Source organism: [Clostridium] cellulosi (assembly GCF_036762875.1).
Classification (GTDB): domain Bacteria; phylum Bacillota; class Clostridia; order Oscillospirales; family Ethanoligenentaceae; genus Ruminiclostridium_D; species Ruminiclostridium_D cellulosi.
On record NZ_JBAIZF010000019.1, the window covers coordinates 1 to 89231 of the forward strand.

70 protein-coding genes, 5 tRNA genes, 1 other RNA gene and 2 other annotated features are annotated in these 89231 nt (G+C 44.8%); of the genes, 40 read left to right on the forward strand and 36 right to left on the reverse strand.

The features are described from left to right. Positions 1-84 precede the first annotated feature (84 nt). From V6C21_RS05320 to V6C21_RS05335, 4 genes are all read right to left on the reverse strand, one after another. Complete coding sequence (locus V6C21_RS05320) at positions 85-915, reverse strand: ABC transporter substrate-binding protein (RefSeq protein ID WP_479268521.1); 831 nt, start codon at positions 913-915, stop codon at positions 85-87. A gap of 223 nt (positions 916-1138) precedes the next feature. Further along, positions 1139-1900 carry a response regulator transcription factor gene (locus tag V6C21_RS05325; RefSeq protein ID WP_479268522.1) on the reverse strand — a complete coding sequence of 254 codons (762 nt, stop codon included), beginning with the start codon at positions 1898-1900 and terminating at the stop codon, positions 1139-1141. Then, positions 1900-3690 carry a sensor histidine kinase gene (locus V6C21_RS05330; RefSeq protein ID WP_479268523.1) on the reverse strand — a complete coding sequence of 597 codons (1791 nt, stop codon included), beginning with the start codon at positions 3688-3690 and terminating at the stop codon, positions 1900-1902. The genes V6C21_RS05325 and V6C21_RS05330 overlap by 1 nt, the downstream gene beginning before the upstream one ends. A gap of 26 nt (positions 3691-3716) precedes the next feature. Continuing rightward, a complete protein-coding gene (locus V6C21_RS05335) occupies positions 3717-4748 on the reverse strand; it encodes a LacI family DNA-binding transcriptional regulator (RefSeq protein ID WP_045085404.1) in 1032 nt (343 codons plus the stop codon). 227 nt (positions 4749-4975) lie between these two features. On the opposite strand from V6C21_RS05335, the gene V6C21_RS05340 reads away from it, so the two are divergent. From V6C21_RS05340 to V6C21_RS05350, 3 genes are read left to right on the forward strand one after another with little or no spacing between them, the layout of a single operon-like run. Continuing rightward, a complete protein-coding gene (locus V6C21_RS05340) occupies positions 4976-7687 on the forward strand; it encodes a GH36-type glycosyl hydrolase domain-containing protein (RefSeq protein WP_479268524.1) in 2712 nt (903 codons plus the stop codon). Next, positions 7680-8093: a WxcM-like protein gene (locus V6C21_RS05345; protein ID WP_034839270.1), complete on the forward strand. Its 414-nt coding sequence runs from the start codon at positions 7680-7682 to the stop codon at positions 8091-8093. The genes V6C21_RS05340 and V6C21_RS05345 overlap by 8 nt, the downstream gene beginning before the upstream one ends. A 17-nt stretch (positions 8094-8110) precedes the next feature. Further along, positions 8111-11197, forward strand: a complete 3087-nt coding sequence (locus V6C21_RS05350; RefSeq protein ID WP_479268525.1) for a cellobiose phosphorylase — start codon at positions 8111-8113, stop codon at positions 11195-11197. A gap of 231 nt (positions 11198-11428) precedes the next feature. Here V6C21_RS05350 and V6C21_RS05355 read toward each other — a convergent pair. Further along, positions 11429-11500: transfer RNA gene (locus V6C21_RS05355), tRNA-Val, on the reverse strand. A 186-nt stretch (positions 11501-11686) separates the two neighbouring features. Between V6C21_RS05355 and arfA (V6C21_RS05360) the strand changes: the two genes are divergently transcribed. The 5 genes from arfA (V6C21_RS05360) to arfA (V6C21_RS05380) all read left to right on the forward strand — a co-directional run bounded on the left by arfA (V6C21_RS05360) (position 11687) and on the right by arfA (V6C21_RS05380) (position 17898). Continuing rightward, positions 11687-13177, forward strand: a complete 1491-nt coding sequence (gene arfA, locus V6C21_RS05360) for an arabinosylfuranosidase ArfA (RefSeq protein ID WP_034839273.1) — start codon at positions 11687-11689, stop codon at positions 13175-13177. An 83-nt stretch (positions 13178-13260) separates the two neighbouring features. Next, complete coding sequence (locus tag V6C21_RS05365; protein WP_479268526.1) at positions 13261-14562, forward strand: ABC transporter substrate-binding protein; 1302 nt, start codon at positions 13261-13263, stop codon at positions 14560-14562. Between the two features lie 72 nt (positions 14563-14634). Next, positions 14635-15540 (forward strand): carbohydrate ABC transporter permease, encoded by a 906-nt coding sequence (locus tag V6C21_RS05370; protein WP_045085407.1) that lies wholly within the window; start codon positions 14635-14637, stop codon positions 15538-15540. Beyond that, positions 15534-16364, forward strand: a complete 831-nt coding sequence (locus V6C21_RS05375; protein ID WP_034839278.1) for a carbohydrate ABC transporter permease — start codon at positions 15534-15536, stop codon at positions 16362-16364. The genes V6C21_RS05370 and V6C21_RS05375 overlap by 7 nt, the downstream gene beginning before the upstream one ends. Further along, positions 16354-17898, forward strand: a complete 1545-nt coding sequence (gene arfA / locus V6C21_RS05380) for an arabinosylfuranosidase ArfA (protein ID WP_479268527.1) — start codon at positions 16354-16356, stop codon at positions 17896-17898. The genes V6C21_RS05375 and arfA (V6C21_RS05380) overlap by 11 nt, the downstream gene beginning before the upstream one ends. A 204-nt stretch (positions 17899-18102) precedes the next feature. Here the strand turns inward: arfA (V6C21_RS05380) and V6C21_RS05385 are convergent, their stop codons facing one another. The 11 genes from V6C21_RS05385 to V6C21_RS05435 all read right to left on the reverse strand — a co-directional run bounded on the left by V6C21_RS05385 (position 18103) and on the right by V6C21_RS05435 (position 26656). Continuing rightward, positions 18103-19089 (reverse strand): LacI family DNA-binding transcriptional regulator, encoded by a 987-nt coding sequence (locus tag V6C21_RS05385; protein ID WP_034839283.1) that lies wholly within the window; start codon positions 19087-19089, stop codon positions 18103-18105. A 519-nt stretch (positions 19090-19608) separates the two neighbouring features. Then, a complete protein-coding gene (locus V6C21_RS05390) occupies positions 19609-19785 on the reverse strand; it encodes a hypothetical protein (protein WP_479268528.1) in 177 nt (58 codons plus the stop codon). A gap of 37 nt (positions 19786-19822) precedes the next feature. Beyond that, positions 19823-19981 carry a hypothetical protein gene (locus tag V6C21_RS05395; RefSeq protein WP_479268529.1) on the reverse strand — a complete coding sequence of 53 codons (159 nt, stop codon included), beginning with the start codon at positions 19979-19981 and terminating at the stop codon, positions 19823-19825. 292 nt (positions 19982-20273) lie between these two features. Then, positions 20274-20657: a transfer-messenger RNA gene (ssrA, locus tag V6C21_RS05400) on the reverse strand. Positions 20658-20711: 54 nt separating this feature from the next. Further along, positions 20712-21176 carry an SsrA-binding protein SmpB gene (gene smpB, locus V6C21_RS05405; protein WP_034840812.1) on the reverse strand — a complete coding sequence of 155 codons (465 nt, stop codon included), beginning with the start codon at positions 21174-21176 and terminating at the stop codon, positions 20712-20714. A gap of 522 nt (positions 21177-21698) precedes the next feature. Next, the gene (locus tag V6C21_RS05410) at positions 21699-22583 is read right to left on the reverse strand and encodes a cysteine ABC transporter substrate-binding protein (protein ID WP_045085408.1); all 885 of its coding nucleotides are present in this window, start codon (positions 22581-22583) and stop codon (positions 21699-21701) included. Positions 22584-22592: 9 nt separating this feature from the next. Continuing rightward, a complete protein-coding gene (locus V6C21_RS05415) occupies positions 22593-23360 on the reverse strand; it encodes an amino acid ABC transporter ATP-binding protein (protein ID WP_479268552.1) in 768 nt (255 codons plus the stop codon). Continuing rightward, positions 23356-24033: an amino acid ABC transporter permease gene (locus V6C21_RS05420; RefSeq protein WP_479268530.1), complete on the reverse strand. Its 678-nt coding sequence runs from the start codon at positions 24031-24033 to the stop codon at positions 23356-23358. The genes V6C21_RS05415 and V6C21_RS05420 overlap by 5 nt, the downstream gene beginning before the upstream one ends. Further along, positions 24002-24673, reverse strand: coding sequence for an amino acid ABC transporter permease (locus V6C21_RS05425; protein WP_034840823.1), 672 nt, complete (start codon positions 24671-24673; stop codon positions 24002-24004). The genes V6C21_RS05420 and V6C21_RS05425 overlap by 32 nt, the downstream gene beginning before the upstream one ends. A 165-nt stretch (positions 24674-24838) precedes the next feature. Next, positions 24839-26125: an O-acetylhomoserine aminocarboxypropyltransferase/cysteine synthase family protein gene (locus V6C21_RS05430; protein WP_034840825.1), complete on the reverse strand. Its 1287-nt coding sequence runs from the start codon at positions 26123-26125 to the stop codon at positions 24839-24841. Between the two features lie 96 nt (positions 26126-26221). Continuing rightward, entirely contained in the window at positions 26222-26656 is a 435-nt protein-coding gene (locus V6C21_RS05435; RefSeq protein ID WP_034840827.1) for an RrF2 family transcriptional regulator, read from the reverse strand. A gap of 678 nt (positions 26657-27334) precedes the next feature. Here V6C21_RS05435 and V6C21_RS05440 point away from each other — a divergent pair. Continuing rightward, the gene (locus V6C21_RS05440) at positions 27335-28150 is read left to right on the forward strand and encodes a methionine ABC transporter ATP-binding protein (protein ID WP_034840829.1); all 816 of its coding nucleotides are present in this window, start codon (positions 27335-27337) and stop codon (positions 28148-28150) included. 10 nt (positions 28151-28160) lie between these two features. On the opposite strand, the gene V6C21_RS05445 is transcribed toward V6C21_RS05440, so the two are convergent. Beyond that, positions 28161-28358, reverse strand: coding sequence for a hypothetical protein (locus V6C21_RS05445; RefSeq protein ID WP_479268531.1), 198 nt, complete (start codon positions 28356-28358; stop codon positions 28161-28163). A 19-nt stretch (positions 28359-28377) separates the two neighbouring features. Here V6C21_RS05445 and V6C21_RS05450 point away from each other — a divergent pair, with 19 nt between their 5' ends. The 10 genes from V6C21_RS05450 (at position 28378) to nifH (ending at position 38566) form a co-directional block, all read left to right on the forward strand. Continuing rightward, entirely contained in the window at positions 28378-28899 is a 522-nt protein-coding gene (locus tag V6C21_RS05450; protein WP_479268532.1) for a methionine ABC transporter permease, read from the forward strand. 19 nt (positions 28900-28918) lie between these two features. Then, the gene (locus tag V6C21_RS05455; RefSeq protein WP_034840835.1) at positions 28919-29770 is read left to right on the forward strand and encodes a MetQ/NlpA family ABC transporter substrate-binding protein; all 852 of its coding nucleotides are present in this window, start codon (positions 28919-28921) and stop codon (positions 29768-29770) included. 30 nt (positions 29771-29800) lie between these two features. Then, positions 29801-30961 (forward strand): trans-sulfuration enzyme family protein, encoded by a 1161-nt coding sequence (locus V6C21_RS05460; RefSeq protein WP_479268533.1) that lies wholly within the window; start codon positions 29801-29803, stop codon positions 30959-30961. Next, positions 30961-31866 (forward strand): PLP-dependent cysteine synthase family protein, encoded by a 906-nt coding sequence (locus tag V6C21_RS05465; protein WP_479268553.1) that lies wholly within the window; start codon positions 30961-30963, stop codon positions 31864-31866. The genes V6C21_RS05460 and V6C21_RS05465 overlap by 1 nt, the downstream gene beginning before the upstream one ends. A 171-nt stretch (positions 31867-32037) precedes the next feature. Next, on the forward strand, positions 32038-33513 hold the full coding sequence (locus tag V6C21_RS05470; protein ID WP_479268534.1) for a nitrogenase component 1: 1476 nt from the start codon (positions 32038-32040) through the stop codon (positions 33511-33513). Beyond that, a complete protein-coding gene (locus V6C21_RS05475; RefSeq protein WP_045085411.1) occupies positions 33510-34853 on the forward strand; it encodes a nitrogenase component 1 in 1344 nt (447 codons plus the stop codon). The genes V6C21_RS05470 and V6C21_RS05475 overlap by 4 nt, the downstream gene beginning before the upstream one ends. Before the next feature lie 12 nt (positions 34854-34865). After that, positions 34866-35201: a NifB/NifX family molybdenum-iron cluster-binding protein gene (locus V6C21_RS05480; RefSeq protein ID WP_034840848.1), complete on the forward strand. Its 336-nt coding sequence runs from the start codon at positions 34866-34868 to the stop codon at positions 35199-35201. Positions 35202-35215: 14 nt separating this feature from the next. After that, on the forward strand, positions 35216-36091 hold the full coding sequence (locus V6C21_RS05485) for a radical SAM protein (protein ID WP_045085413.1): 876 nt from the start codon (positions 35216-35218) through the stop codon (positions 36089-36091). Positions 36092-36258: 167 nt separating this feature from the next. Beyond that, positions 36259-37575 (forward strand): O-acetylhomoserine aminocarboxypropyltransferase/cysteine synthase family protein, encoded by a 1317-nt coding sequence (locus V6C21_RS05490; protein ID WP_479268535.1) that lies wholly within the window; start codon positions 36259-36261, stop codon positions 37573-37575. Between the two features lie 136 nt (positions 37576-37711). After that, entirely contained in the window at positions 37712-38566 is an 855-nt protein-coding gene (nifH, locus tag V6C21_RS05495; RefSeq protein ID WP_034840856.1) for a nitrogenase iron protein, read from the forward strand. A 215-nt stretch (positions 38567-38781) separates the two neighbouring features. On the opposite strand, the gene V6C21_RS05500 is transcribed toward nifH, so the two are convergent. After that, positions 38782-38868: transfer RNA gene (locus V6C21_RS05500), tRNA-Leu, on the reverse strand. A 43-nt stretch (positions 38869-38911) separates the two neighbouring features. Beyond that, positions 38912-38994 (reverse strand) — tRNA-Leu (locus tag V6C21_RS05505). 401 nt (positions 38995-39395) lie between these two features. Between V6C21_RS05505 and V6C21_RS05510 the strand changes: the two genes are divergently transcribed. Then, the gene (locus V6C21_RS05510; protein ID WP_479268536.1) at positions 39396-42185 is read left to right on the forward strand and encodes a YfhO family protein; all 2790 of its coding nucleotides are present in this window, start codon (positions 39396-39398) and stop codon (positions 42183-42185) included. A 191-nt stretch (positions 42186-42376) separates the two neighbouring features. On the opposite strand, the gene V6C21_RS05515 is transcribed toward V6C21_RS05510, so the two are convergent. Beyond that, a complete protein-coding gene (locus V6C21_RS05515) occupies positions 42377-43771 on the reverse strand; it encodes an esterase/lipase family protein (RefSeq protein ID WP_479268537.1) in 1395 nt (464 codons plus the stop codon). Positions 43772-44198: 427 nt separating this feature from the next. Between V6C21_RS05515 and V6C21_RS05520 the strand changes: the two genes are divergently transcribed. Beyond that, the gene (locus tag V6C21_RS05520; RefSeq protein WP_479268538.1) at positions 44199-46619 is read left to right on the forward strand and encodes a heavy metal translocating P-type ATPase; all 2421 of its coding nucleotides are present in this window, start codon (positions 44199-44201) and stop codon (positions 46617-46619) included. A 116-nt stretch (positions 46620-46735) separates the two neighbouring features. Next, positions 46736-46948 (forward strand): copper chaperone CopZ, encoded by a 213-nt coding sequence (gene copZ / locus V6C21_RS05525; RefSeq protein ID WP_034840868.1) that lies wholly within the window; start codon positions 46736-46738, stop codon positions 46946-46948. A 193-nt stretch (positions 46949-47141) separates the two neighbouring features. Here copZ and gdhA read toward each other — a convergent pair whose 3' ends face one another. The 3 genes from gdhA to V6C21_RS05540 all read right to left on the reverse strand — a co-directional run bounded on the left by gdhA (position 47142) and on the right by V6C21_RS05540 (position 52070). Beyond that, positions 47142-48473: an NADP-specific glutamate dehydrogenase gene (gdhA, locus tag V6C21_RS05530; RefSeq protein ID WP_034840871.1), complete on the reverse strand. Its 1332-nt coding sequence runs from the start codon at positions 48471-48473 to the stop codon at positions 47142-47144. A gap of 928 nt (positions 48474-49401) precedes the next feature. Further along, complete coding sequence (locus V6C21_RS05535; protein ID WP_479268539.1) at positions 49402-51390, reverse strand: right-handed parallel beta-helix repeat-containing protein; 1989 nt, start codon at positions 51388-51390, stop codon at positions 49402-49404. Positions 51391-51983: 593 nt separating this feature from the next. Continuing rightward, positions 51984-52070: transfer RNA gene (locus V6C21_RS05540), tRNA-Leu, on the reverse strand. Positions 52071-52258: 188 nt separating this feature from the next. On the opposite strand from V6C21_RS05540, the gene yyaC reads away from it, so the two are divergent. Then, complete coding sequence (gene yyaC, locus V6C21_RS05545) at positions 52259-52843, forward strand: spore protease YyaC (RefSeq protein ID WP_034840879.1); 585 nt, start codon at positions 52259-52261, stop codon at positions 52841-52843. A gap of 6 nt (positions 52844-52849) precedes the next feature. Here the strand turns inward: yyaC and rsmI are convergent, their stop codons facing one another. The 9 genes from rsmI to V6C21_RS05590 form a co-directional block, all read right to left on the reverse strand. Continuing rightward, positions 52850-53689 carry a 16S rRNA (cytidine(1402)-2'-O)-methyltransferase gene (gene rsmI / locus V6C21_RS05550; protein ID WP_045085419.1) on the reverse strand — a complete coding sequence of 280 codons (840 nt, stop codon included), beginning with the start codon at positions 53687-53689 and terminating at the stop codon, positions 52850-52852. Between the two features lie 70 nt (positions 53690-53759). After that, positions 53760-54497: a tRNA1(Val) (adenine(37)-N6)-methyltransferase gene (locus tag V6C21_RS05555; protein WP_479268540.1), complete on the reverse strand. Its 738-nt coding sequence runs from the start codon at positions 54495-54497 to the stop codon at positions 53760-53762. Positions 54498-54583: 86 nt separating this feature from the next. Further along, entirely contained in the window at positions 54584-54754 is a 171-nt protein-coding gene (locus V6C21_RS05560) for a DUF362 domain-containing protein (protein ID WP_034840885.1), read from the reverse strand. A gap of 139 nt (positions 54755-54893) precedes the next feature. Continuing rightward, positions 54894-55799: a PSP1 domain-containing protein gene (locus tag V6C21_RS05565; protein WP_479268541.1), complete on the reverse strand. Its 906-nt coding sequence runs from the start codon at positions 55797-55799 to the stop codon at positions 54894-54896. Between the two features lie 78 nt (positions 55800-55877). Beyond that, positions 55878-56855 (reverse strand): DNA polymerase III subunit, encoded by a 978-nt coding sequence (locus V6C21_RS05570; RefSeq protein ID WP_479268542.1) that lies wholly within the window; start codon positions 56853-56855, stop codon positions 55878-55880. Next, entirely contained in the window at positions 56855-57178 is a 324-nt protein-coding gene (locus V6C21_RS05575) for a cyclic-di-AMP receptor (protein ID WP_034840893.1), read from the reverse strand. Before V6C21_RS05575 ends, V6C21_RS05570 begins: the two co-directional genes overlap by 1 nt. A 31-nt stretch (positions 57179-57209) precedes the next feature. Beyond that, the gene (locus V6C21_RS05580; protein ID WP_479268543.1) at positions 57210-58571 is read right to left on the reverse strand and encodes an aminotransferase class I/II-fold pyridoxal phosphate-dependent enzyme; all 1362 of its coding nucleotides are present in this window, start codon (positions 58569-58571) and stop codon (positions 57210-57212) included. Continuing rightward, a complete protein-coding gene (alr, locus tag V6C21_RS05585) occupies positions 58549-59658 on the reverse strand; it encodes an alanine racemase (RefSeq protein ID WP_479268544.1) in 1110 nt (369 codons plus the stop codon). The genes V6C21_RS05580 and alr overlap by 23 nt, the downstream gene beginning before the upstream one ends. 107 nt (positions 59659-59765) lie before the next feature. Next, the gene (locus tag V6C21_RS05590) at positions 59766-60818 is read right to left on the reverse strand and encodes a lipid II:glycine glycyltransferase FemX (RefSeq protein WP_034840899.1); all 1053 of its coding nucleotides are present in this window, start codon (positions 60816-60818) and stop codon (positions 59766-59768) included. A gap of 250 nt (positions 60819-61068) precedes the next feature. Here V6C21_RS05590 and V6C21_RS05595 point away from each other — a divergent pair, with 250 nt between their 5' ends. From V6C21_RS05595 to V6C21_RS05630, 8 genes are all read left to right on the forward strand, one after another. Then, complete coding sequence (locus V6C21_RS05595; protein WP_034840901.1) at positions 61069-61509, forward strand: Fur family transcriptional regulator; 441 nt, start codon at positions 61069-61071, stop codon at positions 61507-61509. A gap of 22 nt (positions 61510-61531) precedes the next feature. After that, a complete protein-coding gene (locus V6C21_RS05600) occupies positions 61532-61726 on the forward strand; it encodes a PspC domain-containing protein (RefSeq protein WP_034840904.1) in 195 nt (64 codons plus the stop codon). A 190-nt stretch (positions 61727-61916) separates the two neighbouring features. After that, positions 61917-62687 carry a type III pantothenate kinase gene (locus tag V6C21_RS05605; RefSeq protein WP_034840907.1) on the forward strand — a complete coding sequence of 257 codons (771 nt, stop codon included), beginning with the start codon at positions 61917-61919 and terminating at the stop codon, positions 62685-62687. Between the two features lie 72 nt (positions 62688-62759). Further along, positions 62760-63392, forward strand: coding sequence for an ECF transporter S component (locus V6C21_RS05610; protein WP_479268545.1), 633 nt, complete (start codon positions 62760-62762; stop codon positions 63390-63392). Positions 63393-63727: 335 nt separating this feature from the next. Then, entirely contained in the window at positions 63728-66463 is a 2736-nt protein-coding gene (locus tag V6C21_RS05615; protein WP_479268546.1) for a cation-translocating P-type ATPase, read from the forward strand. Positions 66464-66522: 59 nt separating this feature from the next. Continuing rightward, positions 66523-66762: a binding site (T-box leader), on the forward strand. Between the two features lie 78 nt (positions 66763-66840). Continuing rightward, positions 66841-67419 carry a helix-turn-helix domain-containing protein gene (locus tag V6C21_RS05620; protein WP_034840910.1) on the forward strand — a complete coding sequence of 193 codons (579 nt, stop codon included), beginning with the start codon at positions 66841-66843 and terminating at the stop codon, positions 67417-67419. Between the two features lie 50 nt (positions 67420-67469). After that, a complete protein-coding gene (locus tag V6C21_RS05625; RefSeq protein WP_034840913.1) occupies positions 67470-69143 on the forward strand; it encodes an AMP-binding protein in 1674 nt (557 codons plus the stop codon). 198 nt (positions 69144-69341) lie between these two features. Continuing rightward, a complete protein-coding gene (locus V6C21_RS05630; RefSeq protein ID WP_479268547.1) occupies positions 69342-71990 on the forward strand; it encodes an NYN domain-containing protein in 2649 nt (882 codons plus the stop codon). Positions 71991-72069: 79 nt separating this feature from the next. On the opposite strand, the gene V6C21_RS05635 is transcribed toward V6C21_RS05630, so the two are convergent. Further along, positions 72070-73095 (reverse strand): branched-chain amino acid aminotransferase, encoded by a 1026-nt coding sequence (locus V6C21_RS05635; RefSeq protein ID WP_034840919.1) that lies wholly within the window; start codon positions 73093-73095, stop codon positions 72070-72072. An 89-nt stretch (positions 73096-73184) separates the two neighbouring features. Then, positions 73185-73427 (reverse strand) — a binding site (T-box leader). Positions 73428-73669: 242 nt separating this feature from the next. Here V6C21_RS05635 and V6C21_RS05640 point away from each other — a divergent pair. From V6C21_RS05640 to V6C21_RS05675, 8 genes are all read left to right on the forward strand, one after another. Beyond that, positions 73670-73745, forward strand: a tRNA-Ala gene (locus tag V6C21_RS05640). 390 nt (positions 73746-74135) lie between these two features. Continuing rightward, positions 74136-77099, forward strand: coding sequence for an acyl-CoA dehydratase activase (locus tag V6C21_RS05645; RefSeq protein ID WP_479268548.1), 2964 nt, complete (start codon positions 74136-74138; stop codon positions 77097-77099). After that, positions 77099-78424, forward strand: coding sequence for a 2-hydroxyacyl-CoA dehydratase (locus tag V6C21_RS05650; RefSeq protein WP_045085424.1), 1326 nt, complete (start codon positions 77099-77101; stop codon positions 78422-78424). Before V6C21_RS05645 ends, V6C21_RS05650 begins: the two co-directional genes overlap by 1 nt. 125 nt (positions 78425-78549) lie before the next feature. Next, positions 78550-79455 (forward strand): ClpP family protease, encoded by a 906-nt coding sequence (locus tag V6C21_RS05655; protein ID WP_084228718.1) that lies wholly within the window; start codon positions 78550-78552, stop codon positions 79453-79455. Between the two features lie 143 nt (positions 79456-79598). Beyond that, complete coding sequence (locus tag V6C21_RS05660; protein WP_479268549.1) at positions 79599-81920, forward strand: DNA translocase FtsK; 2322 nt, start codon at positions 79599-79601, stop codon at positions 81918-81920. Positions 81921-82140: 220 nt separating this feature from the next. After that, entirely contained in the window at positions 82141-84060 is a 1920-nt protein-coding gene (locus tag V6C21_RS05665) for a YgiQ family radical SAM protein (RefSeq protein WP_479268550.1), read from the forward strand. Next, a complete protein-coding gene (locus tag V6C21_RS05670; RefSeq protein WP_045085427.1) occupies positions 84036-84962 on the forward strand; it encodes a ComEC/Rec2 family competence protein in 927 nt (308 codons plus the stop codon). The genes V6C21_RS05665 and V6C21_RS05670 overlap by 25 nt, the downstream gene beginning before the upstream one ends. A gap of 1 nt (position 84963) precedes the next feature. Then, positions 84964-85206, forward strand: coding sequence for a DUF3006 domain-containing protein (locus tag V6C21_RS05675; RefSeq protein WP_034840927.1), 243 nt, complete (start codon positions 84964-84966; stop codon positions 85204-85206). Between the two features lie 125 nt (positions 85207-85331). Here V6C21_RS05675 and V6C21_RS05680 read toward each other — a convergent pair whose 3' ends face one another. From V6C21_RS05680 to V6C21_RS05690, 3 genes are read right to left on the reverse strand one after another with little or no spacing between them, the layout of a single operon-like run. Next, entirely contained in the window at positions 85332-86528 is a 1197-nt protein-coding gene (locus V6C21_RS05680) for an LL-diaminopimelate aminotransferase (RefSeq protein WP_479268551.1), read from the reverse strand. Between the two features lie 41 nt (positions 86529-86569). Continuing rightward, complete coding sequence (gene dapF / locus V6C21_RS05685; RefSeq protein ID WP_034840933.1) at positions 86570-87412, reverse strand: diaminopimelate epimerase; 843 nt, start codon at positions 87410-87412, stop codon at positions 86570-86572. A 30-nt stretch (positions 87413-87442) separates the two neighbouring features. Beyond that, a complete protein-coding gene (locus V6C21_RS05690) occupies positions 87443-87985 on the reverse strand; it encodes an NUDIX hydrolase (protein WP_045085968.1) in 543 nt (180 codons plus the stop codon). Positions 87986-88085: 100 nt separating this feature from the next. Between V6C21_RS05690 and V6C21_RS05695 the strand changes: the two genes are divergently transcribed. Beyond that, the gene (locus tag V6C21_RS05695; RefSeq protein ID WP_034840937.1) at positions 88086-88991 is read left to right on the forward strand and encodes a M14 family metallopeptidase; all 906 of its coding nucleotides are present in this window, start codon (positions 88086-88088) and stop codon (positions 88989-88991) included. The last annotated feature ends 240 nt before the right edge of the window (positions 88992-89231 follow it).

An 89231-nucleotide genomic window follows, 5' to 3' on the forward strand; every position in this document is an offset into this window, starting at 1 on the left:
TTATCTGACATGGTACGTAACCTCCTTTGGTTGGTATTTTGTGTGCTAACTTAATTCTACCAAACGGTTACGTCCATGTCATTTTTATTGGACTTCTATGAATTTGCGAAAAATATTATACTTTATCGTGGAACCGGTGGCAAGCGTGCTGTCGCCGAAAGCTCCGACATTTACAAGCTCGATAACTTTTTTTGCTGCGTCGGCGAAGCCGTCGCCCATTTTGGAGTTGCCGTTGAGATAGTTGTTAACAGCTTCAGCGCCGTTTTCTCTCATCGCGAGGAACTCATAGATGAAGCAGGCATTCCATGCGTCTTTTGTGCCGTTTACAATCGGGAGAATCCCTTTTGCAGAAAGCTTCTTGCAAGCGTCTACCAACTCGTCATATGTTGTTGGTTCTTTTGCCCCGGCCTGCTCAAAGAGTTCCCTGTTGCAGAACAGGCACATGTACCATGAGAACATCGGCAGCGAATAAAGCTTGCCATTCATCTTAAATGCGTCGAGCGAGCCTTCCTTAACGCTGTTGAGCGTTTCCTCATCGACGTAATCGTCTATGGCAAGAATTTTTCCGGACTCAGCGAGGCTCTTTGTTCTTCCTGGGCTCCAGTCATAGAAAACGTCGCAGTCTGCCGAGTTGCCTGCGAATGCAGTCTGGAGTTTTGTCTTGTACGCTTCTGTGGCAAGTGAGTCGCTGACGATTTTTATGTTCGGATGTGACTTTTCGTATTGCTCAACCGCCTCGTTATAATGTTTTCTGAGGTTGTTTGAGTCGTCGGACCATTGGTGCCAAACTTTAAGAGTGATTTTTTCCTCTGATGAGGATGACGTACCGCCTGAGTTTTTGCTACTGCAGGCAGTAAGTCCAAAAACCATTGCGCCGGCTAATAATATGGACACAAGTTTTTTCGCCGAGATCATTCCAATATCTCTCCTTTTCCACCTAAATTTATTGCGGCAATTTTAATTTTTGGTTATATTATACCTTTTAATAATTTTTTGAAAATTCAATATTTTGAGGGAACTGTATAATATTTTTACTTTTCGGGCATTTGTTTTGTATATATAGTATATAAACCGGGAATCAGCTTAAGCAGTTTTAACTTAAGCGACTCCCGGTTAATATATTTTATAAATTCAAAATTTAAGCGGATATACATTCTTTTTTATATTTTTGAATAGACTTTCCCGTGTACTTTTTAAAACAAATACTGAAATAATGCGAATCGCTGATGCCGACTTTTTCAGCAATTTCATAAGCTTTAAGATTTGTGTTGTTAAGATATTCGAGGCTTCGCTCGATGCGGAGTCCGGTTATATAATCCGTTATATTTTTATTAGTTTCCTTTTTAAATAACCTGCAAAGATAGCTCGGATTGACATATAACTTTTCTGCGATAGTTTTAAGTGAAAGAGTGCTGTCGGATAAATAGTTATTGATAATCTCAATTGCTTTTTCGACCAGCTCGCTGTACTTTTGGACTTTATTAGCGGCATTTTGATTGTTATTTATGTATTTTCTTTTTTTCTCAATGTGCTTTTTAACTTTTAAACTAACATCCTTAAGCTCGTTTTTATCGATAGGTTTGAGAATATAGTCAAAAGCGCCCAATCCTATTGCCGTCTTCGCGTATAAAAACTCCCTGTGGTCTGTGATTATTATAATTTCGATGTCTTCAAACATTTCTTTAATTTTTTTTGACATTTGCAGTCCGTCCATAAAAGGCATGCAAACATCAGTGAAAATAACGTCGGGCTTATTTGACTCAATTTGTTTTATCATTTCCTCGCCAGAGTTTGCCTCGCCTATAATTTCAAATCCGATTTCGTCCCATGGCACACTGTACTTTATTAATGTCCTTTCAAGATACTCATCATCCACAAGGAAAGCTTTAATTTTATCCATTAGTTATCCTCCTCATTGATCACCGGAATTGTAATTGTCACACGCGTGCCTTTCCCTTCTGCGCTTTCGATTGAAACGGGATTTTCAATGCCGTAGAAAAGGGAAATTCTTGTAATGGAACTGTATATTCCGAATCCGCCTTTTTGCCTTGTGGTATTCCTGCTCATGATTTCTTCGATTTTTTCTTTTGACATTCCTACACCGTTGTCTTCAATGCTGAAAATCATTAAATCGTTGCTTTTTCGCCCTTTTATCGTTATAATTCCTCTGCCGCGCTTGTTGTGAACGCCGTGAGCAATCGAATTTTCAGCAAATGGCTGCAGCAAAAGTTTAAGGATTTTTTCATTCATAATGTTCTCATCAACAAAGTAATTTACGTCGAAAGAATCTTTATATCTTATATTTAAAATCTTTACGTAATTCTCAATGCATTTTAATTCTTCCCGAACTGTTATGACATCTTTGCCGCTGCTTAAACTTATCCGATAAAAGTTTTCAAGAGCCTGGGTGAGCGTATATGCGCCCTCACTGTCTTTTATCAACGCGAGCGCGCTAACCGCGTCGAGGGTATTGTACAAAAAGTGAGGATTAATTTGCGCCCTTATAATGCTCAATTCGTTCAGCCTTATCTGTTTTTGTTCTTCCTTCACTTTATCTATCAGGGTCGCGATCTGTTCGGTCATATTGTTGTAGACTTGTTTAAGCCTTACGATTTCGTCGTCTCTTACTTCCTCAACCGGTATCTTGTGTAAATTGCCGTTGTCGGAGCTTTCTATTAATTTTTTCATTTTCGTCAGTGGCTTAGTAATCAAATTGGTGACGTAATACCCGCCAATGAAAAGAAAGACAATATTTATAAGCAAGGTTACAAGAATGATTACGCCGGTGCTTTTAAACTGCTTTGAAAGCTCGCTCATCGGCATAATGCCGATGATGTGCCAATTTGAGCAGGAGGATTTTCTTGAGCTCAGCATGACATCCTGGCCGTCGAGCTTTTTAATCTCGTAACTTGAAGTGCCTTGTGAGCGGCTTATAAAGTCCGCGACGGCTTTCGGGATTATTTCCGACGTTTGAATTATTGGTTTTCCGCTGTCGTCGACGATAATAAACTGCGACTTAAACTCCGAGCAGACATTGTCAAAAATCCTGTTACCAAAAGATTTGCCTATATTAACGACAAGAACGCCGAGCGGCTTGTAATCCTCAGTGTTGTAGACCATCCGGACAAGCGAGACCGGTAAGTCGTCGCTGCTTTTTTTAATCGCCATATCGTCGTTCATCACCCAGACAGGATAGCCTTTGGCATTTTTGACGGTTTCATACCATGAGGCTTTTGCCACGTCGTCGGTCAGCACTTCCGGAGACTTGAGCCTGCTCATGTAGTAGACGTTGTTGTAGTTATCAAACAATAGAACCGAGGATATGTCATCGCTTGATAAAATCGTGTTTATAAGGCTTTTGTTTATTTCCTGCTGAATTGTCGGGTCAATGCCTTTCCTGTTCGACCGTTTCAGCGCACTCTGGACGTTTTCATCAACGAAAACATAGTTGGAAAACTGCGACACGTTTGATACCATGCACAAAAGGTTTTGGTCGATGGCCTCAAGAGTCTGCTGTGCGCTTGAACTTGACCGTTTTACCATTATCGCGGAGCTGATATAGATATACGCTACGGAAATGAGCACGATTGATATTAAGAGTATCGATATGTAGTAAACGCTGATTTTGGTTTTAAGGTTTGCCTTTAAATATTTGATATATAATCTTTTAGGAATATTAAGAATCTTCATTTCTCGTTACTCCCAAGATGCCGATGTTAAATTCTGCGGCAGGAGTTTCTCTCAATCAGCTTTACGGGCATAACATAGTTAGCGCAGTAGTCCGTGTCGGTTTCGATGGAGTTGATAAGTAAGTTGATGGCCTTGTCGGACATTGCATCAAGCGGCAATCTTATCGTCGTCAGTGACGGGGATATGTAGCTTGCCACTTCAATATCATCAAAGCCGACGATGGAAATATCGTCGGGAACGTTGACGCCCATCTCGTTCAATGCTTTTAAGCCGCCAATAGCCATCGCGTCATTGCCGTAAAAAATCGCAGTTGGGCTGCTTTGGGAAAGCAGCTTTTTTGTTGCGTTGTAGCCGCCTTCTCGCATGAAATCGCCTTTGACGATAAGATTTGGGTCGACGTCAATACCGCTTTCCTCAAGCGCCGCTTTGTAGCCGCTCAGTCTATCGATTGTCGAAAGCTGCCCGCTGTAGCCGGTGACGTGTGCTATTTTGGTGTGCCCAAGGTTTATCAGGTACTTTGTCGCTTCATAGGCACCGTTGAAATTGTCGGCGTTAACAATTATGCTGTTTTTAAATTTTTTCTCCGTACTGCCGTACTGCCTGTCTATTAGTACCGTTTTAAAGTTGCTTTCGGCAATCTCGGTAATTTCGTCGTCGTTTGTCTGACCAATAAAAATTCCGCCAGAAATAGTTTTGTTATAAAAAACATTCCGCACATTTTCATAGTCGTCCGCCTTGCCGACGGCATAGACAAGGACGTTGTATCCATTTTTGTTGGCGCCGTCTATTATGCCACCAATAAACGGGATAAAGTAGGTGCTCATCGAAACTTTGTGCCCGGCGGTGCAGCTTTTTTTGTCAATCAGGAAAAGTCCTATAGTTTTGCTTTTGACGCCTGCGAGCGCTCTTGCGGACGCGTGGGGGACATAGTTATATTTTTTTATTACCTCAAGGACGCGCGCTCTTGTCTCTTCGGGGACGTTTTTGTAGTTGTTGATTACCCTTGAGACAGTGCTCCTTGACACACCCGCCAGTTTCGCTATGTCGTTGCTGTTCATTAAAACACCCCGATGTGAACACGTGTTTATAAATTTCTATTTATAATAATATAACTCATCCCCAAAAAAATCAATATAACAGATAAAAATTATTTTCTTTTTTAGTCATTATTTTTACAATTTTAATTAATTGTATTGAAATTGTTTACTCCGGGACGTATATTAAACTCAGAAATTATAAACACGTTTTCATTAGTGCAAACAAACTGCAAAGAGGTGCTCTTTCGATGTCAAAGGTTGATGCCTGGCAATTTACAGGCAACGATGCAACGTTTTCACTCAAGAACCCAGACTTGAACAGCTATCTTTATTTTCCGCTCGCGAACGAGGCGGGCATGATGTCATGCATTACCCCGACGCTTTCGGGAGATATAAAAACCGGTCAAAACAGCTTTTTAATGACACCGGTGTCAGCCGAAGACCTTCATTTGTCGCGGTCATCGCGGAACTTTTGGATTTATAAAGAGGGCATGGGCGCCTACTCGGCAGCCGGAGTGAGCGCAAAGCAGATTGCTAACCGTGACAGCGGCGCCGAAAGCTCAACGCTTGAGGCAGGCTTATTATGGCATAAGATAACGCGCGAAAACGCCGAGTTTGGGATAAGGTCCGAGATTACGAGTTTTGTGCCGTGCGAAAGCGACACAGTTGAGCTTAGCAAAATTGTCATAACGAATATATCTCAGCAAGAGGCAGATATAACGCCGACATTCGCGGTGCCGGTTTACGGGCGCTCGGCTGACAATATACGAAGCCATCGACATGTTACATCATTGCTCCAGCGCACCGAGGCCGAGAAATACGGGGTAACTGTCAAGCCGACTATGCTATTTGACGAAAGGGGCCACAGTGTAAACCGCAACACATATTCGGTGCTCGGCGCGCAGGGTAACGGGCAGCCTCCTGCCGGTTTTTTCACCGACGTCGAGGATTTCATAGGCGAGGGCGGAACGCTTGATTGGCCAAAGGCGGTTGTAGAAAATCTCCCCCCAAAAGCCGTCGTCGGTTACAGGTCCGAGGGTTATGAGGCGATAGGGGCGCTGAGATTTAAGAAAGTCACTTTGGCTCCCGGGCAGAAAGCGGTCTTTATCGTTGCCCTTTGCGTTAACGGGAGAAACATAGCTGAAAAGTATTTGAGCGAAGAAAAGTTTGATAGGTATCTTCAGCAGACTAAGGCGTTTTGGCAAAAGAAGCTGAATATAAACTTTCACACCAGCGACCGGGAACTTGATTTGTGGCTTAAGTGGGTTTCCTGCGAGCCGGTTTTGAGAAGGATTTACGGCTGTTCCTTCTTGCCCCATCATGATTACGGAAGGGGAGGAAGGGGCTGGCGCGACCTGTGGCAGGACTGCATAGCCCTTTTGCTGATGGAGCCCGAAAAGGTAAGCGAGATGCTTTTCCAGAACTGCGCTGGCATACGCTTTGACGGCACGAATGCCACGATTATCGGTGCGGGGAAAGGAGAGTTTATCGCCGACCGCGACAACATCACCAGAGTCTGGATGGACCACGCTGCGTGGCCGCTTAATACGGTTGAGATTTACATCAACGAAAGCGGAGACCTTGATTTCCTTTTGAGGGAGCAGACCTATTTTAAAGACAGGCTGATTATGCGCGGCAAGGCCGCCGATACGGAGTGGGGCGAAGAGTACGGCACAAAACTTCAGTGCGAAAATAAAAGGCCGTACCTCGGCACGGTAATCGAACACCTGCTTATCGAGAACATGACCGCCTGCCTTAATGTTGGCCGCCACGGAATGCTGCGGCTTGAGAACGCAGACTGGAATGACGCTCTTGACATGGCGGCGCAAAACGGCGAAAGCGTCGCGTTCTCGTCGATGTACTGCGGGAATTTAAAGGCCCTTTCAGCTCTGCTGAGAAGACTTAAAGGTGATAAAAAAGTCACCCATATTGAGCTTGCGAAGGAAATGCAGATTTTGTTTGACGGCTTCAAAAAGGCGGAAACACCTGTTCAAAAACAGCAATTCCTTAAAGACTTCTGCAATACATGCCGCCACGACATCTCCGGAGTAAAGCGAAGATTCGCCGTTGACGAGATAATAGAAACGCTTGATGGCATGGCGCAGCGGCTTGCGGTGCTTATAGTAGAAAACGAGAAGGTTTCATCAACTGAAGGGTATACCTGGCTCAACGGCTATTACGACAACGATAGCGAGCGGGTTGAGGGCGAGAAAAACGGCGTCGTCCGAATGACGCTCACCGGGCAGGTTTTCCCGATAATGTTTTCGGTGTCAGATGACAAGCTTACCGCCGAAATGGTCCGCGCCGCGGACAGGTATTTATTTGACGGCTCGGCGGGCGGCTACCGCCTTAACACCAACTTTAATGAGCTTAAGATGAACCTCGGCCGGCAGTTCGGGTTTGCGTATGGGCACAAGGAAAACGGGGCGGTTTTCAGCCATATGACAATAATGTTTGCGAACGCGCTTTACAGGCGCGGATTCGCGCACGAGGGATATAAGGCGCTTGAGACGCTCTGGCATCATTGTATGGACTTTGAAAAAAGCCGTATCTATCCGGGTATTCCTGAGTACATAAACCAAAGAGGGCGCGGCATGTACCATTATCTCACAGGCGCAGCAAGCTGGCTGATGTTAACGCTCGTGACCGAAGCTTTCGGCATAAGGGGCGAGTGGGGCAATCTTGTTGTTTCACCAAAGCTTCTGGCCCAGCAGTTCGATAAAAACGGCAACTGTGCCTGTGAGCGGATTTTTGCGGGCAGAAAGTTTAAGGTAGTCTACCATAATCCCGCGCGCCTTGATTATGGCTCTTACGCAATTTCCAACGCGACGCTGGACGGAATGCAGAAAGAAATCAAGAATGGCAGGCTTGAGCTAACGCAAGAGGAGCTGCATGCGCTTTCCAGAGATAAGCTTCATATCGTAGAAATTTTACTAAAGGAGAAAAACAGCGATGATTGACGAGAAACTTTTGCAGATAAGCTCATATGACGGGGAAGGATACCTTCCGCTTATTCATTATGGCGGCTGGCGGGTTGCCGTGCTGCGGTACTGCGACGAGCTTTTGCCGCAAAATATTGGGAAGTTGCAGCGCCACGACAAGACTGATGAGATATTCGTGCTGCTCGGCGGCGAATGCACGCTTTTTGTGGCTGACGGCGGCGATTCAGTCGGGGAAATTCAAGCCTTGCGTCTTGAACCTTTAAAAATATACAACGTGAAAAAGGGAACCTGGCACTCGCATGCGCTGAGCCCTGACGCAACGGTGCTGATTGTCGAAAACGACGACACAGGCGGCGACAACTCGCCGGAGGTTTCCCTTACCGATGAGCAGCGCAAGAGGATTGTTGAACTGTCAAAAGCTTAAGAAGGGAGGACTTTGATATGCCTTTTTACAAATTGGAAGACAACGGCGACTTTGTTGTGGGCAACTACCGCAGCGCGAGCCCTTTCGCGAGCTTCCTGCCAGGTATCGCCGGCGTTTACGGCATACCGATGTGGGTATATTACGCAAACAGGGGCCAGTGTATCTGCTCCTTCGGCGTAGAGGATAAGAATCATGCGATAATGGAATTCTCACCGGCCGACAAGGCTTATCAGGAGGTCGCCTTTAGGGGCTTTCGCACGTTTATAAAATCGGGCGGCAAGGTGACGGAGCCCTTTTCCGGCAGCACCTGCTGTCCGGCTGACGAGACGATGGTAATAAGAAACGACAGCCTTACTATCAGAAACCACGATAACTGCACAGGCCTTGAAACCGAGGTCAGGTATTTTACAATCCCGAACGAAAACTTCGCCGCCCTGTGCCGCAAGGTAGTAATTAAGAATATTTCAGGGCAAAAGACGGTTCTTGAGGTGCTTGATGGGCTTGCGCAGCTCATTCCATTCGGCATTGGGCACGCTGAGTATAAGGAAATCAGCAATACGCTCAAGGCTTGGATGGACGTGTTTAACCTCAAAAACGGCGCTCCGTTTTTCCGGGTGCGGGCCTCTACCGCCGACACCGAAACCGTCGACGCGGTAACAGGCGGCTTTTTCTGCGTCAGCACCGTAAACGGCGTGCCTGTGACGCCGATTATTGACGCGCAGCTCATTTTCGGACAGAATACGTCGCTTAGCTCACCCGACGGATTTGTTATGTCTTCGCTTGATGAAATAAAAAATGCGCGGCAAATAACCTCGAACAAGGTTCCGTGCGCTTTTGCGCCCGCAAAGGCAGAGCTTTATAAAAACGAGGCACTTGAGATAAGGACAGTGATAGGATACCTTGACAGCGTGGAGCAGCTTAACGCGATAAAAGATAAACTTTGCAGCGCGCAGTATTTTGAAGACAAGGCAAGGGAAAACGATCGGATGTTGGCCGAGCTTTTGCGCCCGGTTGAGTGCAAAACCGCGAGTACCGAGTTTGATGCGTATATCCGCCAGTGCTACCTTGACAATATCCTCAGGGGTGGCAGGCCAGTCTTTTTCGAGAACGAGAACGGAACGGCCGTTTACTATGTCTTTTCGCGCAAGCATGGCGACCTTGAAAGGGATTATAACGATTTTCGCCTGCAGGCTACGCCCTATTCGCAGGGCAACGGCAACTTCCGCGACGTCTGCCAAAACAGGCGCTGCGACACGCTTATCTTCCCTAAAGTCGGCGATTATAACATAAGGCTTTTCGCAGAACTTTTGCAGGCGGACGGCTACAACCCGCTTGTAGTTAATGGCAACGTTTTCAGAATATCGCCGCAAAAGCTTGACGCCGTTTTGAAAAAGCATGACGTGAGTGAATTGCAGAAAAAAGATATTGCGGCGGTTGTCAAGGACGGCTTTATTCCGGGAAGCCTTATGAAGTACCTTGTAGGCACCGGCAAATCCCAGAATGAGATTCAAAAGCTTTTTTCGGATATACTTTTCTATTCAACCGAGGACACCGACGCGGAGTTTAAGGAAGGCTATTGGGTTGACCATTGGACGTATATCCTTGACCTTATAGAAAGCTATCTGGCAGTTTTCCCTGAAAGGTGCGAAGAGCTGCTGTTCGGGCGGTCTGATTATAGATACTATCAAAGTCCGGTGAAAGTCGCGCCGCGAAGAGAAAAATATGTAAAGGTCAGCGGGGCTTTGCGCCAAGTTCACGCGGTCAGGGAAGATAAGACAAGACAAGGCGGCTGGATGAAAACTAAGGACAATAAGTTGTTTACGACCAATCTTTACGTTAAGCTCTTTACTCTTGCACTTGTGAAGTTCGCGGCCCTTGACCGGGCAGGCATAGGAATAGAGATGGAAGCGGGAAAACCGGGTTGGAATGACTCGTTGAACGGGCTTCCGTCGCTTTTCGGCTCGTCATTTCCTGAAACAATAGAATTAAAGCGGCTTACCGCTTTTTTGCTTGATAACCTGAATGATAAAGAGATTTCCTTACCCGACGAGGTATACAACCTCCTTGCTCAAGTAAGTAACTCTCTAAAAGACTGCGGTGAGAGCGACCTTAAGTTTTGGGAAAGCATTTCGTCGGCGCGCGAAACCTACCGGGAAAGTATAGCATGCGGTTTTAGCGGCTTTTATAAAAAGTGCAGCGCTAAGTTTATACAGCAGTTTCTTTCGGAGGTTTTGAAAAAGCTTGACAGCGCAGTCGAGAAGGGTGTCGCAGCGGGCGATGGCATTGTCCCAACTTATTTTTGCTATAAGCCTGGCGCGGCAGGCCGCGAAGAGGTGAAACCTATAACGCTCCCGCATTTTCTTGAGGGCAGTGCGCGGTTATTGAAAATCGCCGATAAAAAGACTGCAGAAAATATCGCAAGAGCGGTTAAAAATTCGGACTTGTATGATAAAAAACTTCAAATGTTTAAAATCAGCGGCTCGCTTGAAAGCCTGCCGAATGAGGTCGGGCGAGCAAGGGCGTTTACGCCGGGATTTTTGGAGAACGAGTCTGTTTTTCTCCACATGGAGTATAAGTACCTGCTGGGCCTTTTGAAGGCAGGGCTGTACGGCGAGTATTTCAGCCTGATTCGAAAGGTGCTTGTGCCGTTTATGGCCCCTGAAGTGTACGGGCGCAGCATTTTGGAAAACAGTTCGTTTATTGTGAGCAGCGCAAACCCTGACCCTTCGCTGCACGGCCGGGGGTTTGTCGCGAGACTGAGCGGTTCAAATGCCGAAATGCTCAATATGTGGCTTGCAATGACTGCGGGCGAAAAGCCGTTTAGGTATGAGGATGGCACGTTGAAACTCAGGTTTGAACCTGCGCTGCCTGACTGGCTTTTCAAAGACGGCAGGCTGAGCTTTACATTTCTGGGGCAGACCACGGTTACATATCACAATCCGCGCAGCATCCCGCTTTATGGAGATAACGTCAGGGCATCAAGAATAGCCGTAACCTATAATGACGGCACGGTTTATCAACAGAATAGCGATATCCTTGAAGGGGAAATGGCCATTGATGTCCGCAACGGAAAGGTTAAGGCATTAGATGTTTACTTTGAATAAAGAGCCCAGCCGGTGTCAGTTGCAAGGCAAAGACTGATATCCCCAAGCTGTCCGTTCGCATGAAAACTAGATAGCAGCCGTCCGAACCTGTTGGGTATCGGCTACTGCCTGTGACAAGAAACAATACCCACGTTAAAACGGGGGTATTGTTACATGTGCTTAGTATATGACTTCATCGAAACAAACAACAAAGCCCCGCAAAGCGTTACGCTTTGCGGGACTTTTCTACGGTGGACACATCGGGACTCGAACCCAAGACCTCTTTCGTGTGAAGCAAGCGCTCGCCTGTTGAGCTATGCGTCCTTAAAGGTTTAATTTGAAACCATCGATATAACCGACAGTCCTTATGGCAAAAATGTAAAAAATATCTTAAAAAAATATGTGAAAACGAATTGACATTTATAAATTATAGTGTATAATTATCATAAAGCGTGCACGTGAACGCAAAAATTTTTTTATACATCCTGACGAAAAGAGCGGGTAAGATAGATGAAAAGGGCAAAACTTCTTTTGGATAAGGACTTAGTCATAGCTCCAGTAGATGACAGGCTTTTTAGCTCTTTTTTAGAGCATTTGGGGCGTGCGATTTATTCCGGTATCTATGAGCCCGGACATCCTGATGCGGATGAGGAAGGATTCAGAAAAGACGTACTCGATATGATTCGCGAACTGAACGTATCCTATATCCGTTATCCGGGCGGGAATTTCGTTTCGGGTTATGACTGGAAAGACGGAATCGGCCCAGTCGATGAAAGGCCGGTGCGGTTAGACCTTGCGTGGCATTCGATTGAAAGCAATAAGTTCGGAATTGACGAATTCGTCGATTGGAGCAAGAAGGCCGGTACAAAAATAATGGGCGCCGTCAATATGGGAACAGGTACCCCGAAGGAAGCTGCACAGTTTGTTGAGTACTGCAATTATCCCGGCGGTACAATGTGGTCGGACCTGCGTATAAAAAACGGGCACAAGCAGCCGCACAACATTAAGCTTTGGTGTATTGGGAACGAAATGGACGGTCCGTGGCAGATTTGTCACCTTGATGCACATGATTACGGAAAAAAAGCGTTAGCGACGGCCAACATCATGAAGATGGTCGACAGTGACATTGAATTGGTAGTCTGCGGAAGCTCGATGTCGTCTATGCCGACTTTCCCTGAATGGGACCGCATAGTTCTCGAACATACATATGATGCGGTTGATTATTTGTCGCTGCATATGTATTATGAGAATTTCGGCAATAATCAGGATTTCCTGGCATCGTTCGTAGATATGGATCGATTTATTCATACAGTTGCCGCTACTGCCGACTATGTAAAGGCTCTGAAAAGAAGCAAGAAGACAATGTATTTTTCCTTTGATGAATGGAACGTATGGTACCAGCACAATCAAAAACCCCATCCGTGGCAGGAAGCGCCCGATCTGCTTGAAGATAGGTATTCAATGCTTGACGCATTGGTTTTCGGAGGACTCGGCATAACGCTCCTGAACAACGCAGACCGTGTAAAAATTGCTTGCCTTGCCCAGCTTGTCAACGTGATTGCTCCGATTTATACGCAAAAGGGCGGAAAAGCAATAAAGCAAACAATTTACTATCCGTTCCGCGACCTGTCTCTTTATGGAAGAGGAACATCCCTTAGAAGTATTGCAAAAGTTCCGAAGATAGAAACAAAATACGGAGATACGCCGTTAATAGCTAATGCGGCGGTTTACAACGAAAACAGCGGCGAGATAACTGTATTTGCTGTCAACACCGACTTAGACGAGCCGATAGTGCTTGATATTGACCTAAGGGCATTTGGCAATGCGGTTATTTTTGAACATTCATGTATGGAAAATAAGGACATATACGCTGTTAATACGTTTGACAATCCGTTGGCAGTCGTTCCGTATAAACTGCCAGTTGATCAAAGGAAGGCTTCAAGGTTTGAAATAAAGCTCCCCAAAGCTTCATGGAACACCATAAGGTTTAAGGTAAATTAGTCGTTAAGGGCGTGTTTGAATCTTTCAGTTACGCTATTCTTCAAACAAGTCCTAATAAATAAAAACTTATAGGAGGATTTATGATGAAAAGGCTAAGAAAAGTTACAAGTGTTATTTTAGCCGGTCTGCTTGCTGCAGCAATGCTGACGTCATGTTCAGGAAACAAGACCTCAAGTACAAGTTCAACTTCAGGCGGGACGTCCAGTGATTCAGGAAAGAATCAGACCATTACTTTCTGGAACGTGTTCACAGGTTCGGACGGCGATATTCTAAGAGAGATTGTGTCAAAATACAACTCGGAGAACAAAGACGGCGTTAAAATTGAAATGACGATTATGCCGAACGACCAGTTCCAGCAGAAGCTCCCGGCTGCAATCGCCACTAATACAGCGCCGGACATGGTATTATTCGGAGTCGAATACATGGCGTCATATGTAAAGAGCGGCTCACTTGAAGACATCAGTGATTTTTGGGACACAATGGGTGTCGACAAATCAAATTTTTACGATAACGTCGTAAAGCAATGCCAAGTTGACGGAAAACAATATGGTATTCCAATGCAGTACAACGTCACATATCTGTATTGGAATAAGGACTTGTTTAAAGCGGCAGGCCTTGATCCGGAAAGCCCACCGAAAACCCTTGATGAGCTCGCAAGCTACGCCGTCAAGCTTACAATACCTTCGAAAAAGCAGTACGGGCTGCTTTTGCCGATAGGTGTAACGTATCCTCAATTCCTTTGGGCAAATGGCGGCGATGTCGATGATCCTTCGACAAATAAAAACCTTCTTAATTCCGATGCCAACCTAAAGACTCTTGAATGGATGCGGGACCTTGCAGTAAATAAGAAGGTTACACCTAAGGGAATTACAGGCTCAGAGGCTGACACAATGTTCCAGAACGGTCAAGCCGCAATGTACATGAGCGGTCCGTGGCAGATAAACGGCCTTCGCACACAGGGTATAAACTTTGGCGTAACATCTGTTCCAAAAGGTTCTGCGGGTGCGTATTCTCCAGCAGGAGGCTGCGCATTTGAGATACCGGCCGGAACAAGCGCGGAGAAAAAAGCCGCAGCGTATAAATTTATGAAATACTGGCTGTCAGACGAGATATTGAAAACCTGGTCAAAGAAGAACGGTTTCCCTGTATGGTCAAAATCACTTGAGCAGCAGGATGACATCAAAAATGACGCCGTTCTCAGCGCTATTACAGAGGCTACAAAGATTGGCAGAAGCTACAACCTCGGATATTCGCTGGCGAGCCAGATTGATAATGACGCAATTATTCCTATGTTTGACAGTATAATTAATGGTTCAGCGACTCCGCAACACGCTTTGAAACAGGCATCAGATAAACTTGACACTATCCTTTCAAGCGCGAGCTGACAAGATGAACAGACGCACAGGTCATTGCAGAATTGCGATGACCTGTGCAGCTCAGATTGGATGTGAGGTTATTTGGTTAAAAAGAAAAAAGCTAATATCGGCACACAGCGCTCAGCCTATTTATTTATTCTGCCGTCAGCGATAATACTTGCAGTATTTGTTTTTGTCCCGCTTATTTCAACATTTATAATAAGCCTTTTAAATATTGATGTATTTATGCGCAACGTATCGTTTGCGGGACTTGCTAATTTCAAAAAGCTGATAACGGATACAAGAGCCTTTAACGATACTTTTAATACAATTTACTTTACGGTTTTAGAAGTGCCTCTGCAAATAATAACTGCGTTGATAATATCAACATTTGTCGCAAATAACACAAGATTAAATCAGATTTTCAGAACAATTTTTTACCTTCCGTTTATATGTTCATTAACGGCGATAGGCATTGTCTTTTCTATGTTATTAGACCCGAATATGGGTTGGCTGCCATATCTGCTGAATATGGTGGGGCTTGGCGGTATAGCCTTTTTGAAAGATGCTTATTTGGCTATGCCTACCCTTATAGTTATATCTGTTTGGAAGAACTTCGGTTACACGATGACTCTTTTAACAGCGGCAATTATCGATGTTCCGGGTTATCTTTATGAAGCTGCGGAAATTGACGGAGCAGGATACTGGAAAAAGTTTATGAAGATAACAGTGCCGGGAATATGGCCGACAATTTGCTTTTGCATAGTGACAAACATAATAGCAAGCCTCCAGACATTCGATCTGCCATATATCATGACCAAAGGCGGTCCGGATTTCCATACCGAAACTATCGTGCAATACATCTATGACCGGGGATTCCGCACAGCGCCGTATAGTTTGGGATACGCGTCGGCGATTTCCGTGTATCTGTTTTTGATAATAGCCATAATTACGTTCATATTCCGGAAGTTTATCCTTAACAGGCGTGAGGAGGCAAATGCATGGTAAATTCAAGAAAGATAACAGCCTTCAAAATTATTAAAGTCGCTATTTGCCTTATCGTTGCCGTAACTGTTATAGTGCCGATACTCTGGTTGTTTGTTTCCTCCTTTAAAGACGACCGTGAGGTAATCGCTTATCCGCCTAAGTTTTTTCCGATAAATTGGACGCTTATGCAGTATCAGAATGTAAATGACAGTGTCCCAATTTTATCTTTTACAAAAAATTCGGTGATTTTTGCAGGGCTTGTCACGCTTATAAGCCTGTTGTTTGATTCGATGTCAGGCTACGCATTCGCAAGAATGAATTTCAAGGGTAAGGAATTGCTGTTTGGAATCATTCTTGTAACAATGATGGTTCCTTTTCAGGTGGTTATGACGCCGTTATATATAGAGATATTTAAGTTTAAACTGCTTAATACTTATGCAGGGCTGATTTTGCCGCGGGCTACCAGCGCGTTCGGCATATATATGATGCGCTCGTTTTTTGTCAGCCTTCCAAAATCACTGGAAGAGTCAGCTCGAATCGACGGGTGCAGGGAATTCAGAATTTACTGGTCGATAATGATGCCTTTGTGCAAGCCTGCGCTTCTGACGCTTGGAATATTCCATTTTATGAACAACTGGAATGACCTGTTATATCCTCTAATGCTGACTAGTTCAACGGATATGAGTACGCTCGCTTCCGGCCTTGCTACACTTGTCGGCAACAAAGTCATCAAATATGGTCCGACGCTTGCGGCGACCATGATTTCTATATTGCCGATACTTGTTCTCTATATTTTTGCCCAGAAGTATTTTACCGCTGGCATTTCAACTACAGGTGAGAAATAATACAAATATATTAGGTGAAACAATGAAAGAAACAAAACTGATTTGCAATAAAAAATTTCGTATAGGGAAAGTGGATCCGAGAATTTTTGGCTCATTCATTGAGCATATGGGGAGGGTTGTTTACTCCGGAATCTATGAACCTGAACATCCTCTGTCCGACAATATGGGATTTAGAACCGATGTTTTAAAGTTGGTAAGTGAAATGGGGGTAACGGCAGTACGCTATCCCGGAGGAAATTTTGTCTCAAATTATGATTGGCGGGACGCTGTAGGCCCGTTGGAAAGCCGCCCGACAAGGCTTAATCTGCCGTGGCACTCCACAGAAACCAACCGCTTTGGAATAAACGAGTTTATTGAATGGTCTAAAAAAGCTGATGTTCAGCCGATTTTTACCGTGAACCTCGGTACTAAAGGCATCGAGAACGCGCTTAGCTTTCTGGAGTACTGCAATCACCCAAAAAATTCATTCTACAGCGATTTGAGAAGAAAACACGGGATTGAAGAGCCTTACAACATCCGAACATGGTGCCTTGGTAATGAAATGGATGGAGATTGGCAGATAGGCCACAAAACTGCGGATGAGTACGGCCGCCTTGCGCAGGAAACTGCAAAAGCAATGAAAATGCTTGACCCGACGGTTGAGCTTGTTTTATGCGGCAGCTCAAAATCCTCAATGGAAACATTCCCGGATTGGGAACTTATAACATTGAATTATGCTTATAACTATGTTGATTACATAGCTGTCCATCAGTACTATGGGGGACAGGAAAAAGGAACGCCCGAGTTTCTTGCCCAATCCCTTGACATGGAGAGGTACTTAAAAACTGTAAGGGCAGCGTGTGACCTGATACAGGTAAAAAAGCATTCTCCAAAAGTAATAAATATAAGTGTCGATGAATGGGGAGTGTGGGAGCTGCCGTCCGAAGAAGTGGATTTGCAGCTTAAAGACACTAATTGGGACCAAGCCCCCGCAATCAGCGAACAGATTTATACAATGGAGGATTCGCTCCTTTTTGCAAGTATGATGTTGACATTTTTAAAAAATGCAGACCGTGTAAAAATTGCGTGTCAGTCTCTGCTGACAAATATCAGCGCGTGCATTATGACAGAGCGTAACGGAAATGCGTGGGTCCAGCCCATCTTTTATCCTTTTTCGCACATAGCAAAGTTCGGCAAGGGCGAAGTGCTAAACGTCATGCAAAGCGGACCTTCATATGAAACATCAGAATTTAAGCAGGTCCCATACGTTGACAGTGTTGCAGTATATCATGAAGATTCTGGCGAAGTCACGCTCTTTTTAGTCAACCGCTGCGAAAATGAAAAGCAGATAGTGTCCTGCGAGTTGGAAAATTTTAATGTAAGCGGCATTGTTGAGCATATTCAGATGTTTAGCGACGACAAAAAAGCGACAAACCTTCAGGATCATAACCGCATAAGGCCGGATAATAACGGAAAATCGGAAATAAAGAATGGTATGTTGACAGCGCAACTTGAACCGTTGTCATGGAATGTGATACGTATTCAAGCTGAGTAAAATAAGATAATTGGACGTGTTCTTAAGGCCTAAAATCAATAGGCTTTTTAACACGCCTTTCTTAATTTGAAAAAGGAGATAATAAAAAAGTTAAAGAACTAAAGGCTATAGAGAAAAAAGACATCCTATGCTGAGGGTAGGATGTCTTTTCCTTTGTACTTAAAGTGCAAAAAAACTGCCAATATGACCTGTGGTTTTCGCACTTTATATTGAATCCCCGTCGATAATTTTATGTGCAATTAAAACATGTGTGTCCGTAGGTTCGGAATTCATAAGTTTTATGAGCATGTCAACCGAGGTTCGGGCTACAGTGTCAATTTCGTTCGATAGAGTGGTTAATTTCGGGGTAACAAATTCAAGCATATCGATGTTATCAAATCCCATTATTCCAACGTCCTGTGGAACTTTTACGCCGCGCATTTTTAAATGCTTCAGTATCTGTAAAGCATAGATGTCACCTGAACACAGAATAGCGGTACGTTTGTTTGAGCTTTCTAGAATACGGTCGACCTCATTTATATAATCCCATGAATCAATAATGACGCCACCTACTTGCTTATTTTTATTTAGTTGTTCCTGAAAGCCGATAGCTCTGTGCTCGTGTGTATAGACGTTTTCATTTTTTTTATCAGAAAGTGGCGGACATACAAATATTATAAATTCATAGCCTTTAGATATAAGCAATGATGTTGCGTCTTTTGCACCCAACTCCTCGTCAATGCCAACGTATGGGATTTTTGGCGAGATGAAGTTACCAATTGAAACAACCGGTATAGGCAGGTCTAACAGAAATTTTTCGAACTCGGGGCCTTTATTGACAGGGCAAACCAGAATACCATCAACGCGTCTGCTTACGAGACTGTTGATTAACTGATATTCCTTTTCTTTGTTTTTTTCGTGCAGCGTTATATATAGAAAGTAATCATTTTTACGGGATTCTAACTCAATTGTGTTGACCAACTGTGAAAAATAGTAGTTACGTATATCAAAGACAAGAACGCCGATACACATTGTTTTTCCCTTAACAAGACTGCGTGCCAACAAATCTTTTCGATATCCCATCTGCTTTGCAACAGCAAGAATCTTTTCTTTTGTTTTAGGGCTAATCCGGTCTTTTCCATTAAGGGCTCTGTCAACTGTTGCGCGGGAAACACCGCAGATTTCGGCTATTTCTTTTGATGTAATTCCCATAACAAAGTCCTTCTTTTTTGGTGAGTATATATTGTCTTACGACGTTATCTGAGGGGTTATTGAATAATTATAATACAATTAATCTTTTTAGATTATACTACATATATTTCCATAATTCAATTAGATATCGTTTCTTTAACCAACCTATAAAGCAGACAGCCCCTGCCAAAACATAGGCTCTCGTATTGACATCATTTTATTATGCTTTCCAGCACCTGAACAAACTCATCCTGTGTGATTCCATTCTGTGCGGTCACGGTAAAACCGGCACCCTTGTATTCAAAATCAGCGCAATAATAATCTTTCACCTAAAGCGTTTTTCCGGCAGTATCCCCGCCTAAATAATCCCACACGCTGCCTTTGTCTTTATGCCAGATCGTGACCTCTGTTCCATTGATCTCTCTGATTTCTTACCCAGATTCAGCAGCTCGTTGACATCCGTAATTTGTACTTCACCCTTAAGCTGGTATGCTCTTGGAACCGACCAATATGGAATGGACGAGGGATTGATGTTAACGGTTACGCTTTTCGCGTGGTCCTCTGAGCCGCTTGTATAGACAAAACTCCAAGTGTTATAAAAATCAACGCGTTGGCGGAGCTTTTGGCCTGTGAAAGGGCAATCTTATATACCATGTCGGCATATTTGCTTAATACATCATCAATATCATCATCCGTACGCAACGATTTACGATTCATGGTTCCAATCCCTTCATTACAAATATCCAGTAGAAGGTCAAAATGCTGCAAGGGAAATAAAAATTTTAAGTTGATTTTTAATTGTCTCTTTCAGTATATTTCGATAAACGGAAAAAGCAAGCTCTACTGCTATGCCATTTTCATTCACGCGGATGGTCGGCGAATTGTGGAGCTTTTCCCTCTGATGTAAGTCCATCTTCCAAAGGTTAATCAGCTTGACGAGAAGGAACTTTTGACTGCCTACCGCATAGCTCAGAAAATGTATGAAAACAGGACATTACCGCAGCTAAAACAGCTGCTTAACCTTTAGCCCAACCGCATAGTGGTTTATCTTGAATATGTCGAAATTGAGATAAGTAACGTGCCGTTAAACAAATTGGAACCAGTCTGCGAATTTTAAAGTCTTAGCATAAATTCCTCCGCCAACATGGATAAAGGCCGCAAAAACAAAATGCCCGCCCAAATAATAGGGCGGACACTTTGTTTTTTGGTGGAGGCGAGGGGAGTTGAACCCCTGTCCGAAGATGCATTCACACAGCTTTCTCCGAGCGCATCCGGTTATTTAAGATTCCCTCGGTGAGACGTCAGCCGGCAGACTTCTCACCTCGGTAGCCTTTAAAGTCCTGACGCGCCTTAAGGCGACAGCGCGTTCATGTTCACCGCTAACTCACGCTCAGACACCGGGCCGCGGTACTCCCGGGCTGAACGGCTGCTTGATTAATTAAGCAGCAAGCGCCATTTCCCTGTTAAAGTTAACGGAAACGACGTTGTTAGATTTTTTCGCGTTTATATTTAATGCGGATTTTATAGCGGCTCCGCACCGCTGCTCGCTTACTATGCTTCAACATCCCCGTCGAAGCCAATACGCCCCCGTATATATACCCTGTAAAACAGGGGTGTTGCCATATGATCTGTTGCTGACCAAATTATCGATATCTTTCTTTCAGTGCACGGTCAGCTTCCCGCTTGGCGTCGCGGCGGGCTATATCTTCTCTCTTGTCGTATAATTTTTTACCTTTGCACAAGCCAAGTTCAAGTTTTACATGAGGCCCCTTGAAATATAGTTGCAGAGGAACAAGCGTCATGCCTTTTTGTTTTGTCAGTCCCATCAACCTCATGATTTCACGCTTGTGCATAAGCAGCTTGCGGCGTCTCATTGGGTCTTTGTTGAAAATATTGCCCTTTTCATAAGGACTTATGTGCATGCCATTGACAAAAAGTTCACCATTATCAATGTCGCACCAAGAATCCTTGAGATTGACGCGGCCCATACGGACTGATTTTACTTCGGTTCCGCAGAGTTCAATCCCGGTTTCATAGGATTCTTCAACAAAATAGTCATGTCTTGCTTTTTTGTTCTGAGCAATGACACGCGACTCAACTTTCGCCATATGTCCTCCAGCAAAGAAGTAATTTAACTGTGCGAGTTACCATTATAGCCGCTTGCGTACAAAAAATCAATACTATTGATTATACAAATCTGCCTTATTTTTTAAAGAAGATTCCCTTAATATTATATCATAATTATGAGTTAAAAGAAATTAATTTAATCAGCGGAAATAGGTAACCAAGCACTATTAGAAACTATCCGGCGAGTGCAATAAAACTACCGAATCCACTGATGAAGGCAAAACTTTTGCAGATACCATGGCATTTAAGCCTTATAAAGGCAGAGTCTATATGCCGCAATAAAGTATAAAATGTTATAACCCACAACGCATTGCTTCGCCGTTTTGCAGACTGGCCCAGTTTCGTTCATCAAGACATTATCAGTAAAAGCCTACCCCAATAGGGCAGGCTTACTTTTTGGGTGTACGGATGTCACAGTAGGCTTTTACTATACTTTGACACTTGACTGCACTTTAAGCGGGTTTGCCGGTACTTGAATGTGTAGTTTTGAAAGCGCTTTCTTTTTATTTTACCTCTCCGCCTTCGACAACCAGACTATCGGGGTCTACTGAATCTCCATAAACCGGAGCAAGGGTTTTCTGAAAATCTTCATGGAAGAATTTTTCTTTTCCCAATGCCTTTATTTCATCGTTTAACCAATTCAGCAGTTCAGTATTGCCCTTTTGAACTGCTGGGGCAATGGTATCAAGATCACCCAAGCTCTTAATGCCTACTGTAAACCCGGGGTTTTTAGCTGCCCATGCCAAGACTTCGGTGTTATCGGTTGAAAAGGCGTCTCCGCGTCTGTCTAGAAGGGCATTGAAGGTTTCAGTATATTGGTCAAATTTTAATAGTTTGACTTCAGGATGGTTTTTTGTAAAGTATGTCTCGGCCGTAGTGCCTTTTGCTACAATCAATGTCTTGCCTTTGAGCTGCTTGACATCGGTAATCAAGGCGTCATTCGGGCTGACTACTCCCAAGGCAACTTTCATATACGGAAGAGCAAAGTCAACCGACTGGGCGCGTTCTTTAGTCACCGTAAAGTTTGCGAGTATAATGTCTACTTTTCCGGTTTTCAAATATTCAACGCGGCTTGCGGGTTCAACTGAAACAAATTCTACTTTAACACCTAAGTCCTTTCCAATACGATTGGCAAAATAAACGTCGTAGCCCTGGTAGTTGCCCTCAGAATCGATATAACCGAATGGTGCTTTGTCGCTGAATACACCGATAATAACCTTTCCGCTGGCCTTAATTTCGTCCAGAGTACGCGCTTTTTTTCCGGTTGTGCTGATGGCGCTTCCGTTTGCGCTCTTGCTGGACTGGTTATTGCCGGAGCAGCCGGTGAACAATACTGTACCGACGGCCAAGACACAAATAATTGACACTATTTTCTTAAATAGTTTCATATTACTCACTCACTCTCTCACTGAATTAAATTCAAATGTATTTAGAAAACGGCGTGCACGCTCCGTTTGGGGATTTTTAAAAAATGATTCGGGGTCAGAACTCTCGGCAATTTCGCCTGCATCAAGAAACAAGATTTTATCCGCGATTGCCCTTGCAAATTGCATTTCATGAGTCACAATAAGCATTGTCATTCCGCCCCGGGCAAGCTCCAAAATTACGTCCAGCACTTCCCGAACCATTTCAGGGTCCAGTGCCGCTGTCACCTCGTCAAAAAGCATAATCTCCGGTTCCATAATCAGAGCGCGGACAATGGCGACTCTTTGTTTTTGCCCGCCGGATAGTTGGCGGGGATAGGCGTTCCTTTTTTCCAATAGCCCGACGCGTTCCAACAGCCTTTCTGCTGCAGCCGTGGCTTCTTGTTTGCTGCGCTTTTGAACCTTAAGCGGCCCGAGAAGAATATTATCCAATACAGTCATGTGAGGAAACAAATCGTAGCTTTGAAAAACCATGCCGATTTTTTGCCTGATCTGACTCCAATTTGTCTTGCTACGAAGGATATTCTGACCGTCTAAAATAATTTCTCCTGACTGAACCGGTTCAAGGCCGTTAATACACCGCAGCAGCGTACTTTTTCCGCAGCCAGAAGGGCCTAAAATTACGGCAACTTCGCCTTTCTGAATCGAAAAGTTGACGTTCTTTAATACCGGAGTTTTGTCGTAGCTTTTTTGCAGATTACGGACTTCCAACAAAGCCTGTTCCAATGTTTTCACCTCAATTCTGCCAGCGTTTTTCGAGTATGCCTGCCAGCTTCGAAATGGGATAGCAAATTGCAAAATATAAGAAGAATATAGTGCCATAAATCCACAGAGCGGCTGACGGCGCTGTATATCGATTCGCTTCAATAATCTGTTGCCCGACCTTCAATACCTCAACGACACCAATCAATACAATCAGTGACGTAGTTTTAATCATTCGGGTAACCAAATTAATGGCTAAGGGAATTAGTCTCCGCAGCGTTTGGGGAATAATAACGTATCGGTATGTCTGAAACCGCGAAAGGCCAAGAGCCTTACTGCTTTCATACTGGTGTTTTGGTATAGATATGAGCGCCCCGCGGACGAGATCGCCCATTTCAGCCGTTCCCCAGAGCACAAACACAATGACAGCGGCAGTCTCGCCTGAAATGTCGATATTGAATGTCTTTGCCGCACCGAAATACACCAGAAACAAAAGGACAAGCTGCGGCATAATACGTATAAACTCCAAATATATGCGCGTAAGACATTTTGTAATAGGGTTTTTAAGCGCCATGACCATGCCCAAAAGCACACCAAGCAGCACAGAAATCGCTGCCGAAAGCAAAGAAATTTTGACGGTGACCCATAGTCCACCCATCAGTCTCAAAAAATTGTTTCCTTCAAACAGCACTCGAATACCCAAATCCGGCATGGCGCAGCCTCCTCTCAATCAAGGATGCGGCAACGGATATCGGGAGCAGGATGATTAAATAGAAGACTACAAGCAATAACAGGGCCTCATCCGTTTTGTAGTACAACCCGATAAGATCCTTTGCTACAAACATCAAATCAGCAAGTGCCACAGCGCTGAAAACAGACGTTTCTTTAATGAGGAAAATAGTGTTTGCACAAAGAGGCGGAACAGAAGTTGAAACCGCCTGAGGCAAAACAATATAACGTATAACCTGCGCACGGGTTAACCCTAAACTTAACCCAGCCTCAAGCTGTGATTTTTCCACTGATTCCAGTCCGCTGCGAAACGCTTCTGCCATGTAGCTGCCGCCAAGAAAGGCGAGACCGATAATGGCGCAGGCCTTTGAACTAATAACGATACCGGCCTTTGGAAGCCCGAAATATAAAAAGAAAAGTTGAACCAAAAGCGGTGTGTTTCTTGACAGTTCAATGTATCCATGCACAATCCGCCGAATAACCGGTATTTTGTAATATAGTATCAGGCTGCAGGCAAGCCCAATTGCCAGAGAAAGCAGAATTCCCAGCAGCGCTATCGAGAGCGTTAGTACTGCGGCCTCTTTATACAGCGGTATACATTGTTTTATAAATGCCCAATCCAATTTCAACGCTCCTTTCATAGCTGCTGTATAATACATACTAATTATATCAATATGGTATGATTAGTGGTCGCACGAGGTTACTCGTTAAAAGCTGTCCGCATTTATAGGAAGAGTTCTGCGAATAGGAGAGGGCAGGAAATACCCTGCCCCTCTCCGCCGCAACCGTTAAGACTCAAATGCTTGTTCAAGGTCATAAATCAAATCGTCAATGTGTTCGGTGCCGATAGAAAGCCTAATAGTATTTGGTTTTATGCCAGACTCCAACAGCTCTTGTTCAGTCATTTGTGAATGTGTAGTACTGGCTGGGTGAATGACAAGTGACTTAACATCCGCAACATTGGCAAGCAGTGAGAAGATTTTTAGCTTGTCGACAAAGGCCTTTGCTTCCTCAGCTCCGCCCTTGATTTCAAAGGTAAATATTGAGCCAGCGCCCTTTGGGAAATACTGCTGATAAAGCTTGTGATAAGGGCTTTCCGGCAGGGAAGGATGATTGACACGTTCGACTTTAGGATGGGATTTTAGGAAGTCAACCACTTTGAGTGCATTTTCAACATGACGCTCCACGCGCAGTGACAAAGTTTCCAGACCCTGCAGGAACAGGAATGAGTTAAACGGGCTTAAGGCTGCTCCGGTGTCCCTTAACAGGATAACGCGCGCTTTAGTGATATATGCCGCATTTCCGGCCGCCTCGGTAAAGCGGACACCGTGATAGCTGGGGTTAGGTTCTGAAAGGCCGGGGAATTTTCCGGAGGCCGCCCAATCGAATTTTCCGCTGTCTACAATCACTCCGCCGATTGATGTGCCGTGGCCGCCTATGAACTTTGTGGCCGAATGCACAACAATATCAGCGCCGTATTCAAAGGGGCGCAGCAGGTAAGGGGTCGCGAAAGTATTGTCGACAATCACAGGAATACCGTTTCTATGGGCTATATCGGCAACGGCGCGAATATCGACGATACTGGAATTGGGGTTTCCGAGGGTTTCAAAAAAGATTGCTTTGGTGTTGGGCCTGATTGCATTTTCAAAGTTCCTGGGTTCGTCGGGGTCAACAAAGGTCACGTCAATGCCGAAGTCTTTGAAAGTATGCGCAAATAAGTTATATGTACCTCCATACAGCGTGTTGGCAGCAACGATGTGATCCCCTGAACGGGCAATGGTCTGAATAGCATATGTAACTGCTGCCGCACCGCTGGATAACGCCAAAGCCCCAACGCCGCCTTCCAGCGCTGCCATACGCTTTTCAAATACATCCGATGTCGGATTCATAATGCGGGAATAGATATTTCCGGGTTCCGTAAGTCCAAATCTTCCGGCGGCTTGGGCTGAGTTTGCAAATACATAGGACGAGGTTTGATAAATCGGAACTGCCCTCGCATCAGTCGCCGGATCAGGGTGTTCTTGCCCTGCATGTACCTGGAGGGTTTCAAAATGGTAAGTTCTTTTTTCTGCCATATCATTCACTCCTAATCATTATAAATCATATAGAAATAATAAGAAATAGTTGTGCAATTTCCCCGGAAATCAAAATTCAGATATCGCGCTTCCGCTTTATCCTTTCGCTTTATCCTGTAGTTTTTTGTACTGTATATTTACGAGATCCTCTAATGTAATATTGTCGACTACATTGCTGACTGCTTCATCAATTTTTTTCCATACTTCCAGTGTTGCGCAGAATTCACTGCGAGGGCATTGATTAGGATTATCCTCCATACAAGCTACAGGAACAAGGCTGCCCTCAATCAGCCGCAGAATCATACCTACCGTATATTCACTGGCTGGCCGGGCAAGCTTATAACCGCCTTGTGGGCCCCGAATGCTTTTGACATATCCTGCTCTGCTTAATACTGTGATAATCTGTTCCAAATACTTATTTGAAATTCCTTGGCGTTCTGCAATCATTTTAATTGGCGAATATTCATCGTTATGCATAGCCAAATCAAGCATCATTCGTAATGCGTATCTGCCTCTGGTAGAAATCTTCATGATATCACTTCCCGTAAATCATATTATACCATATGAAAACCGGGAATTCCATCTGAGCACTCTTCTTACCAGTTACGTCAAATGTTATGCGGTTGGTCAGGTTCATATTCATCTTTGTCAAAATATTATTAATCTTATATGTATAATAATAATCCTTTACTGGGGTTTGTCAATACTAATCTTATTATTTTTATAAAAATTATATATTTTAGGAGACACATCAGTTAATTTATGTGCGTATTTACACCTTCATTAGAGGATATTAGTATAAATAATGTATTATAAAATTAAAAATTTCATAAAAAGACAAGTATTAGAATACAAAATTTTAGTAGTTTGGGCAAAAATAATGAATTTGCCGCGTCCACTATTGACATTCTAATTAGTAAATCATATAATTTCTATAAAAATACTATGAATTATGAAATATTTGCGAGAGAGGGGATACCCAGAATGAAAAACAGAAAACTCCTCATCTTAAAAGATAATATGGATTGTAATTGTGTTATGGGTATGCAGATGTTCTGTATGCCCTATTGTTATATGTGCAATTTGCTTACCATCGGATAATTCTATCCTTGTTTGATTTACAGCCGGGATAAGAATTATCCCGGCTGATTTTATTTTAGCTTAAATGCAACTTATCTCCGCAATTTCAGTGGAAAGGAGAAGTACGTCATGCCTGTTGACAAACGCGATGATGTTACAGATAGATATATTCAAATTTCAGATTTACATAAAACATTTCACTCACATGGCAGTTCGCTTCAAGTGCTAAAGGGAATTAATTTAACGGTTCGCAAAGGAGAAATATTTGGCATCATTGGATTCAGCGGAGCGGGGAAGTCCACGCTTGCCAGATGTATAAATCGGCTTGAAACGCCGGACTCAGGCAGTATCAAAGTAGGAGGCGTTGACATTCTCAGCCTTTCAAAAAAGGAACTGCTGCGAGAGAGAAAGAAAATTGGCATGATTTTTCAAACATTTAATCTGTTTGAATCCAAAAACGTATATCGCAACATTGCGTACCCATTGGAAATAAGCGGAATCCCAAAAGCAGAAATTCGGCGAAGAGTCTTGGAAACAGCAGAACTTGTCGGCTTGTCTGATAAGTTGGATGCCTATCCGGGAGGATTATCCGGGGGCCAAAAACAACGTGTGGGGATTGCGCGGGCATTGGTAAATCGTCCGGAACTGTTGCTAAGCGATGAAGCAACCTCTGCGCTTGACCCTCAGACTACTCTGCAAATTCTGGATTTGCTAAAAGAAATCAACCGCGCTACAGGTATCACTATTTTAATGATTACGCACGAATTGGACGCCATTCGATATACTTGCGAGCGAATGGCAGTTCTGGAGGATGGAAAAATCACCGAAGTTGGCTCAGTCCGGGAAATTTTCAGCAATCCCCATAGCCGTACGGGAGCTCTGTTTGCGCAGGTGTTTACAGAGTTTCAGCAAACGATGGAGATGGAAAACGGCAGTGGCATTTAATAGTTTGTATTTAATCAATCATCGCAAGGGGTGATAATGTGAGCTTGCTGGATACACCGCTTTGGGAAGTAATAAAAGGTTCTTTTGCGCCGGAAATATGGGTGCGGTTGGCGCCGGCTATTTTGGAAACTTTGTATATGACGGCGCTTTCTTCCGCCATAATGCTGGTGTTTGGCCTTTTGCTCGGGATTCTGCTGACTGTAACCAATCCCGATGGGTTGGTACCTATGAAGATTTTGTATGCCGGGTCAGGCTGGCTGATTAATTGCCTGCGTTCTCTCCCGCAGATGATTATGATTATTCTCATGATTCCAGTTGCGCGTCTTCTATTCGGGAAATCATATGGCACCAACGCCTGCATAATAGCCATTGCTGCCAGTTGCATTCCCATGTATGCGCGAATTGTGGAAAGCAGTCTGCTTGAAATTTCAAAAGGTAAGATTGAAGCCGCGAAGTCCATTGGCAGTACTAATTTTCAAATCATATTTCGCGTATTGCTGCCTGAAACTTTGCCTTCCTTAATTCGTGGATTTACGGTGGCTGTTATCGCCGTCATTTCGATGACTGCGCTTGCGGGTATGTTTGGAGCCGGAGGTATCGGGGATATCGCGGTGCGTTTTGGCTACCAGCGTTTTCAGCATGACGTTCTGTTTGCGTCGGTTTACGTTTTGATTATCCTTGTCCAACTGGTTCAGTGGATTGGGAATTTTACATCGAAGCAAATCTTGAAAAAGAGAAACCTTATTTGAATTTTGGAGGGAAAAGAGTATGAAAAAACACAATGCTGGTCTTGTTATCCTTATATTGTCATTAACATTGGGCTTTATTACCGGGTGCAGCAATAAAGGCGCGACTGCGAACACCAGCGAAAACTCATCATCAGATCAGAAAAAAGTAACGATTAAGGGTATCGCTGACTTGGTTCCTCATTCCGAGCTTATTAAATATGTAACTCCCAAGCTGGCAGAGCAGGGGATTATTGTGGAACTGGTTGCAACGAGCGCAGATACCACCACCAATGAGAAACTTGCAAAAGGGGAAATTGACTTTAACTATTTTCAGCATGAGCCTTATCTTCAGGAATGGAATAAGGCAAATGGGTATGATCTTGTGAATGCGGGAGATATCCATGTAGAGCCAATCACAGCATACTCCGATAAATACAGCTCAAAAGAGGATATTCCAGATAATGCGGTTGTGGCAGTCCCGAACGACGGCACTAACGAATATAGGGCCTTGCGCATTCTTGAAGAAAACGGGTTTATAAAGCTTAATGCTAAAACCGCGAATTCCTTGAGTGCTTCGGTATCGGATATCGAGAAATATCTGCGACCGATAAAGATTGTTGAACTTGATTCAGCGCAGATTATCCCTACAAAAGACGACTATGATTTCTTTATTACTAATACGAATAAGGCGCTGGAAGCAAAAATTACTTCGAAAAGGCTCTTCAGCGAAGGCAGCGACAGCCCTTATGCGAATATCATCGCCGTTAGGAAAGAAGACGTGAATAATCCAGCCATCGTCGCTTTGGTGAAAGCGCTCCAGTCCGAGGATACCAGAAAGTATATCGAAAAGACTTATGGCGGGGCAGTAATTCCTGCAAAGCTGGATAAATAAGGCCATTAATTATCGAAAGGGTTGATTGTTTTGGCAAACTACAAACATATTGAATCGGCAGTTATTCACGGCGGCATTTATGGAGACATAGCCACCGGAGCGGTAAACACCCCCATTTTCCAAACTTCCACCTTTGAGCAGGACGGTTTGGGCAAGCTGCGCTCAAAGTGGGAATATTCACGAACCGGTAACCCCACGAGAGCGGCTTTGGAGGCTCTGATTGCAGAGTTGGAGGGTGGGTCACATGGTTTTGCTTTTTCTTCCGGTATGGCAGCGATTGATGCAGTCCTTCATCTCTTCAAATCAGGCGACAGCGTCATTATCTCCAGCAACGTGTATGGCGGAACCTATCGTATTCTGGACAAAGTCTTTAAGCAATATGGACTGCGCTATAAGATTGTGGACACGACTGACTTAACAGCGGTCGAAAACGCCTTTACTTCTGACGTAAAAGCTATGCTGCTTGAATCACCGGCCAATCCTCTGCTGACAGTTACGGATATTGCGGCGGCGGCCGAGATAGCGAGAAAAAACGGCGCGCTGACTATAGTGGATAACACCTTTATGACGCCGTATCTCCAGCGCCCCTTGGAGCTTGGTGCGGATATTGTCGTGCACTCAGCGACCAAGTACTTAGGCGGTCACAGTGACGTCATTGCCGGATTTGTCATTGTCAAAGACGCTGAACTCGCAGATAGGCTGCATTTTATTCAAAATTCAGTGGGAGCCGTTGCGGGCCCGTTCGATTCTTTTTTGCTTATCCGCAGCATCAAGACATTGGCGGTGCGCATGGACGCCCATGTAGCCAATGCCGAAAAGCTTGCAGAGGCCTTGCAAAGCAATCCGGCAGTTAAAAAACTCTATTACCCGGGCTTAAAAACTGCACAAGGATACGAAATCCAGAAGCGGCAGGCGAAAAACGGCGGCGCCATAATTTCGTTTGAACTTCAGGGAAATTATGACATAAATAAGTTTTTTAAGGGATTAAAACTGATAGCTCTTGCCGAAAGTTTGGGCGGTGTTGAAAGCCTTGTTTGCCACCCTGCAAGCATGACCCATGCATCTATACCAAAGGACATTCGAGAAAGGGTCGGTATTACGGACACACTGGTCCGGTTGTCAGTTGGTATTGAACACTACGATGATTTGCATGACGATTTATTTTCTGCAATTGAAGGAGCCCGAATGTGATGGTTTACGATGACATGCAACAGCTTATAGGAAACACGCCTCTTGTACGTCTTCGCCATTCCGGTTTTCCTGACGGAATATGCGTGTATGCAAAGCTTGAACTATACAACCCTGGAGGCAGTGTAAAAGACCGAATCGGCAAGTATATGATTGAGGACGCGGAAAAAAGAGGTGTTTTAGTTCCCGGCGGAACAATAGTGGAGGGAACTGCTGGCAATACGGGACTTGGCATTGCATTTGCCGCCCTTAACCGGGGTTACCGGCTGATTATGGTGGTACCGACAAAATTCTCGGAGGAAAAACAGGTTTTGCTTCGCGCTCTTGGCGCAGAAGTTATCAACACGCCCCGGGAGGAAGGCATGCAGGGGGCAGAACGAAAAGCAGAGGAATTGCGTAAGTCGATACCCAATGCAATTTCGCTTGAGCAATTTCGCAATCCTGCAAATCCATTGGCGCATTATGAAACAACTGGTCCGGAAATATGGTCTGATTTAGGCGTAAGTATAGATTATTTTGTCGCAGGCGCAGGCAGCGGCGGTACATACACTGGAATCGTCCGTTACTTGAAAGAGGGAAAGCCGAATATCAAAGGTATTCTCGCCGACCCGATTGGTTCGACGATTGGGGGTGGGGAACATGGCGACTACGATATTGAGGGCATTGGAAACGATTTTATAGCGGATACGATGGATATGTCACTTGTAGATGAGGTCATAAAAGTCAGCGATGATGAGGCTTTTGAAGAAACCAGACTGCTTGCAAGAAATGAAGGTATTATAGCAGGCTCATCTTCCGGTGCGAATCTTGCAGCGATACGCAAGCTTGCCGCTCGAATTAAATGTGGAACTATCGTCACAGTTTTGCCAGACAGGGGAGAGCGATATATTTCAAAAAATCTATTTTAAGGGACACAGCAGAATGGTGTAGGTCAATATTAGAACCATTAATCATATTAATCATATATGAAATATCGGTGTATTAATGGCGTTGAAGCGGCTTAGGTTTTATTCGCTGCTATTTGTAATCGTCGAACGGCGCAGCAGATATGGAATCTTTAACGAATGGAGTGATAACAAGTGCCGAATATTAATTTGTCCCTTCCGAAAGTACAGATAAGGGAAATCAGGATTAATTCAATAACAGGTTATCAAGGTGATGCTAAAGAACTTGCAGAGATGAGCTATTGCGGCTTGAAGGATAAAGGGCGGTCATTCAGCCAATGCCTCGGCTGCGCAACTTCAAAAGCGGCTTGTATGACTATCTTAATTCAAGATGGCGCGGTCATCAGCCACGGACCGGTGGGCTGTGCTTCCTGCCTGCATGATTTTGCTTTTACCTACCGCGTGAATTCTCCCCTGCGCGGCGTTGAACACCCCACGCCACGCCATATCTTTTCCACAAATCTAAAGGAAAAGGACACGGTTTACGGGGGAAATATTAAGCTTGCAAATACCATTCGCGAAGTATATGACCGCACAAGGGCGAACGCTATTTTTGTATTGACTACTTGTGCCGCCGGAATCATTGGCGATGATGTGGAGAGTATTTGCAACGAAGCCGAGGAGGAGTTGGGGATTCCGGTTGTAGCCATCTTCTGTGAAGGCTTCCGTTCCAAGGTTTGGACAACAGGTTTTGACGCGGCTTATCACGGCATTGCGCGCAAACTAATCCAGAAACCCCGTGAGCGGCGGCATGATATGGTTAATGTAATTAACTTCTGGGGCAGTGATGTGTTTACCGAGTGGTTTGCCCCGTTTGGCGTAAAACCGAATTACATTACGCCTTATTCAACGGTAAACAGATTAAGATACGCCAGTGAGGCGGCTGCGACTGTCCAAGTTTGCTCCACGTTGGGCAGCTATCTGGGCGCGGTGCTGGAACAGGACTTTGGCGTTCCAGAAATCCCTGCTGCGCCGCCTTATGGCATTGCACAAACGGACAGATGGTTCCGAGCATTAGGAAAGGTTCTTGGAAAAGAGGAAGTCGCCGAAAAAATCATTGCGGAAAAGAAGAAAAAGTACCTGCCCAAAATCGAAGCCCTGCGTGAAAAACTGTCAGGCAAAACCGCTTATGTAACTGCCGGCGCGGCACATGGCCACGCATTGCTGAATGTGCTGGAAGAGCTTGGCCTGAAAGCTGTCGGCGCGGCGATTTTCCACCATGACCCCGTCTATGACAGCGGACGCCGGGAAAACGACCAGTTGTCACAGCATGTAACCGATTATGGCAATGTGCCGAACTTCAATGTCTGTAGTAAACAGGAGTTCGAGCTGGTCAATGCCTTGAACCGTATCCGCCCGGACGTGCTGCTGGCCCGGCATGGCGGAATGACGCTTTGGGGCGCCAAACTGGGTATTCCTTCGCTGCTGATTGGCGACGAGCATTACTCCATGGGTTATGAAGGGCTGGTTAACTATGGCGAGCGCCTGTTGGAGACTATTGAAAACGATGAGTTTGTAAAAAACCTCGAAAAGCATGCGGTTAACCCTTACACCGAATGGTGGCTTGAGCAGCCGCCGTACTATTTCTTGAAAGGAGGTGCTGGCAAATGAGCCGATCAGGCATGATTGAACAAGAACGCTTTACCTGTGCAATTGGCGCTATGCAAAGTGTTGTGGCAATTCCGAGGGCTGTGCCGATTCTTCATTCCGGACCCGGCTGCGGAGAGATGGTTGCCGGCTTTTTTGAACGCTCGAAGGGATATACCGGCGGCCCTACAGCCCCTTGCACGAACTTTTCCGAAAAAGAAGTTGTGTTCGGTGGCATAAACCGGCTGCGCGACATTATAAAAAACACCTACAAAGTATTGGATACAGATTTGCAGGTAGTTATGACTGGCTGTACTGCGGGCATTGTCGGAGACGACGTGGATAGCTTGGTGGCGGAATTCGCCGAAGAGGGAAAACCGATTGTATCGGTTGAAACCGCTGGCTTTAAGGCCACCAATTTTGAAGCTCACAGCCTTGTGGTAAATGCCATAATCGACCAATATGTGAGCCGGTTTGAGTCGGAGAATAAACCTAAGTCGCAAAAGAATACAGTGAACCTGATTGCCTCTATTCCATATCAGGACCCATTTTGGAAAGGCAATCTGGCTGAATATAAGCGCCTGCTTGCGGGCATCGGGCTAAAAGCCAATGTTTTGTTTGGACCGGAGTCAGGTGGAGTAAAAGAGTGGCAGACCATACCGACAGCGGGCTTCAACATATTAGTTTCACCGTGGTACGGCAAGCCAATTGCGGATCATCTCAAATCCAAGTATGGGCAGGAATATACATGGTTCCATCATATTCCCATTGGAGCAAATGAAACAGAAGCGTTTCTCAATCAGGTTGTAGAATTTGCAGTTGCCCAGGGAGCCGAAATTGACGAGAAAAAAGCGCGGGCGTTTATCAAACACGAGTCAGACGCTTACTATGAAGAAATCGAGAACCTTGCGGCTTTCCTTTTGGAGTTCCGTTACGGCCTTCCCAACCATGCCCATATTCTGCATGACGCGGGATACGTCGTTGCCTTATCTAAATTCTTGCTGCACGAGGTTGGAATCGTGCCAAAGGAACAGTTCGTAACGGACGGCACGCCAGAGAAATTTCAAGAAACCATTCGGGCCGATTTGAAAAGTACCAGCAATAAGCGGGAAATTCCGCTTTATTTTGAACCAGATGCAGGAAAGGCGCAGGAAATTCTCCGCGGGATACGTCATAACGGCCGTGGCATTATCATCGGTTCAGGATGGGATAAGGAACTTGCAAAAGAAAAGGGATATGATTTTCTCCCGGCTGCTGTACCTTCTCAATACCGCTTGGTTTTGACGACTAACTACGCAGGCTTTACGGGAGGACTTCGTGTTATAGAGGACATCTACCAGACGGTTCTTTCGACCTATGCGTAAGGAGGATGCCCTATGAGTTACCGCATTGGATTTGCCAGCATTGATGGCACAATTATTGACCAACATTTCGGTTCGGCCAGATACTGGCAGATCTACGACGTGGATACAGAAGCGCATTTTGTAGAGACCCGCAAAACGGCTGCCAAATGTCAAGGCCATTGTGAAGGCGGATTTGAACATCTGATTTCTGTGTTGAACGATTGCGATGCAATATTTGTTTTAAAAATAGGCGAACCCGCGGCAGCCTTTATGCTGAGCAAGGGCAAAAGGGTGTTTGAAGCAGCCGGAGAAGTGGATAAAATTCTCGCTAAATTAATCGATGACCGCTTGCTTGAAGACAATGGCTGAAAGGGGTGAGTTTTATGGCATTTACATACGACGATTTGAAGAAGCGACATCCCTGCTTTGCAGTGGGCGCAAAAAACTATAAGGGACGGGTTCATCTGCCGGTATCCCCTGGATGTAATATTTATTGCAACTTCTGCAAGCGCGACATAAACGATACGGATATTCGCCCCGGTGTTGCGAGCAAGATCATTACGCCTAAAGAAGCTGTTGAGGTAGTGAGGGAGGCTGTAGCCCTTTGCCCGGACATTACCGTAGTGGGTGTGGCTGGGCCGGGCGATACACTGGCAACACCTTATGCGCTGGAAACCTTTCGCCTTATCAAAAAGGAGTTCCCTCAAATTATTAAGTGTATGAGCACAAACGGGCTTTTGCTTCCGGAATATGCCGATGAGATTATTGAAGTGGGCATTGATAGCCTGACAGTTACCGTCAATGCAGTTGACCCGGCAATAGAGGCTCAGATATGCGCGGGGATTTTCTATCACGGCAAACGCTATGTGGGGACTGAAGCCGCGGAGATTCTCATTCGAAATCAACTTGCCGGTATTGAAAAGGTCTCACAGTCAGGAATAACAGTAAAGGTAAACACAGTGCTGATTCCTGAAATCAATGCGGAGCATGTGCCGGAGGTGGCAAAGACTGTAGCGTCGCGCGGGGCTAAAATCTACAACATCATCCCGCTGATTCCCCAGCATAAACTAAGCTGGTGCAGCGAGCCCGGTTGCGAATTGCTCAGCAAGGCGCGGGCAGAGGCGGAGAAGTATATTGACGTATTCCGGCATTGTCAGCGATGCCGGGCAGATGCCGCCGGAATTCCCGGCGGGCGGGATGTATCTGACCAAGTGTATATCCGTCCTATAAAAGCGGAAAATACCTTTTCTCACGGTTAAAAAGCGATATGAAAAGGAAACCAAAGTGGAGCAGTATCGAGTATTACTCGATTGAAATAAAGCTGCTTATTTTGCGAATCAATTAGGAGGTGGTTTGATATGTGCGGCGATTGTGAAATGCCGGGAATGCATCGATATCAACATTTTAATTTAGGAGGAAAACTTATATGGCAAATGTTTTGGAGAAAACTGCATATCGGTTTGATACGCAAAGATTGCGGGCTGGCTATGAGCCAAAAGAGCATAACTATGCTGTATCGCCGCCGATTTATCAGACCACAGCCTATGATTTTCGCGATGTGGAGCATGCCAAAGCGTTATTTGGAATACGAGAGGCAGGCAATCTGTATACTCGCATTGGGAACCCCACTGTCAGTGTGTTAGAACAGCGCGTCGCGGCGCTTGATGGGGCCAGCGGTGCGATTGCGCTCGCTTCCGGCATGGCGGCTATCAGTTATACGCTGCTCAATATTGCAGAAGGCGGAGGGCGTATTCTTACATCCCCTTATCTCTATGGCGGCAGCGCTGATAGCTTTAAAAAGATCTATCCCAAATTCGGTATCACGATTGATTATGCGAAAAATATTGAAAACCCGGAAAAGCTGTCGGACGAAATTACGCCCGATACCAAAGCAATCTATGTCGAGAGTATCAGCAACCCAAGCGCCGTACTCTTAGACATTGATGCGATTGCGCGCGTCGCCCATGAACATGGCATACCGCTTATCGTAGACAACACAATCGCGACCCCGTATTTGTATAACCCTATTGAGCATGGGGCCGACATTGTGATTTACTCTGCCACCAAGGGCCTGGCGGGGCACGGAAATGTAATTGCCGGGCTGATATTGGAAAGCGGAAAATTCAACTGGCAGACCGATAAATTTCCGCAGTTTTCTGAAAAGTATTATACCTTGCGGGATATTAACGAGAATAACCGCAGTTTTCCCGAGGTATTCCCTGAGGCTCCGTTTACAAGCAGAGTCCGCTTTAACTACCTCAACTACTTTGGAGCAGCGCTATCGCCGTTTGACGCTTACCTTGTCTTGCTCGGATTGGAAACTCTGTCTGAGCGCATAGCTAAACAAGTGCAAAACGCCAAAGCCTTGGCGGAATACTTAAATACTCACGAGTCCGTGGAATGGGTTCGGTATCCCGGGTTAAAGGGAAGTCCCTATTATGATCTTGCTGAACGTGATTTTCCAAGAGGGGTAGGCGGAGTCCTGGCATTCGGCTTCAAAGGGACGACTGCCCAAAGAGAGACTTTCTTAAATTCAGTGAAACTTTTTCATTACCATGTAAATATCGGAGATGTCCGCAGCCTGATTGTTAATTCACCTCAGACCACCCATGGAGAACTGGAATCATATGAGAAGAAAATTGCCGATATCCCAGAGAACCTGATTCGCATATCCGCGGGGCTTGAAGATGTGTCCGATTTAATAGCGGATTTGGAACAGGCGTTTAAAAAGGCCCGTACCTGATTTTTGCAAGAGCCTATTTCAAACAGAGTCGGCATAGCGGTTATGCTTTTAAAATTTCTATTAGCACGCTTGTTAGCTGCGGTTAAGACGACACACGCCGCAGTGTATATACTTTTTGACTTTGGAGGAAAAGCATATGAGTAAGGAAATAAGACAAATTGCTATCTATGGGAAGGGTGGTATAGGAAAGTCTACCACCACGCAAAACCTTACCGCAGCACTTGCGGAAAGCGGAAAAAAGATTATGGTAGTAGGGTGTGACCCTAAGGCTGACTCAACAAGACTTCTCTTGGGAACACTTGCCCAGCGCACTGTTCTCGATACGCTGCGCGAGACTGGAGAAGATGTGGAACTTAGCAGTATCATGCGCACCGGATTCGGCGGAATTAAGTGTGTAGAGTCTGGAGGGCCGGAACCCGGCGTTGGATGTGCCGGACGTGGGATAATTACTTCCATAGGATTGTTAGAGCAGCTTGGAGCCTATACAGAGGATCTCGATTATGTATTTTACGATGTCCTCGGAGACGTTGTTTGCGGCGGCTTTGCAATGCCGATTCGTGAAGGGAAGGCAAAGGAAATTTATATTGTGGCGAGCGGTGAGATGATGGCATTGTATGCTGCCAACAATATCGCAAAAGGGATTGCAAGGTTCGCGAAAAAGGGCGGCGTACGGCTCGGGGGCATTATCTGCAATAGCCGTAATGTCGACCGGGAGATTGACCTTCTCCGGGCTTTTTCTGCAGAATTAGGAACGCAGCTAATCTACTTTATTCCTCGTGACAATGTGGTTCAGCGCGCTGAAATCAATCGGAAAACCGTCATTGAGTATGAGCCAAATTCAAAGCAGGCCGACGAATATCGCAATTTGGCGAAGGCAATTGACCAGAACACTAATTTTTCAATCCCCAAACCAATGTCGCAGGAACGTCTTGAGGAAATCTTGCTGGAATATGGGCTGATGGATAACCTGAGAGACGATTATCGTATTTAAAAAATCGGTCGACAGTTTCTGCCGACCGATTTTCTGTCATTAGTCATATATAGCCATGTTATAAACAATATTCGCCGCCGGAGAATAGAAGCGCAGAGCATCACATTGAGCCATTTTAAAAAATGTGCAATAAAGTGTGCAATTTTAATTTTTAGATGCTTTGCAAGCTATATGCACAGAAAAAGTAAAACCCCACGGTCTTAATCCGTGGGGTTTGGTGCGGGTAACAGGATTTGAACCTGCACAGCCTTGCGACCATAAGATCCTGAATCTTACGCGTCTGCCAATTCCGCCATACCCGCATATAAAGAATAGCCTTGTTCATATCCACAAGGCTATTCTGATTGGTGCGACTGATGGGACTTGAACCCATACGCCGAAGCACACGCCCCTCAAACGTGCCTGTCTGCCAATTCCAGCACAGTCGCATTTTTAATAGCAACACTGAAGGTTTGCAATCACAAGATGAAGTGGAGAATTTTCTAACCACTCGCTATATTTTGTTGTTTTGAGGTTTTTTGTTCTGTCCCTCAGCGCTTGTTTATTATAACATTAAGGTCATGCTATGTCAATAAGAAATTTAAAAATTTATTAAAAAAAGTTTTGTTTCAATAAAAGAAACAAAATAATAATACAGAATATCTTTTGACGAACATACTATCTTTATGTGTACCGCCGAATACATTTCACATAGTTTTCGGTTTTGAATTACATTCGATAAAAAGGTCAAGAATTAGCATGTATAAGCCCATGTCCTAAACTAAGAGTGTGACAGTCAGACATCAATGAAAGCTTAAGGCTACATAAAAATTTATTTGGTGGTTGAAGAGTGAATCTAAAAAATAGGGCATATAGTTCTAATAAAAAATCATTCTTAATGTTTTATGCGGCATATACTTTTCTTTTTGCCGTTATATTCTTGTTTGGTTACTGCTCATTTTGGATACATGGAAAATCCTTTATCTGGAACTGTGATGGGTATAACCAACATTTTCCCGCCCTTATATATATCGGCAGATACTACAGGCGTATCCTGTTGAGTATATTAAGCGGTGATTTTAATATCCCGTTGTTCGATTTCAACATCGGCATGGGCGAAAATATTATAGCAACGCTGAATTATTACGGGCTGGGCGACCCGTTTGTATTGCTGTCCGCTTTTGTTCCGGCGGCCGGAACGGAAACACTGTATGAAGTGCTTATAGTCCTTCGCATGTATCTTTCCGGCATAGCGTTCTCAGCCTTTTGCTTTTACTTTAAAAAACAGCCGTTCAGCGTCCTTATTGGGTCGATTACTTATGTATTCTGCGGGTATGCTCTTGTTGCTGGTGTCAGACACCCCTTTTTTATAAATCCGATGATTTTTCTTCCACTGATGCTGATAGGCCTTGACTTGGTACTAAGAAAAAAGAGTCCTATAATTTTTATTTTAACCGTCTTTATTTCAGCAATCACGGGCTTTTACTTCTTATACATGATGTCGCTGTTCATATTTGTATATGCTCTTATTCGTTTTAAGGCACTTTATAAAAGCAGCACATTCAAGGAATTAATAAAAGCGTTTGTAAAGTCCGTTTCGTTTTATCTTGTCGGCATAATGATGGCGTCCATATTATTTTTGCCTGTGATTTACGGCTTTTTCAGCAGTTCACGGATAAGCGGCCATATTACCGCAAAAAGCCTTTTATTGCCGCGGCAATGCTTGACATTCCTGCTCGGCTTTATCGCCGGCCCCGCAAGCTGGGATTATCTGAACATAGCGGCAATAGCGGTTCCTGCTGTCGTCGTGTTGTTTCTAAAGCGTGACGAAAAGCTAAAGCCCCTTAAAATAGGTTTTATTGTCGCCTTCATTGCTGCTTTGGTACCCCTCGGGGGCTATATTATGAACGGTTTCGGCTATGTTTCCAACCGTTGGACGTTTGCTTTCAGCTTTCTCGTCGCTTTTATCGTCGTCTGCATGCTGCCGTCACTTTTTAGAATGAGTTTCCGTGAGCAACTGTCATGCCTGACCGCCGTTATTATATACGGCATATTGTGTTTTGTGAAAGGCAGTTCGCGCAATGCCTACACAATGCTTGCTTTCGGCATGCTTGCACTGACGACGGCAATGTTATTTTTCATTCAAATTCATAACATGGAATCAAATCAACGGCAGTTGACGCCTATACAGGATTCGCTGCCGCAAAAATTGCCGTTGAAGGGATTAGCAGCTTTAATCGTTTCTAAAAGCAATTCGTTCAGACGCTTGCCGGCGTTTCTGCTGTGTATAATCATTGTTCTGAATCTTATATCAAACGCCGTATTTTTATTTGCGCCGGATAAGAAAAACTATGTTTCAGAGTTTACTAACAAAAATACAGCCTTGTCAAAATTTCAGAATTACCCTGCTGAAGGTATTGAAAAGCTCAAGCAGAATGATAGGAGCTTTTACCGGCTCGACTCAAAAAGCAACGGCATGCCGAACGCTTCAATGCTGCGCTCATACCCGGGCGTTTCGGTATACTATAGCATAATTAATTCCAACATGACTGATTTTAGACGCAAGTTTAGCGTTTCACCCTCAATGTCTACAGCTTTCAATCTGGGCAATCTCGACAGCAGGGCGGCGCTTGAGACGTTGTCCTCGGTCAAATACTTTGCATTAGGGCAGGGCAGCAGTCTCGATTATGTTCCCTACGGCTTTGAAAAGACCGATATTCCCGGTGTATATTACAACAAATATGCTCTGCCGCTCGGATACACCTATGACAGCTATATCACTGAATCCGAATTTAATAAGATGGGCGCTCTGGAAAGGCAGGAGGCGGCACTCCAGACGGCAATCATAGATGGCGAAGTGAGCGGCTGGCCAAAAGGCCGCATCAAAAACACTGTTAAAAAATTAAACTGCGCAGTAAAAACAGACGGCGCCGAATGGAGAAACGGGGAACTTATTGTCAAAAAGCCAAACGCCAAGATAAATGTAACTTTTAACGGGCTATCCGGCAGTGAAACATATATAAGGCTCGAGGACCTAATTTTGAGTGAGTCCGGAGTCGACTTTATGACGGTGGGAGTTTCGTCTGAAAACATAAACAAAACTCTGTATGTGAGGTCTGAATATGACAACTTTTATTACGGAGAGAACGATTACCTCATAAACCTCGGATACAGGCAGGACGGCATAACCTCCGCGTCGTTTGAATTTACGACACCGGGACGATATAAGCTGAAGGACATAGAGGTCTTTTGTATCCCGATGGAGGAATATGGAAAATATATTTCGCGCCTGTCAGAAAATTCGCTTAAAGATGTCACAGTAAGCCCAAACCGCGTTTTAGGGGAAATTACTCTTGAGAGAGACAAAATTCTGTGCCTGACTATACCTTATAGCAGCGGATGGACGGCGACTGTAGATTCAAAACCTGTGAAAATACTCAAGGCAAACACACTTTTCATGGCGATTCCGCTGAAAAAGGGCAGTCATACAATTGAACTTCATTATTTCACGCCGGGTTTGAAGCCCGGTGCGGTGTTGTCCGCTTTTGGATTTATTATATTTATAGTGCTTTCAGTGATTTACTTTAAGCGTTCTCGAAAAGCAAGAGGGTACATGAAAACAAAAACGCACTCACCGTAAATTTGCATACCCGCTTTTGCCGTTAAAACACAGGGGTCGCTTGCAGCATTTAACCTAATAGCCTCATTGTTTACTTTGTCGCGCGATCAACAAAGAACCAGGGTGTACGCAGCTTCGCACGCCCTGATTCTTATTATTTGCCGCAATACTTTCCAGAATGTTCTTTTGGATGAATTGATATAATTATAAAATCAAATTCCTCTTGAGCGTAAAAATTCTGTTATGCTGCCACCTGAAGCGATTGGCCGGATAAGTGTCCGCTCATAAAGACTGCCGTCATCGAGTTCTCCACGCAGGTTAAGCTCCACATTGTAGATCCCGTTCTTAAGTTTGGGCGCGCGCGGCAACTCGTTTCCATTTTTAAAGCTGTACTCTGCGACAACATCATAACTGTCGGCACAGGTGCGCAGAATCCTCATTTCCGCATTGACTTTTCCCGGAGCCGGCGAACTCGGGCATGCACAGAACGTATTCTTGCCCATGAGACAGATTACCGCCGTATATGCACCCTTACACGGCGCTGCCAGAAGCCGCCACTTGCCCGGCTGGGGGTCAAGTATTTCAGTTTTGTAAATAATAACGCCGCTGCTTTCTTTTTTCGCAGCGAGTATTTTCCTAAGGCCAGATGGGGAAGCAAGGCTGAAAAGCCGGTGATTAAATTCGCCTGAAAATGTAACGGTAATAATAATCCTTTCTGCGGTGCTGTCTATATAAAAGCTTTCATCAATGCCCTTTTCGAGGCTCCCACCTCTGAGGATATGGGCTGGGCGGGAAATTTTGCGCGGCGCAAAAACTGGGACTGCAGGTTCAGCTTTTTTGCCTTTGAGCACAGGTTCGAGGTGTTTCCACATGAATTTGCCTTTGCCCATTTGAGCGTGGTTATAGGGATAAGTACCCATATGCTCGCCCTTTGGATTGTGAGCGCTTTCAACGGTGACAACGCCGTCATTTTCACCGTATTTGTCCAGCAGGAGATGACCGAAATACATTCTTGACAGCTCGTCAGCGCCGCCGTTTCCGGCAAAGGTTTTGATTGGTGCGACGTTATTTGGGCTGTTGTCTGTAATCTTACGAAATTCGCGCATACATACGGTCTGCATGGCAAAGCAGCCCGGGCTGTGCGCTTTTATTAATTCCGCAAAAGCCCATCCTACCGAACTGTAGGCGATATCCGCAAGCTGCGATCCCCAATGCGGCGTCGCGAGTGTAATAATGCTGTCTATGTTTTTATACGCGCCGAAATGAACAGCCGCAGCCTGTGAATCAACGCCGCCTTTGCTGTGTGCGACAATAGTCACCTTCGGCACATGAAAATAACTGCAGATATCGCTGATTTGCTTTGCCAGCAGTTCGCCGTTGCTCCACATATCGAGCGCTTTCCCGTCTGGAAATTTAAATCCTACCACAGCGGCTCGGAATCCGGCGTCCACAGCATTTTTATACATTGAGTTGTTTTCGAAAAAATGCTGCGCAACACCGCCCAATCCGGGAACAAAGACGACAACAGGTCCCGTCCCGCCCAAACTTTTGTCGGCATAAACCGCGGCTTTGTCACCGTATGTCAATATCACGTCAGGTTTGTCCATCCAAAGGCCCCCTCAAAAAGTGTCGGACTTCAATGTTACATGATATGATGGGAAACCTGCTTATGACATTGATTCTTCATAAACGGACGAATCAAACCTGCACGGACTGGTGAAGTAAAGATTAAACTGCCTTTTGAAGTATGTTTTTGGCTTTGTTTAATGAGGTTGTGGAAACATTCAAATGATAAAAGACTTGACTATAAGGAAAAAAGGGACGAGAATAAAAACAGCGGAGAAAATTCCGCAAAGGTATTGCCATTAACTAAGTCAGCGGTTTTATGCGAATATAACGGCGGGGAACGAAAAAGCTAAAACTGAACCAGCCGGTAACGCCATGATGGAACAAACATGAACTTAAATTGAAGCTGACCAGCATGTGGGCAATGCCTTATATCATTCATAAATTTATCAAGAGGGTTTTATATAAATGATTAAAAAAGAAACGTTAAAAATAGCGGGCATGTCCTGTGCGGCATGCGCTGCAAGGATAGAAAAGGGGCTTTCAAGGCTCGACGGGGTTAAGTCTGCCAACGTAAACCTTTCTTTGGAGCGCGCGACGGTCGAATACGACGACAGCGTGACAAATAGGGATGAGCTTGAAAAGGTCGTGACAAAGCTCGGCTATTCTGTGATAAAAGAAAAGGCCACGAAAATAGCGGTGCTTAATGTCAGAGGCATGACCTGCGCGTCATGCGCTGCGAGGATAGAAAAAAAGCTTTTGCGGACTGACGGTGTTACGACTGCCGCCGTCAATCTGGCTACCGAAAAGGCTACGGTCGAATACGACCCTGCCAAAATTAAAGTATCGGACATAATCAAAGCCATTGAATCGCTCGGATATAAGGCAGAAAGGGAAGAAGAGGTCACCTATGACGCTGAGAGGGAACAGCGCGAACGGGAAATCAGAAATCTCAAGTATTCTCTGATTGCATCTATAATACTGACTTCGCCGCTTCTGCTTTCAATGATTTTCTCTATGTTCGGCATTGATATCGCGTTTTTGCACAACCCATATTTCCAGCTTGCCATAGCGACGCCGGTTCAGTTTATAATCGGGTTCAGATTCTACAAGCATGCGTATTTTGCCCTGCGCTCAAAAAGCGCGAACATGGACGTACTTATCGCAATGGGCACCTCTGCCGCTTACTTTTATAGCCTCTATAATGTCTTTTTCGGTCAGATGAATGGTATGGGCGGCATGGGAAACCTGTATTTTGAGGCGTCGGCGGTGATAATAACACTGATATTGCTCGGCAAGTATCTTGAAACAGCGGCAAAGGGCAGAACGTCGGATGCCATAAAGAAACTTATGAAACTTCAGGCCAAAACAGCGCGGGTCATCCGCAATGGTGTCGAAGAGGATATCCCGCTCGAAGAAGTCGAAGAAGGGGATATAATTGTCGTCAGGCCGGGTGAGAAAGTGCCGGTTGACGGCAAAATCATCGAGGGAAGCTCATCCATCGACGAGTCCATGCTGACAGGGGAAAGTATACCCGTTGAAAAAGGTGTGGGCGACATCTGCATAGGCTCGACGATTAACAAGTTTGGTACGTTCAAATTCGAGGCTACAAAAGTCGGAAAGGACACTGTGCTCGCCCAGATTGTAAAGATGGTCGAGGAAGCCCAGGGCTCTAAGGCGCCGATACAAAAGATTGCAGACAAGGTTTCGGGCATATTTGTTCCTGCCGTTATCGGCATCAGCATTATAACCTTAATCGGCTGGCTTATTGCGACGGGCGATGTTACAAAGGCGCTCATAAGCGCGGTATCGGTTCTCGTCATCGCGTGCCCCTGTTCGCTGGGACTTGCTACTCCGACGGCCATTATGGTTGGTACAGGTAAAGGCGCAGAAAACGGTATTTTGATAAAAGGCGGGGAGTATCTCGAAACCGCCTATAAAATAAATGCTGTTGTGTTTGATAAGACCGGAACGATTACAAACGGAGAACCAGAGGTTACGGACATTATATCGCTTGGTAACCTTACGGAAATTGAAATATTGAAGTTTGCCAGCGCGTCGGAGAAAAAATCAGAGCACCCGCTCGGTGCCGCAATCTTCGAGTACGGGAAAAAGGAGCTTTCGGATATTCCTGATCCAGAAAGATTCGAGGCTATACCCGGACGCGGGGTCAAGGCAGTTGTGAGCGGCAGAGAGGTGCTGTTGGGTACGCGAAAGCTGATGTCAGAACATAATATCAGTTTGGCTGACACGGAAAAGACGCTCGAGTCGCTTGAAGACGACGGAAAAACAGCTATGCTCATGGCGGTTGACGGTGCGCTTGAGGCAGTTATTGCCGTTGCAGATACCATCAAAGCACACTCAAAGACTGCGATTGATGAGCTTGCCGACATGGGAATTTCGGTATACATGATAACGGGCGATAATGAGCGGACTGCAAACGCTGTTGCCAGTAAGGCAGGTATCAAAGACGTACTTGCCGAGGTTCTGCCGGAAAACAAGGCGGCAGAGGTTGAAAAGCTCAGAAAATCGGGTAAAATAACAGCAATGGTAGGCGATGGCATTAACGACGCACCGGCTCTCGCGACAGCAGACATCGGTATGGCAATAGGTACCGGAACAGATGTCGCCATAGAGGCCGCCGATATAACCCTGATGAGCGGTGACCTGAGAACTGTCCCAGCGGCGGTTAGGCTTTCGAGGAAAACCATGCGCAAAATAAAACAAAACCTTTTCTGGGCATTTTTCTATAACGCAATAGGTATTCCATTTGCGGCTTTTGGTTTTCTAAATCCGATGATAGCCGGTGCTGCTATGGCGTTCAGTTCTGTTTCAGTCGTCACAAATTCACTTACTCTCAAAAGGTATGACCCCAAGAGAGCAGGATAACGCAAAAAGGCAGAAGCGAATGACAAAGTGTCGAGCGGGGATGTGCCTAAAATCACAGACAAGTAGCTAATGCGAATTTATAATTAAGGAACAAATTTAATTTTGGAGGATTCATTATGGCAAAGGTAACAAAGGTGCTTAATGTAAACGGTATGTCGTGCAGTCACTGCGTAAACGCTGTAAAAACGGCGGTTGGAGGCCTTGACGGTGTCGACAACGTCGTTGTAGACCTTGAAGGCAAAACAGTGACTGTCGAATTTGACGCTGAAAAATTAACCGTCGATGATATAAAAAACGCCATCGAGGACCAAGGTTATGACGTTGTTTGACGGCAATTTGAAAGTTATGTAGGGCCGTATCAAATGCTGTTATTCAGCAATTTGATACGGCCCTTCGTATTAGCAGTAGTTTACTGTAGATTCATACGGTGAACATCATTGGTTCTACCGCGCAGCACTGGTTTTTGTGCAAAAATGAACGCGCCCGCATTTTTCGGGCGCGTCATGCTTTTGCACGATTGTATTAGAGAACACCCTGTGCAAGCATTGCATCGGCAACTTTTACGAAACCAGCAATGTTAGCACCGGAGACATAGTCCTTCGGACGGTTGTATCTTTCAGCCGCGTCTGAAACGTTCTTGAAGATATTCTCCATAATGCCTTTGAGCTTTGCATCAACCTCTTCAAACGTCCAGGAAAGACGCATGCTGTTCTGGCTCATTTCAAGAGCTGAAGTCGCGACACCGCCAGCGTTAGCAGCCTTGCCGGGTGCAAACAGAACATTGTGGCTCTGCAGATATTTAGTAGCGTCAATGCTTGTCGGCATATTGGCGCCTTCTGCAACTGCGATTACGCCGTTCTTAACGAGTTCCTTAGCGTCATCGAGGAGCAGCTCGTTCTGTGTTGCGCAAGGCAGAGCGATATCGCAAGGTGTAGTCCAAACACCTTTGCCGTCGTGATAGACGGAATTCGGACGGTAATTCTTATACTCATACAAACGTCCGCGTTTGACTTCTTTAATCTCCTTGATTGCGTTAAGGTCAATACCATCTGGGTCATAGATCCATCCGGTAGAATCGCTCATTGTGACGACCTTGCCGCCGAGTTGCTGAGCTTTTTCGCAAGCATAGATTGCGACATTACCGGCACCTGAAATAGCAATGGTCTTGCCCTCAATTGACATGCCATTTTTCTTCAGCATGGCGTCGGTGAAGTAAAGCAGGCCATAACCTGTTGCTTCTTTACGGGTTAATGAACCGCCGAAGGTCAAGCCTTTTCCTGTAAGTACACCTGAATATTCGTTTTGAATACGTTTGTATTGGCCAAACAGATAGCCAATTTCACGGGCTCCTACTCCGATATCACCAGCAGGAACGTCCGTATCAGGGCCGATGTGACGATACAGCTCAGTCATAAAGCTCTGGCAGAAAGCCATAACCTCGCGGTCGGATTTGCCCTTCGGGTCGAAATCAGCACCGCCCTTGCCGCCGCCGATTGGCAGCCCGGTAAGAGAGTTTTTGAAGATTTGTTCAAATCCCAGGAACTTCAAAATGCTCATGTTTACTGACGGATGGAAACGCAGGCCGCCTTTGTACGGGCCGATAGCGTTGTTAAACTGAACGCGGTATCCGCAGTTAACCTGAACCTTTCCGTTGTCATCTACCCACGCTACGCGGAACTTAACCTGTCTGTCAGGCTCAGTTATTCTCTCGATAATACCGGCCTCTTCATATTGTGGGTTTTGTTCAATAACGGGAGCAATTGTCTCCAATACTTCCGTTGCAGCCTGAATAAATTCAGGCTCATTCTTGTTTTTAGCAATTAACTTCTCCAATTGGTCACTAACGTAGCTCATATTTACGCCTCCAGAATTTGATGTAATTTATTCTAACATAACTAAAAGCTCATTTCAATATGATTATGAATTTTATAAAACAAAAAGTTGCAAAAAGTAAAAAATCAACGAATTTAAAGTGTACAAAGCGCACAATATATTTCTCTTCTATGGCAAGCAGAAAATGTCAAACTGGATATACAACGATTCAAAAAAGCTTCATCACTGTTTATGAGTCACCTTTTTTCAAAAATCCAGCAGAACCCGCACTAATCTAATATTCTTATATGTAAGCAATACTGTAAGCATATTCTACTGTGATATGTATAAACGGAATTTCTATAAAAAAACATCTAAACTACATAGAATAAAACCGCATAAAAACAACTAAGAATTTTATGTCAAAAAATGAGTTTTGTGCAATTTAAGTAATTTGTTATTTCAAAAATGCAGTTTTATCTGCAACTGATTGCTTAAATTTTCTTGTTGGTATACACAAACTTATGATAAGCAAAACCCCCGCCGAATTTCGGCGGGGGTTAGTATGTATACGTATTATTAACTTTTATGAGATTATCTTTCTTTTATGATTGAAAAAACAGCGATACCTAATATTATCAATACAATTAAACCTATCGGCAATATATAGCTATACAAATATCTTGTGGTTGAGGTTATATCCTATCTTTTTTCTTTACGAGCCTTTGCTCAACCACTTTACCTCCCTTCTATGTGTATATAGTAACATATTCACATATAAATGGCAATATATTACTATAAATAAACCCGTCTGTCCAGACGGGTTTTTGACTTTAAATCAATATTTTGGATTTGTTTGTGCCGCTGACCGGACTCGAACCGGTATAGTAATGCTACCGAGGAATTCAATTTCGGCCCTCTCAGCAGTCAATACACCAGAAAGGAACGTATATAAAGCTTATATTTGTGATTAAAGCTTTATATTTTCAGAAGGCGATGCAAACGGGCCTGGAATAACTTGAATACCACGATGATTTCCAAAGTAGTCCGCGTCAAACTGTATCGGTGTTCCATCCGGGTTCTCATAGTATTCTTCCGGTTCAAAGGCTTTGCCGAGAATTCCGGTATTAATCATACGGTCGCTGAAATTATTGATATAATCAAATACATTTGTGTTTAGATAATATTGACCGTCTTTTTCTACAAGTTCAACCTTAACATCCTGATCATTCTCAACTACCAAGCCGTTAACCTCATTTTTCCACGGTTTAGCACCGTTTAGATATACATTTCCTTCACTCCAGATCGGCAGATGACCTGAATGAGCAGGTTCTAAAGCTCTCATATTCGGACGCTTAGTAAAGTCAAACTGCGAAATCCATTCATCATAGGTTGGGTACTCATCGAAAACGTGCGTGCCGACGAGCCTGTTTTCCTTTATAATATGCTGAGCGTCTTGATCATCATATGTCACATAGTCTTCAGAAGGCCACTTCTGAACAAAAATATTGTTGTAGAACCGGTTGTCACCATGAAGAATCGTCATGAAGCCCATAACTTCAGTACGATGCGGTATGTGATATGGTGTATAGCGTGTACCGGTGCCCTCGCCAACACAGGTAAATGCGCCGCAGATAAGGTTGTGAACCATAGCTACGCCTTGTGTCGCGAAACGAAGGCTGACATCTGAGAGCAAAATATTATTGTCAATTAGGGTTGGGCCATGGCTGACTTCAACAAATATATCCTGCGACATCATGCTTCCCGGAAGATTTTTGGCATACGGCGGCCTCTGATTATCATGAAGCAGGTTTTGGGTAATACGTGTGCCCTGAGCTTCCCAGTCACACCAGATTCCCATTGTGCAATGGTGGATGTGGTTGCGGCGTATTAGCACATCAATAGCCGCGTGCATTTTAATTCCTGCAATCTCTGCTCCGCCAAGTTCCATCATATTATTGATGTGGTGGATATGGTTGTCCTCAATTACACTAAACACACCGCCCATACGGCCGATAATACCGCCCTGTTGGCAGTGGTGAATATTACAGCGGCGAACAATATGGCTACCGATATTTTCTTTCAGCCAACCGTGATACTGACCACGGCAAACCGCGTCACGTTCCATCTGTGTGGGACTTTTTACCTGCTTATATGTGAAGTAATGATCGTTATCAGGATCAAGATATTTGCCCAGAGAAATGCCGGCGCACTTGCTGTTTGAAATTTCGCAGTCTTCGATGATCCATCCTTTGCTCCAGTGAGGGCCGATCATGCCATCTTGAAAAGCTGCGGGTGGTGCCCAGGTAGTGGCAGCTTTATCAATTTTGAATCCTCTGACTGTAATATAGCCGACACCTGTTTTAGATGGCATAAAGCACCTGCGGCGAACATTGATTTCTACGTTCTCCTTATTCGGATCAAGTCCCTGGAAATTAGCATAAATTATAGTTTCATCGGTATTTGTGTCTTGTTCTGCATACCACTTATAAATAGATTCTTCCGGTACCCAACTGCATTCATAAACTTCGCCTTTAATGCACTCTTCTAATGTAGTGGCTTCATACATCGCCTTGTCATTTAAATAAACACAGCCGGTATGCTTATTGGGAGTTGCGAAATACCAGTCTCCATATACTAAAGTAGTATAAGGATTATAGTCGCCGAAAACGCTGTTTGGAATCCTGCATACCCAGACATTTCCCTTGTAATGCTTCCAGTTCTTTACCTGTTCCGCACCGGTAATTACAGCACCGAGAGGTGTTGTACTGATATATGTGATACGGGCATCTTCAGTGCCGGCATGTACCGGATCTACATATTCTCGGTAAATACCCGGCGCTACCAACACTTCATCACCCGGACGCGCCAGCTTCGCAGCCTCATTGATCCGCCGGAATGGCCTTTCCATTGAACCATTGCCGTCTTTCGCAGCATTTACATCAACATAGTACCTCATGGACAATCCCCCATTATTAAATTAATATATTAGGGTTCAACTATATGCGTCTAATTATACCTAAGGAATTTGCATAATTCAACGTTATTATTATCTAAATTTATTGCACAATTTTGCACAATAATAACGTTAGCCTAGTGATAAATATTTTTAGCCTTTAATGCAACAAGGGATTATCCCTTATTGGGGATAATCCCTTAAAACTTATTAGTTATTTTTTATCGCGAATTATGCCACGAATTATGCCACTCCGATTAATTTAAAGCATTTTGAACTGTTTTTATAAGTTTGTAATTAAATCAATAAATCCCCGTGAAACCGCATAAATACAAGTTTTAGGGATTTTTCTTTGGTGACGCGAAAGCAGCTCGTACAATCGAAAATACAATCGAAAATCTGATTAACCCTCTTAATGCTAAAAAAGATAAGGACGTCATATGAATAAATATAGGGAGCACAGTTAAAATCACTGTGCTTTTTTAACATTTAAATAAAGACCAAATAAAGACCAAAAGTCATGTTTATAGCAGTGAGAAGATTGTAAGCAAAAAAATAGAACCCGCACAACCTAAGACGGTGTGCGGGTTTATTGTTGGTGCCGCTGACCGGACTCGAACCGGTATGGTATTGCTACCGAGGGATTTTAAGTCCCTTGCGTCTGCCTATTTCGCCACAGCGGCATATATTAAATTAACGCTTCTAACTGCAATCATTAAATTCGAGAGCAACTGAGCAATTGCAGCTTTATAATACTATCACAAAATAAGCATATTTTCAAGGTAATTGCATAAAAAATATCAGACCGAATTATAAAATCGTTGTTAAGAGGGCATACTCTATATGAAAAATTTTGAAGCGGAGAGAAAAAATGCCTGAGACAAAGTATTTTAACATCGCAGACCGCTTTGTGCAGTGGAAGATGAACCATGCGCTTTATGAGATGGTGCAGGGAGTGGAAAAAAACTATAATAATATAAGCGTTATCTGCATCGGGACAGACAGGTCAACAGGGGATAGTTTCGGGCCATTGACTGGGCACATGCTGTCAGGGCTATCACTATTGGAATTTGACCTTTACGGTACGCTTGAACATCCAGTTCACGCATTGACTTTGCCGGATGTATTGAGCGGAATTGATATTGAAAACACCCTTGTGATAGCTGTCGATGCCGGTGTAGGCGATCCCGATATGATAGGGAATATAGGTATGAGCTTCGGGCCCATAAAACCTGGAAGCGGGCTTGGAAAATCTTTGCCAGATGTTGGCGATATATCGCTTACGGGGATCGTAGCGATGGGTGGCTTAGCACCGTTTATTATGCTTCAGAACGCCCCGCTTGGTTTAGTTTACAGTATGGCCGAAAAGACCTTTTTTGCAATTCAGTATGCACTCAGCTCCCTCCAGCTTAGGCATAGAAGGCAGAGGAGAAACAGGATATTTTATCCCGCCTAAAATATCTTACACATCTAAAGTTTTCTTATAAAGTTCGGAACGGCTTATGCCTGTTTCTTTTGCTGCGCGCTTAACAGCTTCCGGTCGCGTCATGCCCATATCCATATACATTTTCACAAGTTCCTCGCCGCTTAAATCAGTTCCCGATTCTGCGTCATTGTTTGCAGCATTTTCGTCAGCGCCTTCAACGACAAGGACGAATTCACCGCGCGGCTCGTTTATTGAAAAGTGTTCGATGGCACCCGACAGTGTAGTGCGGATAACCTCCTCGTGAATTTTAGTCATTTCGCGGACAATTGAGATACGCCTGTCGCCGAGAATATCGAGCATATCCTTAAGCGTTGCGCGGAGTTTGTGCGGCGCTTCATAAAATATCAATGTGCGAGTATCTTTGCAAACCGCTTTGAGCCTGTCTCGGCGGCTTTTTTTGTTGGCGTCAAGAAATCCCTCGAATGCAAAGCGCCCTGTAGGCAAACCCGACAGGGCAAGCGCTGAAACGGCTGCGCAAGGACCCGGAACAACGGCAATAGGAATACCGCGTGAGGCACAAAGCGCCACAAGATCCTCGCCGGGGTCTGAGATTGCTGGCATTCCGGCATCGGTCACGAGCGCGCAGGTTTCACCAGATTCGATTCTCTCGGCGATTTCTTCTCCGCGCTTAAATTTGTTATGTTCAAAATAGCTTATCATAGGCTTTTTAATATTAAAATGGTTCAGTAACTTTAGCGTGACCCTTGTATCTTCCGCTGCGATAAAATCTGCATTTTTCAAGGTTTCAATCGCTCTTTCAGAAATATCGCCGAGATTGCCTATCGGCGTCCCGACGAGATATAAAATTCCGGCCATTTTTTCCTCCAAATATAGAAAACCAGATTAATGGTCTGGCTTAAAATTATCATAAACATGATTAATGGGCTTATTCATGCTGAAATTTGTTGTAAATTGCGCTCATTTCAGACGAATATCCTCCGTCATCGCTTTCCACAATAAGCGCAGGTTCGGCCAAAAGCCCCGGTTTCGCGCCTTTTTTGCCCTCAACAAGAACAAGCCATGGCTTTGTATCAACGCGCTGCTGGACGAATCTGAGCCGCTTAGGCTCAATCCCTTTTTCCCTCATGAGACAGATTATGTCTGCGAGCCTTTCGGGTCGGTGGCAAAGACACAGCCTCCCGCCACCTTTTAATATGCGTGAGGAAGTTTCAATGATGTCGCCAAGCGTGCAAGCCAGCTCATGGCGTGCTATACGTGCAGAGGTGCTGCGGCTTATTCCGCCTGTTCCGGCCTGCTTATACGGGGGATTACAGGCTACGAGATTATAGCAATCATTATAGCTGCTGTCAAGTGCTCTTAAATCAGCATTAATGGGGTGGATATTGCTGAAGCCGTTAATCTCAGCGGATTTTTCGATAAGCCGGACGGCGTCGCTTTGAATCTCGACGGCGTCAATCTGTCTTGCCCCGCCTTCACATGCCCAGAGGACAGCTATAATACCGCAGCCAGAGCATAGGTCGCAAAGCCTTTTTGCCGCTTTTGGGGCAGCAAAATCTGAAAGGAGTATTGCGTCGGTGCCAAAGGTGTGATTTTTAGAAGTGACAGCAAAAAAACCACCTCCGAGCGGCTCGATTTTTTCCTCCAATGGTTCAAACTGCGGCATTACATTAACCTCCAAAATCATAATTCCATATGACAAAAGAACCTGCGCTGTGACACGCAGGTTCATTATGTATGTGCTTTTTTACATTATTTCTGCTTTGGAGCATCGACCGGGCAAACACTCGCGCAAGTTCCGCAGTCGACACAAACACTCTCATCAATAATGTAAGTATTATCGCCTTCCGTGATGCACTCTACCGGGCATTCAGAAGCGCAGGCACCGCACTTGATGCATTCTTCGCCTATTTCGTATGCCATAATTAGCACCTCCTTGAAATTCATATATTATTCTATCACAATATTGGCTAATTGCAAGATAAAGCTGTGTAATAATAATTTTTATTAAATTTTTTATTCATAATAGTTTATAATATTCGATAAATGTGTTTAAATTTTGTTAATTATTTTCGAGATCCTCAAGGATTTTTTCTTCCTCTTCTTCCAGTATTTCGTTGCCTATCTCGTTATCATTATCATTGTCATTATCATTCTGAACATCGCGCAAAACCTCTACCTCGTCGCGTTTAAAGGTTTTAACAGGGATGTCCGAACCTTCAAGTTTAACCTTTAGCATACCGGTGAGGAGGGCGACTTCCTCAATTGTTCCGTTGCCGTCCGGGGTTTTTACATACGCGCCGACTTTGGGGGTATTTTTAATCAAGTCCTCATATGCTTCATGCTCATATTTAAGGCAACACATCAGTCTGCCGCAGGTGCCAGAAATTTTAGTCGGATTAAGGGATAATCCTTGTTCTTTTGCCATCTTAATTGAAACGGGCTGAAAATCGCCTAAAAAAGTGCCGCAGCAGAACGGCTTGCCGCAGATACCGAGGCCGCCGAGCATTTTTGCCTCGTCGCGCACGCCAATCTGCCGCAGTTCGATACGGGTGCGAAAAACCGACGCCAGGTCTTTTACCAGCTCGCGAAAATCAATTCTGCCGTCCGCGGTGAAATAGAACAAAATTTTGTTGTTGTCGAATGTATATTCGACGCCTATGAGTTTCATGGCAAGCTTGTGGTCAGCTATCTTTTTAAGGCAGATGCGGAAAGCCTCTTTTTCTTTCCGCTCGTTTTCTTTAACGTGCAAAAGGTCCTCTTCTGTCGCAGCTCGTATGACACTCTTGAGCGGTTTTACGATATTCTCGTCGTCGACCATACGATTCGGCATAACGACTTCGCCGCATTCAATGCCGCGAGCGGTTTCAACGATGACATGGCTGCCAGCAGTAAATTTTATATTATTTGGATCAAAGTAATAAACTTTGCCGACACTTTTAAATCTAACTCCGATAACTTCTGTCATTATATTTATCATCCCTTTCTTACCTGTATTTCGGTTCTATCGATGTGAGGAATTGTAATGTATAAATGAATAAGGGCTCTAATGAAAATTGCGCCATAACTGTGAAAACAAAGCGGTCACGTGAAGAGTTACATTAGCGTACATATCAGCGGCTTTCTGCGAATCAAGCGCCGTATTAAGTGCATTGAATATTTTTTTGAGCGGGGCGCTGCGCGATATAGCGGCGGCCTCTGCGTCAAAACCTGAAAGCGTGGCCCTGCCGCCGTTTCTTACTGAAATAGCGTCTCTGAACAGTGCAGGTAGCAATTCGAGAAACGCGTTAAAAAGGTCGCTGTCCTTTTCGAGCCTGCCTGACAGGCGGATAAACGAATAGAGGTCAGTCGAACATAATGCTTTTGTAAAGGCGGACATAAAATCTGAAATTTCGGAAAATCCTTCACTGAGCATTATCTTCGCGCGCCCGATATTGCCGCCTGAAATGTGTGCGGCACGCAGGGCATCTTCTCTGGCGATTCCGTCGGAGGCGAGTGCCAAGACAGCTTCTTCATCGGTCACCGCCCCAACCGATACCATCTGGGAGCGGGACCGTATGGTTTCAAGCATATGTGACCTTAAGTCACACGTCAATATAAACAAGACATAAATGGGGGGCTCTTCGAGAATTTTTAAAAGAGCATTTTGGGCCTGCTCAGTCATATTTTGCGCATCTGCAATTATATAAACCTTACGTGAAGCATCATTTGGCTTTACATACGCGTCAAGCCGAATTTGACGGACAATATCGACGCCGATAGTACGCGTGCTGCCGTCTGCACCATAGAGCTTGATATCTGGGTGAGCGTGGGCAAAAGCGTTTCGGCACTGCCGACATACCCCGCAAGGCACTTCGCCGTCTGACTGACATACAGCGGCAGCCGCGAGGATGCCTGCAAGTGTCTTTTTGCCAGCACCTCGCGGCCCGTCGATCAAAATTGCATTTGGTATTCTGCGATTATCAAACATACCAGAAAGAATAGTTTTTGTCCTGTTATTACCATAAAAACCGTTAAAACGCATCAGACTTTTTCAAACCTTTCAACGTTGAGGACAAATATAGTTGCTCCACCGACAGTTACTTCTACCGGGAAAGATGTATACAGACCGACTCCATATGAAGCGGACGTTGGCATCATCTGACTGCGTTTGCGGCTGTGTTTTGCAATTATGTCCATAACCTGCTGAACTTTATCGTCGTCGACACCAACAATAAATGTTGTGTTGCCGGCCATAAGAAATCCGCCGGTTGTGGCCAGTTTAGTTACTGAAAAACCTTCACGTGTAAGGCCGGAGGACACCATGGCGCTGTCGTCGTTGCTGACGATGGCGAGTATTAACTTCATAACGAGCCCCTCCCTTGTGTTTTTCACAATTTTATTTTACCACTTTTAAATTTAAAACACCATAGCTTTTTATAGCAGAAGCAATTTCATGTGAAATAAGTTCTCCGGGCATGACGAGGGGAACACAAGGGGGACACGGACACACTGCTTGAGCCGCAATGCGTCCTATACAGTTGTCTACTGATACTGTTTCGCTGTCGGCAAAAACCGCCTGTTTTAGTGGCATAACTGTTTCTGGTACAACATTATAATACTTACCTGGCGGAATGCCTTTACTCCTCTCTAATAAGCAGATTGCCTTTTTGAGGCGCTCAAAATCCTCATCAGAGTTAAAAGGCGAGGGTATGAGAACAAGGTGCCTCTCATCGCTCATTTCCAGGGATATTCCATTTTCCCTGAACAGCAATGCGGCACTGTTGCCGTTGATACCGCATGACGCTGTGTCAATTACGATTCTTGTAGGATCAAAAACGGCTTCCTTTGGTGTAAAAAAGCCCAGACTGTCACAAAGCTCCCGTATAGATTTTACCTTTTCGATTAAACCTTCAAAAGCCACATTGCCGTCCTTTTCCATCCAAGCCCGGGCTAAATCAAGTGAAAGCATAATAAGATAAGAGGGGCTTGTCGAACCGAACAGAGTCATCGCCGCTTTGCCGTCGGATTTAGAAAAACGCGGCGAATTTATATGCAAAAAGGCGCCTCCTGTGAGAGCGGGAAGGGTTTTGTGAGCGGAGTCGCACGTCATGTCGGCTCCGTTTTCTATTGGATGCATTTTTTTGCCGACAAGCTTTAAGTGCGCCCCGTGGGCGTTGTCGACGAGCAAAGTGAGATTATGCCTTTTGCATACCTCTGAAATGCCCTTTATATCCGAGATAATGCCGTAATAGTCGGGACTGGTGATAAAAACGGCGACAGCGTCGGCGTTACTGACAGCCGCCGTTTCTATATCTTCTGGCGCTATAGAGCCGGGGAGCGCCGAGCCCTCAAAGGGCCTGGGGTATACCCAAACTGGCTCAAGTCCCAGCAATGCCATTGTGTTTACCACTGAACGGTGGATATTGCGCGCACAAATTACCTTGCCGCCGTCTTTTGAAACAAGACGCAGCATCGCTTGTATGCAGAGCGTCGAGCCGCCCGCCGAAAAAAGCGTTTCACGGCAGCCGTAAAACGCCGCGGCCAGTTTTTCCGCTTCAAGTATTGCGCCCTCGTCATCAAAAAGGTTGTCGGTTTCAGGCAGCTCGGTTACGTCAAAGCAAAGCGCCTGTCCGAAGATTTCAGAGAGGGGCGAGGAAACGCCCTTATGCCCGGGCATATGGAATCGCGCGAGCTGCCGCCTGCTATATTCCAATAATGAAGCCAAAAGTGGAGCATTATATATATTTTCGTTCAACATCTGCGTTTATAAAGAGAGGGTTGGCGTCAAAAGCGGCCAAATCGCCCTCATGGCACTCAATTTCTGTAACATCCAGTATAACGCTGCACATGCCGACTCTTCCTATTACGGCAGCTCTTTTGCCGTTTACTGTTGCGTAAAGCTTTCCCTTTCCGAACAGGCGTAAGAAATCGTGGAAACCGTCCCGCATGACGTCGCGGAACCGGTAGGTATCGGCTTTTTTCTGTGTAAACAGCCCTTGAGCGTATCCGACTGGAACAACGGCAATGCGCGTCGGCTTTTTTGTCTTGTAAGTATTGGCATAGCCTATATTGTGACCAGCGGGGAGCCAGCGGACATCGCAGATACTGCTTTGCAGATGTCCAACTTGCTTCAGCTTTACCTTAGTTTTGACGCCTGTTCTGCCGATAAGAGCGGAACCGCAGCGGACCGCGTCGAGCCGGAGTTCCGGATAGAGGAGTGCGGCGTTGGAGTTTGCAATATGGCGCATACCGGGATTTACGCCGGCTTTTTCAAGCGTATTAAGGCAGCTTTTGAAAAGGGCAAACTGCTGCATTACATGCTTGCGGTTTTTTGCGAAACTGAATGAAAGATGTGTAAAGGTACCGCAAACGATAAGATTTTTCAGGTATTTGGCGGCTTGGGCCGCTTTGTCTGCATCCTGCGGCAAGAATCCGAAACGGCCCATTCCTGTGTCGAATTTTATATGAACCCGGCATTTTACGCCGTGCTTTTCCGCTATGCCGTTTAAAAGAACCCCGTTTTCATAAGAAGCGAGAGTGGCAGTTATGCCGTTTGAAATAATTTGTTCGACTTCTTCTTCTGTTCCATAAGGGGTCAGGAGCAAAATCTCCGCCTGAGGAAGGACTTTTTTGAGGACCAGCGCTTCTTCAAGACGGGAAGCGGCAAAAAGCCTCGCCCCAGCGTCCCAGAGAATGCGAGCCGCCTCAGTTTCGCCCATACCATAGGCGTTGCCTTTTAAGACCGGTATCACGCACACGCCTGTTTCATCTCTAATGGCGTTGTAGTTGTCAGCAATGTACTGTTTTTCCACAACAAGCGTAGTCACTTTACACAGTCCTTCCATTTTATACGTAAAGCAATTACTAAAGAAAAAGCAATTGCCTTATCAATCCGTTTGTATTGATGTGCGAAAATTAGAAATGCGTTAAATGGTGAGATTATTTACCGCTGTCAATTGCGGTGCCTGCGGTTCTTGATATGGCGGGCTTTTTTGAGAGCCTTGATTCCGAAATCGACAAACATAGCGACGGGCCGGTTCAGAACGAGGTCGAATTCACCGCAGAACTCAGTCAAATCGCCGCCGAAGCCTTTTTTGAAGCGATAAAGGCCATAAAGCGGATTGTCCGGTGAAAGGTCGCCGGATACGCCGCGGAAATCATAGATCCGGCACTTATTTTCAATAGCCCAGCGGATCATTTCCCATTGAAGCAGATAGTTGGGCATCATATTGCGGTAATTGTTAGATGACGCGCCGTAGTTATACCATACCTTGTCTCCGTAATGAATAGCCAAAGTTCCAGCAATCGGGATGCCTTGATAATATGCCATGTAAAGGCGCGCCTGTTCGCCGAAAGCGTCAAGCATACCTTCAAAATACTCTAAAGGCCGGGTGGCAAAACCGTCTCTCTTGCCTGTTTCTTCCATGAGTTTGACAAAGTCCGGCAGCGCTGATTTATCCATTACTTTGACTTCAACATTGTGTTTTTTGGCAACGCGAATGTTATAGCGGGTCTTTGAATGGAAAGCGGCAAAAATCTCATCCTCGGTTTTACCCTCTATATTGAGCCTGAATACGAAGCGGGGCTGAATGCTGTCGAAATTTTTGCCGTCGCCGTGCAGCTCGAAGCCAAAGGATCCCATGATTGCCATAAATTCTTTGTCGCTCGCCAGCACATCAGGATCCATTTTTAAGATATATGATTTATATTTTATTGCGAGAGCCCTTGCCCCGCCGATTAATGCGGCAATAACATTCTTGTCATGAATGTCGCAGACAGGGCCGCGCGGCGCATACATTATAGTAAAGGGAAGACCAGGCACTTTTCTTATCAGCAAAGACAGGCCACCGATAATTTCGCCTTCGGCATTTCTCTCAACAACGGCCTCCCATTTCCAATCTTTTTTAACTTTACCCCATTCGGGACCCTGCATAAAATGGCCTTTGGGATTGCTTTCTATAAATCTTTTGTATTCTTCAAGGTTTTTTTGTGATAATATTTCCAAAAAAGTCACTCCTCGGGACGATTAAATTCTATATATCCTGAAAATTATAACATTCATCAGCGTTAATTGCAACGCTCGTATATAAAAATTTGTAAAATAATTGTTTTATGCCGTAAATGCATTTTCTTTTAAAAAACGGCATTAATAAGAACAGGTACACTGCGAGTATATGCTTAATGTTCCCGCTGAGTTGTAATTCACATTTATATGTGATAAAATGAGAACATACTTCTTGGGCGGGGTGGTTTGTGTGGTTCGTGATGCAGGCTGTTATCGTGATATACTTGCAGCGAACGGCATTAAAGGGACCAGACAGCGGCTCGCAGTGCTGAAGGAACTTTATTCAAGTTCCGTTCCACTTACGGCTGATGATATATATATAAAAATCCATGACAAAGGGCAGGAAAACCTCAGTCTTTCTACTGTTTACCGCATACTTGACATGTTCGTTAAAAAAGAGATTGCTGTAAAGTCCGGATTGATTCAGGGCGGAAAAGCCCTCTATGAAGCTGTTACCGGTGTGCATCGTCATAACCTTATTTGTATAAAATGTCATAGGATGATGTCATTTGACGGTTGTCCGTTAGAAAGCCTGGAAAAGGATCTTGAAAATTCCACTGGATTTCATATATCCGGCCATAGGATGGAAATTTACGGTATATGCCCTGAATGTGAACGTTCTAAATCATAGAATATAAAGGGGGAATAAGATCATGAAGAGATTATACAGATCCACGAAAAATGTAATGCTGTGCGGTGTCTGTGGCGGAATCGCCGAGTATATTGGCACAGATCCGTCGCTTATCAGGATACTTTGGATTATCTTGTCAATAGCGAGTATCGGTACGGGAATTCTTGCTTATATTGCCTGCGCTATAATCCTGCCGAAAGATATTGAAATAAATTAGTGCATTTGGCAAATCAGACAATCAGCGGCATTATTTGATTTGAAAAAATGTGTAAAGCGGGGAATTGTAATATTTCCCTGCTTTTTTATTTGAAAGTTTTAAAATATTAGTTTATACTTTTAACGTTACAGTTGTTCGTTAAATTAGCGCCGTATTTAGATTATTCTAAAACGACAGCAGGGAGGTTAATATGGTACTTACAGTAGACATCGGCAACTCTAATATTGTTGTAGGGGAATGGGAAGACGAAAAACTTAAGTTCGTTTCGAGAATTGAGACGGACAAGACCATGACTGAGGACAGCTACACAGTAAGGCTTAAGAATATTCTTGAGCTTTATGGTGTACAATATGAAAAAATTGAAGGCTCTATTGTCTCCTCGGTTGTACCTCAGGTTACGGGTTCGGTGGTCAATGCCCTTGAAAGGCTAATCGGCAAAAAGCCACTTATTGTCGGGCCCGGAATCAAAACGGGACTCAACATCAGAATTGACGATCCCGCTGAACTCGGCAGCGACTTGTGCGCTGACGCAGTTGGTGCGCTTGCAAAGTACCCGAAGCCTATAATTATTTTTGACATGGGTACTGCTACTACAATCAGCGTTATTGATGCGAAGGGCTGTTTGCTTGGTGGCGCTATCATTCCCGGGGTCAGGACAAGTCTTGATGCGCTTTCGCAGAATGCGTCACTGCTGCCTCACATTGGCCTTGAAGCACCGCGCGATTTGATAGGCAGAAATACGATAGATTGTATGAAATCGGGCGCGGTATTCGGCACTGCCGCTTTAATCGACGGCATGGCTCAAAGAATTGAGGAACGTTTGGGTCAAAAGGCCACGATTGTCGCGACCGGCGGCAATTCCAGTTATATTATCCCGTACTGCAAGAGCAAGATTATTTATGACGCAAATCTCTTGCTCGAAGGTTTAATTAATATTTATCGCAAAAACGTGACTAAATAAGTTATGTTTTTGCGTTAAATAAATAAATCGCGCCGCATCTTGCAAAAGAGCGGCAGCAAAGGGGTCTTACAAATGAACAACACTACAGCAAGTGGAATCAGAAACCAGAAAGTCCAAAAGATGGTGCAGCTATCTATGTGGACGGCGATAACCATTATTTTGGCGTTCGTCCCGTATCTCGGCTACATCAGTATAGGGCCGTTTAGTATTACGACGGTACATATACCGGTCATAATCGGCGCTATAATGCTTGGTCCCGCAGCGGGAGCATTTTTGGGCTTTGTATTCGGACTGACGAGCGTTATTCAGGCGACGCTCCAAGTGCCTATAACGGCATTTATTTTCAGTCCATTCGTGCCGTTGGGCAATTTCAAAAGCCTTATTGTTGCCTTTGTGCCACGATTACTTGTGGGTGTTTTCGCAGGCTATGTCTATCTCCTGATAAAGAAAAAGGATAAGCGCGGATATTTGGCGGCTTTAGTAGCAGGCATTGTCGGCTCGCTCACCAATACGATACTTGTTCTCGGCGGAGCATATATCTTCTTCGGTACAGAGTACGCCAACGCGACCAATATCCCATATAAGAGCCTGATTTGGGTCATCCTTTCGGTTGTGGGCACAAACGGCGTTGTTGAAGCAATTGCCGCGGCAATTACAGCGACAGCGATAGCAAAGGCTCTTTTCGCTTTAAAAAAACATATGTAAAGCCGTTGCTTTTTCCAATTTTATATGATATAATTTACAACACAATTTAATAACGCCCGTTAAAAGGGAGTAGCAAGACGCATTGGGTTTCACTCAATGTGCTCTACGCAAAATCAACATGTCGGCTCAATGTCAAAAAGTATAATGCTGAAGGGAAATCTTCTCTGAAGCGGTTGACTTTTTATGAGCTTGGTTTTGCGGCCATGATTGGCAGTCGAGACTTTTAACATAATTTCTATAAACGGAATTATGTTAAAAGTCTTTTTTATATACATACTAAAATAATGACTTTATTGCAAAACCACGTTAGCTGGACATAACATGGGGGAATTAAAATGTTGGCGAATCAAGCAACAACGTCGAAGAAGCCACTTTCAGAATCAAATTCAGCACAGATGTTATCAAATCCTGAAAAATTGACGGTAGAAGAAGTGCTTTCAAAGACAAATTCGCAAGCTGACGGATTAACGCAGAAAGAGGCGCAGGCGAGGCAAGAGCAATATGGAAGAAACGAACTTGCTCAGAAAAAGGGCAAAAGCCCGATAGTAAAATTTCTGCTTCAGTTCAAAGACCCGATGATTTTTATTTTGCTTGCTGCCGCGGTTGTATCAGCAATTTTGCAAGAAATCACTGACAGCGTTATAATTCTTGTCGTTGTAATTTTAAACGGCATAATCGGTTATATTCAGGAGGCAAAGGCAGAAAAAGCAATCGAAGCCTTAAAAAAGCTGTCGACGCCGAAAGCGCTTGTACGGCGTGAAGGTAAGACAGAGGAAATAGACGCTGCGCTGCTTGTACCCGGCGACATAGTCTTGCTGGAAGCAGGCAGAGTAGTACCCGCTGATTTGCGCCTTATTGAATCCTCAAACTTGAAAATTGAGGAATCGGCCCTGACAGGCGAATCAGTTCCGTCGGAAAAGGACAGCGGCTTTGTAGCAGACGGCGATATACCTGTCGGTGACAGAATCAATATGGCTTATATGACTACACCTGTTACTTACGGCCGCGGTGTCGGTGTTGTCACTGCAACAGGTATGAATACCGAAATTGGAAAGATAGCCAAAATTCTCGAGGAAGACAACGACGATACGACTCCGCTTCAAAAGCGCCTTGCCGACCTCGGAAAACTGCTGGGAATTTTGACTATTGGTTTATGTGTTGTATTGTTTTTGGTAGCTGTTTTGCAAAAGCGCGATGTTTTCGATATGCTTCTCACCGCCATATCGCTTGCTGTTGCGGCCATTCCTGAGGGGCTGCCCGCTGTTGTGACGATAGTGCTGGCTCTCGGTGTTCAGAGAATGGTAAAATCCCGCACAATAGTGCGCAGGCTTCCGTCGGTTGAAACGCTTGGTGCCGTCAACGTGATTTGTTCGGATAAAACTGGAACACTAACCCAAAACCGCATGACGGTTGTAAAGAGTTATTTTGACGGAAAAATTACCGCGCCCCAAGAACTTGACCCGCAAAATGCATCAATATATCTTGAAGGTTTCACTCTTTGCAATGACGCGTCAATAGAGGACGGCAAAGATATCGGTGACCCGACAGAAACAGCCCTTCTTTCAATGAGCAAGATTTTCTCGCTGACGAGAAAAGAGCTTGAAAGCAAATATCCTCGCATAAATGAGATACCTTTTGACAGCGACCGAAAGATGATGACAACAGTTCATGACTATGGTGATAAGAAAATATCTTATACCAAGGGCGCTCTTGACGTAATATTAAGACACAGCGATAGTATTTTTGACAATGGAAAAGTACGTCCGCTCGAAAAAGAGGATATAGATAAGATAAACGCTGCTTCTTCTGAGATGGCGCATGATGCGCTGCGAGTGCTTGCGCTGGCATTTCGAGAGAGCAATGGCGAGGCTGTGGAAGAAAACCTGTGCTTTGTCGGACTTGTAGGTATGATCGACCCGCCGCGTCCCGAGGCAAAGGAAGCGGTTGAAAGCTGCCGCAAAGCAGGGGTAACAACTGTTATGATAACGGGCGACCATAAAGAAACAGCGCTTGCTGTTGCCCGGGAAATTGGCATAGCGACTGACGTTTCCCAGTGCATTTCCGGTGAAGAACTGAACAAGATGACGCAAGAGGAACTGAATAAAAAGGTCTCAGGTTTGCGTGTATTTGCCCGCGTTTCCCCAGAACACAAGGTTATGATTGTAAAGGCGCTCAAAGCAAATGGCAATATCGTTTCGATGACAGGTGACGGAGTAAATGACGCGCCGTCGCTCAGAGCTGCAGACATCGGTCTTGCAATGGGCAAAACAGGTACGGATGTTGCAAAGGGTGCCGCCGATATGATTTTGACCGACGACAATTTTGCAACAATCAAAAAGGCGGTTGAGGAAGGCCGCAATATTTATAGAAACATTAAAAAGTCAGTCATATATCTGCTTTCGTCAAATATAGGCGAGATTGTGACAATGTTTATCGGCGTAATCGTTGGATGGCCTGCACCGCTTTCAGCGGTAAATATCCTTTGGGTAAACCTTGCGACAGACTCACTTCCGGCATTGGCGCTCGGCGCCGACCCGGGCACACCTGAAGTCATGAAAGAAAAACCCCGCTCCCCGAAAGAAAGTCTTTTTGCACACGGCGGCGTGCCGCTGCTTATAATATATGGGATACTGTTTGGCGCAATAACGCTGTTTGGATTTATTCTCGGTTGTTATGAAGCAACTTTCGGGCCTCATCTTTTCACATTTTCACAGCTTGAGCATATAGATTTCAGCAACATGAATGTTGTCAATGAGGGCCGCACATTCGCGTTTACAGCACTTGCAGTGTCGGAACTTCTGCACGCAATAGGAATGCGTGATGTTAAAAAGTCGATATTCCGCATGAACCATCTGAACAACTGGATGATGTGGGTTGCCGTCGGCGTAGGCATTGTTCTGCAGTTTATTGTTGTTCAGACGCCTATTAACCAAGTATTCAACACAAATCCGCTTACGTTTATCCAGTGGTTGACAGTATTGGGCCTGGCCGCGCTGCCGCTTGTTATGCATGAAATCATTGTCCTGTTTTTATTCCTGAAAAAGAAGTTAGCAGCAAAACAAGTAAACTAAAAGAATTTTTGATTTTGACTTGACAATGGATTTGTATGCCTATATAATGAAAATATAATTTAAATGCTATGACGAAGAGCGCATGGTTAAGTTGACTTCAGAGAGTCGGCGTTTGGTGCGAGCCGATGTTAACGACCGTTATGCGTATCACTTCCGAGCAGGTGTCCGAAATGGCCTTTGCCAGAGTAGTATCACACGTTTAGCCGCGTTAAGGTGATGGGCTTGTTGGAGCTCTTAGAGTGCGTAAATTTGTTTTACGAATTTGGGTGGTACCGCGGGATGATTAGCCCGCCCCATATATTGGGGCGGGCTTTGTTTTTTGTTTCAAAACACGATACCATTAAAAATTTAAAATCATAGAACAAGGGGGCTTAATTATGGAAACAACGATTAAGGAAATTGCGGAGCGCATACGCGGACTCAGGGAGATACTTGGTATTTCCGAGGAAGAAATGGCTAAGGTAACAGGCGTAACCTTAGAAGAGTATCGTGCGAGTGAGCGCGGTGAGAATGATTTCTCATTTACATTCATGCTGAAATGCGCCCAGCGCTTTGGCATTGACATTGTCGAGCTTATGACTGGCGAAAATCCGCATCTCTCCTTCTACACGATAACGAGAAGAGGAAACGGCCTTCCGATTCAGCGCCGCAAAGGTTTTGAATATTGTCATCTTGCTCCTTTTATTAAAAATAAACTTGCCGAGCCGTTCATTGTAACAGCTCCTTACAGCGAAGAAGAACAGAATAAGCCTATCAAGTATTCGACCCATGCGGGGCAGGAATTTGACTATGTATTAGAGGGCTCGTTAAAATGTGACCTCGATGGTCATATTGAGATATTAAATGCGGGTGACTCAATCTATTATGATTCAGGACACCGCCATGGAATGATAGCGACAGGCGGAAAGGATTGCGTATTTCTTGCAATAGTCATCACAGACGGAAAAAGCAAATAATAAACCAGCTTTATTCTTGCTTTTAGGAGGAGCTGGATGGGGGATATGCTATGCACGGAATTCATCTTAAGTATGTCAATGAAGAGTATGATAAAAACGGACTGCTGACCAAATTCAGTCTCAATATACCGGACGACTATAATTTTGCATACGACGTTGTTGATGAAATGGCAAGGCTTGAACCGAATAAGACAGCAATGATCTGGTGCAATGAATTCGGCGAGGAACATTATTTTACATTTGCGGACATCAAGCGCTATAGTGATAAAACCGCGAATTTTTTCACCAGCTTAGGAATCAAAAAAGGCGATATGGTAATGCTGGTTTTAAAGCGGCATTACGAATTTTGGTTCTCAATTATTGCTCTTCATAAAATCGGGGCGATAGCGATTCCGGGTACGGCTCTTCTTACGGCCAAAGATTTTGCATACAGATTTAATCTGGCGGGCATTAAAGCAATTGTCTGTACCGGTGAGGGCGAGGTTACAGATCATGTTGACGAGGCACAGAAAACCTCGCCGTCCCTAAAGATCAAAGTGGTTGCGAGAGGCAAAAAAGACGGCTGGGTATCGTTTACCGAGGGCATGGAGGCCGCAAGTGAAAACTGGAGCCGTCCGCAGGGCAAAGATGCGGTTTGCGCTAAAGACTGCATGCTTATGTATTTCACTTCAGGCACAAGCGGTTTGCCGAAACTGGTCGCACATGATTATTCTTATTCACTTGCCCATATTATTACCGCAAAGCACTGGCACCACCTCGACGAGAACTCACTGCATCTTACAGTTGCCGAAACCGGCTGGGGCAAGGCGGTATGGGGAAAGCTATATGGCCAGTGGTTAATGGAATCGACCGTATTCGTCTATGACTTTGAGAAATTCAATTCTGCCAACCTGCTTTCAAAAATTGAGCAGTACCGCATTACGTCGTTTTGCGCCCCGCCTACCATTTTTCGCTTCTTTATCAAGGACGGAATGGATGGTTATGACCTCTCGTCGCTGAAATATGCCACAATTGCCGGCGAGGCACTAAATCCGGAGGTATTCAATAGGTTTTACGAGAAAACCGGAGTTAAGCTTATGGAAGGTTTCGGGCAGACCGAAACGACACTTCTAATCGCAAATCTTTACGGTATGACGCCAAAGCCCGGGTCAATGGGCAAGCCTACTCCGCTTTACAATGTTGAGCTTCTCGACAGTGACGGAAAACCCGTCCCACCCGGAGATGTAGGTGAGATTTGCGTAAAGGTAGAAGAAGGCCAATACCAGCCGGGACTTTTCACCGGTTATTATAAAGACCCAGAGCGCACAAAATCCGTATGGCATGACGGTTATTATCATACAGGTGATACCGCGTGGCGCGATGAGGATGGTTACTTCTGGTATGTCGGCCGCACGGACGATGTTATCAAATCGTCAGGCTATCGTATCGGGCCTTTTGAAATAGAGAGCGTGCTGATGCAGCACCCGGCGGTACTTGAATGTGCCATCACCGGCGTACCAGACCCAATCAGAGGTCAGGTTGTCAAGGCTACCATTGTACTTACGAAAAACTATAAGCCTTCCGATGAGCTTGCTCAGGAACTCAAGGACTATGTAAAAAATCAAACCGCACCTTACAAATATCCTCGTGTCGTAGAATTTGTCGAGGAATTGCCTAAGACAATCAGCGGTAAGATTCGCCGCGCTGCTCTTAGGGAAAAGGATAATGCTGGTAAGGTTGGTTGACTCTCTGTAACATAAACCCCAATCAATTGTGATTGGGGTTTTCTTTTGCACGAAATTTGCTAATAAAATCTTATAACGATTGGAAAATGACAAATTGTAAAAAATCAAACTTGCTGGTATCATTATAATAGAATACAGTAAAGTCTCTGAAAATCGATGTGAATATAAGCGATTTAAATAAAGGATTTGAAACGGATTATGAAAAAACTTGTAATTGGGATACTGGCGCATGTCGATGCTGGCAAGACGACGCTGTCTGAAGGCATGCTTTATTTGAGCGGAAAGATAAGAAAACTCGGCAGAGTTGACAATAAAGATTCATATCTCGATACTTATGAGCTCGAAAGGCAGAGAGGAATAACTATATTCTCAAAACAGGCCATTTTTGAAGTTGATGATACGCAGATAACATTGCTGGATACCCCGGGGCACGTCGATTTTTCTGCAGAAACTGAGAGAACGCTGCAGGTATTGGACTATGCCGTTTTAGTCGTTAGCGGCGCGGACGGCGTGCAGGGGCATACCAAAACCTTGTGGCGCCTGCTGGAAATGTATAATATCCCTGTGTTTATATTCATCAACAAAATGGACCAGAATGGTACAGATAAAGATAAGCTGCTTAGGGAAATAAAAGAACGCATGAGTAATAGGTGCGTAGAGTTTGAGCAAATCAATACTACCGCATTTTTCGAAGAAATCGCAATGTGCGACGAAGAATTGATGGATACTTACCTTGAAACGGGACATATAGATACAGCTCTGATTAAAAAAGCTATAAAGAAGCGGAAGATATACCCCTGTCTGTTCGGCTCGGCTTTAAAGTTGGAAGGCGTCGAGCGTTTGCTGCATACTGTGGTAGAATATACTGATGAACCAAGCTATCCGGCCGAATTCGGCGCTAAAATCTTCAAAATTTCAAGGGATAGTCAAGGAAACCGCCTGACACATCTCAAGGTTACGGGCGGAAAACTGAAAGTTAAAGATATTTTGTCAGGAGATAGCTGGAAAGAAAAAGTAGACCAGATTCGCATATATTCCGGCGAAAAATTCAAGACCGTCAACGAAATAGAAGCGGGCGGGGTATGTGCCGTTACGGGACTTAGCAACTCAAGGCCCGGCGAAGGGCTGGGAATAGAGAAAGCTTCAAATAAACCGGTATTAGAACCAGTGTTGTCCTATCGGATTATACTTCCGGATGGCATGGACCCAAGGGCTATGCTGCCGAAGCTCCGCCAAATTGAAGAAGAGGAACCGGAACTCCATATTGTTTGGGATGAGCGGCTGCAGGAAATCAAGGTACAAGTCATGGGTGAGGTTCAGACAGAAATTCTTCAGAGCGTGATAAAGAACCGTTTTGGAGTTGATGTGGCGTTTGGTGAGGGAAAAATCGTATATAAAGAGACGATAGCCAACGCTGTTGAAGGGGTAGGCCACTTTGAACCGCTGCGGCATTATGCGGAGGTCCACTTATTATTAGAACCGGGAGAACCGGGTAGCGGCCTGCAATTTGATACTATATGCAGTGAGGATTTGCTGAGCAGGAACTGGCAGAGGCTCATATTAACCCATCTTAAAGAAAAAGAGCACAAGGGTGTCCTGACAGGTTCGGCAATTACAGATATGAAAATCACGCTGGTTTCAGGCAAAGCGTCCAACAAACACACAGAAGGCGGAGATTTTAGAGAAGCTACTTACCGAGCGGTACGCCAAGGCCTAAAAGAGGCAGAATCCATACTGCTGGAACCTGTCTATGCCTTTCAGTTGGAACTGCCTAAAAAGATGGTCGGAAGAGCCATGTCAGATATTGAAAACATGCATGGTACATATAAAATTTCACAAACAGATGGTGAAACAGTAGTTCTTACAGGTACCGCGCCGGTTATTACGATGAGAAATTATCAGAAAGAGGTAGCCGCTTATACCGGCGGGCTTGGCAGGCTTTTTTGCAGCCTGAAAGGTTATGAACCTTGCCATAACGAAGAAGAGGTAATAGAAAGTATAGGGTATGACTCAGAACGGGATATGGAAAATCCGACAGGATCTGTTTTTTGTGCCCATGGCGCAGGCTTTTTAGTTGACTGGTATGAAGTTAAAAATTATATGCATCTCCCAAGTTATTTTCAGGATAAAACCGAATCAGAGGATGAAGTAGTAAAGCACCGGACGCAAAAGGAAGAAATGAATATCAGTCCGGAGGAAGTTGATGAGATTTTAAAAAGAACATCCTATGCAAACCAACGAGACAAAGAGAAAATTAAGCAGAAACCAAAACGAGAAAGTTACAGCGGCCCTATAAACCGCGTGAGCATAAAGAAAGAGAATAAAGAAGAATATCTTCTTGTGGACGGCTATAATATAATCCATGCGTGGCCGGAATTAAAAGACCTTGCGGACGAAAATATGGACGGGGCAAGGATGAAGTTAATTGAAACGCTCAGCAATTATCAAGGTTACCGCAAATGTCAGATTATAGTTGTTTTTGATGCCTACCGCGTCGAAAGGCATGTCGAGGAAGCGATAGACTTCAATAATATTCATATTATATATACACGCGAAGCGCAAACCGCAGATCAGTATATAGAGCGGTTTTCCCATGATAATAAAAAGAAATACTCAATAACGGTCGCAACATCGGACGCACTTGAACAGCTTATTGTCCGGGGAGCAGGCTGCTCACTGCTTTCCGCCAACGAACTGAAAGCAGAGATTGAGAAGACAGATAGGCGGATTAGGCAGGAATATCGGCAGATAAATGATGAAAACCGCAATTATTTGAAGGATACTCTGCCTTCAAAAACCAAAAGAGAGATGGAAGAAATGATTAATAAGGGCAGAGGAGTAAAATGAGTTTTATATTTTTACACGAAGGCATATAAAAACACGCACTCCACTAAAGGGGAGTGCGTGTTATGCTGTAATGTGCTTTTTATTCGATGACCTTGATCCATCCTTTTGGAGCTTCGATTCTTCCAAACTGGATTCCGGTCAGAGTATCGTACAGTTTCTTTAAGACAGGGCCCATGCCGTTCTGGCAGTCCGGAATTATGATTTCTTTGCCGTGGTCGACGATTTTACCGACAGGCGAAATGACAGCCGCAGTGCCGCAAAGGCCGCACTCTGCGAAATCCTTGACCTCGTCAAAGTAGATTTCCCTCTCCTCGACTTCGTAATTGAGATATTCTTTAGCTATATACATAAGAGAGCGGCGTGTGATTGAGGGAAGTATGCTGCTTGATTTCGGAGTCAATACTTTCTTGTCCTTTGTTACGAAAATGAAGTTTGCGCCGCCGGTTTCCTCAACCTTAGTACGGGTGGCCGCGTCCAGATACAAGTTCTCGTCAAAGCCGTTCTTATGAGCTGTTACAATGGCATGGAGACTCATGGCGTAGTTCAGGCCGGCCTTGATGTGGCCAGTGCCGCGCGGGGCTGCCCTGTCGAAGTCACTGACGCATAAGGTCAGCGGACGGATACCGCCTTTGAAATACGGGCCGACCGGTGTGGTCAGAATACGGAACTGATATTCTTTTGCAGGAGCAACACCGATAACAGGGCCGCTGCCAAACATATACGGTCGAATATAAAGTGACGCGCCAGAACCATAAGGCGGGACATAAGCCGCATTTGCGCGTACGGTTTGAACAACAGCGTCAACGAATCTCTCTTTCGGGAATACCGGCATTTCCAGCCTTCTTGCGCTATCTTCCATACGTTCGCCGTTCAGATCGGGCCGGAAAGTAACGATATGGCCATCCTCGGTCGTATATGCTTTCAGCCCTTCAAAGCAAGACTGCGAATATTGCAGCACGCCAGCACATTCGCTGATTGTTACGGTATGGTTGTCTGTCAGTTGTCCTTCGTCCCAAGCTCCGTCTTTGTAGTAGGAGACATAGCTTTTGTCTGTTTGACGGTAGCTGAAATCGAGATTTGCCCAATCGAAATTCTTCTTTTCCATTGTCAGACACTCCTTTATAATAGATTATATTTCTTTTGTTAAAATGAAACAACAAAGGGCTTATAATTTAAACGCCCTAAGCTTAAAAAGCTTAGGGCGAATTATAAAATCCGTGGTACCACCTAAATTCAGAGCATGCTCTGCACTCAACGGCATAGTAATACCGTTTCTCGGATTAACGGCCGACCCCCGACAGAGCTTAATAGATAATATGTAATCGTTCAGCCCTGCAGCTCCGAAACGACTTCCCGATTTTCCTCACGAAGATTTACACCAAACATCTTCTCTCTGCGCATATAGAAAACCGGTACTCTTTTCTTCACAGCTTTAATATGTTAAATTATTATTAATAATAACTCAAAATTTACAATTAGTCAATATCAATCTGCCAATTTGATAGTTTTTCACAACTGCTGCTTTAGAAATTGATTTTCTTACATGCAATTTCTCTTCGTATTGCAAATTATTTTATATTAATAAATTTAAAAAATTTAAAAAAAGTCTTGCAAATAGGAATAAAATATGATATTATAAACGAGCCGCGTAAATCGCAAAAACAGAACAAAAACAGTTTGGGCTCATAGCGCAGTTGGGAGCGCACCACAATGGCATTGTGGGGGTCGGGGGTTCGAATCCCCCTGGGTCCACCAAAGCAAAACCCGCAAGATATCAAGGCTTGCGGGTTTTTTGATTAGCTTTACGAAAACTTCCCAAACTGCATTTGGACGTTATTTGGTCATTATTTTTTTAATAAGTTGTGTTATTTTATTCGTTTATCAACTTTATCGTTCAAAATAGGTGTTTTGATGCCTAAATGTTCTTTATATTTAAATTTAATAATATTCTTATTAATGGGACATATAGAAGATAATCACGAAAGCTACAATTAGTCTGCTGTTTAATATTACAATTTTGGTATACAATTATCAGCCGCGGCAGATTGACAGTTTTTCTTGGGGTGTTATAATAGTTAATGACTTGGTATGTGTAAAGGCGGGAATAAGAGCCAATTTTTAGTGCATATCTCTTCGGAGGTACAGATGAGTTATTACATAGGAATTGACATCGGTTCAACAACAGTAAAAGCAGTCGTTCTTGATGAGAACTATAACATACTGTTTAAGGCTTATGAGAGACATATGTCAAAAGTCCGCGAAAAGGCTTTTGAAATGCTGAAGTCTATTGAAAATGAATACAGCGGCAAAAAGGTTCATGTTGCAATAACCGGTTCTGCTGGTCTCGGCGTTTCAAAAGCATGTGATATAGATTTTGTTCAAGAAGTTTTTGCTACTGCAGGAGCTGTTGACAAATTTCTTCCGGGTACGGATGCTGTAATTGAGCTCGGCGGGGAAGACGCCAAAATAATATTCTTTACCGGCGGACTTGAGGAGCGCATGAACGGCACCTGTGCCGGCGGAACTGGAGCGTTTATCGACCAGATGGCAACCCTTTTGGGCGTGACGCCGGATGAGCTTGATGAACTTGCTTCAAAGCATGAAAAGATATATTCTATCGCGTCGCGCTGCGGCGTTTTCGCAAAATCCGATATACAGCCGCTTCTCAATCAAGGCGCAAAAAAAGAAGATATCGCAGCTTCGATCTTTCAGGCAGTTGTTGAGCAGACGATAGCCGGACTTGCGCAGGGAAGAAAAATTGAGGGCAGGGTTGCATTTCTCGGCGGCCCGCTTTCGTTCCAAAAAGAGCTTCGCAAAAGGTTTGTCGAAACGCTTAAGCTGTCGAAAGAAGACGCCCTGTTTCCGGAAAACGGAGCTTATTTTATTGCAATGGGGGCGGCGCTTTACGCTGAAAAACTGAAGCCAATAGAATTCGATGAGCTGCTGTCAAAGCTCGAGTCTTCGAAAACGCTTACAACGACTTCGGACCATATGCCTCCACTTTTTGAAACTCAAGAAGAATACGAAGAGTTTAAAGAACGTCATTCAAAATGCAAAGCCGATTACAAAGACCCGTCGAAATATACGGGCGACGCATGGCTCGGCATTGACGCCGGCAGCACAACGACAAAGCTGGCGCTTATTGACAAGGATGACAATATTCTTTATACCTATTACGCGGCCAATGAAGGCAATCCAGTATCGGTCGTCAAAGAACAGCTTACAAAAATCTATGAAATTTGCGGCGACCACATAAAAATTAAGGGCAGCGCAGTTACAGGATACGGCGAAGATTTGATTCGCAGTGCGTTTGGAGTTGATTTTGGCCTCGTTGAGACAGTTGCTCACTATAACGCGGCGAAACACTTCAAGCCGGATGTCGATTTCATTCTCGATATCGGCGGCCAGGATATAAAATGCTTTAAAATCAGAAACGGTGCAGTTGATTCCATTATGCTAAACGAGGCTTGCTCCTCGGGGTGCGGCTCATTTATCGAGACCTTTGCCAAAGCGATGGGCTATTCCGTCAAGGATTTTGCCCAGATGGGGCTGTTCGCGAAACATCCGGTTTCGCTCGGAACGCGCTGCACAGTATTTATGAACTCTTCTGTAAAACAGGCTCAGAAAGACGGGGCAGGAGTCGACGATATTTCCGCCGGCCTCTCGATGAGCGTTGTCAAGAATGCCATATATAAGGTAATCCGCGCGTCTCACCCGTCGGAACTCGGCAAAAACATTGTTGTTCAGGGCGGAACGTTCTACAATGATGCGGTGCTGAGAAGCTTTGAGCGGGAAATAGGTGCTGAGGTAACACGCCCAACCATTGCCGGAATCATGGGCGCTTATGGTTGTGCACTTTTTGCAAAGGCTCAAGGCTGTGAGAAATCCAGCATTATTACAAGGGAAGAACTCAAAAACTTTAAGCATACCTCAAAGACGACAAACTGCGGTTTGTGCACAAACCACTGCTCGCTTACGATAAACACATTTGGCAGCGGAAGGCGGTACATCAGCGGAAACCGCTGTGAAAAACCCCTCGGAATGAAAAAGTCCGAAGAACTGCCGAACCTTTATAAATTTAAGTATGAAAAGCTCAGGTCATATAAGCCGGTTGAAGGCAAAAGAGGCAAAATCGGCTTGCCAATGACGCTGAACATGTATGAAAACCTGCCGTTCTGGCATACGCTCCTGACAAAACTCGGTTTTTATGTAGTTGTTTCGCCGGAATCTACAAGGCAACTGTATATAAAAGGCCAGTATACTATTCCGTCGGATACAGTCTGTTACCCGGCAAAAATCGTGCACGGCCATATTGAGGCATTGCTCGATATGGGCGTTGATACGATTTTCTATCCGTGTATGCCATACAATTTTGACGAAAAACGGGGCGAAAACCATTATAATTGTCCAGTTGTCGCCTACTATCCAGAGCTTATAGCGGCAAATGTGCCAAGACTCAATGGAGTTCGCTATTTCACCCCGTATTTTGGGCTTGACAGGCCAAGAGGGTTCTTAAAATCTGCAACAGAATTTTTCGGCAGGGAATTCGGCGCAACGCCTGACGAGGTAAAAGCAGCCGTAAAAGCGGCTTATGCTGAATATAAGGCATACAGGGAAGCAGTGCGCAAAGAAGGAAAGCGAGCCCTCGAATACGCAAAGGCCAACGGGCGCCGCGTGATAGTGTTGTCCGGCCGTCCTTACCATATAGATCCTGAGATCAATCACGGCATAGACCGTTTGTTTACCTCATATGGACTGGTGGTTGTTTCCGAGGATTCGGTAGCGCATCTTGCGAAGCCTCAAAGGGTAAAGGTGCTCAACCAGTGGACATATCATTCAAGGCTTTATGCAGCAGCAAAGTTTGTTACCGAAAATGAAAATATCGAACTTGTCCAGCTTGTCTCTTTTGGCTGCGGAGTTGACGCTATAACCACCGACGAGGTCAGGGACATTTGCGAGCGCGGAAATAAGTTATATACCCAGATAAAAATTGATGAGGTAAATAACTTAGGCGCAGTCAAAATCCGTATCCGCAGCCTCATTGCGGCTATGGATTCAAGAGATGCCGAAAAAGCGGGGCAGGCTCAAGCTAAGATGGAGGTACTCTGATGGCAGAATTAGTATACGACAAGAATGGTAGACTGTTGTTTACCAAGGAAATGAAAAAAGAATATACAATCCTAATGCCGATGATGCTTCCTGTACATTTTACTTTGATGCGCAACGCGTTAAGGCTTGACGGATTTAAAATGGAACTGCTCACGACAACCGGACGTTCAATTGTTGAAGAAGGGCTGAAATATGTCCATAACGATGCGTGCTATCCTGCGCTTCTTGTTATCGGCCAGTTTATAGATGCAATAAAGAGCGGCAAATACGACCCCGACAAGGTTGCGCTGATTATAACGCAAACAGGCGGTGGCTGCCGCGCCTCTAACTATATTCATCTTCTGAGGAAAGCACTTATCCGTGCGGGTTATCCGCAGGTTCCGGTTATTTCGTTGAACCTCTCCGGACTCGAGAAAAACCCCGGTTTTAAACTTGGCATTAATTCTTGGCGCCGTATCATTTATTCCATGATTTACGGCGACATGATAATGCTGCTTGCAAATCAATGCCGCCCCTATGAAGTGGAAAAAGGCTCTACGGACGCTCTTGTAGACAGCTTGATTGAGCGGCTGACCGAAGAATACAAGGACCCGAAAAACCTTAGATATAAAAAAGTTAAGGAAAACCTTGAGAAAATAGCCGCTGAATTTGCAAAGATTAAAGTAGTGCATACTGAGAAAATCCGCGTCGGCATAGTCGGCGAAATCTATATTAAATATGCGGCTCTCGGCAACAACAATCTGGAGAAATTTTTGCTTTCGGAAGGTGTTGAAGCGGTAGTTCCGGGGCTTATGGATTTTGCTATTTTTAAAGTTGATAATCGCGTCGAGGATGCAAAGCTTTACGGCGGACAACACATTAAAAAGGCCGTCTGCTTGGCGCTGAGACGTTTTCTCGAAAGAAAGCAGCAAGAGTTTATCGACATTGTAAAAAAATATCCGCAGTTCAGAGCGCCAGTCCCCTACAGTTACATAAAGAGCCTTGTCAAAGGCTATCTGGGCTATGGCAACAAGATGGGCGAAGGCTGGCTGCTTACAGGCGAAATGCTTGAATTGATTCATTCAGGCACAAAGAATATTATTTGCACTCAGCCGTTTGGTTGCCTGCCGAATCACATTGTCGGCAAAGGTATGATTAGGAAGATACGCGAATGTAACGAGGGCGCTAATATTGTTGCAATTGACTACGACCCGGGCGCAACCCGTATAAACCAGGAAAACCGTATCAAACTTATGCTTGCTAACGCGCGGCTTACTGCCGAGAAAGCAAAAGCAAACCAAAACAAAAAACACGAGCATAAACCTGAACCGGTTTCGGTTCACTAATTTAATAAAGGCAGCCGTATTTTGTGCTAATTTCCGGCAATAATATACCTGCGGCGCATATTGAGTATTTCATTAGATAATGAAAGGACTCGGTAAGCGTAAAACAGTCTTCCGGAGGTAAATAGATGTCGGATACGCACAGTCACTACAGTTTTCAAGAAGAGCCGATTCCGGATAATCCGGGCAATCCGCTGCCTTCCGAACAGGAAAAAAATCTGGAAGGTCTTGACCCGCAGACAAAACAAATATTTGAAACAGGTTCAATTGCTATAAATAAAGGCCGTCATTTGATACATTGCCTGACTATAATCGGCCAGATTGAGGGGCACTATATACTGCCGCCTCAGAATAAGACGACTAAATATGAGCATATCATACCTCAGATTGTCGCAATAGAAGAAGACCCGTCGATTGAGGGGTTGCTGATAATTCTCAATACCGTCGGCGGCGATGTCGAAGCAGGCCTTGCTATTGCCGAGCTCATCGCCGGAATGAAAAAGCCGACGGTCTCCCTTGTTTTGGGCGGCGGTCATTCTATCGGAGTTCCTCTTGCTGTTGCGGCAAGGCTTTCTTTTATTGCACCTACTGCGACGATGACTATACATCCGGTTCGCATGAATGGGGTAGCGATCGGCGTACCTCAGACTTTGGCGAATTTCTACCGGATGCAGGACCGTATTACCAGATTTGTATGCGAAAACAGTCATATCGCGCCAGAACGTTTTAAAGAATTGATGATGAATACAGAAGAGCTGGTGCTGGATGTCGGTACAGTGCTCGACGGCAAGAGCGCGGTTAAGGAAGGGCTTATTGACCGTCTCGGCGGACTTTCAGAATCGATCGATGCCCTTTATAAAATGATTGACGAACAATGCGCAAAACAGAGGCAGGCCGCCGCGCAGAATAAAGAAGAAAGAAATGCGGATGAAGCCAAAAGGCAAGCTGAAACTTGTAACGAGAAAGCTACAGCTTCTGACAAGGGGGCAAAGTCAACTTCCATTCAGGGCGGCGTTCGAACAAAAAAGCGCTGAACCAGCCGGCGGAATTTGCCTGACGTGTGAGAAAACGGCAGATTTATGTTGCTAAATATTGACAAATTGTCAGCGAAATAATAAAATATATATATAATTATAGCTATTAGGATAGATAGCCGAATGATGGCATGGAGGTCTAAATGCCTACGAATGTGGCAAAGAAGAAGAAAAATGGCGGCAAAACAACAAAAACGCCGCGGACAGGAAAAAAACAAGTAGAAATCGTAAATGAGCGTAAACACCGCCGGTTATCAAGACAAGGCGGCGCTATAATTCTATTTTTCACGGCGCTTTTGTTTGCAGCGATTACAATTTTCCCCGGGGAACACGTATGGAGATTTATCCATGAAATGTTGCTGGGGATTTTCTCCGTCTGCGCTTATGTTATTCCGGCGATAATGATTTATATTGCGGTTGTTGCCGCGTTTGAGAAGCCTGTTCAGTCATTAACGGCAAAATTGCTGGAAATGACCGGACTTGTTTTTATGATAGACGCATTGATACATATTTTTACGGTCGGCAAGTTTCCGCCGGGCGGATTTAAAGAGCTTTACAGAACTGGTATTCAATTTCACAGCGGCGGCGTTGCGGGAGGCATAATAGGTGCGCCTCTGTATATGATGTTTGGAAAAGTCGGCGCAATAATCACAATCGTGCTTCTCACAATTGTTCTTCTCATGCTGCTGTGTGAATTGACATTGAAAAAGCTTTTGTATGCGCTCTTTCCCTTTGCAAGGAAGAAGCAAAACAAGGAAGAAGAATTTCCGCCGGAACCGGAGCCGGTCAAATTTAAGCACAGGAAGCCCCGTTATAATATAGATGTAAAGCTTGACGATGAACTTATAAACAGCTCTGCCAATGAGTCAGAAAACGAGAACGAAAAGACCAGCAGATCGCCTGAACTTGACGAGCTCGTGAGCAAAGCAGCAAGTCTTGCAAACGATGATTTAAAGCCCTATGTAGTTGAGAGAAAGACTGAATCAGTCCCGACAGTTACAGGCGTTCAACAGAAGATATATGACAGCCCGCCTACCTCTTTGTTGATACAGGAAACGCGGGTGTCCAATGCAGATGTCTCTGAGGAACTCAAAGCGAACGCTGCAACGCTGGTCGATACACTGAAAAGCTTCGGTGTAGAAACCCGTATCATCAACATTTGCCGCGGGCCGGCTGTCACAAGATATGAGCTTCAGCCGTCCGCCGGGGTTAAAATAAGCCGTATTACCGCGCTTGCCGACGACATAGCCCTTAACCTTGCAAGTGCTGGTGTGCGCATTGAAGCACCGATTCCGAATAAATCTGCCGTCGGCATTGAAGTTCCTAATAAAAAAGTCAGCGTAGTTCACCTGCGCGAGGTTATAGAATCTGAAGAATTCAGGCAGGCAAAAAGCAAGCTGACAATAGCGCTGGGGCGGGATATTACGGGCAATATCGTTGTCGCTGATATAGCGAAAATGCCCCACATGCTGATTGCCGGCGCTACAGGAAGCGGTAAGTCAGTCTGCATAAACACCATTATAATGAGTATCCTCTACAAGGCGTCGCCGGAAGAGGTCAAGTTCTTGATGGTTGACCCGAAGGTAGTCGAACTCGGTATCTATAACGGCATACCTCACCTACTCGTGCCGGTTGTCACAGATCCGGGGAAGGCAGCGGGAGCACTTAATTGGGCTGTAACTGAGATGCTTGGGCGATACAAGCGCTTTGCTGATAACAATATCCGCGACATAAAGGGCTATAACAAGTTGGCGCGCAGTCAAGGGCTTGAACCGATGCCGCAGGTTGTCATCATAATAGACGAGCTGTCGGATCTTATGATGGCGGCCCCGAAGGACGTTGAGGACGCGATTTGCAGGCTTGCCCAGATGGCAAGAGCGGCAGGCATGCACTTGGTAATAGCGACCCAAAGGCCGTCGGTTGATGTCATCACCGGCGTTATCAAGGCGAATATCCCCTCAAGAATAGCTTTCGCCGTTTCTTCTCAGATAGATTCCAGAACCATTCTGGATATGGGCGGAGCGGAAAAGCTTCTTGGGCGCGGCGATATGCTGTTTCTCCCTATGGGCGCGTCAAAGCCCATCAGAGTTCAGGGTTGCTTTGTGTCCGATTCGGAAGTCGAAGCTGTGACTGAATACGTCAAGAAGGACACCCAGACCGATTATGACGAGGAGATTCTCGATGAGATAGAAAAGCAGTCGGTTAAGAGCAACGAAAAAACAGATGACTCGTCAGGTGACGCAGATCCCTTGCTACCGCAGGCGATTGAATGTGTCATTGAAGCCGGTACTGCTTCCACATCTATGCTTCAAAGGCGGCTTAAACTGGGCTATTCCCGCGCCGCGCGCATAATTGACCAAATGGAGGCACGTGGCATTGTCGGGCCTCCTGACGGCAGCAAACCGCGTCAGGTACTTATGACTAAGATTCAGTGGGAGAAGATGAATGAAGGCAGCAACAATTAAGGCTGCCGATTAATTCCGTTATCTTAATTATCATTATTTAAATAAAGTAAACACTCTTATGCCATATTAATATTGTTAGAATTGATGTTTGCTTCTGCGCTTGTGTTGGAATTAGAATAAGTGGTGTTTTGTTGATGTCTGTAAAAATAAGGGAAATACAATAAAGACTGTTAATATAACAAAATATTGCTTAAATAGCTTTAATAACTCGGAACACCGAATGGCATTTAGTTCAACTCAAGTTAAGCAAGCCAGGAGGAATGCTGTGTTTTTACCTGTTTCAAAAGAAGATATGCTGTCCCGAGGATGGTATTATCTTGATTTTATATGTATAACCGGCGACGCTTATGTAGATCATCCGAGTTTCGGTATCGCCATAATTTCGAGGATACTTGAGTCAGAAGGCTTTAAGGTTGGAATAATTGCGCAGCCAGATATGAAAGATCCTGATGCCTTAAAGGCATTGGGAAGGCCGCGTTACGGCTTTTTTGTCACCTCCGGAAATATTGATTCAATGGTGGCGCACTACACCGTTGCAAAAAGGCGCCGGAGCCGCGATTTTTATTCGCCGGGAGGCAAAATGGGCGGACGGCCGGACAGAGCTGTTGAAGTATATACTAAAAGGCTGAAACAGCTTTATCCGGAGCTGCCTGTTATTATCGGAGGGCTTGAGGCGTCACTGCGCCGCTTTGCCCACTATGATTATTGGGATGACAACGTGCGGCAGTCCATCCTGTTTGATTCGGGTGCAGACTTGCTTGTATACGGCATGGGTGAGCGGCAGACAGTTGAAATTGCAAGACGCCTTAAAAAGGGCGGGAAAGCCAAAGATATGACTGATATCCGCGGCACTTGTTTTTCCTGCACTGCCGATTTTGAGGGTTTGGATAAAGCTGTTGTATGCCCGTCATTTGAAGAGGTCAAAACCGATAAAATGGCTTATGCCGTCGGTTGCCGGATTCAATATGACAATCAGGATGCCATAACGGGAAAAGCCATTGCCCAAAAGCATGGCGACAAATATCTTTTCCAGATGCCTCCCGCTCTTCCGCTTGAGACAGCAGAGCTGGACAAAGTTTACAGCCTGCCTTTTGAGCGGTATTATCATCCCATGTATGAAAAAGACGGCGGTGTTCCGGCAATTGAGGAAGTTGAGTTCTCAATAATCCACAACCGAGGCTGCTTCGGCGCTTGCAACTTCTGCTCCATCGCTTTCCATCAGGGCAGGAGGATAACGGTTCGCAGCAAGGAATCTGTTATCAATGAATCAAAGGAACTTATCCAAAATCCGCATTTTAAGGGCTATATCCATGATGTCGGCGGACCTACAGCGAATTTCAGGCAGCCGTCATGCAAAAAGCAGCTTAAATACGGGTTATGTGCCGGACGAAAGTGCCTTGCGCCAACGCCTTGCCCAAATATCGAAGTATCTCATAAGGAATATCTTGACCTCCTTAGGAAACTGCGCTCGCTTCCAGGCATTAAAAAGGTGTTTGTGCGTTCGGGACTGCGTTTTGACTACATGATGCAAGATGAAGACGATACCTTTATGAAAGAGCTGGTGGAGCACCATGTAAGCGGTCAGCTTAAGGTCGCACCGGAACACTGTTCGGCGGCCGTACTGGACAAGATGGGTAAACCTCATATTGAAGCCTATGAAAAATTCAGCCGCAAATTTTATGAAATGACAAAGAAAGCGGGCAAAAAGCAGTATCTCGTCCCATATCTGATGTCATCACACCCCGGCAGCACTCTTAAAGACGCCGTAGAACTCGCGCTATTTTTAAAACGCGAAAATATGAGACCGGAACAGGTACAGGATTTTTACCCGACGCCTGGTACGATTTCAACCTGTATGTTCTATACAGGAATCGACCCGTTCACAATGAAAAAGGTTTATGTTCCAAGGGACGCACACGAAAAGGCCATGCAAAGGGCATTACTGCAGTATTTCAACCCCAAAAACCACGCTCTTGTTGTTGAGGCACTAAAAAAAGCGGGACGGCAGGATTTGATAGGCTTTAGCCGCGATTGCCTTGTGCGCCCGCTCAACCCGGTTAGGCGCACTGAAAAAGAAAGGGCAATGCCTGTGCACAAAGGGGACAAAAAGAGGAAATGGCAAAAAAGAAGAAAAAGCTGAAAAGGCTGTTAATAGCACTTCCCATTGCTCTTGTATTTATCCTTATAATAAACCTGTGTGACCAGGGAATACTGCCGCAGCAGCTGCAAAAACCTCTTGATGCGTTCAATAACGCTACAGACGGGCTTTTATATCAGAAGAAGACAACTAAAGCGCTTTCCGTTCACTTCATTGATGTTGGTCAGGGAGACAGCACTCTTATAAGCTGTGAAGGAAAATATATGCTGATTGATGGGGGAACTTCTGATGTAGCGCAAAAGGTTGAAAATTATCTTGAAAGTCAAGGCGTTGAAAGTTTGTCCTATGTAGTCGGCACACACCCGCACGATGACCATATTGGCGGACTTGTTGGTGTTTTAGGAAAGTTTCATGTGGACAACGTAATACTTTCCGGCGCCACGACCACGACTAACTCGTTCAAACGGCTACTAAATACCATCTCAGATAAGAAGTATGGTATATTACAAGCAAAAATTGGTAATACATATAATTTGGGTGGTGCTAAATTTACTATTCTCGCGCCTCTGGCCAAGTATGATGAACTAAACGATATGTCGGTTGTTATCCGGCTGACATATAAGAATACTTCATTTTTGTTTATGGGTGACGCGTCAAGCATATCCGAAAGAGATATGCTTTCGAAATACAAAGATCTTTCCGCAGACGTTATTAAAATTGGACATCATGGCAGCAAAACTGCATCCTCAACTGATTTTCTGAAAGCCGTTCATCCGTCCATAGCGGTGATCAGTGTCGGGCGGGATAACAGTTATGGTCTGCCGAGTAATGAAGTAGTGCGGAGAGTGAAGGACAGCGGCGCGAAACTATTCAGAACAGATTATGATGGTACTGTCGTGATTGAAAGCGACGGTAAAAAATTATCATACAAAGAGGAGAAGTAAAGTGGAAACGAATATGATGCATCTAAAGAGATATACTTTCGTTAGGTTTGAGGGAGAATATGGAGTTCTCGAAGATGAATATGGACGGTTATATGATGTAAGACGTGAAGAACTGGCCGATGATCTCAGAGAAGGCGATATATTGCAGGAATATGAAGGGAAATTCATAGTTAATGAAGAAGAGACTGCAAAGCAGAGAGAGAAGCTAAAAAGGATTTATGATCACATAGTTAAGAAGTACTAAGTTTATTTTAAAACCTGTAATTATTGAAAAAAATCACCCGGAAATCCGCAGTATACGGATTTAAACCGGGTGTTTTTGTTGATATTGCAGCTATACGTTATGTGCTGTTCTAAGGTTTGCGAAACTTAGAAATTGTTCTTGATACGCTCAACGGCTTCAATTGTATCTTCGCGGCTTCCGAATGAGGTAAGACGGAAATAACCTTCGCCCATTTCACCAAATCCGGAGCCGGGGGTGCCTACAACGGCGGTCTCATTCAGGAGCTTATCGAACATCTCCCATGAAGTCATGCCGTCCGGGCATTTGACCCAGATATAAGGCGCGTTTATGTCGCCGGAACACTCAATGCCAGCCGCTGAAAGACCCTCTCTGATAATTCTCGCGTTTTCGAGGTAATAACTGATTGATTCATTGATCTGTTTCTGGCCCTCTTCGGTATAAACCGCTGCCGCACCGCGCTGAATGATATATGAAGTTCCGTTATATTTGGTGGACTGACGGCGGTACCACATCGCATTGAGGTCGGTTTTCTGCCCGTCGGCGGTTTTCGCCATAAGCCCTTTCGGAACAACTGTATACCCGCAGCGTGTGCCTGTAAATCCAGCCGTCTTTGAGAAGCTACGGAATTCAATAGCGCAGCTCTTAGCCCCTTCAATCTCAAAAATGCTGTGCGGAACATCATCTTCAGTTATGAATCTCTCATATGCGGCGTCGAAAAGTATTATCGCCTCATTTTTTATAGCATAATCGACCCAAGCCTTCATCAGGTCCTTTTTGATTACCGAGCCGGTCGGATTGTTCGGTGAGCAAAGATAAATTAAATCAGCGTGGAAATCAGGAGGAATCGGCGCAAAGTTGCTCTGCTCTCCGCAGGGAATTATCTTAATCTCACGTCCCTCCATAATGTTGGTATCCATATATACTGGATAAACGGGATCGGTGATGGCAACTATATTGTCTTTGCTGAAGATATCGCCGATGTTGCCGGTATCGCTTTTTGCGCCGTCGCTGACAAAGATTTCTTCTGTAGATATATCAACGCCGCGCGCTTTATAATCGTGCTTTGCTATCTCGTCGCAAAGGAAGTCGTAGCCGCGATAAGGGCCGTAACCTTTGAATGTTTCTGGCCTTGACATATCGTCAACTGCCTTGTGCATAGCCTCTATGCAGGCTTGGGGAAGCGGACGGGTTACGTCACCTATGCCCAGTGAAATAACTTTTTTGTCTGGGTGCGCAGCTTTAAATGCGTCAGCGCGTTTTGCAACTTCTGCAAAAAGGTAATTTTGCTTTAATTTTAAGAAGTTTTCATTAACAAGTGCCACTTAAATTCCTCCTGAAATATGAATTATATCTGCAAATTAAATCACACGATTTCGATTTTACCGGTAAAGACAAGCTCAGCAGGCCCTGTCATCCATACAATGTCATTGTCCCACTTGATTTGAAGTGTACCGCCGCGCAGGTGGACGTTAATTTCCTCGCCGCGCGGGCAGATACCGTTAATGCATGCGGCGACCACGACTGCGCAGGCTCCGGTGCCGCAGGCAAGGGTTTCTCCGCTGCCGCGTTCCCAAACCCTCATCTTGAGGTTTTTATTATCGAGAATTTCAACAAACTCGGTATTTACACCTTGGGGGAAAATGGGGTTCTTTTCAAATCCGGGCCCGATTTTCGCAAGGTCAATATCATCGACATTATCAGTGAAAATGACAGCATGGGGATTGCCCATTGAGACGCAGGTAATGCGATATTCCTTCCCGAGAACCGTCAAAGGTGCATTAACAACTCTGGGTGCATCATATTCAACCGGGATTTTTTCTCTTTCAAGTGCAGGTGAGCCCATATCTACGCGGACGCTTTCCACATTCCCGTTGTTTATGTTGAGTTTAAGTTTCTTAATACCGGACCGTGTCTCAACTGTTATTGTATCAGTATGGACCAGCCCCAGCATATAAGCCAGCTTGCCGACGCAGCGTATGCCATTGCCGCACATGAGGCCCTCTGAGCCATCGGCGTTGAACATGCTCATTTTGACATCGGCAACAGTCGAGGGGCGGAGGAGAATAAGCCCATCTGAGCCTATTCCGAAATGGCGGTCGGAAATCTTTTTCGAAAGTTCGCCCGGATTTTCTATATCCCTCTCGAAACAGTTTATGTAGACGTAGTCGTTCCCAATACCCTGCATCTTATAAAAATCGTAAGTCATAATTTCCTCCTTAATATTAGTAGATTATTTTTAATGTTTCAGCACCCATGTTTTAAGAAGCGCTGTTTGTGTTTTTGAATCAGCAATACTGCCTTTCATAACCATATCAACGGCCTCAGCCAGAGGCACTTTTCTAACGTCCAAAAACTCGTCCTCGTCGAGATGCATTTCACCGAATGAAAGGCCTGTAGCAAGGAACATGTAAATGATTTCATTCGTATATCCAGGGGACGGGAAGAGACGTCCAAGACTGATGAATTCTTTTGCTGAAGCGCCAGTTTCCTCAAGTAGCTCCCGTTTGCCACATTCGAGCGGGTCCTCGCCGTATTTTAATTTGCCGGCAGGTATTTCGAGAATCTCTGCTTTATACGGATAACGGAACTGGTTTACAAGCAACACACAGTCGTCGTCGGTTAATGCGACTATACCGACGCCGCCCGGATGTTTGACAAATTCTCTATCAGCTTTTTTACCATTCGGGAGCAGGATTTCATCATGATGGAGCGTGAGTAACTTTCCTTTAAATATAACATTTTCACAAGTTGTTTTTTCTTCGAATTTCAAGAAAGACATCCTTTCATCGCTGCATTGAGCATACAGAAGCGGCATATATATTATATTGCGCGTAAACTGTGTCTTTTATCAATTGGCTAACAAGCATCGGAGGAATATTATGGCGGAATTTTTTGAAGAGAACAAGCCCATGGGCTATGATGAGCTTATAAGGGCAGTCCAACTGTTAAGATGGCGGTACAAATTCGTCCAGCGTTTTTCAATTGGGAAAAGCGTTCTTGGACGCAGGATACCGGCTATTGTAATAGGCACTGGGGCACACCCGATATTGTATGTCGGTGCCCACCATGCGCTTGAATACATGACTTCGATGGTACTTATAAAATTTGCGGGTGAATTATGCGCACATATAGAAAGTGGAGAAAAGTTTCATGATAAGAATGTTAGGGCAATATTGACAAGACAAAGCATCTATATTATTCCCATGCTCAACCCTGACGGCGTGGAACTTCACTTAAAAGGCCTGTCCACTGCATTTGGCATGAAAGAAAGGCTTATTAGAATTTCCGGCGGCAATTTTGACAACTGGCAGGCAAACGCCAGAGGTGTTGACCTGAATCACAACTACAACGCGGGTTTCAAAACGCTCCGGCTTATGGAAATTGAAAAGGGAATTACAGGGCCGGCGCCGAGTCAGTTCGGCGGTTACAGGCCGGAAAGCGAGCCGGAAACCCACGCGTTGTGCAATCTCTGCAGAAGAATGCTTTTCCGACGTGCTTATGCTTTTCACAGTCAGGGTGAGGAGATATTCTGGAAATATGGCGACAGGACGCCGAAAATTTCGTTAGAAATAGCTCGGGCGTTGGCGGAAGCGAGCGGGTACACTGTCAGTATGCCTGAAGGGCTTGCTTCACACGGTGGATTTAAGGACTGGTATATAAACGTGTTTAGAAAACCGGGCTTTACCATTGAAATTGGCAAAGGGAAAAACCCGCTTCCGATTTCGGAGTTTAGTAATATATATAACAAGATTGAAAAGATGTTGGTTTTAGGTCTTGTACTTTGAAGTCATCGGCGTTTTAAGAATACCTTTATTTATTATAGTAAAAATATGATTATTAATCAATTAAATTTCTGATTAAATAAAAAGCGTACTATTAAGCAATTTATATGCAATGTTTGTAGGATTACAATAGATGTGTTACACTAGCGGATAAAAAAAGATAGCGAATAGGAAAAGCCTGTGCTATAGTTGAGCTGCAACCCACCAACAAAGCAAGGAGGTTTCCTATTCGCTATGAATAAG

Coding starts and splice junctions, on each gene's coding strand:
- copZ (WP_034840868.1), top strand. CDS start 46,736: ATGGCAAAGGTAACAAAGGTGCTTAATGTAAACGGTATGTCGTGCAGT.
- V6C21_RS05390 (WP_479268528.1), bottom strand. CDS start 19,785: ATGAATCGTAAATCGTTGCGTACGGATGATGATATTGATGATGTATTA.
- V6C21_RS05375 (WP_034839278.1), top strand. CDS start 15,534: ATGGTAAATTCAAGAAAGATAACAGCCTTCAAAATTATTAAAGTCGCT.
- V6C21_RS05320 (WP_479268521.1), bottom strand. CDS start 915: ATGATCTCGGCGAAAAAACTTGTGTCCATATTATTAGCCGGCGCAATG.
- V6C21_RS05395 (WP_479268529.1), bottom strand. CDS start 19,981: ATGGACTTACATCAGAGGGAAAAGCTCCACAATTCGCCGACCATCCGC.
- V6C21_RS05575 (WP_034840893.1), bottom strand. CDS start 57,178: ATGAAGTTAATACTCGCCATCGTCAGCAACGACGACAGCGCCATGGTG.
- V6C21_RS05485 (WP_045085413.1), top strand. CDS start 35,216: ATGGCATTTACATACGACGATTTGAAGAAGCGACATCCCTGCTTTGCA.
- V6C21_RS05610 (WP_479268545.1), top strand. CDS start 62,760: ATGAACAACACTACAGCAAGTGGAATCAGAAACCAGAAAGTCCAAAAG.
- V6C21_RS05630 (WP_479268547.1), top strand. CDS start 69,342: ATGAAAAAACTTGTAATTGGGATACTGGCGCATGTCGATGCTGGCAAG.
- V6C21_RS05670 (WP_045085427.1), top strand. CDS start 84,036: ATGGCAAAAAAGAAGAAAAAGCTGAAAAGGCTGTTAATAGCACTTCCC.
- V6C21_RS05340 (WP_479268524.1), top strand. CDS start 4,976: ATGTCAAAGGTTGATGCCTGGCAATTTACAGGCAACGATGCAACGTTT.
- V6C21_RS05490 (WP_479268535.1), top strand. CDS start 36,259: ATGGCAAATGTTTTGGAGAAAACTGCATATCGGTTTGATACGCAAAGA.
- V6C21_RS05615 (WP_479268546.1), top strand. CDS start 63,728: ATGTTGGCGAATCAAGCAACAACGTCGAAGAAGCCACTTTCAGAATCA.
- V6C21_RS05665 (WP_479268550.1), top strand. CDS start 82,141: ATGGCATTTAGTTCAACTCAAGTTAAGCAAGCCAGGAGGAATGCTGTG.
- nifH (WP_034840856.1), top strand. CDS start 37,712: ATGAGTAAGGAAATAAGACAAATTGCTATCTATGGGAAGGGTGGTATA.
- arfA (WP_034839273.1), top strand. CDS start 11,687: ATGAAAAGGGCAAAACTTCTTTTGGATAAGGACTTAGTCATAGCTCCA.
- V6C21_RS05570 (WP_479268542.1), bottom strand. CDS start 56,855: ATGCGTTTTAACGGTTTTTATGGTAATAACAGGACAAAAACTATTCTT.
- V6C21_RS05335 (WP_045085404.1), bottom strand. CDS start 4,748: ATGAACAGCAACGACATAGCGAAACTGGCGGGTGTGTCAAGGAGCACT.
- V6C21_RS05475 (WP_045085411.1), top strand. CDS start 33,510: ATGAGCCGATCAGGCATGATTGAACAAGAACGCTTTACCTGTGCAATT.
- V6C21_RS05410 (WP_045085408.1), bottom strand. CDS start 22,583: ATGAAACTATTTAAGAAAATAGTGTCAATTATTTGTGTCTTGGCCGTC.
- V6C21_RS05325 (WP_479268522.1), bottom strand. CDS start 1,900: ATGGATAAAATTAAAGCTTTCCTTGTGGATGATGAGTATCTTGAAAGG.
- V6C21_RS05600 (WP_034840904.1), top strand. CDS start 61,532: ATGAAGAGATTATACAGATCCACGAAAAATGTAATGCTGTGCGGTGTC.
- V6C21_RS05435 (WP_034840827.1), bottom strand. CDS start 26,656: ATGAAGATTTCTACCAGAGGCAGATACGCATTACGAATGATGCTTGAT.
- V6C21_RS05690 (WP_045085968.1), bottom strand. CDS start 87,985: ATGTCTTTCTTGAAATTCGAAGAAAAAACAACTTGTGAAAATGTTATA.
- V6C21_RS05520 (WP_479268538.1), top strand. CDS start 44,199: ATGATTAAAAAAGAAACGTTAAAAATAGCGGGCATGTCCTGTGCGGCA.
- V6C21_RS05515 (WP_479268537.1), bottom strand. CDS start 43,771: ATGGACAAACCTGACGTGATATTGACATACGGTGACAAAGCCGCGGTT.
- V6C21_RS05330 (WP_479268523.1), bottom strand. CDS start 3,690: ATGAAGATTCTTAATATTCCTAAAAGATTATATATCAAATATTTAAAG.
- V6C21_RS05695 (WP_034840937.1), top strand. CDS start 88,086: ATGGCGGAATTTTTTGAAGAGAACAAGCCCATGGGCTATGATGAGCTT.
- V6C21_RS05620 (WP_034840910.1), top strand. CDS start 66,841: ATGGAAACAACGATTAAGGAAATTGCGGAGCGCATACGCGGACTCAGG.
- alr (WP_479268544.1), bottom strand. CDS start 59,658: ATGGAAGGACTGTGTAAAGTGACTACGCTTGTTGTGGAAAAACAGTAC.
- dapF (WP_034840933.1), bottom strand. CDS start 87,412: ATGACTTACGATTTTTATAAGATGCAGGGTATTGGGAACGACTACGTC.
- V6C21_RS05365 (WP_479268526.1), top strand. CDS start 13,261: ATGAAAAGGCTAAGAAAAGTTACAAGTGTTATTTTAGCCGGTCTGCTT.
- V6C21_RS05440 (WP_034840829.1), top strand. CDS start 27,335: ATGCCTGTTGACAAACGCGATGATGTTACAGATAGATATATTCAAATT.
- gdhA (WP_034840871.1), bottom strand. CDS start 48,473: ATGAGCTACGTTAGTGACCAATTGGAGAAGTTAATTGCTAAAAACAAG.
- V6C21_RS05535 (WP_479268539.1), bottom strand. CDS start 51,390: ATGAGGTACTATGTTGATGTAAATGCTGCGAAAGACGGCAATGGTTCA.
- V6C21_RS05465 (WP_479268553.1), top strand. CDS start 30,961: ATGGTTTACGATGACATGCAACAGCTTATAGGAAACACGCCTCTTGTA.
- V6C21_RS05430 (WP_034840825.1), bottom strand. CDS start 26,125: ATGGCAGAAAAAAGAACTTACCATTTTGAAACCCTCCAGGTACATGCA.
- V6C21_RS05350 (WP_479268525.1), top strand. CDS start 8,111: ATGCCTTTTTACAAATTGGAAGACAACGGCGACTTTGTTGTGGGCAAC.
- V6C21_RS05455 (WP_034840835.1), top strand. CDS start 28,919: ATGAAAAAACACAATGCTGGTCTTGTTATCCTTATATTGTCATTAACA.
- V6C21_RS05580 (WP_479268543.1), bottom strand. CDS start 58,571: ATGTTGAACGAAAATATATATAATGCTCCACTTTTGGCTTCATTATTG.
- rsmI (WP_045085419.1), bottom strand. CDS start 53,689: ATGGCCGGAATTTTATATCTCGTCGGGACGCCGATAGGCAATCTCGGC.
- V6C21_RS05480 (WP_034840848.1), top strand. CDS start 34,866: ATGAGTTACCGCATTGGATTTGCCAGCATTGATGGCACAATTATTGAC.
- yyaC (WP_034840879.1), top strand. CDS start 52,259: ATGCCTGAGACAAAGTATTTTAACATCGCAGACCGCTTTGTGCAGTGG.
- V6C21_RS05565 (WP_479268541.1), bottom strand. CDS start 55,799: ATGACAGAAGTTATCGGAGTTAGATTTAAAAGTGTCGGCAAAGTTTAT.
- V6C21_RS05450 (WP_479268532.1), top strand. CDS start 28,378: ATGAAGATTTTGTATGCCGGGTCAGGCTGGCTGATTAATTGCCTGCGT.
- V6C21_RS05660 (WP_479268549.1), top strand. CDS start 79,599: ATGCCTACGAATGTGGCAAAGAAGAAGAAAAATGGCGGCAAAACAACA.
- smpB (WP_034840812.1), bottom strand. CDS start 21,176: ATGGCGAAAGTTGAGTCGCGTGTCATTGCTCAGAACAAAAAAGCAAGA.
- V6C21_RS05605 (WP_034840907.1), top strand. CDS start 61,917: ATGGTACTTACAGTAGACATCGGCAACTCTAATATTGTTGTAGGGGAA.
- V6C21_RS05560 (WP_034840885.1), bottom strand. CDS start 54,754: ATGGCATACGAAATAGGCGAAGAATGCATCAAGTGCGGTGCCTGCGCT.
- V6C21_RS05650 (WP_045085424.1), top strand. CDS start 77,099: ATGGCAGAATTAGTATACGACAAGAATGGTAGACTGTTGTTTACCAAG.
- V6C21_RS05635 (WP_034840919.1), bottom strand. CDS start 73,095: ATGGAAAAGAAGAATTTCGATTGGGCAAATCTCGATTTCAGCTACCGT.
- V6C21_RS05385 (WP_034839283.1), bottom strand. CDS start 19,089: ATGGGAATTACATCAAAAGAAATAGCCGAAATCTGCGGTGTTTCCCGC.
- V6C21_RS05555 (WP_479268540.1), bottom strand. CDS start 54,497: ATGCCGCAGTTTGAACCATTGGAGGAAAAAATCGAGCCGCTCGGAGGT.
- V6C21_RS05625 (WP_034840913.1), top strand. CDS start 67,470: ATGCACGGAATTCATCTTAAGTATGTCAATGAAGAGTATGATAAAAAC.
- V6C21_RS05655 (WP_084228718.1), top strand. CDS start 78,550: ATGTCGGATACGCACAGTCACTACAGTTTTCAAGAAGAGCCGATTCCG.
- V6C21_RS05645 (WP_479268548.1), top strand. CDS start 74,136: ATGAGTTATTACATAGGAATTGACATCGGTTCAACAACAGTAAAAGCA.
- V6C21_RS05345 (WP_034839270.1), top strand. CDS start 7,680: ATGATTGACGAGAAACTTTTGCAGATAAGCTCATATGACGGGGAAGGA.
- V6C21_RS05420 (WP_479268530.1), bottom strand. CDS start 24,033: ATGCCGGATTTGGGTATTCGAGTGCTGTTTGAAGGAAACAATTTTTTG.